General features: G+C 72.6%; 74 protein-coding genes and 1 pseudogene. 40 read left to right on the forward strand and 35 right to left on the reverse strand.

Annotated elements, in window-relative coordinates; all coding sequences use genetic code 11:
- Nucleotides 1-677: 677 nt before the first annotated feature.
- Together AB0912_RS22880 and AB0912_RS22885 are read left to right on the forward strand one after the other, a co-directional pair.
- Entirely contained in the window at nucleotides 678-1,880 is a 1,203-nt protein-coding gene (locus tag AB0912_RS22880) for a hypothetical protein (RefSeq protein ID WP_366702595.1), read from the forward strand.
- Nucleotides 1,881-2,071: 191 nt separating this feature from the next.
- The gene (locus tag AB0912_RS22885; RefSeq protein ID WP_366702597.1) at nucleotides 2,072-2,722 is read left to right on the forward strand and encodes a haloacid dehalogenase-like hydrolase; all 651 of its coding nucleotides are present in this window, start codon (nucleotides 2,072-2,074) and stop codon (nucleotides 2,720-2,722) included.
- Here AB0912_RS22885 and AB0912_RS22890 read toward each other — a convergent pair.
- Nucleotides 2,719-2,970 carry a hypothetical protein gene (locus tag AB0912_RS22890; RefSeq protein WP_366702599.1) on the reverse strand — a complete coding sequence of 84 codons (252 nt, stop codon included), beginning with the start codon at nucleotides 2,968-2,970 and terminating at the stop codon, nucleotides 2,719-2,721. The genes AB0912_RS22885 and AB0912_RS22890 overlap by 4 nt on opposite strands.
- A 229-nt stretch (nucleotides 2,971-3,199) precedes the next feature.
- Here AB0912_RS22890 and AB0912_RS22895 point away from each other — a divergent pair, with 229 nt between their 5' ends.
- Nucleotides 3,200-3,583: a cold-shock protein gene (locus AB0912_RS22895; protein ID WP_355873730.1), complete on the forward strand. Its 384-nt coding sequence runs from the start codon at nucleotides 3,200-3,202 to the stop codon at nucleotides 3,581-3,583.
- A 27-nt stretch (nucleotides 3,584-3,610) separates the two neighbouring features.
- Here AB0912_RS22895 and AB0912_RS22900 read toward each other — a convergent pair whose 3' ends face one another.
- From AB0912_RS22900 to AB0912_RS22915, 4 genes are all read right to left on the reverse strand, one after another.
- Entirely contained in the window at nucleotides 3,611-4,495 is an 885-nt protein-coding gene (locus AB0912_RS22900) for a 1,4-dihydroxy-6-naphthoate synthase (RefSeq protein ID WP_366702601.1), read from the reverse strand.
- Complete coding sequence (locus tag AB0912_RS22905) at nucleotides 4,479-5,177, reverse strand: futalosine hydrolase (RefSeq protein ID WP_366702603.1); 699 nt, start codon at nucleotides 5,175-5,177, stop codon at nucleotides 4,479-4,481. The genes AB0912_RS22900 and AB0912_RS22905 overlap by 17 nt, the downstream gene beginning before the upstream one ends.
- A 26-nt stretch (nucleotides 5,178-5,203) precedes the next feature.
- Complete coding sequence (locus tag AB0912_RS22910; RefSeq protein WP_366702605.1) at nucleotides 5,204-5,701, reverse strand: DUF2771 domain-containing protein; 498 nt, start codon at nucleotides 5,699-5,701, stop codon at nucleotides 5,204-5,206.
- 149 nt (nucleotides 5,702-5,850) lie between these two features.
- Nucleotides 5,851-7,275, reverse strand: coding sequence for an MFS transporter (locus tag AB0912_RS22915; RefSeq protein ID WP_366702607.1), 1,425 nt, complete (start codon nucleotides 7,273-7,275; stop codon nucleotides 5,851-5,853).
- Between the two features lie 392 nt (nucleotides 7,276-7,667).
- On the opposite strand from AB0912_RS22915, the gene AB0912_RS22920 reads away from it, so the two are divergent.
- The 3 genes from AB0912_RS22920 (at nucleotide 7,668) to AB0912_RS22930 (ending at nucleotide 13,387) form a co-directional block, all read left to right on the forward strand.
- Nucleotides 7,668-8,594 (forward strand): DUF3027 domain-containing protein, encoded by a 927-nt coding sequence (locus tag AB0912_RS22920; RefSeq protein WP_366702609.1) that lies wholly within the window; start codon nucleotides 7,668-7,670, stop codon nucleotides 8,592-8,594.
- 303 nt (nucleotides 8,595-8,897) lie between these two features.
- A complete protein-coding gene (locus AB0912_RS22925; RefSeq protein WP_366702611.1) occupies nucleotides 8,898-12,215 on the forward strand; it encodes a molecular chaperone Hsp90 in 3,318 nt (1,105 codons plus the stop codon).
- A 248-nt stretch (nucleotides 12,216-12,463) separates the two neighbouring features.
- A complete protein-coding gene (locus AB0912_RS22930) occupies nucleotides 12,464-13,387 on the forward strand; it encodes a hypothetical protein (RefSeq protein ID WP_366702613.1) in 924 nt (307 codons plus the stop codon).
- Between the two features lie 7 nt (nucleotides 13,388-13,394).
- Here the strand turns inward: AB0912_RS22930 and AB0912_RS22935 are convergent, their stop codons facing one another.
- Both AB0912_RS22935 and AB0912_RS22940 read right to left on the reverse strand, forming a co-directional pair.
- A complete protein-coding gene (locus tag AB0912_RS22935) occupies nucleotides 13,395-15,794 on the reverse strand; it encodes a cation-translocating P-type ATPase (protein WP_366702615.1) in 2,400 nt (799 codons plus the stop codon).
- Nucleotides 15,795-15,928: 134 nt separating this feature from the next.
- The gene (locus AB0912_RS22940) at nucleotides 15,929-16,207 is read right to left on the reverse strand and encodes a DUF2530 domain-containing protein (RefSeq protein ID WP_366702617.1); all 279 of its coding nucleotides are present in this window, start codon (nucleotides 16,205-16,207) and stop codon (nucleotides 15,929-15,931) included.
- Between the two features lie 272 nt (nucleotides 16,208-16,479).
- On the opposite strand from AB0912_RS22940, the gene AB0912_RS22945 reads away from it, so the two are divergent.
- Complete coding sequence (locus tag AB0912_RS22945; RefSeq protein WP_366702619.1) at nucleotides 16,480-17,931, forward strand: NCS2 family permease; 1,452 nt, start codon at nucleotides 16,480-16,482, stop codon at nucleotides 17,929-17,931.
- Nucleotides 17,932-18,013: 82 nt separating this feature from the next.
- Here AB0912_RS22945 and AB0912_RS22950 read toward each other — a convergent pair whose 3' ends face one another.
- Nucleotides 18,014-18,196, reverse strand: coding sequence for a hypothetical protein (locus tag AB0912_RS22950; RefSeq protein WP_054235178.1), 183 nt, complete (start codon nucleotides 18,194-18,196; stop codon nucleotides 18,014-18,016).
- A 144-nt stretch (nucleotides 18,197-18,340) separates the two neighbouring features.
- Between AB0912_RS22950 and AB0912_RS22955 the strand changes: the two genes are divergently transcribed.
- From AB0912_RS22955 to thpR, 3 genes are all read left to right on the forward strand, one after another.
- Nucleotides 18,341-18,778: a MarR family transcriptional regulator gene (locus tag AB0912_RS22955; protein WP_366702621.1), complete on the forward strand. Its 438-nt coding sequence runs from the start codon at nucleotides 18,341-18,343 to the stop codon at nucleotides 18,776-18,778.
- Nucleotides 18,779-19,168: 390 nt separating this feature from the next.
- Nucleotides 19,169-20,449, forward strand: coding sequence for an MFS transporter (locus AB0912_RS22960; RefSeq protein ID WP_366702623.1), 1,281 nt, complete (start codon nucleotides 19,169-19,171; stop codon nucleotides 20,447-20,449).
- A 160-nt stretch (nucleotides 20,450-20,609) separates the two neighbouring features.
- Entirely contained in the window at nucleotides 20,610-21,200 is a 591-nt protein-coding gene (thpR, locus tag AB0912_RS22965; RefSeq protein WP_366702625.1) for an RNA 2',3'-cyclic phosphodiesterase, read from the forward strand.
- A 212-nt stretch (nucleotides 21,201-21,412) separates the two neighbouring features.
- Here thpR and AB0912_RS22970 read toward each other — a convergent pair whose 3' ends face one another.
- A complete protein-coding gene (locus AB0912_RS22970) occupies nucleotides 21,413-22,405 on the reverse strand; it encodes an aldo/keto reductase (protein WP_366702627.1) in 993 nt (330 codons plus the stop codon).
- 85 nt (nucleotides 22,406-22,490) lie between these two features.
- Nucleotides 22,491-23,174 (reverse strand): SGNH/GDSL hydrolase family protein, encoded by a 684-nt coding sequence (locus AB0912_RS22975; RefSeq protein ID WP_366702629.1) that lies wholly within the window; start codon nucleotides 23,172-23,174, stop codon nucleotides 22,491-22,493.
- Between the two features lie 180 nt (nucleotides 23,175-23,354).
- On the opposite strand from AB0912_RS22975, the gene AB0912_RS22980 reads away from it, so the two are divergent.
- A complete protein-coding gene (locus AB0912_RS22980; protein WP_366702631.1) occupies nucleotides 23,355-24,383 on the forward strand; it encodes a WD40 repeat domain-containing protein in 1,029 nt (342 codons plus the stop codon).
- Nucleotides 24,384-24,399: 16 nt separating this feature from the next.
- Here the strand turns inward: AB0912_RS22980 and AB0912_RS22985 are convergent, their stop codons facing one another.
- Nucleotides 24,400-24,870, reverse strand: coding sequence for a hypothetical protein (locus AB0912_RS22985; RefSeq protein WP_366702633.1), 471 nt, complete (start codon nucleotides 24,868-24,870; stop codon nucleotides 24,400-24,402).
- 305 nt (nucleotides 24,871-25,175) lie between these two features.
- Between AB0912_RS22985 and AB0912_RS22990 the strand changes: the two genes are divergently transcribed.
- Together AB0912_RS22990 and AB0912_RS22995 are read left to right on the forward strand one after the other, a co-directional pair.
- A complete protein-coding gene (locus AB0912_RS22990; RefSeq protein ID WP_366702730.1) occupies nucleotides 25,176-25,943 on the forward strand; it encodes a DUF6879 family protein in 768 nt (255 codons plus the stop codon).
- Nucleotides 25,944-25,961: 18 nt separating this feature from the next.
- On the forward strand, nucleotides 25,962-26,807 hold the full coding sequence (locus tag AB0912_RS22995) for a helix-turn-helix transcriptional regulator (protein WP_366702635.1): 846 nt from the start codon (nucleotides 25,962-25,964) through the stop codon (nucleotides 26,805-26,807).
- Here AB0912_RS22995 and AB0912_RS23000 read toward each other — a convergent pair.
- Both AB0912_RS23000 and AB0912_RS23005 read right to left on the reverse strand, forming a co-directional pair.
- Nucleotides 26,797-27,096, reverse strand: a complete 300-nt coding sequence (locus AB0912_RS23000; RefSeq protein WP_366702637.1) for a hypothetical protein — start codon at nucleotides 27,094-27,096, stop codon at nucleotides 26,797-26,799. The two genes, AB0912_RS22995 and AB0912_RS23000, sit on opposite strands and share 11 nt — an antisense overlap.
- Nucleotides 27,077-27,502, reverse strand: coding sequence for an ATP-binding protein (locus tag AB0912_RS23005; protein ID WP_366702639.1), 426 nt, complete (start codon nucleotides 27,500-27,502; stop codon nucleotides 27,077-27,079). The genes AB0912_RS23000 and AB0912_RS23005 overlap by 20 nt, the downstream gene beginning before the upstream one ends.
- A gap of 136 nt (nucleotides 27,503-27,638) precedes the next feature.
- Between AB0912_RS23005 and AB0912_RS23010 the strand changes: the two genes are divergently transcribed.
- Both AB0912_RS23010 and AB0912_RS23015 read left to right on the forward strand, forming a co-directional pair.
- On the forward strand, nucleotides 27,639-28,508 hold the full coding sequence (locus AB0912_RS23010; protein WP_366702641.1) for a helix-turn-helix transcriptional regulator: 870 nt from the start codon (nucleotides 27,639-27,641) through the stop codon (nucleotides 28,506-28,508).
- Nucleotides 28,505-28,693, forward strand: a complete 189-nt coding sequence (locus AB0912_RS23015) for a DUF397 domain-containing protein (protein ID WP_366702643.1) — start codon at nucleotides 28,505-28,507, stop codon at nucleotides 28,691-28,693. Before AB0912_RS23010 ends, AB0912_RS23015 begins: the two co-directional genes overlap by 4 nt.
- Before the next feature lie 72 nt (nucleotides 28,694-28,765).
- On the opposite strand, the gene serC is transcribed toward AB0912_RS23015, so the two are convergent.
- A complete protein-coding gene (gene serC, locus AB0912_RS23020; RefSeq protein ID WP_366702645.1) occupies nucleotides 28,766-29,884 on the reverse strand; it encodes a phosphoserine transaminase in 1,119 nt (372 codons plus the stop codon).
- A 186-nt stretch (nucleotides 29,885-30,070) separates the two neighbouring features.
- Nucleotides 30,071-30,409: a hypothetical protein gene (locus AB0912_RS23025; RefSeq protein ID WP_366702647.1), complete on the reverse strand. Its 339-nt coding sequence runs from the start codon at nucleotides 30,407-30,409 to the stop codon at nucleotides 30,071-30,073.
- Nucleotides 30,410-30,558: 149 nt separating this feature from the next.
- Between AB0912_RS23025 and AB0912_RS23030 the strand changes: the two genes are divergently transcribed.
- The 3 genes from AB0912_RS23030 to AB0912_RS23040 are packed head-to-tail and all read left to right on the forward strand — an operon-like array spanning nucleotide 30,559 to nucleotide 32,210.
- On the forward strand, nucleotides 30,559-30,849 hold the full coding sequence (locus AB0912_RS23030) for a hypothetical protein (protein WP_366702649.1): 291 nt from the start codon (nucleotides 30,559-30,561) through the stop codon (nucleotides 30,847-30,849).
- Nucleotides 30,821-31,345 (forward strand): DUF6879 family protein, encoded by a 525-nt coding sequence (locus tag AB0912_RS23035; RefSeq protein WP_366702651.1) that lies wholly within the window; start codon nucleotides 30,821-30,823, stop codon nucleotides 31,343-31,345. The genes AB0912_RS23030 and AB0912_RS23035 overlap by 29 nt, the downstream gene beginning before the upstream one ends.
- Before the next feature lie 7 nt (nucleotides 31,346-31,352).
- Nucleotides 31,353-32,210 carry a helix-turn-helix transcriptional regulator gene (locus AB0912_RS23040; RefSeq protein ID WP_366702652.1) on the forward strand — a complete coding sequence of 286 codons (858 nt, stop codon included), beginning with the start codon at nucleotides 31,353-31,355 and terminating at the stop codon, nucleotides 32,208-32,210.
- An 83-nt stretch (nucleotides 32,211-32,293) separates the two neighbouring features.
- Here AB0912_RS23040 and AB0912_RS23045 read toward each other — a convergent pair whose 3' ends face one another.
- From AB0912_RS23045 to AB0912_RS23070, 6 genes are all read right to left on the reverse strand, one after another.
- Nucleotides 32,294-33,523, reverse strand: coding sequence for a cytochrome P450 (locus AB0912_RS23045; RefSeq protein WP_366702654.1), 1,230 nt, complete (start codon nucleotides 33,521-33,523; stop codon nucleotides 32,294-32,296).
- Between the two features lie 263 nt (nucleotides 33,524-33,786).
- On the reverse strand, nucleotides 33,787-35,007 hold the full coding sequence (locus AB0912_RS23050) for a cytochrome P450 (protein ID WP_366702656.1): 1,221 nt from the start codon (nucleotides 35,005-35,007) through the stop codon (nucleotides 33,787-33,789).
- Nucleotides 35,004-35,747, reverse strand: a complete 744-nt coding sequence (locus tag AB0912_RS23055) for an ATP/GTP-binding protein (protein WP_366702658.1) — start codon at nucleotides 35,745-35,747, stop codon at nucleotides 35,004-35,006. The genes AB0912_RS23050 and AB0912_RS23055 overlap by 4 nt, the downstream gene beginning before the upstream one ends.
- Nucleotides 35,728-36,084, reverse strand: coding sequence for a DUF742 domain-containing protein (locus AB0912_RS23060; RefSeq protein ID WP_366702660.1), 357 nt, complete (start codon nucleotides 36,082-36,084; stop codon nucleotides 35,728-35,730). Before AB0912_RS23060 ends, AB0912_RS23055 begins: the two co-directional genes overlap by 20 nt.
- Nucleotides 36,081-36,488 (reverse strand): roadblock/LC7 domain-containing protein, encoded by a 408-nt coding sequence (locus AB0912_RS23065; RefSeq protein ID WP_366702662.1) that lies wholly within the window; start codon nucleotides 36,486-36,488, stop codon nucleotides 36,081-36,083. Before AB0912_RS23065 ends, AB0912_RS23060 begins: the two co-directional genes overlap by 4 nt.
- Nucleotides 36,485-38,734 carry an ATP-binding protein gene (locus tag AB0912_RS23070; protein ID WP_366702664.1) on the reverse strand — a complete coding sequence of 750 codons (2,250 nt, stop codon included), beginning with the start codon at nucleotides 38,732-38,734 and terminating at the stop codon, nucleotides 36,485-36,487. Before AB0912_RS23070 ends, AB0912_RS23065 begins: the two co-directional genes overlap by 4 nt.
- 561 nt (nucleotides 38,735-39,295) lie before the next feature.
- Here AB0912_RS23070 and AB0912_RS23075 point away from each other — a divergent pair.
- The 3 genes from AB0912_RS23075 (at nucleotide 39,296) to AB0912_RS23085 (ending at nucleotide 45,133) form a co-directional block, all read left to right on the forward strand.
- Nucleotides 39,296-42,649, forward strand: coding sequence for an FAD-linked oxidase C-terminal domain-containing protein (locus AB0912_RS23075; protein WP_366702732.1), 3,354 nt, complete (start codon nucleotides 39,296-39,298; stop codon nucleotides 42,647-42,649).
- 72 nt (nucleotides 42,650-42,721) lie between these two features.
- On the forward strand, nucleotides 42,722-43,855 hold the full coding sequence (locus AB0912_RS23080; RefSeq protein WP_366702666.1) for a peptidoglycan bridge formation glycyltransferase FemA/FemB family protein: 1,134 nt from the start codon (nucleotides 42,722-42,724) through the stop codon (nucleotides 43,853-43,855).
- Between the two features lie 285 nt (nucleotides 43,856-44,140).
- Entirely contained in the window at nucleotides 44,141-45,133 is a 993-nt protein-coding gene (locus AB0912_RS23085; RefSeq protein ID WP_366702668.1) for an EamA family transporter, read from the forward strand.
- Nucleotides 45,134-45,246: 113 nt separating this feature from the next.
- Here the strand turns inward: AB0912_RS23085 and AB0912_RS23090 are convergent, their stop codons facing one another.
- The 3 genes from AB0912_RS23090 to AB0912_RS23100 form a co-directional block, all read right to left on the reverse strand.
- Complete coding sequence (locus AB0912_RS23090; RefSeq protein ID WP_366702670.1) at nucleotides 45,247-46,083, reverse strand: protein kinase; 837 nt, start codon at nucleotides 46,081-46,083, stop codon at nucleotides 45,247-45,249.
- 68 nt (nucleotides 46,084-46,151) lie between these two features.
- On the reverse strand, nucleotides 46,152-46,595 hold the full coding sequence (locus AB0912_RS23095; RefSeq protein WP_366702672.1) for a hypothetical protein: 444 nt from the start codon (nucleotides 46,593-46,595) through the stop codon (nucleotides 46,152-46,154).
- Nucleotides 46,596-46,687: 92 nt separating this feature from the next.
- On the reverse strand, nucleotides 46,688-46,918 hold the full coding sequence (locus AB0912_RS23100) for a hypothetical protein (RefSeq protein WP_366702674.1): 231 nt from the start codon (nucleotides 46,916-46,918) through the stop codon (nucleotides 46,688-46,690).
- 125 nt (nucleotides 46,919-47,043) lie between these two features.
- Here AB0912_RS23100 and AB0912_RS23105 point away from each other — a divergent pair, with 125 nt between their 5' ends.
- Nucleotides 47,044-48,384: a helix-turn-helix transcriptional regulator gene (locus AB0912_RS23105; protein WP_366702676.1), complete on the forward strand. Its 1,341-nt coding sequence runs from the start codon at nucleotides 47,044-47,046 to the stop codon at nucleotides 48,382-48,384.
- Here AB0912_RS23105 and AB0912_RS23110 read toward each other — a convergent pair.
- Nucleotides 48,362-48,895, reverse strand: a complete 534-nt coding sequence (locus AB0912_RS23110) for an NUDIX hydrolase (protein WP_366702678.1) — start codon at nucleotides 48,893-48,895, stop codon at nucleotides 48,362-48,364. The genes AB0912_RS23105 and AB0912_RS23110 overlap by 23 nt on opposite strands.
- A gap of 268 nt (nucleotides 48,896-49,163) precedes the next feature.
- Between AB0912_RS23110 and AB0912_RS23115 the strand changes: the two genes are divergently transcribed.
- Entirely contained in the window at nucleotides 49,164-49,937 is a 774-nt protein-coding gene (locus tag AB0912_RS23115) for a glycosyltransferase family 2 protein (RefSeq protein WP_366702680.1), read from the forward strand.
- A 674-nt stretch (nucleotides 49,938-50,611) separates the two neighbouring features.
- Here AB0912_RS23115 and AB0912_RS23120 read toward each other — a convergent pair.
- A complete protein-coding gene (locus AB0912_RS23120) occupies nucleotides 50,612-51,811 on the reverse strand; it encodes a helix-turn-helix transcriptional regulator (protein ID WP_366702682.1) in 1,200 nt (399 codons plus the stop codon).
- 81 nt (nucleotides 51,812-51,892) lie between these two features.
- Here AB0912_RS23120 and AB0912_RS23125 point away from each other — a divergent pair, with 81 nt between their 5' ends.
- From AB0912_RS23125 to AB0912_RS23150, 6 genes are all read left to right on the forward strand, one after another.
- A complete protein-coding gene (locus AB0912_RS23125) occupies nucleotides 51,893-52,558 on the forward strand; it encodes an HAD family hydrolase (protein ID WP_366702684.1) in 666 nt (221 codons plus the stop codon).
- A 328-nt stretch (nucleotides 52,559-52,886) separates the two neighbouring features.
- Complete coding sequence (locus AB0912_RS23130) at nucleotides 52,887-53,690, forward strand: TIGR03084 family metal-binding protein (protein ID WP_366702686.1); 804 nt, start codon at nucleotides 52,887-52,889, stop codon at nucleotides 53,688-53,690.
- A complete protein-coding gene (locus AB0912_RS23135) occupies nucleotides 53,687-55,393 on the forward strand; it encodes an acyclic terpene utilization AtuA family protein (RefSeq protein ID WP_366702688.1) in 1,707 nt (568 codons plus the stop codon). Before AB0912_RS23130 ends, AB0912_RS23135 begins: the two co-directional genes overlap by 4 nt.
- A complete protein-coding gene (locus tag AB0912_RS23140; RefSeq protein WP_366702690.1) occupies nucleotides 55,390-56,988 on the forward strand; it encodes a carboxyl transferase domain-containing protein in 1,599 nt (532 codons plus the stop codon). The genes AB0912_RS23135 and AB0912_RS23140 overlap by 4 nt, the downstream gene beginning before the upstream one ends.
- Before the next feature lie 8 nt (nucleotides 56,989-56,996).
- Nucleotides 56,997-58,913, forward strand: a complete 1,917-nt coding sequence (locus AB0912_RS23145; RefSeq protein ID WP_366702692.1) for a biotin carboxylase N-terminal domain-containing protein — start codon at nucleotides 56,997-56,999, stop codon at nucleotides 58,911-58,913.
- 217 nt (nucleotides 58,914-59,130) lie between these two features.
- The gene (locus tag AB0912_RS23150) at nucleotides 59,131-60,300 is read left to right on the forward strand and encodes an acyl-CoA dehydrogenase (protein WP_366702694.1); all 1,170 of its coding nucleotides are present in this window, start codon (nucleotides 59,131-59,133) and stop codon (nucleotides 60,298-60,300) included.
- A 166-nt stretch (nucleotides 60,301-60,466) separates the two neighbouring features.
- Here the strand turns inward: AB0912_RS23150 and hemC are convergent, their stop codons facing one another.
- The 3 genes from hemC to AB0912_RS23165 all read right to left on the reverse strand — a co-directional run bounded on the left by hemC (nucleotide 60,467) and on the right by AB0912_RS23165 (nucleotide 62,424).
- Nucleotides 60,467-61,441 (reverse strand): hydroxymethylbilane synthase, encoded by a 975-nt coding sequence (gene hemC / locus AB0912_RS23155; RefSeq protein WP_366702696.1) that lies wholly within the window; start codon nucleotides 61,439-61,441, stop codon nucleotides 60,467-60,469.
- Nucleotides 61,438-61,908, reverse strand: coding sequence for an NUDIX hydrolase (locus tag AB0912_RS23160; RefSeq protein ID WP_366702698.1), 471 nt, complete (start codon nucleotides 61,906-61,908; stop codon nucleotides 61,438-61,440). Before AB0912_RS23160 ends, hemC begins: the two co-directional genes overlap by 4 nt.
- Nucleotides 61,909-62,019: 111 nt before the next feature.
- The gene (locus AB0912_RS23165; RefSeq protein ID WP_366702734.1) at nucleotides 62,020-62,424 is read right to left on the reverse strand and encodes an ATP-binding protein; all 405 of its coding nucleotides are present in this window, start codon (nucleotides 62,422-62,424) and stop codon (nucleotides 62,020-62,022) included.
- 112 nt (nucleotides 62,425-62,536) lie between these two features.
- On the opposite strand from AB0912_RS23165, the gene AB0912_RS23170 reads away from it, so the two are divergent.
- The 5 genes from AB0912_RS23170 (at nucleotide 62,537) to AB0912_RS23190 (ending at nucleotide 66,884) form a co-directional block, all read left to right on the forward strand.
- Nucleotides 62,537-63,403, forward strand: a complete 867-nt coding sequence (locus AB0912_RS23170; protein WP_366702700.1) for a helix-turn-helix transcriptional regulator — start codon at nucleotides 62,537-62,539, stop codon at nucleotides 63,401-63,403.
- On the forward strand, nucleotides 63,390-63,605 hold the full coding sequence (locus tag AB0912_RS23175; protein WP_366702702.1) for a DUF397 domain-containing protein: 216 nt from the start codon (nucleotides 63,390-63,392) through the stop codon (nucleotides 63,603-63,605). Before AB0912_RS23170 ends, AB0912_RS23175 begins: the two co-directional genes overlap by 14 nt.
- Nucleotides 63,606-63,900: 295 nt before the next feature.
- Nucleotides 63,901-65,466, forward strand: a complete 1,566-nt coding sequence (locus AB0912_RS23180) for a 4-coumarate--CoA ligase family protein (RefSeq protein ID WP_366702704.1) — start codon at nucleotides 63,901-63,903, stop codon at nucleotides 65,464-65,466.
- Between the two features lie 78 nt (nucleotides 65,467-65,544).
- Nucleotides 65,545-66,279: an enoyl-CoA hydratase family protein gene (locus AB0912_RS23185; RefSeq protein ID WP_366702706.1), complete on the forward strand. Its 735-nt coding sequence runs from the start codon at nucleotides 65,545-65,547 to the stop codon at nucleotides 66,277-66,279.
- A complete protein-coding gene (locus tag AB0912_RS23190) occupies nucleotides 66,267-66,884 on the forward strand; it encodes a TetR/AcrR family transcriptional regulator (RefSeq protein ID WP_366702708.1) in 618 nt (205 codons plus the stop codon). Before AB0912_RS23185 ends, AB0912_RS23190 begins: the two co-directional genes overlap by 13 nt.
- A gap of 253 nt (nucleotides 66,885-67,137) precedes the next feature.
- Here the strand turns inward: AB0912_RS23190 and pdxH are convergent, their stop codons facing one another.
- The gene (gene pdxH / locus AB0912_RS23195; RefSeq protein WP_366702736.1) at nucleotides 67,138-67,776 is read right to left on the reverse strand and encodes a pyridoxamine 5'-phosphate oxidase; all 639 of its coding nucleotides are present in this window, start codon (nucleotides 67,774-67,776) and stop codon (nucleotides 67,138-67,140) included.
- Between the two features lie 594 nt (nucleotides 67,777-68,370).
- On the opposite strand from pdxH, the gene AB0912_RS23200 reads away from it, so the two are divergent.
- Nucleotides 68,371-69,471, forward strand: a complete 1,101-nt coding sequence (locus AB0912_RS23200; protein ID WP_366702710.1) for a citrate synthase 2 — start codon at nucleotides 68,371-68,373, stop codon at nucleotides 69,469-69,471.
- Nucleotides 69,472-69,629: 158 nt separating this feature from the next.
- On the opposite strand, the gene AB0912_RS23205 is transcribed toward AB0912_RS23200, so the two are convergent.
- A complete protein-coding gene (locus AB0912_RS23205) occupies nucleotides 69,630-70,724 on the reverse strand; it encodes a 2-oxoglutarate and iron-dependent oxygenase domain-containing protein (protein ID WP_366702712.1) in 1,095 nt (364 codons plus the stop codon).
- Between the two features lie 936 nt (nucleotides 70,725-71,660).
- Here AB0912_RS23205 and AB0912_RS23210 point away from each other — a divergent pair.
- Complete coding sequence (locus AB0912_RS23210) at nucleotides 71,661-73,043, forward strand: PAS domain-containing protein (RefSeq protein ID WP_366702714.1); 1,383 nt, start codon at nucleotides 71,661-71,663, stop codon at nucleotides 73,041-73,043.
- 219 nt (nucleotides 73,044-73,262) lie between these two features.
- Here the strand turns inward: AB0912_RS23210 and AB0912_RS23215 are convergent, their stop codons facing one another.
- Complete coding sequence (locus tag AB0912_RS23215; RefSeq protein WP_366702716.1) at nucleotides 73,263-74,018, reverse strand: SIS domain-containing protein; 756 nt, start codon at nucleotides 74,016-74,018, stop codon at nucleotides 73,263-73,265.
- 251 nt (nucleotides 74,019-74,269) lie between these two features.
- On the opposite strand from AB0912_RS23215, the gene AB0912_RS23220 reads away from it, so the two are divergent.
- The gene (locus tag AB0912_RS23220; protein WP_366702718.1) at nucleotides 74,270-74,962 is read left to right on the forward strand and encodes a metal-dependent transcriptional regulator; all 693 of its coding nucleotides are present in this window, start codon (nucleotides 74,270-74,272) and stop codon (nucleotides 74,960-74,962) included.
- A gap of 738 nt (nucleotides 74,963-75,700) precedes the next feature.
- Complete coding sequence (locus tag AB0912_RS23225; protein ID WP_366702720.1) at nucleotides 75,701-76,582, forward strand: alpha/beta hydrolase; 882 nt, start codon at nucleotides 75,701-75,703, stop codon at nucleotides 76,580-76,582.
- A 117-nt stretch (nucleotides 76,583-76,699) separates the two neighbouring features.
- Here AB0912_RS23225 and AB0912_RS23230 read toward each other — a convergent pair whose 3' ends face one another.
- The 3 genes from AB0912_RS23230 to AB0912_RS23240 all read right to left on the reverse strand — a co-directional run bounded on the left by AB0912_RS23230 (nucleotide 76,700) and on the right by AB0912_RS23240 (nucleotide 79,841).
- Complete coding sequence (locus tag AB0912_RS23230; protein WP_366702722.1) at nucleotides 76,700-78,313, reverse strand: transporter; 1,614 nt, start codon at nucleotides 78,311-78,313, stop codon at nucleotides 76,700-76,702.
- Entirely contained in the window at nucleotides 78,310-79,107 is a 798-nt protein-coding gene (locus tag AB0912_RS23235; RefSeq protein ID WP_366702724.1) for an ABC transporter ATP-binding protein, read from the reverse strand. The genes AB0912_RS23230 and AB0912_RS23235 overlap by 4 nt, the downstream gene beginning before the upstream one ends.
- A gap of 71 nt (nucleotides 79,108-79,178) precedes the next feature.
- On the reverse strand, nucleotides 79,179-79,841 hold the full coding sequence (locus AB0912_RS23240; protein ID WP_366702726.1) for a bifunctional DNA primase/polymerase: 663 nt from the start codon (nucleotides 79,839-79,841) through the stop codon (nucleotides 79,179-79,181).
- Nucleotides 79,842-80,137: 296 nt separating this feature from the next.
- Between AB0912_RS23240 and AB0912_RS23245 the strand changes: the two genes are divergently transcribed.
- Both AB0912_RS23245 and AB0912_RS23250 read left to right on the forward strand, forming a co-directional pair.
- Complete coding sequence (locus AB0912_RS23245) at nucleotides 80,138-81,523, forward strand: transcriptional regulator (RefSeq protein WP_366702728.1); 1,386 nt, start codon at nucleotides 80,138-80,140, stop codon at nucleotides 81,521-81,523.
- 308 nt (nucleotides 81,524-81,831) lie between these two features.
- Nucleotides 81,832-82,893, forward strand: a pseudogene (locus AB0912_RS23250) (hypothetical protein); the annotation flags it as partial.

Genomic DNA, 82,893 nt, shown 5'->3' on the forward strand with positions numbered 1-82,893 from the left:
GGGCAGTGCGCGGACCGTCCGCCGCCCGCCCGGCGGATGTCCGCCGCACCCGCGCCGGACGTCCGACGGATGCCCGCCCCGGTGGCGCGCGCATGCCACGGCGTGGGCAGGTGGGCCGGGTTCGTGCGTCGACCGGCCGCCGCCCGTCCACCGGGCGCTTGGTCGGGCCGGCCGCTGTGCGTCCGCCGCACGCCCGCCCCTTATCCAGCCCACCGCACGTGCGCCGGACACCCGCCCCGGCGGCCCGGCGCACGCCATGGCGCGGGCAGGTGGGCCGGGTTCGTGCGTGGGCCGGCAGCCGCCCGTCCGCCTGGCGCATACCCGTCCGTTACCCGGCCCGGTGCCCGCCCGGCGGATGTCCCCCCGCCCACCGCACGTGCGCCGGAATGCCCAGCCCGGTGGCGCGTCGTACGCCACGGCGTGGGCAGGTGGGCCGGGTTCGTGCGTTGACCGGCAGCCGCCCGTCCGGCAGCCGCCCGTCCGGCAGCCGCCCGTCCGGCGGGCGCCGGGCGGCGGGCCGTTGCGCGCTCGCCGGATACCCGCCCCCCGTCCGCCCCCCGCCACATCGCGGGCCGGTGGGCCGGGTTCGTGGTGGGACTCGTGCCCGCCCGTGCGGCGGAAAACCGGTACCGTCGTCCGGACGGGGTATCCAACGCACCCGCCCCGGAGGGGACTTCGTGGGGATCGAGAGCGACCAGCTGGTCTTCGACTATCTGAGCCGGGTCGGTGACCTGGCTCAGCAGCGGAAGCTGCCGTCGGCGGCCCGGATGCGCCTGGTCACCGAGTTGCGCGGCGAGATCGACCGCAGTCGGGCCAAGGACACCGACGACAGCACCACCGCCGTCCGCCGCATCCTGGACCGCCTCGGCACCCCGGACGCGGTCGTCTCGGCGGCCGGGGCAGGCGCGGGCGGTGCGGGCGGAGGCCCGGGCGCGGGAGTTCCCTCAGGCCCGAGCGCCGGCTCCGGTACGGGATCTGGTCGCGGCTCCGGTACGGTATCCGGTCGCGGCTCCGGTGCGGGATCCGGTCCGGGTTCCAGTGCGGGTTCCGGTGTGGGCCCCCGCTCCAGTCCCGCCACCGACACCTGGGCCGGTGTCCCCGGCCCCCGCTCCGAGGCGCCGGCGGACCGTCCCAAGGGGCTGCGCCGCGTCGTCCCGCGTCCGCGCCCCGCCGAGGCCGGGACCGTCGAGGACACCGGGGCCGACGTCCCGTCCCCGCCCCACCTCGCCAGCGCGTACGAGCTGGGCGACAGTGCCACCCAGCCGGACTGGTGGCGGGTCACCGGCAGTTCCTTCGGGCTGGGCGACAGCGTGCCGGGGTTCACCGGCGGTGTGGAGATCCCCGAGCTGCTCAGGCCGCCGCCCGCCGAGCGGGACCCCGTGGCGGAGGCGGCGGCGCCGGTCGCCCCGGCGGACGAGAACGCGGGCAGGCGCGGACGCTGGGCCCGGCTCCGGAGGAAGGGCGCCGCGAAGGCGGCGGCGCCGGCGGCCGTGGACGCGGCGGTCGTCGCGCCCGTCGTCGTACGCCGCCGCCCGCGCCTCGCCGGATACACCAACCCGCTGCTGCTGCTCGCCGCCGTCCTGCTGGTCGCCGGCGCCGTCCTCGGCAATTGGTTCGCCCTCGGCCTCGGCTGGCTGATCGCCTACGGCTCCCGCCGGCTCACCCCGGCCGAGTCCAAGTGGGCGGTCCTCGTCCTGCCCGGCCTCGCGGTCGGCGCCGGAGCCGGCTGGCTCTGGGGGCGACAGGACGGCCGCTGGGGCGAGCCGATCGCCCAGGGGCACATGAGCGACGCGATGGCCGACACCTGGCCCTGGGTCGTGCGCGGCGCGGCGGTGGCCTCCGCCCTCTACCTGGTCTGGCGCTCCCAGCGCCGCCGCTGACCCACCTGGGGCGGGCCCGAAAGCCGCCTGCACCGCTGAACCCACCCGGGGCGGTCCCGAAAGCCGCCCGGGCCGTTGAACCCACCCGGGGCGGTCCCGAAAGCCGCCCGGGCCGTTGAACCCACCCGGGGCGGCGCCGGAAGCCGCCCGGTGAGGGGGTCCCGGACCCGGTGCCGGGGGCCCTGGGGACAATGACCGGTATGACTGCCCCCGCGCTGACCGTCGGCTTCGACCTCGACATGACCCTGATCGACTCCCGCCCGGGAATCCACGCCTGCTACACGGCGCTCGCGGCGCGGACCGGCGTGTCCATCGACGCCGATCTCGCCGTGACCCGGCTCGGGCCGCCGCTGGCCGACGAACTGGCCCACTGGTTCCCCGCCGAGGAGATCGCCGAGGTCGCCGACCTGTACCGGGAGATGTACCCGGCGCACGCCATCACCGGCACGCTCGCCATGCCGGGCGCGCGCGAGGCCGTCGAGGCGGTGCGGGCGGCGGGCGGGCGCACGGTCGTCGTCACCGCCAAGTGGGAGCCCAACGCCCGCCTGCACCTGGACCACCTGGGCATCGCCGTGGACGAACTCGTCGGCAACCTCTGGGCCGAGCAGAAGGCGCTGGCCCTGCGCGAGCACGGCGCGGGCGTGTACGTCGGCGACCACACCGGCGACGTACGCGGGGCGCGCACGGCAGGGGCGTACGCGGTGGCCGTGGCGACCGGGCCGTGTGACGCGGACGAGCTGCGCGCGGCGGGCGCGGACGTCGTCCTCGGTGACCTCACCGAGTTCCCGGACTGGCTGGCCCGCGCGGAAGCGGCCCGCCAGGGCCTGTCCGGCAGGGCCTAGGAGTTAGCGGCGCGCGCCCTGCGGCGGCCCTCCGCCACCGACTGGAGCACACCGGCGCCGGCCAGCAGGAAGCCGACCCCCATCAGCATGCTCAGGCCGAACATGTAGGTCGGAAAAGGATCCGTGCCGAGGAACAGCGGGGCCACGGTGACCAGTGTGGCCACCGCTCCGATGAAGAACACGACGGCACCGGCACGGATCAGCCGGTCCCCGGCTTCGCGGGAATTCGCTTGGGTTTTGTCACGCACCCGACCAGGGTAGTTCCCTGCGCGAAGGAACAATCCGGCGACGTCTTGTCACCGGCCCCCGGACCATTAGCCTTGGTACCGGCGGGTCGGGCGACCCGCTGTAGTGCTGTCCAGGGCCGTTTCACCGGCAGTTGCCCCTGCGACGAACCGGGGCGGTCGCCCGAGCAGTGACCCGCGCAGTTTCAGTTTCCCGAGCAGTTCCCGACGAGTACGAGGACGAGGACAGACGGTGCCCACCGGCAAGGTCAAATGGTTCAACAGCGAGAAGGGCTTCGGCTTTCTCTCCCGCGACGACGGCGGCGACGTCTTCGTCCATTCCTCGGTCCTGCCCGCCGGAGTCGAAGCTCTCAAGCCCGGCCAGCGGGTGGAGTTCGGAGTCGTCGCAGGCCAGCGCGGCGACCAGGCGCTGTCGGTGACGCTCCTCGACCCGACCCCGTCGGTCGCGGCGGCCCAGCGCCGCAAGCCCGACGAACTGGCCTCCATCGTCCAGGACCTGACGACCCTCCTGGAGAACATCACGCCGATGCTGGAGAAGGGCCGCTACCCCGACAAGGCATCCGGCTCCAAGATCGCGGGCCTGCTGCGCGCGGTCGCCGACCAGCTCGACGTCTGAGGAGCAGCAGACCGCGATCCCGTCGGATCAGGGGAAGTCGAGCGCGTCCGGGCCGAGGGGTGGTACCAGTCCCTCGGCCGCCGCGCGGGTGAGCAGGGCGCGCACCGCCGCGTACCCGTCCTCGCCCAGATCGGCCGTGAACTCGTTCACATACAGCCCGATGTGCTGGTCCGCGACCTGCGGGTCCATCTCCTGGGCGTGCTCCAGGACGTACGCGCGGGAGGCCTCCGGGTCGTCCCAGGCGGCCCGAACCGAGGCGCGGGCCGCCGCGGCGAGCGACCGCAGCCGCTCCGCGCCCAGCGAGCGCCGCGCGATGATCGCGCCCAGCGGGATCGGCAGCCCGGTGGTCCGCTCCCAGTGCTCGCCCATGTCGGCCAGCTTGTGCAGCCCGTAGTTCCGGTAGGTGAAACGCGCCTCGTGGATGACCAGGCCCGCGTCGACCTTCCCGTCCCGCACGGCGGGCATGATCTCGTGGAACGGCATGACGACGATCTCGCCGACCCCGCCGGGCACGGTGTCCGCCGCCCACAGCCGGAACAGCAGATACGCCGTCGACCTCTCGCTCGGCACCGCGACCGTACGGCCCGTCAGATCGGCGCCCGCCTCCCGGGTCAGCACCAGCGGCCCGCAGCCCCGGCCCAGCGCCCCGCCGCACGGCAGCAGCGCGTACTCGTCGAGCACATACGGCAGCGCGGCGTACGACACCTTCAGCACGTCCAGCTCGCCGCGCTCGGCCATGCCGTTGGTGATGTCGATGTCCGCGAAGGTCACGTCGAGCGGCGGCGCCCCGGGAATCCGGCCGTGGGCCCAGGCGTCGAAGACGAAGGTGTCGTTCGGGCAGGGCGAGTAGGCGATCCGCAGGGCTTCGGAGGCTTCGGGCAGGGGTGCGGAGGCTTCAGTGCGTACGGTCATGTCCGTTCCAACTCTCCAGGAGGGGCGTCAGCTTCCCGAACGCCGTGGTGAGTGCGGCGAGCGCGTCCCCGATGCGCCAGGCGGCACGGTCCCGGGGGCCGACGGGATTGGACACCGCGCGGATCTCCAGCACCGGCACCCCGTGCGCGGCGGCGGCCTCGGCGACCCCGAAGCCCTCCATCGCCTCGGCGAGCGCCCGTGGATGCCGGGCGCGCAGTTCGGCGGCGCGGGCGGCACTGCCGGTCACCGTCGAGACGGTGAGCACGGTGCCGGTGCGGGCGCCGGTGACGGCAGCGGCCTCTCGTACGAGTGAATCCGGCGGCCGGTGGCTGACGGTCCCGAAGCCCAGCTCGGTGACCGGGAGGAAGCCCTCCGGGGACTCGGCGCCGAGGTCGGCGGCCACGATGTCGTCGGCCACCACCAGCGATCCGACCGGCGCGTCCGGCGGGAAGCCGCCCGCGACACCGGCGCAGACGACCAGCCCGTACGGCGTGCCGCCGAAGGCCGCCGCGGTGAGCGCGGCGGAGACGGAGGCGGCGGCGAGGGCCGGCCCCACACCGGCGGCCAGCAGGTCGAGGCCGCCGGCCCGGAGCAGGGTCGCGCCGGGAACCGGTGTCTCACGGCCCGGCGCGTGGCGGGCCCCGGCCACCGCGTCCCGCTCGGCGGGGACGGCGGTGGCCACGAGCACCCGGCGTCCAGCGGCAGTGATCAGGCGTCCTTCTTGAGCTTGAAGGTCCACAGACCGGTCGCGGCCTTGTCGCCCTCCTTGATGGAGACGACCGTCGAGTTGCCGGTGGCGCCGTACTGCTCGTTGAAGAACACGCTGCCGGGGATGGTCCGGTACGTCTTCGTGCTGGAGTCGGTGAGCGGCTGACCGTTCATCAGGATCGTCCAGCCCTTGTCCGCGATCTTCGGGTCGACCCCGAAGCGCACGGTCTCGTCGGGATCGACCTTGATGGACTTGACGTCCTTGGACCGCAGGCACTTCGCCAGGTCCGCGGCCTTCACCGCGTCGCCGTCGTTGTAGCAGTCGGTCTCGGAACTCACCGAGTTGTCGCCGACCGTGATGGTGGCCAGCGGCGTCGGCTTGTCGCAGGCGGACAGGGCGAGGAGTCCGGCGGAAACGGCACCGACGGTGGCGACGGCGCGACGGCGGCGGGCGGCGCGTTGTCCATTAGCGGCTCTGCCGCGGGGCAGGGAGGTCATGGCGGAAGGCTATCGGGCACGCCCACCAGTCCTCCCACGTGGGGTACGGCGTGCCGTGAGCCGGGGGACCGGGACCCGCCCGGCTCACGGCACCGCCGGAGGCGGCTCCGGGCCTCGCCGGGGCGGCTTCGGGCGTCGCCGGGGGCGGTTCAGGACACCCGCTGCCGGGCCGGACCCCCGTGCCGGGCCACGGAAAGCAGCCCCCGCACGGTCGTCAGCCAGCCGAGGGCGACGATCCCGGCGGCCACCGACAGGCCCAGCGACCCGTTCAGCGGCATCGCGATACCGATGGCGCCGCCGAGCACCCACGCCATCTGGAGCAGGGTCTCGGAGCGGGCGAAGGCGGAGTTGCGGACCAGCTCGGGGACGTCACGCTGGATCATCGCGTCCAGGGACAGCTTCGCGAGTGCCTGCGCGAAACCGGCGACCGCCGCCAGACACGCCACCAGCGCCGTGCCGAAGAAGACCGCCGCGGTGATCGCGGCGGCCAGCACGAACGCCACCACCGTCACGACGATGACCTCCGGAGCGCGCTGTTTCAGCCAGGCGCCGACCGCCGTGCCCAGCGCGTTGCCCACCCCCGCCGAGACGGCGACCAGGCCGAGCGAGACCGCCGCGCTCCGGCCGCTGAGCGGGTGCTCGCGCAGCAGGAAGGCGAGGAAGAAGATCAGGAAGCCGGACAGACAGCGCAGCGCGGCGTTCGCGGCCAGCGCGTGCGTGACCGCCGTGCCGACCGTGCGCAGCCCCGGGCGCGGCGGCTTCTTCAGGTGCGGGCCGTGCAGATGGTCCTCGTCGGCGGCGAGCAGCGCCCGGTCCTCGCCCTTGGCGGAGTCGACCTTCGGCGGCAGCGAGAACGACAGGAACGTCCCCGCGATGAAGATCACGAAAGCGCCGTAGAGCGGATAGCGCGCGCCCAGCGACTGGAGCAGGGCGCCGATTGGCGCGGCCACACCGGTGGCCAGGAGCCCGCCCAGGGTGACCCGGGAGTTCGCCTTGACCAGGGAGAAGTTCGGCGGCAGCAGCCGGGGCACCACGGCGCTGCGCACCACGCCGTACGCCTTCGACGCGACCAGCACGCCGAGCGCGGCCGGATACAGCTCGAAGGTGCCGCTCACCACCGCGCCCGCCAGCATCAGCGCGAGCATCGCCCGGGCGAGCATCGAGCCCGCCATCGCGGCGCGCCGGCCGTGCGGCAGCCGGTCCAGGAGCGGTCCGACCACCGGGGCGAGCAGCGCGAAGGGCGCCATCGTGATGCCCAGGTACAGGGCGACCCGGCCGCGCGCCTCGTCGGTGGGCACCGAGAAGAACACCGTGGACGCCAGCGCCACGGTGATCATCACGTCGCCCGCGCCGTTCACCGCGTGCAGTTCGATCAGTTTCCCGAGGCCCGACTCGCCCGCCCCGTGCGCGTGCGTCGCCCGGCGGATGCCGCGCGCCGTCTTCGACACGGGAAAGTTCAGGGCACGGCCCACCGCACGGACGGAACCGGTCATCCGGCCCGATCCGCCACCTTGGTTGTTCCCCTTGGCGCCACCGACTCCGGTGGCTCCCTGGGGCGACCTCGCGGATGCCACCCCGTCATAGTGCCCCGAGATCCGGGTTTGTAGTGCGGTTACCGCACGGATGGGGGCGCGGGCCGCCGCCGCGCCAAGTCGCCCCGGGAACGCGCCCGGCGCGGCGCCGCACGGCCGGGCGGCACGTCGCGGAGCGGCAAAGATCCCGGCGCGGAACGCCGAAGACGCCCGCCGGTGTGGGCCCAGGGGCCGGGAGAAGGTAGCGTGCGTAACGCGCCTGCGGCGATTGTTCTCGGCCGCGCGCCTCTCGGCCATCCCGCAGAATGGATGGCGTAGGTGCGCCCGAGTGCGATCGGGCGCGGACGTCGACGCGGCCCACCGGTCCGCTCCGTCCGCACCCCCGCCGGAGGAATGGCGCACCCGTGAGACGGCGTAGGAGAGAAGCGATACCTGTGAGCGCAGCGACAACGCGAAGCCGCACCCCTGACCGCCTGTGCGCCGAGGCGGTCGACCTCGCCCGTACGGCCGCCGAGGAAGTCGCCTATCCCGGCGTCGTCGGCGAGCACCTCGGGATGGTCTCCGAGGGGGACCGCGTTGTCACGCACTACTTCGAGTGCAAGGAACCGGGGTACCGCGGCTGGCGCTGGGCGTCCACCGTGGCCCGGGCCTCCCGCGCCAAGGTCGTCACCCTCGACGAGACGGTGCTGCTGCCGGGGACCGACGCGCTGCTCGCCCCCGAGTGGGTGCCGTGGAGCGAGCGGCTCCGCCCCGGTGACATGGGCCCCGGGGACCTGCTGCCCACCGACGCCGAGGACCTCCGGCTGGAGCCCGGCTTCTCCGGCGAGGACGAACCCGCGCCGAACTCGGCCATCTCGGACGACATGGCCGAGCTGGTGGAGGCCGAGGACATCGAGGTGACCGCGGGGAGCCCCGCGAACCTTCCGATGGCTCCGCGCCGGGGGTCCATCGCCGCGGTCGCCGAGGAGCTGGGGCTGCGCCGGGCCCGTGTCCTGTCCCGCTACGGCCTGCATGTCGCGGCCGACCGGTGGGAAGAGGCGTACGGGCCCAAGACCGCGATGGCGCAGGCCGCGCCCGCGACGTGCGTGAGCTGCGGGTTCCTCAACCGGATCGGCGGGTCCCTCGGGCAGGCGTTCGGGGTGTGCGCGAACGAGTTCTCTCCGGCCGACGGGCATGTGGTGTCGCTCGCGTACGGGTGTGGGGGGCATTCCGAGGCCGCGGTGATGCCGGCGCCGCCCCGGCCGGCTCCGCCGGTGATCGACGAGACCCGGGTGGACCCGTTCCCCCTTCGTCCCGCCCCCGACTCCGGGTCGGTGTCCGCGTCTCCCGACGACTCCACGTCAGATCTGGGCCACTCCTGACGTTCCCCTTCCCGACGGGGGCCGCTTCCTGGTCCCCGGGGGGACTTTCACCGGGGTTGCCAGCAGCTTTCTTTCGCCCCCTCCGCAGCCTCCTTTCGCCCCTCCGCCCCTGGGGCTCCGCCCCCCCCGGACCCCCGCTCCTCAAACGCCGGAGGGGCTGGATCTCCTGCCCCTCCGGCGTAAGGGGCCGTGGCGGTGGTACATCAGATGGCCGGCGGAGGCGCGGGAGAGTGCGCGGTACCTTCGTGGCGCGAGCCGTGCCCTCGTGGGGCGGTCGCGTCACCCGAGAGGGAGAGTGAATCCGTGAGTAAGTTCGTGCGGCCGGCGGCCGAGGGCGCCGACCCGTTCGGCACGGCGCGTCTGCGCCGCGGCGTGCTCGACGCCTGGGCGGCCAGCCCCGCCCGGTTCCGCGAGGACGCCAACGCGGAGGAGGACCTCGTCCTCGGCGGCTACCGTGACCGCCTCGTCGTGGAGCTGGCCCAGAACGCCGCCGACGCCGCGGCCCGCGCCGGCACCCCCGGCCGCCTCCGCCTCACCCTGCGCGACGGCGTCCTGGTCGCGGCCAACACCGGCGCCCCGCTCGACGCCGCGGGTGTTGAGTCGCTGTCGACCCTGCGCGCCTCCGCGAAGCGGGACGCCCACGACACGGCCGTCGGCCGGTTCGGCGTCGGCTTCGCCTCGGTCCTCGCGGTCACGGACGAGCCCGCCGTCGTCGGCCGGCACGGCGGCGTCCGCTGGTCGCTCGCCGAGGCCCGCGACCTCGCCGCGGGCACCGCGGGCGACAGCGCGGGTCTCGGCGAGGAGATCCGCCGCCGCGACGGCCATGTGCCGCTGCTGCGGCTGCCGTTCGCGGCCGAGGGCACCGCCCCGGACCCGTACGACACGGCGGTGATTCTGCCGCTGCGGGACGCCGCCGCCGAGGCCCTCGCCGAGCGCCTGCTGCGGACCGTCGACGACGCCCTGCTGCTGGCCCTGCCCGGCCTGGCGGAGGTCGTCATCGAGACCGGGGACGCAGAGGTACGTACGCTCCGCCGCGAGCGGCCCGAGGACGGAGACGCCGGTCAGGCCGAGGGCCGCGGTCAGGCCGAGGGCGCCGGTCAGGCCGAGGGCGCCAGTCACACCGAGGGCGACAGCCGCGTCGGCGGTGACGGTCGCGTCGGAGGGGCCCTCTCCGGGGCCGGCCCCCGCGCCGCCCACACCCACGCCCTCGTCACCATCCACGACTCCCGCGACGGCACCACCCGCTACCGCACCGTCGCCCACCACGGCCCCCTCGACCCCGCCCTGCTCGCCGACCGTCCCGTCGAGGAGCGGCTGCGGCCCCACTGGTCGGTGACCTGGGCCGTCCCCGTCGACGCGGACGGCGCCCCGGCCCGGCCGCGTACCGCCCCCGTCGTACACGCGCCGACCCCCAGCGACGAGGCCCTCGGGGTGCCGGCGCTGCTCATCGCGTCCCTCCCGCTGGACACCACCCGGCGGCACGCGGCCCCCGGGCCGCTGACCGACTTCCTGGTGGAGCGGGCGGCGGACGCCTACGCGGAGCTGCTCGCCGCGTGGCGGCCGGTCGGCGCCGTGATCATCGACCTGGTGCCGGGGCCGCTCGGCAAGGGCGAGCTGGACGGCGCGCTGCGCCGGGCCGTCCTGGACCGGCTGCCGCGCACCGCGTTCCTGCCGCCCGCCGCCCCGCCGGACGAGACGCCCGTGGCCGAGTCCCCGGCGGACTGGCCGGGCAGCGGCCCCGCGGAGCAGCCGGCCGCGCTGCGGCCGCGTGACGCGGAGGTGGTGGAGGGCGCGGGCGCCGAGACGGTCCGAGTCCTCGCCGAGGTGCTGCCGAGCCTGCTGCCCGCCGGCCTGGAGCGCCGCGTCGAACTGCGGACGCTGGGCGTGGCCCGGGTTCCGCTCACCGAGGCGGTGGACCGGCTGGCCGGCCTGGAGAAGGAACCGGGCTGGTGGCACCGCCTGTACGACAGTCTCGCCGGGGTGGACCCGGACCGGCTGACCGGGCTGCCCGTGCCGCTGGCCGACGGCCGCACCACGATCGGGCCGCGCCAGGTGCTGCTGCCCACCGCGGACGGTTCGCTGGTGGCGCCGGAGACGCTGGCCCGGCTCGGCCTGAAGGTCGCGCACCCGGCTGCCGCGCACCCGCTCCTGGAGAAGCTGGGCGCGCTGCCCGCGACGCCCCGCTCGGTGCTCACCACCCCGCAGGTGCGGGCCGCGGTGGCCGCCTCGCTGGACGACGACGGCGGCGGCTGGGACGAGGACACCCCGGACACCGAGGAACTCGCGGACACCGTACTGGCGTTGGTGCGCGACGCCGGTCTCGAACCGGGCGACGAGCCCTGGCTCGGCGCGCTGGCCCTGCCCGACGAGGAGGGCGAACTCGCCCCCGCCGGTGAACTCGTGCTGCCGGGAAGCCCGTTCGCCCAGGTCATGCGCGAGGGCGAACTCGCCTTCGTGGACGCCGAACTGGCCGACCGCTGGGGTACGCGGCCGCTCGCCGCCTGCGGGGTGCAGGCCGGCTTCGCCCTGGTGCGGGCCACCGACGTCGTCCTCGACCCGGACGAACTGGAGCCCCGCGAGGGGGACTTCGCCGAACCCGACGACGCGGGCCTGCTGGACGCGGTCGACGTGTGGTGCGAGGACGTCCTCGACCGGCTGCCCGACTCGCCGGTGCCGCCCGTCGCCACCGAGATCGTCGCCGTACGGGACCTGGACCTGGTGGACGACGACCGGTGGCCGCAGGCTCTCGCGCTGCTCGCGAAGCCGCCGCTGCGGGACGCCATCACCCAGCAGATGCGCGTCCTGCTGCCCGACGGCACGCACGAGGTCGTGCGGCCGTACACGGCCTGGTGGCTGCGCGGGCACCCGGTGCTCGACGGGCGCCGCCCGGCCGGTCTGCGCGCCGCGGGCGGCGACCCGCTGCTGCGCGGACTGTACGACGAGGCCGACGCGACCGGCTTCGACGACGAGCAGGTGCTGCGCGCTCTCGGCGTGCGCACCACGGTCGCCGCCCTGCTGGACGAGCCGGGCGGCGCGGCCGAACTCCTGGACCGGCTCGCCGACCCGGACCGCGAGGTCTCCGGCGCCCAACTGCACGCCCTCTACGGCGCGCTGGCCGACCTCGACCCCGAACAGGTCACCCTGCCGGACGAGTTGCGGGCCGTCGTGGACGGCGAGGTGCGGGTGGTGGACGCGGCGGACGCCGTGGTCGTGGACTCGCCCGACCTGCTGGCCTTCACCGAGGGCGTGCCGCTGCTGCCGGTGCGCCCGGCGCGGGCCGCGGAGCTGGCCGAGCTGTTCCAGGTGCGGCGGCTGAGCGAGTCCGTGACCGGCGAGGTCACCTCCGAGGGCGTCGAGCACGAGGTGCCGGAGTCCGTACGGCTCCTGCTGGGCCCGGCGACGCCCGCCTCGTACGTGGAGCACGAGGAACTCGTCGTGGACGGCACGGAGCTGGACTGGCGGCGCACCCGCGACGGGGTGCTGCACGCGGCGACCCTGGAGGGCGTGGCCGCCGGGCTCGCCTGGGCCGCGGGCCAGTGGCCGCGCCGCTTCGAGGTCGCCGCCCTGCTGGAGGACCCGTCCCGCACGGAGGAACTGGCGCGGGACCGCTGGTTCGACTGACGCCCCGGGGCCGTGTCCCGGGAGCTTTCGCGAAAAGGGGCGGGCGGTTTCGCCGCCCGCCCCGCCGTGATCTCCGTCACGTCCACACGAAATCTCCATCAGCCGTACAACTATTCACCCGGGTCGCCGATCTGATCATCCGAGTCAACAGACTCCACGATCACTTGGGCCCCTGGTGCGGACGAACCGCGAGGGACGACCACCGGCGACGACCACCGGCCGGGCCCCTTTCTCCACCTGGGGATCGCATGCGCATACGTGCCACCGTGGCCGCCGTCACCGGCGCCCTGGCCCTGTCCGCCCTCGCCGTTCCGGCCGCGCAGGCCGACGGCTCCGCGTCCTACCGCGCGGACGTCGCAAAGGTGCGGGAGGCCGCCGGCCACACCGGCGCCGGCAAGTCCGTGTACACCGGCAAGACCGGCCCCACCGGCGTCCCGTACGACCTGGACGTCACCTTCTCCGGCGTCAAGGTCAACGGTGGCAAGGCCATCCCCGTCGGCACCACCAAGCAGGTGACCATCCCGGTCACCTACACCCTCAAGCACGGCGCCGACGTCGACATCACCGCCGACGACTTCCTGACCGGCCCCTACCTCTACAAGGGCGCCTTCGACACGCCGGACAACATGCTCTTCGGCGACTACCCGGCGACCTGCACCGCCACCTCGGCGACCGCCGCCTCCTGCAAGGGCGACATCGACATCTACCCCGAGGACCTCATCAACGCGGACGCCGGCGCCTGGAAGGCCGGCGCCCTCGCCATCGCGTACAACGGCCAGCCGCAGAACGGCAACGCCGACCTGAGCAAGGTCGGCTACGCGGACCAGGGCGGCTTCACCTCGCCCAACGTCCAGCGCTACTCCCGGCTCACGGTCAACGCCTCCCCCGAGCCGGTCAAGAAGGGCAAGACCGTCACGGTCACCGGCCTGCTGTCCCGCGCCAACTGGGACACCGCCAAGTACGCGGGCTACACCGCCCAGTCGGTGCAGCTCCAGTTCCGCAAGAAGAACAGCACCACGTACACCACGCTCAAGACGGTGAAGTCGGACTCCAAGGGCAACCTGAAGACGACCACGAAGGCCACCGTCGACGGCTACTTCCGCTACAGCTTCGCGGGCACCTCGACCACCCCGGCCGTCAAGGCCTCGGGTGACTACGTCGACGTGAAGTAACCCCTTCTCACGCGGGAACGCGGCGGTCGACCCACCTCCACAGGAATTCGAGGACGGCCGCCGCGACCACCGAGATCAGCACCGCGATCCACGGCATCGTCGTCCCCACCAGCTTCAGCGCGAAGAAGTGCTGGAGCCAGGGCACGACGAGCACCAGCAGGAACGCCCCGCCCATCGAGGCGACGAGGCAGACCCGCCACCAGGTGTAGGGGCGGGCGATGATCGCGAGCACCCACATCGAGATCAGGAACAGCGTCAGCGTCGCCGCGCTCGTCTCGGCGTCCAGCGAGCCGTCCCCGGTGTAGTGGTGCCGGGCGATCAGATACGTCACGAAGGTCGCGGCGCCCGCGACGACCCCGCCGGGGACCGAGTACCGCATCACCCGCCGTACGAAGTGGGGTTTCGCGCGCTCCTTGTTGGGCGCGAGGGCGAGGAAGAACGCCGGGACGCCGATGGTCAGGGTGGACAGCAGGGTCAGATGGCGCGGCAGGAACGGGTACTCGACCTGCCAGCACACCACCAGCACCGCCAGCAGCACCGAGTAGACCGTCTTGACCAGGAACAGCGTCGCGACCCGGGTGATGTTCCCGATGACCCGGCGGCCCTCCCCGACCACCGAGGGCAGCGTCGAGAAGCTGTTGTTGAGCAGCACGATCTGGGCCACCGCGCGGGTCGCCTCGGACCCCGAGCCCATGCTGACCCCGATGTCGGCGTCCTTGAGGGCGAGCACGTCGTTCACGCCGTCGCCGGTCATCGCGACGGTGTGGCCGCGTGACTGGAGCGCGCCGACCATGTCCCGCTTCTGCTGCGGGGTGACCCGGCCGAACACCGTGCCCTTCTCCAGCGACTTCGCCATCTCCCGCTGCTCGGAGGGCAGCCGGCGCGCGTCCACGACCTCGCCGGTCAGCCCGAGCTTGTCGGCGACCGCGCCCACCGACACCGCGTTGTCCCCGGAGATGACCTTGGCCTTGACGTCCTGCTCGGCGAAGTAGCGCAGCGTCTCGGCCGCGTCGGGGCGCAGCCGCTGCTCCAGGACGACCAGCGCGGCGGGCCGGGCCGCCTCCTTCACCCCGGGGTCCTCCAGGTCCTTGGTGGTCGAGGCGAGCAGCAGCACCCGCAGACCGGCCTCGTTGAGCCGCTCGGTCTCCGCGAGCGCCGGGTCGCCGTCGGCGAGCAGTACGTCGGGGGCGCCGAGCAGCCAGGCGCTCGACCGTCCGTCGCCCTCGTCGAACGCGGCGCCGCTGTACTTGCGGGCGGAGGAAAAGGGCAGGGCCTGGGTGCGGTGCCACTCCCCGTTGTCCGGGTAGGCGGCGATGATCGCCTGGAGGGAGGCGTTGGGCCGTGGATCGGAGGCGCCGAGCGCGCCGAGCACCCTACGGACGTAACCCTCGTCGGCGCCGTCCAGCGGGCGCAGCTCGGTGACGTCCATGCCGCCCTCGGTGAGGGTGCCGGTCTTGTCGAGGCAGACGGTGTCGATGCGGGCGAGGCCCTCGATGGCGGGGAGTTCCTGCACGAGGCACTGTTTCCGGCCGAGCCGGACGACCCCGATCGCGAAGGCGACGGAGGTGAGCAGCACCAGCCCCTCGGGGACCATCGGCACGATCCCGCCGACCGTCCGCGCGACCGAGTCCTTGAAGCCGTGCTCCTTGACGACGAGCTGGCTGATCACCAGGCCGATGGCGGTCGGGACCATCATCCACGTCACGTACTTGAGGATCGTGGAGATGCCGGTGCGCAGCTCGGACTGGACGAGCGTGAACCGGGAGGCCTCCTCCGCGAGCTGCGCCGCGTACGCCTCCCGGCCGACCTTCGTGGCGGTGAACGCGCCGCCGCCCGCGACCACGAAGCTGCCGGACATCACGGCGTCCCCGGGGTGCTTGACGACGGGGTCGGCCTCGCCGGTGAGCAGCGACTCGTCGATCTCCAGCCCGTCGGCCTCCGCGCAGGTGCCGTCCACGACGACCTTGTCGCCGGGCCCGATCTCGATGAGGTCGCCGAGCACGATCTCGGAGGCGCTGACCTCGGCGGCGGCCCCGTCCCGGCGGACGGTCGGTTTCACCTCGCCGATCACCGCGAGCGAGTCCAGGGTCTTCTTGGCCCGCCACTCCTGGATGATGCCGATCCCGGTGTTGGCGATGATCACGTAGCCGAACAGGCTGTCCTGGAACGGCGCGACGGCCAGCATGATCAGCCAGAGCACGCCGATGATCGCGTTGAACCGGGTGAAGACGTTGGCCCGGACGATCTCGGCGACGGAGCGGCTGCTGCGCACGGGGACGTCGTTGACCTCGCCGCGCGCGACGCGTTCGGCCACCTCGGCGGCGGTCAGCCCCGCCGCCCGCCGGGACGCGGGTATGGGCACGGGGTGTACGGGATCGAGTCCGGCGCCCGCGTCGATATGGGTCATGCATTCGACGGTACGTGCGCGGATACGGCTTCACCCGCCGAGCGCCGCGAAGATCCGACCTGGGGATGACGGGCCCGCCGGGGAATGCTGCCCTGGGCGTAGGGGAGTCCCGGGGGGTGCCGGGCGGGGGCGCGTTACTCCGTCACGGGGGGCGTCGCGGGGGAGGGGGTTCCCTGGGAGCGCTTGATGGCGGCGTCGCGCCTGCGGACGTACCAGATGCCGATCAGGCCGAGGCCCGCGCCGGCCAGGCAGGTCCACAGCCACCACAGGTGCCCGTGGTCGTCGAACCAGCCGTAGAACGGGAGCTGCACCAGGAAGAGGACGAACCAGAGGATCGTGCCGCCCGTGATGGTGGCGACGACGGGGCCCTCCAGGGGCTCCGGCGCCTCGTGCTTGGGGGTCCACTTCGCCATGCGCACAGCTTACGAGGAGCTCGCTCCGGCCCTTCGCCCGCACCCGCGCCGGCCCGGTTTCCCGCCCGATTCCGGGCGCCTGCCCTTGTATACCAATGGTCTACGCGCGGAGATAGCGATTTCGGACTCATATGTTCATACTGAAACCGTCCACGCCTGGCTGGTTGTGTTCGTACGAAACACCAACGGAAACCTGGGGGAAACCCGTCGGTGATCCGACCCCGGCCAGACTTGATCATGTTCCCCCTTCCCCCGCACGTTTGAGGACCCGCATGTCCACCTCGGCCGCCACCAAGGCCCCCGCCCCGCAGGAGCCGGAGTCCCGGTCCGCGCAGAGCGCCCTCGACCGCTACTTCAAGATCTCCGAGCGGGGCTCCAGCCTCCCGCGCGAGATCCGCGGCGGCTTCGCCACCTTCTTCGCGATGGCCTACATCATCGTGCTGAACCCGATCATCCTGGGCAGCGCGAAGGACATGTACGGGCACCACCTCGACAACGGGCAGCTCGTCACCGCGACCGCGCTGACCGCCGCGTTCACCACGCTCCTCATGGGCGTCATCGGCAACGTGCCGATCGCGCTCGCCGCGGGCCTCGGCGTGAACACCGTCGTCGCCCTCCAGCTCGCCCCCCGGATGTCCTGGCCGGACGCCATGGGCATGGTCGTCCTCGCCGGCTTCGTGGTGATGCTGCTGGTCGCCACCGGCCTGCGCGAGCGGGTCATGAACGCGGTGCCGCTCGGCCTGCGCAAGGGCATCGCGATCGGCATCGGCCTGTTCATCATGCTGATCGGCCTGGTCGACTCCGGTTTCGTCTCCCGTATCCCGGACGTCGCCCAGACCACCGTGCCGCTCCAGCTCGGCGGCGACGGCCACCTCACCGGCTGGCCGGTCCTGGTCTTCATCCTCGGCACGCTCCTCACGCTCGCCCTGATGGTGCGCAAGGTGCCGGGCGCGATCCTCATCTCGATCGTCACCATGACCGTCGTCGCGGTGATCGTGAACGCCGTCGCCAAGGTCCCGTCCTGGGGCCTGACCACCCCCAAGTGGCCAGGCAACCCGGTCGCCACCCCGGACTTCGGCCTCGTCGGCAAGGTCAGCCTCTTCGGCGGCTTCGGCAAGGTCGGCGTGCTGACCGGCGTCCTCTTCGTCTTCACCGTGCTGCTGTCGTGCTTCTTCGACGCGATGGGCACGATCATGGGCATCAGCGACGAGGCCAAGCTGACCGACGCCCAGGGCAACATGCCCGGCATCAACAAGGTCCTCTTCGTCGACGGCATCGCGGTCGCCGCGGGCGGCGCCTCCTCCTCGTCGGCCACCACCTGCTTCGTGGAGTCCACGGCCGGTGTCGGCGAGGGCGCCCGCACGGGCTTCGCGAACGTGGTCACCGGCGCGCTCTTCGCCGTCGCCCTCTTCCTGACCCCCGTCGCCACGATGGTCCCGTCCCAGGCCGCCACCCCCGCGCTCATCGCGGTCGGCTTCCTGATCCTGTCCCACTCGATCAAGGAGATCGACTGGGCGGACTACACGATCGCCATCCCGGCCTTCGTGACGATGATGATGATGCCGTTCACGTACTCGATCACGAACGGCATCGGCATGGGCTTCATCACCTTCGTGGTGCTGCGCCTCGCGGCGGGCCGCGGGCGGGACATCCCGGTCGCGCTGTACGTGGTGTCGGCGGTGTTCACCTTCTACTACCTGATGCCGGCCCTCGGCCTGACCTGAGCTGGCCCTCGGCCTGACTGAGCCGGCCCTCGGGCTGACCTGAGCCGGTACCGGCGGGGGTCGCCGGTACGGAGGCGCCGGCTCAGGTGACCCCGTAGAACTTCTCCGTCTCCTCGACCGCGGTCTGGAACCGCTCGTCGAAGTCGTCGCGAATGAGCGTCCGGACCACATAGTCCTGGACGCTCATTCCGCGTTTGGCGGCATGGTGGCGGAGCCGGTCGAGCAGCTCCCCGTCTATACGCAGGCTGAGCACGCTGGTCCCCATGGAGTCGAGGGTCGCCGCACGCCGCCCGGCGTCGCGTCGCTTTCCGGATCCGGCTCACTCATATGAGTGACGCGGGGATTCGGTGGCGTGGTTCACGGGCACCCCGTTGGTCCTTAGCGAGAGTAATGAGTTACGCTAAAGAACATGCCTGACCTCACCCAGGGCGACGACGAGGCCGCCGTGAACGCCTTGCGATCCGCAGTGATGCGGTTGTCGCGCCGACTCAAGCACCAGCGGGTCGACGAGTCGCTGAGCCCGACCGAGATGTCGGTGCTCGGCACCCTCGCCCGCTGCGGCACCGCCACGCCCGGCGAGCTGGCCCGCAAGGAGCACGTGCAGCCCCCGTCGATGACGCGCATCGTCGCGCTCCTGGAGGCCAAGGGCCTGGTCAGGCTGGAGCCGCACCCCGAGGACCGGCGCCAGAAGGTCGTGACGCAGACCGACAAGGCGGAGGCCATGCTCGAAGAGAGCCGCCGCCGGCGGAACGCGTTCCTGGCCGGGCTGGTCGAGGCCCTCGACGAGGACGAGTGGGCCAAGCTGCGCGAGGCCGCGCCCGTCCTGGAGAAGCTCGCCCACATCTGACCCGCAGCACCGGCCCCCGCCCGTCCCGACCGGCGGGGGCCGCCCCCCCAGCAAGCGCCGACGCCCCCCATGACGCCGACGTCCACGACTCCCCGGAGGCGAGCCCTTTTGAGTACGGGACCCGGAGCAGACTCCGCCCCCGCACCAGCCACCCACGACTCCCCGCCCACCCACGACTCCCCGGCCCCGGCGGTCACGTCCCCGTCCGGCGCGGGCACACCCCCGGACCCGGCGGTCACGCCCCCGTCCGGCGCTGGCACACCCCCGGCCCCGGCGGTCACGCCCCCGTCCGGCGCCGGCACACCCCCGGACCCGGCCGAGACCTCCTCCCCGGCGGACGCCGGGACCTCCCCCCGCGCCCCTCGGGCCGGCTCCCGTTCCGCCTCCTCCATGTTCAGTTCGCTGAAGGTGCGGAACTACCGGCTCTTCTTCATGGGGCAGGTCGTCTCCAACACCGGCACCTGGATGCAGCGCATCGCCCAGGACTGGCTGGTGCTCAGCCTGACCGGCTCCTCCGCGGCCGTCGGCATCACCACCGCCCTCCAGTTCCTGCCGATGCTCCTGTTCGGCCTGTACGGCGGTGTCCTCGTCGACCGGCTGCCCCGGCGGCCCACGCTGCTGGTCACCCAGTCCGCGATGGCCCTCACCGGCCTGGCGCTCGCCTTCCTCACCCTCTCCGGACACGTCCAGGTCTGGCACGTCTACCTCGCCGCGTTCGCAGTCGGTCTCGCCACCGTCGTGGACAACCCGGCCCGCCAGTCCTTCGTCTCCGAGATGGTCGGACCCGGCCAGCTCCAGAACGCGGTCAGCCTGAACTCGGCCAACTTCCAGTCCGCCCGCCTGGTCGGCCCCGCCGTCGCCGGACTCCTGATCACCGGGGTCGGCACCGGATGGGCCTTCCTCCTCAACGGCCTGTCGTTCGTCGCGCCCATCGGCGGCCTGCTGCTGATGCGCGCCCGCGAACTGCACGTCGTGGAGCGGACCCCGCGCGGCAAGGGCCAGCTCCGCGAGGGCCTGCGCTATGTCGCCGGGCGCCCGGACCTGATCTGGCCGATCGTCCTGGTCGGGTTCATCGGCACCTTCGGGTTCAACTTCCCGGTCTGGCTGTCGGCGTACGCGGACGACACCTTCCACGCGGGCGCCGGCGCCTACAGCCTCTTCAACACGCTGATGGCGGTCGGCTCGCTGGCCGGCGCGCTGCTCGCGGCCCGGCGCGGCACCGCCCGGCTGCGCGTGCTGATCGCGGCGGCCGTCGCCTTCGGCGCGCTCGAAGTGGTCGCCGCGACGGCACCCTCGCTGTGGCTGTTCGCCCTGCTGATGGTCCCGATCGGCATCGCGGGCCTGACGGTCAACGTCACCGCGAACACCTCGGTCCAGATGGCCACCGACCCGGCCATGCGCGGCCGGGTCATGGCGCTGTTCATGATGGTCTTCATGGGCGGCTCCCCGCTCGGCGCACCGCTGGTCGGCTGGGTCACCGACGCCTACGGCCCCCGGGTCGGCTTCGCGCTCGGCGGCCTCGTCTCGATGGCCGCGGCGACCGCGATCGGCCTGGTCCTGGCCCGCCTCGGCGGCCTGCGCGTCTCGCTCGGCTGGCACCGGGGCGCACCGCGCGTCCGCTTCGTGCCGCGGGCCGGCGCCCGTACCGAGGAGCAACTCGCCACCGTGTGAGACGCCGGCCGGCCCTCTCGTGGTGAGGGGGCCGGCCGTCTCCTACCGGAGCGGGTCCCTTTCCGTCCGGCTGACCGCCGTTCTCCGACCGCCCGCCGCTCCCTGATCGCCCGTGCCCGATCGCCCGTGCCCGATCGCCCGTACCTGGGAAAGTGGCCGTATGAGACTCTTCGCGGCCGTGCTGCCGCCCGCCGGCGCGGTGCGTGAACTCGCCGTGGCGGCCGACCGGTTGCGGGGCGTGCCGGGCGCGGAGGCGCTGCGCTGGACGGGCCGCTCCGGCTGGCACTTCACCCTCGCCTTCTACGGGGAGGTCGCCGAGGCCACCGCGGCCGGTCTCACCGAGCGGCTGACCCGGGCCGCGCACCGCACCGCGCCCTTCGAGCTGGCCCTGCGCGGCGGCGGTCACTTCGGCGGACGTGCCCTGTGGGCCGGGGCGACCGGGGACCTCGACGGCATCCGGCTGCTGGCGGCCCGCGCGGAGGCCGCCGGACGCAAGGCGGGCGTCGCGATGGAGGAGCACCGCGCCTACCGGCCCCACCTCACCCTGGCCCGCAGCCGCGCGGGCGCCGACTTCACGCCGTACCTCGCCGCCCTGGACGGCTTCACCGGGCGTACCTGGACGGTGCGGGAGCTGTGTCTCGTCCGCAGCAACCTGCCCGCCTCCGGAACCCCCGGCGAGCGGCCCCGCTACGAGACGCTGGCCGCGCTGCCGCTGGGGGCGGGCGACAGCGCCGGGCGGACGGCCGGTTAACCTCGATGCCGTGAACCCGAAGACCCGAAACCGGATCATGGCCGGTGTGCTCGTGCTGATGTTCGTCGTGGTGGCCCTGGCGGCGGCGGTCAGGTAACCCCCGCCACCGCCAGACCCGGGCGCGCCCCGGCCGGTTCGCGCCCTACCGGGCGAACGCCTCGCGCCCTACCGGGCGAACGCCTCGCGTCCCTACCGGGTGAACGCCTCGCGTCCTACCAGGCGAAGGCCTCCGGAGACGGCCCCGGGCCCGGGAAGATCTCGTCGAGGCCGTCCAGCACCTCTTGCGACAGCTCCAGCTCCACCGCCCGCAGCGCCGACTCCAGCTGTTCCGCCGTGCGCGGGCCGACGATCGGGCCGGTCACCCCGGGACGGGTCAGCAGCCACGCCAGGGCCACCTCGCCGGGCTCCAGACCGTGCTTGTCGAGCAGGTCCTCGTACGCCTGGATCCGGTCGCGTACGGCCGTGTCGGCGAGGGCGTCGGCGGACCGGCCGCTCGCTCGCCGGCCGCCCTCGACCTGCTTCCTGATGACCCCGCCCAGCAGCCCGCCGTTCAGCGGCGACCAGGGGATCACCCCGAGCCCGTACTCCCGTGCCGCCGGGATGACCTCCATCTCGGCGCGCCGTTCGGCCAGGTTGTACAGGCACTGCTCGCTGACCAGGCCGATGGTGCCGGAGCGGCGCGCGGCGATCTCGTTGGCCTGCGCGATCTTGTAGCCGGGGAAGTTGCTGGACCCGACGTAGAGGATCTTGCCCTGCTGCACGAGGACGTCGATCGCCTGCCAGATCTCCTCGAACGGCGTCGACCGGTCGACGTGGTGGAACTGGTAGATGTCGATGTAGTCGGTCTGCAGCCGCTTGAGGCTGGCGTCGACCGCCCGCCGGATGTTCAGGGCGGACAGCTTGTCCTGGTTGGGCCACGGCTCGCCCTCGGCGCCCATGTTCCCGTACACCTTGGTGGCGAGGACCGTCCGCTCGCGCCGGTCGCCGCCCCGCGCGAACCAGCTCCCGATGATCTCTTCGGTACGGCCCTTGTTCTCGCCCCAGCCGTACACGTTGGCCGTGTCGAAATAGTTGATGCCCGCGTCCAGCGCCGCGTCCATGATGGCGTGGCTGTCGCCTTCGTCGGTCTGCGGTCCGAAGTTCATGGTGCCGAGGACGAGCCGGCTGACCTTGAGCCCTGTGCGTCCGAGCTGTGTGTACTTCATGGGTCCCCAGCCAACGCCTTGGAGCCCGCTCGAAGCAAGGGTGCCGCCCCGGCCGTCCAAGGCACCCCGGGCACTTCGGGCACTCTCAGGACGTGAGCGCCGCGTACGGCTCGCCCAGGTCCCAGGCCTGGTACATCGCCTCCGCGAAACCCTCCGCGATCTTGTGCTCGCCGCTCGCGTTCGGGTGGGTGCCGTCGTAGGTGTCGAAGGTGATGTCGTACGACGGGGGCGGGGACGCGAGCAGCAGCGGGGAGCGGGGTTCGTCCAGGTCGGCGACCGTCTTGGCGAGCAGTTCGTTGAACGCGGCGACCTCGGCGGCGAAGGGCGCGTCGGACTCGGCGCGGACGTTCGGTATCACCGGCAGCAGCACCATCCGCACGCGCGGGTTCGCGGCCCGCGCCTCGGTGACGAACACGCGGGCGTTGTCGGCCGTCTGCACGGCGTTGGTGTAGAAGCCGAGGTCGATCAGGCCGAGGGAGACCAGCAGGACGTCGGCGCGCTGCGCGCGGACCGTCTCGCGGATGACCGGCGCCATGTGCTGCCAGCCCTCGCCCCAGCCCGCCAGGTGGGCGCGCGGGAAGTCCGGGTCGGCGTACTCGTAGGAGTCCGGCGCCCCGGTCGCCTTGTCGTAGAGCGTCTCGCGCGGCCCGACGATCTTGAACGGGCCCCCGTAGGTCGCCCGCAGGTGCTGCCACATCCGGTAGCGCCATGTGTGTTCGCCCGCGCTACCGATCGTCATGGAGTCCCCGACGGGCATGAACCTGAGCATCCGCTCATCATGGACGATCAGTGGGGGCGCGATGGCCGCTCCCGGTGTGAGGCCTGCCACTGTTCTGGCGCGGTCCCGCGACTGTCCTGGCGCGGTCCTGGCGCCGGCGGGCCTTCGCCGACGGGTTGCCCCGGGGGCGCCGCTGACGTGAACGGGCCGGTGGGGTGGCAGGCTTGGGCCATGCGCCGATCGCCCTCGTTCCGTCTCGGAACCCGTCCCGGGACCGCCGCCGTCGCCCTCGCCTCGGTTGCCGCCGCCGCGTCGGTCGCCTTCGCGGCACCGGCCCTCGCCGACGGCGGAGACGGCGGTTTCACCATCAAGGACCCCCGGATCACCGAGTCCAGCGGCCTCGCCGCCTCCCGCGTCCACCCGGGCGTGTACTGGACCCACAACGACAGCGACGACGGCCCCTACCTGTACGCGGTGGACGGCCGAACGGGCGAGACCGTCGCGCGGGTCACCATGAGCGGGGTCGGCGCGCCCCGGGACGTCGAGGCGATCTCGCTGGGCCCCGACGGCGACCTGTACGTCGGTGACATCGGCGACAACCTCGGCGGCAAGTGGGACCACGTGTGGATCTACAAGCTGCCGGAGCCGAAGGTCCTCAAGGACCAGACGATCCGCGCCACCCAGTACGTCGTGAAGTACTCCGACGGCCCGCGCAACGCCGAGGCGCTGATGGTCCACCCGAAGACGGGCCGGGTGTACATCGCCGACAAGGACGAGGACGGCGGCCACCTCTACGAGGGCCCCGCCCGGCTCTCGGCGACCGGCACCAACGTCTTCAGGCCCGTCGCGCCCGTCGACCTGTGGGTGACCGACGGCGCGTTCTCGCCGGACGGCCGACACCTGGCCGTACGCGGCTACTTCGGCGGCATCCTCTACGACTGGAACGGCGGCCGCATCAAACGCGAGGACCGCCTGAACGTGCCCCTCCAGCGGCAGGGCGAGTCCATCACGTACACCACGGACGGCACGAAGCTCATGTACGGCAGCGAGGGCGCGGACAGCTCCGTACAGCCCGAGGACGCCCCCGGCGCCGGCGGCTCCGGCGGCTCCGACGGCAAGTCCCCTTCCCAGGGCGGGGGTTCGGCCTCCGGCGACGGGGGCGGCGGCTCGATGAGCGGAAGCGCGAAGGTGGGCGCCGTGGCACTGGCCGCGCTGCTCGCCGCGGTCTTCGGTTTCCGGCGACTGCGCCGCCGACGCTGACCCCCTCCGGCCCTCCTCAACTCCCCAGCGGGCAGCGCAGATCGGGCCGGGAACGGTTCGGGGAACAGGCCACCAGGGCGAGCGACAGGAACGAGGGGCGTTCCAGGTAATACCCCAGGGCCAGGTCGCCGCCCGACCTCAGGTGCCCGGCGAGGGACGCGACGAGAGCGGCCTGCCGGCCGGCGTCCCGGTCGGCCCGTGCGGCGAACCGGGGCGTATGCGCGGCCAGTTCGCGGCCGAGCCAGGCGGCTGCTTCGTCCGGGTCCGGCCAGGTGCCGCGAACCAGCGAGCGCGGCTTCACGAGCCAGTACGCCGTCTCGGCCGGCGGCAGGTCGCAGCGCGGGAACTCCGCGGCCACCTCGCGATGGCGCTGGATCAGCTCCGGCCTGCTTCCGGGCGGGGGCGGTTCGGGGTGAGGGGGCCGACGCAACGCCTCCTGGTCGAAGGCGGCCTTCGGGCCGGTCCACAGGTAGCCGTGGTGGTGCACCGGGATCCTGCCGGGTGTGGGTGTGGGTGTGGGTGTGGGTGGGCGTGTGGGTTCGGGTGTTGGGCCGGGCAGGGGCGGGGGCCCGCCCTGCCCGGCCGGGAGACGGAGAAGTTCAGAGAGCCAGGCCGAACCGTGCCGGGGAGCGGGGTGATCGCCCTGGGGTCGAAGGCAGGGAGAGCAGCGAAAGAGCCGAGCCGAATATTCTCGGTTATTCTCGTGTGCTCACTCTGTATACATGGACATTCACCCAGAGGTACCGACAGGCTGTGCCTACCAACATCGTCGACACCTAGGGGGTGCTGAACGTGGTGCGCAGGTTGCGGTTCAACGGGACGGGAAGCGGAGTGAAAGGTTGTCCCTCCGTGCACGAGGACCTGGACACGGGGGAGGTGATCGTGCATGGGCCACCCCTCGCTGACCCGGATGACGTCGCTCAGCTTCAGCGCCTGTCGGAGGGTGAGGTCGCGATCGTCGTCCCACGGGACTTACTGGTCGACTGGGCCCCGAAGGAACGGACGCGACAGGTGCGTACGATCGATCTGGCCGAGTTCGACAGTCTGTTCACCAAGTTCGAGCACACCGCGTGGCGGTTGGAGACGCGTCGACGCTATGCGAGCGACGAGACGAGCGACCGTTGGCAGAGGTTCATCACGACCGGAAAGGTCGGCGAGGACACGGAGCTGAACGCCCTGTTCAGTTGGTGGAGTGACACGATGCGCGCCCACACCCGGCAGGGAAGGCGGATCGAGCGGGTACGCATTGTGGACCAGCCCGCCACCACTGGGCAACGTTTCCTTCTCGACAACGCGAGCTGGAACATCGGCCTCGGCGAGGACATCCGGAACATGTGGCGAGCCGACGCGGACCGACTCCGGCTGCCCGCAGAGGACTTCTGGCTGTTCGACAGCCGCCTCGTCGCTTTCCTCCGGTTCGATGACGACGACCAGCTCACGCACGTGGACCTCGTCACGGAACCCGCGGAGGTGGTGCGCTGCGCGATGATCCGGGATGCTGCGTGGCATCACGCCGTACCGTGGGAGCAGTTCACGGCCGAGATGGGCGGCGACATGTAGGAGCACGAGCGGGTACCGGTGAGCACGGACTATCAGAGAGCGCGCGAGGAACTGGGCCGGAGGCTGCGGGAGTTGCGCGCCGAGAGTCCTGGCCGGCTCACCGGTACGGAACTGGCCCAGCGGCTGGGCTGGTCCCAGTCGAAGGTCAGCAAGCTGGAGAACGGCAGGCAGACGCCCACCGACGACGACCTTCAGGCGTGGGTCGAGGCGGTGGGGCAGCCTGCCGTCCTCGATGAGCTACGGGCCCGGCTGAAGGGCTTCGAGAGTCACATCCGGTCCTGGCGGCGACTGCTCGCGGCAGGACATGCCCCCGTGCAGGAGACGTGGAATACCCTCGTCGGCGAGTCTCGGACGCTTCATGTGTGGGACGACCACGTTGTCAACGGTCTCCTGCAGACCGCCGACTACGCCAGAAGCCTCTTCGTGTCGCATGCGGGGCTCCGCCGCTCCCCGCAGGACACGGAGGAGGCGGTGCGGGCCCGTATGAAGCGGCAGGAATGGCTGTACCGCCCGGGTAAGCGGTTGAACCTGGTGATGTGGGAAGCCGCGCTCCGGTCCCAGGTCTGTGCGCCGGAGGTGCTGGCCGCGCAATTGGACCGGCTCCTCGGTGTCGTGGGTATGGACACCGTCCACCTCGGGATCGTGCCTCTGGAGGCTCCACTGCGCGTGCCGGCCGGGAACGGGTTCTGGATACTGGACGACCGTCTGGTCACGGTCGAGGACTGGCACGCCGAACTCTGGCTCGACGATGCCGAAACGATCGCTCTCTACCGCCGGGCCTGGGACGCACTGGCCGAGTCCGCCGTCTACGGCGTCGACGCCCAGCAAGTGATCGCCCGCGTCCGGCGGAGCCTCAAGGTCTGAGGACGTAGAGCCGCACCACGTCGTCCGAGGTCCCCCAGGGCTGCGGCGCTCCGGGCGGGGGCGGGGTCCGCCAGCACTCCTCCTCGCGCGGGGACGCCAGACGGTGGCCCACCGCGCGGTTGCGCCTGTCCCAGCGGCGCCAGCGGGCGTCGTACGGGTCCGGGAGCCGCCACACGTACGGGTCCGGGGCCCGTACCTCCCGGGTGAGATCGCAGCAGTCCGGCACGTGATCCGGCGAGCGGGGGCGGCCGAACAGGCGGGTGAGCGCGTCATAAGCCCGCCGGAACATCGGCCCTCCGCGGTTGTCCGGTGAGCGTGAAGCGTGCCCACACGCACTTGGTGTACGGCCCCTGCCGATGCCCCCACGCGTCGGCCAGCTCCGCGACGAGCGCCAGCCCGCGTCCGCCTTCCGCGTCGGGGCCGGCGGCGTGGAGGCGGGGGAGCCGGTCCCGGTCCGGGTCGGAGACCTCAACGGTCAGTTCCGCCCCCTTGAGGGCCAGGGTCACCTCGATCACGGCTTGAGAGACGTGGCAGTGGGTCACGGCGTTGGTCACGAGTTCGTTCGCCAACAGGGTTACGGCGTCCGCCTTTTCGGCGGGGGCTCCCCAGGAGGCGAGGGTTTCGCGGACGCGCCGACGGGCGATGGCCACGTGGCCTTTCCGCTTGGACATACGGAAGGTTCTGGTTGCGAGCATGGGGCGAAGCTAGGACCGATTCCAGTACTTGCGCAATGCGCTTGAGTGAATACATTCAGTAGGTCACTCGATCGAGTGATGACCGTCAGGTGTGTCGTCCCGTGTGGCATCGTTGCCGCAGGAGAGGGGAGGCCCCATGCCCGCAGGTGGACGACCGACGGTTCGCAGCAGGCGACTTGGCACGGCGCTCAAGCAGTACCGCCAGGCCGCCAAGATCGATCAGCCGAAGGCTGCCGAGATCATCGCGGCGAGTCAGGCCAGGATCAGCCGCCTTGAGAGCGGGCATGTCACCGCACGTGTCATCGAGGTGAGACTGCTCCTGGACGCGTATGGCGTCGATGACCCGGAAGTCCGTTTCAAACTGGAGGAGTTGGCCAAGCACTCCAAGAACCGGGGCTGGTGGCTGGAGCATGCCGCGCACCTGCGTCCGGACTACGTGGATCACATCGCGCTGGAGGACGACGCGACCTACATCCGCGAGTGGCAGCCGGTCATGGTGCCGGGGCTCTTGCAGACACCGGCCTACGCGGAGGCGGTGATCGCGGCTTCGCCCCACGACATCGAGCCGGAGCGGGCTGCCCAGTTGGTGAAGGTGCAGGCCGGACGCCAGGCGAAGATCGAGGAGGGTGGCGCGTCGTACACGGCCATCTTGTGGGAGACGGTCGTCGCGCATCCGCTGGTGGGCGTCGAGATTCACCGCGAGCAGTTGGCCGCGATCCTGGCGATCGGCAAACGTAAGAACGTCACCGTGCAGGTGCTGCCGCTCAGCGCGGGCGTTCTGGCCGGTTACTCCTCCGCCTTCTCTTCCTTCAGTTTCGACGAGGAGCCGACGGTCGAAGCGGTCACCCTGGACAATCTGCGAGGCACCTCGGTCCTCGAAGGCGCCGAGGACCTTGTCGCTTACGCCAACGCGTTCGACCTACTACGATCGGTGGCGTTGGCGCCGGAGGCGAGTGCGAAGTTCGTCCGGGGCGTACTGCGGAGCTTGAAGGAAGACACATCATGACCGAGGTCGTAAGCCCGTTCTGGAAGTCGTCGTACTCAGGCGCGGAGAACAACTGCGTTGAGGTCGCCGATACGGCTCCCGGCGGTCGGGCCGTGCGCGACAGCAAGCGGCACGACAGTCCCCTCCTCGTCGTCTCCGGCGAGAGCTGGCAGGCGTTCCTGGGCCTCGTGGGCCGGTTCGCGTAGGCGATAGGCAGATGTGAAAGGGCGCCCGGCGGATCATCCGCCGGGCGCCCTTCGCTGTCGTACGGGACAGGGTTACAGCTTCTCGATCACGTAGTCGACGCAGCGGGTGAGTGCCTCGACGTCCGCCGGGTCGATCGCCGGGAACATGGCGACGCGGAGCTGGTTGCGGCCGAGCTTGCGGTAGGGCTCGGTGTCGACGATGCCGTTGGCGCGCAGGGCCTTGGCGACGGCCGCCGCGTCGATCTCGTCGGCGAAGTCGATCGTGCCGATGACCTGCGAGCGCTTGGCCGGGTCGGTGACGAACGGGGTGGCGTACTTGCTGTCCTCGGCCCAGCGGTACAGCCGCGACGAGGAGTCCTTCGTACGGGCCGTGGACCAGGCGAGACCGCCCTGACCGTTGATCCACTCCAACTGCTCGTTGAGGAGGAACAGCGTCGCGAGGGCGGGCGTGTTGTACGTCTGGTTCTTGCGGGAGTTGTCGATCGCGGTGGGCAGCGAGAAGAACTCCGGTACGTGCCGGCCCGACGCGTGGATCCGCTCGGCGCGCTCGATGGCGGCCGGGGAGAAGACGCCGATCCACAGGCCGCCGTCGGAGGCGAAGGACTTCTGCGGGGCGAAGTAGTAGACGTCGGTCTCGGCGATGTCGACCGGGAGGCCGCCGGCGCCGGAGGTGGCGTCCACCAGGACGAGGGAGCCCTCGTCGGCGCCCGCGACCCGCTGGAGGGGGGCGGCGACACCGGTGGAGGTCTCGTTGTGGGTGAAGGCGTACACGTCGACGCCCGCCTCGGCGACCGGCTCGGGGTGGGTGCCCGGGTCGGAGGCGACGACGGTCGGGTCGGCGAGCCAGGGCGCGAGCTTGGCGGCCTTCGCGAACTTGGAGGAGAACTCGCCGAAGGTGAGGTGCTGCGACTTGTTGTCGATCAGTCCGTGCGTCGCGATGTCCCAGAACGCGGTGGAGCCGCCGTTGCCGAGGACGACCTCGTAGCCGTCGGGCAGGGAGAACAGGTCGCGCACGCCCTCACGGACGCTGCCGACCAGGTTCTTGACCGGGGCCTGGCGGTGGGAGGTGCCGAGCAGGGACGTGCCGGTCGCGGCCAGCGCGTCGAGCGCCTCCGTCCGCACCTTGGAGGGGCCGGCGCCGAATCGTCCGTCGGCGGGCTTGAGGTCAGCGGGGATCTGGATGTCAGCCACGCGGGGAGCCTAGCGGCTCGGGGAAACCTGGTCGAAACGTCGTCCGGCGGGTGAGACGGTCAGTGGCCGTATCAGTCGGGTCGCGCAGAAGCTGTCGGGTCGCGCAGAAGCTGGTGAGTGTGGGCGGCGAGGCGTCCGGTGCTCGGCACGCAGGAGAAGGCCGGAATCGAATGTCGTGTGGGGGCCTCACGTGGTGGTGTCCAGGGGGCAGCCCAGCTCGGGGTGGTGTCGATTCGGGCAGCACACGACGGAAACGGACAGGACGTTGCCGGACCTCGTGTAGTGCACCCAGCTCACATCGTTGCCGCCGGCCAGAGTCCGAAGCGCCTGGCCTCGCTTCTCTTCCAGACCGAGGTACGTCCTGGAGTCGGCGGCTTGCTGAATGGGCGGATTCTCCGAGTAGTGCTTGGTCAGCCACTCCACGGCGATAGGAGCGTCGGCCCACGTCCGATCGCGCGATGCCTGGCTCCGCTTCATCAGCCAGTGCCCGGTCCCGCCCTCGCGACCATCGATCGTGCCGAGCAATCCCGAGCAAGGCAGCGGATGGGAGACCAGCCATGCGGTTACGGTTCCTTGGGAAGAACTCCACTCCTGGAGACAGCCCCACCCTGTACGCCAGTGACCAGGACAGCTATGTCATCCAAGGCTGGAAGGTGTACGCAAACGATCTGCTCATGCAGCTCGAAGTGCCGGAGGGGCAGACCGCCATCGAAGTGCCCACCGAACTGTTCGAGCACCTGGCGAAGGACGGTCGGCCCTCGGGGGAGATCAAGAAATTCGCCGCCCCGATCATGCTCGTCACCGAGCAGGGAACGTGTGTCCTCCAAGGCCCGGAAATACGCGATCCTGAAGCCTTGAGCCAGATGCGCATGCCTGACTACGAGACCTGCATCGAGGTGCCCAGGTCCTCGATCGCGGCTCTCCTGGAGGAAGACAGTGGACCTGATCACTCCCGCACAGCGTGACCGGCTCTTCGACCACTTCGAGCGCGACGCCTTCCACCTGGAGCTACGGGACGACTACGGCTCGCCCGTCGAGGACACCCCGTACGCCCGATGGCAGCGGGGCGAGCCTGACGACTACGCGTGGCTGGACGCCTGGACGGAGTTGATGAAGCGCGTCACGGCCGAGGGCAGGACGGTCCGCCGGGTCCGTGTGGTGACCGAGCCGCACAGCCGGTACGTCCGGTGGGAGCACTCGCTCACTCACCTCAACATCGCCATGGGCGAGGACATCCGGTGGCTTCCGAGACACCTGCTTCCCGAAGGAGTGGACTTCCCGGTGCACGGCAACGACTGGTGGCTGTACGACGACCGTCTCCTGGCGGTGGGCCACTTCGACGCCGAGGGCAGGGTCCTTGGCTCGGAGATCGTCGAGGACAGCGGCACGGTCGCGGAGTGCGCCCGCCTGCGCGACCTGCTCTGGGCCGTAGCCATCCCCCACGCCGAGTACCAGCCCTGAACCATCCGTGAGCACACAAGCAATCGAAGCACGCGAGGCGTTGGGTGCCCGGCTGCGTGGATTCCGTAAAGACGCGGGATTCGCGAGCGGCCGGGCATTCGCCTTGGCCACCGGCTGGGCGGAGTCCAAGGTCTCTCGCATCGAGAACGGTAAGCAGAACGCCAGCGAAGAGGACATTCGAGTCTGGTGCAGGAAGACCAATCGACACGATCAGGTCCCGGACCTGATCGCGACGTTGCGGCACATCGATGAGCTGTGGCTCGAATGGCGCCGGCAGTTGCAGGACGGCGCTACGAAGCGGCAGAAGCAGGCCCTGCCGGTTTACTCCAGGACCAAGCTGTTCCGGATCTGGCACCCCACACTGATCTGGGGAACCCTCCAGACGTCGGAGTACGCCGCGGAGACGTTCAGGCAGGTAAGGGACTTCTATGAGATCCCGGATGACACAGACGCCGCCACCGCCAAGCGGCTCGAACGGCAACAGTACTTGTACCAGGGCGACCGGATCTTCAACGTGCTCCTCGCGGAGCAGGCGCTCTACACCAACTTCGGCGGTCCGGAGGTGATGCGGGGGCAGCTTGACCGCTTTCCGGCGGTCATGGGGCTTGCCCGCATGAGTCTGGGCGTCATCCCCCGGTCAGCGCCCACACGTATCTGGCCGGGCAACTCGTTTTCGATGTTCGATGACAAGCTCGTCCTGGTCGAGACCTATTCCGCTGAGTTCTCGGTGACTCAGCCACGAGAAATCGATCTGTATGCCAAGGCTTTCGCACTCTTGAAGCAGTCGGCGGTCTACGGAACCGCTGTTCGGGAAATGATTCTTTCTGCTCTACGGCATTTCGAGCGGATTCCCAATGAGCAGTAGGAGGGGCGCCTCCTGAGGACCCTGAGGACCCTGAGGAGGCGCCCTCTGGGTTACTTCAGGGCCCGGAGAAGGCGCCCCCAGGGTTACTTCGTCGTCAGGCGGACCGGGAGTTCGTAGAGGTCGTTCTGGGTTACCACCGGCTTGTTGCGCAGGGCCGACGGGGGGATCGCCAGGTCCAGGGACGGGAAGCGGGTGTACAGGGCCGGGAGGGCGACGCCCGCCTCCAGGCGGGACAGGGCCGCGCCCGGGCAGACGTGCGGGCCGTGGCCGAACGAGATGTGCCGGGGGCTCCCGGAGCGGCTGATGTCGAAGTCGCCCGCCGTCGGCCCGTGCGCGTTCTCGTCCCGCCCGATCGCCCCGTACGACACGATCAGCGCGTCCCCCGCCCGGATCACCTTGTCGCCGACCGGCACGTCCTCGGTCGCGAACCGGATCAGCACGTGCGAGGTCGGGGTCGAGTAGCGCAGCGTCTCCTCGACGACCGCCGACCAGTCGGCTTCCCCGGCCAGGACACGGGCGCGCTGCTCGGGGTGGGTGGACAGGTTGACGACCGCGTTGACGATCAGGGAGATCGTCGTCTCGTGGCCGGCCGCGACCATCAGCTGGAGGGTGGAGACGATCTCCTCGTCCGTGAGGTGGTCACCGTCCTCGGAGGCCAGGATCAGCGCGCTGGTCAGGTCGTCGCCCGGCTCCGCCCGCTTCGCCGCGACGGTGTCCGCCATGATCCCGGCCAGCTCGGTCAGCGTCGCGATGACCTCGGCGGGCGGCGTCTGGGTGGAGAAGAACTTCTCGAACAGCTCCTTGAGCCGCGGCAGCCGCGCCTCCTCGATGCCCATGAGGTCGGCGATGACGTACATGGGCAGCGGGTACGCAAAGTCGGCCTTCAGGTCGACCACGTCACCGGTGAGCCCGTCGAGCAGCCCCTCGGTCAGCTTCGCTATCCGCTCCCGCATCTGCTCCACCCGCCGCGGCGTGAGCGCCTGCGCGACCAGGGTGCGCATCCGGCGGTGGTCGGCGCCGTCCACGGTGAGCATGGACCGGCCGGGGTTGGCGAGACCGATCAGCGGCCAGTCGGGGGCGATCTCGCCGCGCTGCCAGGCGCCCCACACGTTGATGTCCTTGACCAGGCGCGGGTCGGTGAGCAGGGCGCGCGCCTCGGCGTGGTGCGTGACCGCCCACACGGGCACTCCGCCGGGCAGTTCGACGGCGGCGAGCGGACCCGCGGCGCGCAGCGCCTCGCTCTCGCCGTCCAGGTCGGTGACAAAGGGGTCCAGGACGATGCGGGTCTCTTCGGTACCGGTACCGGTGGTCATGCGGGGTCCCTCCAGGGCAAGTACGGGCAAGTACGGGCGAGTACGGGCGAGTACGGGCGAACACGGGCGAGTACAGGGCGGGTTCGGGTGCGTCGGGGCGCGGCGGGTACGGGCGGGCCGGTGCGTCGGGTCGGCCACGGGATGCCACGGGGCGCACGGGCGGCGCGTACATGGGCGTGCGCGCATGTGGGCGTACGTGGCGTGCGCGTGCACGGGGGTGTACGTCGGCGTGCACGGGTGTACGCCCATGTGCGCGCCGAGGGTCAGAGGACCGGTACGGGCGTGAACGTCACGGGCAGTTCGTTCAGGCCGCGCAGCCAGGGGGAGGGGCGCCGGGTCAGGGACTCGGCCGGCACCGCCAGGTCGATGTCGGGCAGCCGGTCGAGGACCACCTCGATGCCGGTCCGCGCGATCACCTCGGCGACCTCCTGCGCCGGGAACGGGCACCGGTGCTCGCCGTGCCCGAACGAGAAGTGCGCGTTGTTGCCGCCGGTGAGCGCGGAGCTGTCGGTGCGGACCTGTGGGTCGGAGTTGGCGCCCTGGAGCCCGAGCAGCACGAGGTCGCCGGTGCGGATACGGCGCCCGCCGAGCTGGGTGTCGCGCGAGGCCCACCGCCCGGCGACGTTCTGCGTGGGCGTGTCCTCCCACAGCACCTCGTTCATCGCCTCCGCGACGCTGTGCCGGCCGCCGAACAGGGAGGCGGCGAAGCGGTCGTCGGTGAGCATCAGGCGCAGCGAGTTGCCGATCCAGTCGGCCGTCGGCTGGTGCCCGGCGGCCATCATGACCATCAGGTCCTGGGCGATCTCCTCGTCGGTGAACCCGGACGGGTCGGCGAGCATCCGGGAGACCACGTCGTCCGCCGGGGTCTCCTTGCGGTCCGCGAGCAACTGCCCCATGGAGGTGGCGAGATGACGCTGCCCTTCGAGCGCGCCCTCCCGCCCGTTGATCATGTCGTTGAGGGCGGTGACCAGACCGGGGCCCTGCTCGTCGGAGAACCCGTAGAGCGTGGCGAGGACCCGGACCGGGAGCAGCGACGCGTAGTCCGCGATGATGTCCGTCTCGCCCTTGGCGCAGACCGCGTCGATCAGCTCGTCGGCGAACTTCTCGGCGTGCGACCGCAGTTCGAAGGGGTCGACGGCTTCGAGGGCGTCGCTGATCATCGCCGCGCGTTCGCGGTGCCGTTCGCCGACGGTGTAGAGGATGGAGGGCTGCTTGCGGCCGATCATCGGCAGCAGCGGCCAGTCGTCCGGGATGCGCTCCCACTGGTTCCACAGGTCCGAGTCCCGGCTGAACAGCTGCGGGTCGCCGGTTACTTGGTGGAGTTCGCGGTAGCCGAGGACGAGAAAGGCGGGGATGTCCCCGTCGAGGACGACGGGCACGACCGCGCCGTGATCGCGCCGCATCTCCCGGTACAGCGCGGCGGGATCGGTCTGGAACCGGGGCCCGCCCAGCGGGACGGGCGCGGGGGTGGGGACGGGGCTCACAGCGCCAACTCCGGTGCGTTCAGGGCGCCTTCGGTGGCAGCGCCGGGACGGGGGGCGCCTTCGGCCTCGGCACCGGGGCGGGGGGCGTCTTCGGCGGTGGCGCCGGGGCGGGTGCTGTCTTCGGTGGTGTCGCCGGGGCCGGTGGTGGCGCCAGGGCGGGTGTGCAGGGTCTGGAGGTGTTCCACCAGCGTGATCAGCACACGCTTGCCGGACTCCCGGGAGCGGGCGTCGCAGTCGATGAGCGGCACGTGCGGGTCGAGGTCGAGGGCCTCACGGATCTCGGCGGGGGTGTGCGCGGGCCCGCCGAAGTCGTTGCACGCCACGATGAACGGCGTGCCGTGGTGCTCCAGCCGGTCGATCGCGTACCAGGAGTCGTCGATCCGGCGGGTGTCGACCAGCACGACGGCGCCGAGCGTGCCGGAGAACAGCCGGTCCCACAGGAACCAGAACCGCTCCTGGCCGGGCGCGCCGAACAGGTAGAGCACGTTGCGGGCGTCGAGGGTGATGCGGCCGAAGTCGAAGGCGACGGTGGTCGCGGACTTGCCGCGCACCTCGCTGATGTCGTCCACGGCCTCGCCGGCCTGCGTCATCGTCTCCTCGGTGTTGAGGGGACGTATCTCGCTGACCGAGCGGACCAGGGTCGTCTTGCCGACGCCGAAGCCGCCCACGACCACGATCTTCAGGCCGTTGTCGGCCGACGCCGACAGGGGCGCACGAGCGTCAGAGGTTACGGAGTCCAACGAGCACCTGCTCCAGGATGTCGGGATCGGGAAGGCCGGAGGGAACGCTGCTGTGCGGGTGGCGGGCGCTGACCCGGCCCGCGGCGAGCAGGTCGGACAGCAGGATGCGGGTGATCGACACCGGCAGCGCGAGTTCCGCCGCGATCTCCACGACCGCGGTGGGCCGTTCGCACATCCGCAGGATCGCGGTGTGCTCGGACTGCATGCCCGTCGCCGGCTCGCACTCCGCGACCACCAGCGTCACCAGGTCGAAGGGGGTGTCGGGCCCGGACCGGCTGCGGCCTCCGGTGAGGGTGTACAGCCTGTCGGGCGCGTCGTCCCTGCCGGGACGGCTCATGACGTCCGGGGCGGCGCGCTGAGGTACTCGCCGAGCTGTTCGACGAGTTCGCTCATGTTGTGCCCGACGAGCCCGGCGTCGGCGTCCTCGGCGGTGACGACCGCGAGGTGCGCGCCGTCCCCGGCCTCCACGATGAACAGCACCCCGCCGTAGAACTCGGCCATCGCGGAGCGCACGCCGCCGGTGCCGTCGCCGAACTCGACGGACGCGCCGTGCGACAGCGACTGGATGCCGGCGGCGATCGCGGCGAGCTGGTCGGCCTGGTCGACCGAGAGTTCCGGGGTGCGGCACAGCTTCAGGCCGTCGCGGGAGAGCACGAGCGCGTGCCGGGCGCCCGGGGTGCGCTCAAGCAGGCCCTCGATGAGCCAGGTGAGCTTCTCGTCGGCGGTGATGGTGCCGGTCATGAGGTGGTGTCGCCTTCCGGGAGCGCGTGCTGGGCGGGGGTGGTCGTGGGGACGGGGTCGTTCGGCGCGGGCCGCTGTCCGGGGACACGGTCCTCACCCCGGACGCGGGCGGACTCCCCGGCCTGCGGGTCCTTGGTCCGTACGGGATCGGGGGCGCGTACGGCTTCGGGGGCCTGGGCGGTCTCCGGTGTCCGCGCGGCGTCGGCGTCGGCGGCGGCGGCGACTGCGGCGTGAGGTGTCCGTACGGTCTCGGGTGCCTCGGACGCCCGTACGGGCTCGGATGCCTCGGACGCTCGTACGGGCTCGGGGGTCCTAACGGCCTCGGCGTTCCGTACGGGCTCGGGGGCGTCCGGCGTGGTGCCGCGTACCGCCTGCCGGAAGCTGCCGAAGCGGGCCGCCGCCGACCGGGTGCCCGGGGTCTCCCCGTCACGGGTTCCGGTGGTGGCCTGCGCTGCCGGGTGGGAGCGGCCGCGCTCGGCGTGGGCGAGGGTGCGGCCACGGCGGCGCTTGGGCAGGCCGCCGGTGGACGCGGGCGCCTCCTCCCGCCGGGGCGAGCCGTGCGCCGGAACCGGGTCGGGGTCGAGGTCGCCGGGGGCGCGGCCGGCCGCGTACGACACCGGGGCCGCGAGGGACGCCGGGGGCGCGAGGGATGCCGGGGGCGCGGAGTGAGCCGGGGTGTCCGAGTCCGAGGCGGGCCGGGCGCCGTGCCCGCCGTGCTCCTCGTCTGAACCGGCCTTCTCGTGCGGGTCGTTGGGGCCGTGCTGCTCCCGGGGCCCGCCGGCTTCCCGGAGGTCTCCGGTGTCCCCGGCCTCCCGGAGGTCCCCCGTGTCCCCGGTCTGCCGGGGCTCCTCGGTGGTGCGGTGTTCGCGGGTGGCGGGCGCGGAGGTGTGGCCGTCTATGGCGGGCGCGGGCGCGGGCGTGGGCGTGGGCGTTCCGGTCGCCGCGGGTGCGGCGGCGGAGGGGGCCGCGGGGGTGCCGGGCTGGGTCAGGAGGTCCTGCGGGATGAGGACGAGGACGCCGGTGCCGCCGCGCGCGGAGGGCCGGAACGACACCTTCAGGCCGTGCTTGCGGGCCAGCCTGCCGACGACCGCGAGGCCGAGCCGGGTGCCGGTGAGGCCGCCGAGCCCGCCCCCCTCCGTGTCCGCCGCCTCGCCGGACACGGCACGCTCGGCGCGGCGCAACTGGACGTCGCCCATCACGAGGCCGCTGTCCTCGACGGAGACGATGACGCCCGCCGGGACCTCCTCCACGTAGACGTGGACCTCGGCGGTCGGCGGGGAGAACGTGGCCGCGTTGTCGAGGAGTTCGGCCAGCGCGTGCATGACGCCCTCGGCGGCGTGCCCGGCGACGGCGGCCTCGCTCGCGGAGTGCACGCGCACCCGCTGGTAGCCGCCGATACGGCCCATGGCGCCGCGCAGGATCGACTCCATGACGATGGGGCGGGCCCAGCGGCGTCCGGAGCGGGCGCCCGCCAGGACGGCGACGGAGTCCGCGAGCCGGCCGGCCTGCGCGGTGCGGTGGTCGAGGTGCAGGAGGTCGGCGAGGACCTCCTCGTCGGAGTGCTTCTCCTCCATGGCCCGCAGGTCGGCGAGCATGCCGGTGGACAGGGCCTGCATACGGCCGGCCGCGTTGGCGGTCGCGGAGATCGCGGCGGCCCGCTCGCCGGCGGCCTTGCGGGCGCGGGCGGCGAGTTCGGTGTTCCGCGCGGTCAGGCGGGCCCGGTCGGCGGCGAACCGCTCGCGTTCCGCGGCGAACTCCCCGGCCAGACGGTCGCGTTCGGCGGTGAACTCCGCCGTGGTCCGGTCGCGTTCGGTGGTGAACTCGGCGGTGAGGCGGTCGCGTTCGCGGGCCGCGTCCTCGGTGAGGCGGGTCCGTTCCCGGTCGGCCGCCTCGGCGGCGTGCGCGCGTTCGCGGGCGGCCTCGTCGGCCAGACGGGCCCGTTCCTTGGTGAACTCCTCCGCCTGCCGGGCCCGTTCGTGCAGGAGCCGGCCCGCGTCCTGGGTGACGGAGTCGAGCCGCCCGCGCAGGTGTCTCGCGGCCAGGACCTGCCGGGCGGCCACCGCGACGGCCGCGCACAGCAGCACGGCGGCGGCGCCGAGACCCCAGGCCAGGGGCGTGCGGGCCGGGCCGGGGGCGAGCAGGACGGCGGCCACCACGGCGATCGCGGCCACGGCGGCGGCCGTCAGCACGGGGGGTGCGGTGGCACGCAGGGCGGGTCGTTCGCCGGAGGGCAGGGGCGGGGTCATCAATCGGTCCTCGGTCGTGTTCCTGGGGGAAGAACGTGTCCTCGGTCGTGTCCTCGGTCGGTCCTGGGCGAGAAGCGACACCTGGTGCTCAACAGGGCGTCACTATATGAGAGTTCGTGATCGGATTGGGAAGGTTCGGAGAGCGGTCTCATGATCGCCCCGGCAAAACGGGGCCTTTCGGATGCGGGAGAGCCGGTCGCCGGGGGCGTCCGGCGGCATCCTGGAGACATGACGGATCTCGGCGGACGCCCCCACGGACAGCCGGAACGACACCCCCGGACCCCGGGCGCCTCACCCCGGCCCCCGGAGGCCTCACCCCGGCCCCCGGAGGCCTCACCCCGGACCCCGGGCGCCTCACCCCGGCCCCCGGAGGCCTCACCCCGGGCCCCGGAGGCCTCACCCCGGGCCCCGGAGGCCTCACCCCGGGCCCCGGGCGCCTCCCGCCGGGCCCCGCGCGCCTCCTCCCGAGCCCCGGAGGCCACCCCCGACCTGCGCGCCGCCCTCACCCGCGCCCTGCGCGGCGACGTCTCCTTCGACGTCACCGCCCGTGCCCTCACCACCATGGACGCCTCCAACTACCGCCGCGTCCCCCTCGGTGTCGTCTCTCCCCGGGACGCCGACGACATCGCCGCCGCCCTCGCCGTGTGCCGCGAGCACGGCGTCCCGCTCGTCGCGCGCGGGGGCGGCACCTCCATCGCCGGGCAGGCCACCGGCACCGGCATCGTCCTGGACCTCACCCGGCACATGAACCGGGTGCTCGACCTCGACCCCGGCACCCGTACCGCCCGCGTGCAGCCCGGCGTCGTCCTGGACCGTCTTCAGGAAGCCGCCGCCCCGCACGGACTGCGCTTCGGCCCCGACCCCTCCACCCACAGCCGCTGCACCCTCGGCGGAATGATCGGCAACAACTCCTGCGGCACCCACTCCGTCGCCTGGGGCACCACCGCCGACAACGTCCGCGCCCTCACCGTCATCGACTCCACCGGCCGCACCGCCCGGCTCGGCCGCGACGGAGCGGGCGCCCCCGACGGCCTCCTCGACCTCGTGGCCGGCGAACTCGCCCTGCTGCGCACCGGATACCCCGACCTGCCGCGCCGCATCTCCGGCTACGCCCTCGACGCCCTGCTCCCCGAACGCGGCACCGACGTCGCCCGCGCGTTCTGCGGCACCGAGGGCACCTGGGGCATCCTCACCGAGGCCGAGGTCCACCTCGTACAGACGCCTCCGGCCCGCGCCCTCGCCGTCCTCGGCTACCCCGACGAGAGCGCCGCCGCCGACGCCGCGGCCGGTCTCCTCCCGTACCGGCCCCTCACCGTCGAGGGCATGGCCGCCGACCTCGTCCCCGACCAGGCCGGCCTGCCCCGGGGCGGCGCCTGGCTGTTCGTGGAGACCGGCGGCGCCACCCCCGCCGAGGCCCGCGCCCACGCCGGCCGCGTCGTCCGCGCCGCCGACGTCACCGACGCCCTCGTCGTCACCGACCCCGCCGCCCAGCGCGCCCTGTGGCGGCTGCGGGAGGACGCGTCCGGCACGGCGACGCGTATCCCCGCGACGGGGCCGGCCGGAGCTGCCGGGACCGCCGGGGCCGCCGGGACCGCCGGGGCCGCCGGTTTCGTCAGCGAGGCCGGAGCCGCCGGTTCCGTCAGCGCGGCCGGACCTGGCGGCGGGACCGGACCCGGTGGCGAGGCCGGGTCCGCCGGGGGTGCCGGGTTCCCCGGCGTGGCCGGGTCCACCGGGGGCGCCGGGTCCGCCGGGTTCGCCCGTGTGGCCGGTCCCAGCGGTGAGGCCTGGCCCGGCTGGGAGGACTGCGCCGTACCCCCGGCCCGCCTCGGCGCCTACCTCCGCGACTTCCGCGCCCTCCTCGCCGACCACCACCTGCGCGGCACCCCGTACGGCCACTTCGGCGACGGCTGCATCCACGTCCGTATCGACTTCGACCTCGTCACCGAACCCGGCATCGCCCGCTTCCGCCGCTTCTCCGAGGACGCGGCCCGGCTCGTCGTCTCGCACGGCGGCTCCCTGTCCGGCGAACACGGCGACGGCCAGGCCCGCGCCGAACTCCTCCCCGCGATGTACGGGCCCGATCTCGTCCGGCTCTTCGAACGCGCCAAGGACCTCTGGGACCCGCACAACCTCCTCAACCCCGGCATCCTCGTCCGCCCCCACCGCCTCGACGAGAACCTCCGCTTCGCGCCCCTGCCGCGCCGCCCCGTCGACGTCGCCTTCGGCTACCCGGACGACGCCGGCGACTTCACCGCCGCCGTCCGCCGCTGCGTGGGCGTCGCCAAGTGCCGTACGGCCGGGCCGTCCGGCCATGACGTCATGTGCCCCTCCTACCGCGCCACCGGCGACGAGACCCACTCCACCCGGGGCCGCGCCCGCCTCCTGCACGAGATGCTCGCCGGCGAGATCGTCACCGACGGCTGGCGGTCCACCGAGGTCCGCGACGCCCTCGACCTGTGCCTGTCCTGCAAGGGCTGCCGCTCCGACTGCCCGGTCGGCGTCGACATGGCCACGTACAAGGCGGAGTTCCTCCACCACCATTACGCGGGCCGCCGCCGTCCCCTCAGCCACTACACCCTCGGACGCCTGCCCGGCCTGCTGGCCGCCGTCACCCGTACCCGCACCGCCCGGCTCGTCAACGCCCTCGCCGCCGTACGCCCCCTCGCCGGCCTCGCCCGACGCCTCGCCGGGATCGCCCCCGGCCGTGCCATCCCCCCTCTCGCACCCCAGACCTTCACCCAGTGGTGGGCCCACCGCCTCCGCACCCGGACCACCCCCACGGACGCCCCACGCCCCACCGACGCCCCGCGTCCCCCCGATGGGCCGCGTCCCACGGACGGCCCTGCCCGCCCCGATGGACCTCGCCCCGCCGACGTACCTTCCCTCACCGGCGCCCCGCGTCCCCCTGATGGCCCTGCCCGCGTCGACGCCCCGCGTCCCGCTGACGCCCCGCATCCCACGGATGGCCCTGCCCCCGCCGGCGTCCCGCGTCCCACTGACGCCCCGCGCCCCACGGACGGCCCTGCCCGCCTCGGCGCCCCTCAAGTCGCCCCCGCCGCCCTCCACCCCACCGTTCTCCTCTGGCCCGACACCTTCACCGAGCACCTCGCCCCCTCCGTCGGGCGGGCCGCCGTGCGGGTTCTGGAGGACGCCGGGCTCACCGTCCTCCTCCCCGCGACCACCGGCCGGCGCCACGGACCCGTCGGCGACGGCGTCACCCGCGGTCCCCTGCGCCCTCGGCTGCTGCTGCCCCGCCCCCGCCGCCGCGTCTGCTGCGGGCTCACCTACATCACCACCGGCCAGCTCGACCACGCCCGCGCCGTCCTGCGCCGCACCCTCGACCTGCTCGAACCCCAGCTCGCCGTCGACGGCCTGCCCGTCGTCGTCCTCGAACCGAGCTGCGCCGCGGCCCTGCGCACCGACCTGCCCGAACTGCTCCCCGACGACCCCCGCGCCCACCGCCTCGCCGCCGCCGTCCTCACCTTCGCCGAGACCCTCGAACGCCACGCGCCCCACTGGACGCCACCCCGCCTCGACCGCCCCGTGGCCGGCCAGACCCACTGCCACCAGCACGCCGTACTCGGCGACGGACCCGAACAACGCCTGCGCGCCGCCGCCGGTCTCACCGGCACCCTCTCCGGCGGCTGCTGCGGCCTCGCCGGGAACTTCGGCTTCGAGAAGGGCCACGAGGACGTGTCGCGGGCCTGCGCGGAGGAACAGCTCCTGCCCGCCGTACGGGCGGCCGGCCCCGGCGCCGTGATCCTCGCCGACGGCTACTCCTGCCGCACCCAGCTCGCCCAGCTCGGCGACCGTACGGGCCGCCACCTGGCGGAGGTCCTCGCCGAGGCGCTGGAGACCCGCGCCGAGGACACCGGCTCCGGCACCGGCTCGGGCACGGCCCCCGGCACCCCCTGATGCGTACGCTGACGGGATCCGCCGGACACCCCACCGGACCGAGGACCCGAGGCCCCCCGAGGAGAGCCCCGTATGACCCGCACGACCCTCCGCCTCCAGACGATCTCCCGCGACGACCACCTCGCCTTCGTCCGCTCCCGCCCCTCGGTCAGCCACATGCAGGTCCCGTCCTGGGGCGACGTGAAGCCCGACTGGAAGGCCGAGAGCCTCGGCTGGTTCGACGAACAGGGACACCTCCAGGGCGCCGGACTCGTCCTCCTGCGCCCCCTGCCCAAGCTCAGGCGTTATCTCGCCTACCTGCCCGAGGGCCCCGTCATCGACTGGCAGGACCCCGACCTCGCCGAGCGCTGGCTCCGCCCGATGCTCACCCACCTCAAGGCGCGCGGCGCGTTCACGGTCAAGATGGGGCCGCCCGTCGTCGCCCGCCGCTGGAGCGCGGACACCGTCAAGACCGCCATCGCCGACCCGGCCGTACGGCGCCTCGCCGACGTGCCCCCCACCTCGGAGGACCCCGCCGCCGCAGGCATCGCGGACCGGCTGCGGGCGATGGGCTGGCAGCGCACCGAACCCGGCGGCGAGGACGGCTTCGCCGCCGGCCAGCCCCGCTACGTCTTCCAGGTCCCCTTCGCCGGCCGCACCCTGGACGACATCCACCAGGGCCTCAACCAGCAGTGGCGGCGCAACATCAAGAAGGCCGACAAGGCGGGCGTCAAGGTCGTCCGCGGCGGCTACGACGACCTCCCCGCCTTCTACGAGCTGTACGCGGAGACCGCCGAGCGCGACCGTTTCATCCCGCGCCCGCTGCCCTACTTCCAGCGCATGTGGACCGCCCTCACCGGCGAGGACCCCGACCGCATGCGGCTCTACCTCGCCCACCACGACGGCGAGGTCCTCGCCGCCGCCACCATGCTCACCGTCGGCACCCACGTCTGGTACTCCTACGGCGCCTCCACCAGCCGCCGCCGCGAGGTCCAGCCCAACAACGCCATCCAGTGGCGGATGATGACCGACGCCCACGAACTCGGCGCCGCCGTCTACGACTTCCGCGGCATCACCGACACCCTCGACGAGACCGACCACCTCGTCGGGCTGCTCCGCTTCAAGGCGGGGGCGGGCGGAGAGGCCGCCGAATACCTCGGCGAATGGGACTTCCCCCTCAACCGGCTGCTGCACAAGGCACTCGACCTGTACATGGCGCGCCGCTGAGCGGTGTCCCGGTGTCCGTGGATCTCGGCCGCGCGGTTCCCCCCGGGGGGGCGCCGCGAGGCTCCGTCCCCCCCCGGTCGACATCAGCCCCTGCCGGTCTCCCTCCGCTCCCTCCGCTCCCTCCGCTCTCACCGCTCTCTCCGGGGCGGCACTCCCGCCGCACGTCTGCGACAGTGGCATAACAGGTTCACACGCCTGACCCGGTCCATTACTCTGGACCGGCAGGTGCAGCACGATGAACGAACCTGCGATGGACGAACCTGAGCCGAACCCCTGGAAGGCCCCGTGAACACGCCCAGCGCCGCCCCCGCCACCCCGGCAACGGCCGCCCCCGCGACGGCCGGTGCGCCCGGAGCTGGTACCGCCGACGCCCGCGGTCCCGCCGGTACCTCCGGTCCCGGCCGGCGTGGTGCGCTCGGGCCGGTGGGTCTGGTGCTCGCGGGCGGGATCTCCGTCCAGTTCGGCGGCGCCCTGGCGGTCAGCCTGATGCCCCGGGCCGGCGCCCTCGGCGTCGTCACGCTGCGGCTGCTCGTCGCGGCGATCGTGCTGATGGCGGTCTGCCGCCCCACCCTGCGCGGCCACTCCCGCGCGGACTGGAACACGGTCGTCGTCTTCGGCCTCACCATGGCCGCGATGAACGGCCTCTTCTACCAGGCCGTCGCCCGCATCCCCCTGGGCCCCGCCGTCACCCTCGAAGTGCTCGGCCCCCTCGCGCTGTCGGTGCTGACCTCGCGCCGCGCCCTGAACCTCCTCTGGGCGGGCCTCGCGCTCGGCGGGGTGTTCCTGCTCGGCGGCGGAGGCTTCAGCAGCCTCGACCCGGCCGGTGTCGCCTTCGCCCTCGGAGCGGGCGCCATGTGGGCGGCGTACATCGTCTTCAGCGCCCGTACCGGCCGGCGCTTCCCCCAGGCCGACGGCCTCGCCCTCGCCATGGTCGTCGCCGCCGTCGCGTTCCTCCCCCTCGGCATCGCCGAATCGGGGCACCGGCTCCTCGTCCCGACCACGGTGGCCCTCGGCGCGGCCGTCGCCCTGCTCTCCTCCGTCCTGCCGTACACCCTCGAACTGCTCGCGCTGCGCCGCCTGCCGGCCTCCACGTTCGCGATCCTCATGAGCCTCGAACCGGCCATCGCCGCCACCGCCGGCTTCCTCGTCCTCGACCAGGCCCTCTCCCTCACGGAAGCCCTGGCCATCGCCCTGGTCATCGCGGCCAGCATGGGCGCGGTCCGCACCCAGATATCCCGCCCCCACCCCAAGCCCCTGAAACCGGCCCCGGAGGCGTAGCCCTCTTGGCCGTCGGGCGTGCGCCCCTCGACGGGGAGGCGCAGACCCCCCGGTTCGGGAGGTGTGCCTCTCGGTTCGGGAGGCGTGAGCCTCTCCGCCCGGCCCGCCGAGGATCAGCTCAGCGCCTTGGCGACCTCGGGGAGGGTCGGCCTGTCCTCGGGCGCGTGGCTGAGCATGGCCTCGATCAGCGCACCCAGTTCCCCGGGCACCCTCACATCCCGTCGCCTGCCGTTCGCCACGGCCTCCCGTTGGACGCGGCGCGGGGCGTCGTCCGGGTACGCGACCGCCCGCCGACCGGTGGCGGAGATCAGCAGCGACGCGCCGAGGGCGTAGACGTCGGCTTCCGGCGTCGGCTCGGCCTCTCCGGTGTCGAGCACGCTCCGGGAGATCTCGGGTGCCTCGTAGTGGACGAGGCAGCCGCGGAACGGGAAGTCGTACCCGCTCGGCACGTGGCCCCCGCGGGCCAGGGCGAGGTCGATGAGCCGCGTCCGTTCGGGCCCGACGATGAAGTGAGCGGGCTGTACATCACCATGCGCCCAGCCCTTCCGATGGAGTTCGGCCAACGCCTCGACGCACCCCAGCACGACGCTGGTACGGGGGACGACGGACGACCCCTGCTCCCGGCAGGGCGCCCACAGTCCGTACAGGTCCGGCCCCTCGTACCAGGGCTGCATGTTCCATGTTCCGCGCTCCCATTCGCCGTACGCGATCGTCTGCGAGCCGAGGCGGTGCAGTACGGCCCCTTCGCGGGCCGGTGCGAGAGCCGTCCAGGGCTGGGCAGGCCAGTCGGCCGTCGCCTCGATGGGGTATCCGAGCTTCACGGCGTAGCGTCCTCGGTAGCTCTCCACGTCCCAGACCATCGAGCCACGCCGGTCCAGGACCAGCCGCCGGGCCGTGGGCATGAGCGCGTCGAGCACCACGATCGGCAGTTCGGCAGGTGAGCCGGTCACGTCACTTCTCCTTCCTGGCGAACACGGCCGGCCCCGGACCGGGGCCGGCCGCATCGCTGGTGTCGTCGCTATCCCCGACCGTACGGGCGGCCACAGTCCGCGTCGCACTGCGCGAGGTTCCCGCCGTCCACGGTCCAAAGGTCGTCGAAGACCAGGAACCCGGCCGCCTTCATGGCGCGGACCGAGGCGCCGACCATCTCGGGGTCACGGCCGCCGCCGCCCGGCTTCGGGTTGTGGTGCAGGAAGCGGCCCGCGTGCGTCGCGCACAGTTCGGCGTACTCCTTCGTGTGGAGGATGAGGGCGTGCAGCCCGAGGTCCACGTCGTCCGACGGAACCATGGGGACGGTGGCGGTGGCCGCCGTGACCAGGAAGGCGACCGCCTGGTCCGCGATCCGTTCGGCCCGCTCGGGCGACTGCCCGCTGTGGCTGACCACGAAGTGGGCGAGGCTCTCGAACAACTCCTCCCCAGCCACCGCCCGGCCGGACTTCTGTTCGTTCGTTGTCGCCGTCATTTCTGCTCCTTCGCGAGATGTGACACGGCACTTGCTTCCCGCCCAGGCCCCAGGGCGCCGAGCCCGGTTCATGGACGACCAGACGGCGGGCATCACAGACCGCTCCGGCTGTTGCCGTTCTTCACGGTCAGACGCGCGCTCAGTTCCTCGCGCGCACTGAGCGGCACCACTCGGTCCGGCATGGCATTCCACTCCACGCCGCCCCGGACCGGACGCATCTGTACGCGACCGCCGAGTTCGCCCATGACGACGCCGATACGGTCTCGGGCGCTGTCCTTGGCCAGTTCACCGATGCCTGGCCTGGTCTGCTGATCGCTCGCCATGACCACGAGCTTCGCGATCCGGGCACCGCTGCGGAAAGGCCAGGCTGATTAGCCAACTTGGGTAATATCGCGGCCAGTAGAGAGTCAGCGACGTTGCGTAGCCCTCGCCGTGTGGGAGCTTGCCGATGCCCGATGCCGACCCGCCGCCGGAACTGCCGGCCAGGCTGCTCACCGACCCGGAGATGATCAACGCGTGCACGGTCCGCGACTTCGCCGTCGTCTTCCGGCTGGTGAAGGCCCGAGCGGGCGTCTATCCGTCGATGATCGCCAGGCGATGCGACCTGACACCGAGCCGTGTCGGCGAAGTCATCTCCGGGCGGCGCCAGTTGCTGCACATGGACGTTGTCGAGCGCATCGCGGACGGCTTACGTATCCCCGGACACATGCTCGGGCTTGCCCGGCGGTCCTGGGAGACACCGCAGGCACTCGTCGCCGCGGACCGCGAAGCCCCTCACTCGCCGCATCCGGACCAACCGGAATTCGCCTCCCTGCCGGGGGCGGACGTGGACGGCATCCTGGCGTTGGCTTCACAGAACAGCCTCAGCACAGCCACGCTGGACGCCTTCCGGTCCTCGATCGAAGACTACTGGCGACGTGACGACCAGCACGGCGGCGAGACCCTGAGGCCGGCCATCGTCGGACAGCTCCGCCATGTGGTCGGACTCCTGAAGGAGAGCCGCCCGCCGATCATCCAAAGCGGCCTGTACGCGATCGCGGCCGAGCTGGCTCGCCTGACCGGCTGGACGTACTTCGACGCCCGCCAGTACAACCAGGCCCGCGCCTACTTCACCGAGGCACTGCACCTGGCCAAAGAGATCGATGACCGCCAGTTCATGGCCAACGTCCTCGCCTGCATGAGCTTGCAGGGCACATACCAGGACAAGCCCGGTGACTCTCTCGCCTTCGTGACCGCCGCCCAGGACCGGGCCCGCTCGGACCTGGCCACCACACCCCGGGTCCTTTCCATGCTCTCCATGCGCGAAGCCTTCGCCCACGCCACTCTCGGCAACCGGGAATCCACCCACCGGGCGATCGGAGAGGCACACCGCCACTTCGAGCTGATCCGGGGGAATGACCCGGACCCGTCGTGGGTGACGTACTTCGACGACACGAAACTGATCGTGGACACAGGCATCGCTCACGGCCGACTCGGCGAAGCGGCCACTGCCGAACCGCTGATCGCGGACGCGTTACGGCGCGAGGCCCGGACCAACCAGCGCGGCCGGGCATTCCACTCGTTCTGGCTCGCCCGTACCCAACTGGACCAGGACAAGATCGACCAGGCCTGCCACACCGCCACGCAAGCACTGGAACCGGCATCGGCCGTGGCGTCCGAACGCGTCGCAGGCCATCTCCGCGAGTTCTACGCCCAATTGGCGCCGCACCGGACCGAGCCCGTAGCCCTGGCCTTCGAGGCGCGACTACGGACACTGCTCCCACCGGTCAGCGGACCGCCTCGTCCATGAGCAGATACAGCAAGCCGACGAGTGAACCGCTGCTCACGATCTCGCGGCGGTCGATCATGCCGCGTACCTCCGCCAGAGGGATCCACTCGATACGGTCCGACTCGTTCTTCTCCGTCGGCGGGCCGGCGTAGGTCGCACCGTCCATGCGGAAGACGTGATGCTGCGAGTCGGTGATCCCGTTGGCCGGCTCGGCGTAGATGAGCGGCTTGACGGGGCCGGGGCGCCATCCCGTCTCTTCCAGGACTTCACGGGCCGCCGCCTCTTCAGGAGTCTCGCCCTCCTCGACCAGGCCCATGGGCAACTCCCACGCCCACGAGTCCGTGATGAAGCGGTGCCGCCACATCATCAGGACCTCCTGGCGCGAGTTGACCACCGCCGCCACGGCCAGGTGCCGCAGGCGAACGACGTGGTACTCCCACCTGCGTCCGTCAGGCTGCTGGACGTCAACCAGGCACAGATTCACCCACTGGTTGGTATAGATCTGCCGTTCGCCATGGGTCTTCCACTGCATGAACGCCGCCCCTCTCACCCGATGCGACCCAGCATCTCAGATCGGGTCGGAGACGGACACACTATTCGCGTCAAGATGACGAGATGCCGGAGACCGTTGCCGCGTAACCGACTTGGGCCGCGCGGCGGTACGAAGGACAACCGGACGGCGGCCTGCGGACCACCGTCTCCAAGATCGGTGGCACCGCCTCTGTGACCCGCGTGGCAGCTCCCGGTCGAACACAATGCTTGAATGGTCCGTCGATTCCCGGCCGATCAAGGAGAGCGCCGTGCCCCTGGTGTCCGTTGTGATGCCCGTCTACAACTCGGCGGCCACCCTCGGTGCGGCCGTCCGCTCGGTGCTCACGCAGACCCACAGCGATCTGGAGCTGCTGGTCACCGACGACCAGTCGTCCGACGGCTCGCTGGACCTGCTCATGGAGTTCGCCCGCCAGGACGAACGCGTCCGGCCCGCGACGGCGCCCGAACGCGGCGGCGCCGGACGAGCCCGCAACCTCGCCATCGAACGAGCCCGCGGCGACTACGTCGCCTTCCTCGACAGCGACGACATGTGGCTGCCGGAGAAGACCGAACGGCAGCTCGCGTTCGCCGCGGAGGGCACCGCCCCCCTGACCTTCACCTCGTACTTCAAGATGGACGCCGACCACGACGGCGAAAGCACCGACTTCGTCCCCAACGGCCGCGTCATCCGCGCCCGCGAACACGTGGACTACCGCGCCATGCTGGTCCAGGACCACATCGGCGCCCTCACCGCCATGTACGACCGCAACGTCCTCGGCACGAGACTCATGCCGGAGATGCGCAAGCGGCAGGACTACGCCCTGTGGCTGTCCATCATGCGCGACGGCGCCGACGCCCGCGGCCTCCCCGAACCCCTCGCCGTCTACCGCGCCCACCAGGCGAACTCCCTCTCCTCCAACAAGCTCTCCCTGGTCCCGTACAACTGGGAGCTGTACCGAACCCACGAAAACCTCTCGGTCCCCCGAGCAACCCGAGCCCTCGCCGGCGCGGTCTGGCAGTCCCTGCGCAACTCCCGGATCTAGGAATCCGGGGAGCATCCGACTTCCCGAGGCTGTCGTCGCTCGCAGTCACACCGGCAGCGACGGGGACCACGGGGACCTCACCGGTGTGGGGGCCGTTTGGTGAGCGGGCATCCTGCACAGCTCGGCGTGAACCGTGATGTCGGTTCCGCCCGCCGACGCCATGTCGATCGGATACGTCAGGGTCGCCTCGCCGGGCCGGACGGGTTCGTCGCACCGGGCGCAGATCATCGCCTGGCGTCCCTCATCAGGCGACGCAGAGCGAGCCCCCCGGCGCATCGGCCCCCGTCGTCGACACATTGCTCGCACGTCGGTGCGTGCGCGGGCAGAGCCCGGAGGGCAGCCTCGGACACACAACGGGGACAGCCTCGCGGAAACCAGCGCACCGGTCGGCCCCCGCGCAGCGCGTGGCGCCCGCCCAGGTCGACGGCGGCCACTCCCGCGAGCGGCACTGCGTCCCAGACGCACGCCTGCCCGCGCACCTGCTGCTCGGTAAGCCGCGGCGAAGCCGGGTAACGGCAGGGCGGCAAGCGCCTCAGCGGCGATGGTCGCACTGCTGCTGGGTGCCATGGGTTACGCCTCCACGGTCGAGGTGACTGGGCTCTCGCACCCGACCGTAGTTCGGGCTCAACGAATCGAACCGAGCTGACAGTCCGGGTGGACCACAGGCTCGCGGACTACACAAACCCCATGCGCACGGCCAGTTGCTCGGCCTGCCGCGCGTGCATCGCGCGCGCCCGGCGGATCACGGTGAGGACCAGTTGTCGCGCAAGGGGCGTCCGGGCCAGGTCCTCCGGAGCGATCGCTTCCAGGCCGAGGAGAGACAACAGAGCCGCGGCGTCGTCCCGGCGCTGACCATGGCAGGCCGCCACCTCCAGACCGAAGGTGAACTCCCGCTCCAGACTGGGCAGGCCGCTGATGTCGACGGCGTCCGCAGTCCTCAGTGCCTCGCCGGTCTCGCCCGCCGCCATCTCGATGGACAGAGCATGCAGGGCGATGTTCGTCGGCCCGAACACCGTCCAGCCGACGTTGCTGGCACCCGGCACCCGGCACGCGGCGGGCCCGGCATAACGCTCCAGCCGCTCCCGCGCCTCCCGCCAACGACGACGACGCGCCGCCCCGACCACCGCAACGAGCTGAAGAGCACCGCCCAGCGCCGCCCGCTCGATCTCGGGCAGCCGCGCCGCGCCCACCCGCTCGGCAGCACGTAGCGCCAGCTCCTCCGCCTCGGCCGGCTGGTCGGCGGCGAGCAGCACGTGTCCCAGATTCCACTGCGCCACCGCGATACGCAGAGGATCGTCGGCGTCTTCGGCGGCTCGCGTCGCCCGTTCGGCGGCGAGGGCGGCGAGGTCCACACGGCCGACGCGACGCAGGTACGAGCGGAGCAGGCAGTACAGGTCGGCGGCCGTACGCAGAACGGCACGGCGTTCCAAAGCGTCGGCGCCCGCACGTGCGATACGCAGAGCGTGCTCCATGTCGGCCACCAAGCCCGGCAGCGCCTCTGCGGCACGGGTGAATCGCTCGCCGCTGGTCTGCCAGTCGTGCCAGGCCGCCTCGACCCGATCCCGCAACACGCTCGCCGGGATCGGGGCGCCGCCGAGCGCGGACCCGCAGCCGAGGAGGGCTCGGCCCACCGCCGTCTCGGGACCGGCTGCCGCCTCGCCGCGGGGCGGTGACTGCGCGAGCAGAGCCGAGGCGGGGACGCCCAGCTCCTGCGCCAGGGCGTACAGGATCGGCAACGAGGGCAATTTGAGGCCGCGTTCGATCTGCGAGAGGTAGTCCGGTGTGATGCCGACCAGTCCCGCGACGGCGTCCTGACGGCGCCCGCCCCTGTAGTGCCGGATCCGGTCGCCGATGGGGAGGTCCGCTGCAGCCATTCACCCACTCCTCGCTCCGTGTTCTGAGCGTAGGGTGCCCGCTACGTGGGGACACGGGAATCCACCGAGAGAGGAGGCGCCGTGCCGGAGCTGGTGCTGTGGGACATCGACCATACGCTGATGGCGACGGGCGGCCTCGGGCGTGAGCTGTGGGCGCAGGCCTTCCGTGAGGTGACGGGGCTGACCATGCGGCGGCAGGCCTCCGTCACCGGGTCCACCGAGCGAGTCATCCTCCGCGAGACGGCCAAGCTCCACGAACTGCCCTACAGCGAAGCCCTGTTCGAGGAATTCGCCTCCGCCCTCGGCGCCGTACACCTGCGGCGCGCCGGGGAACTGCGCGAGCGCGGGCACGCGCTGCCGGGCGCCGCCGCCGTCCTCGCCCGCCTCCAGGAGCGGGGGGTGCCCCAGACCGTGGTGACGGGCAACGTCCGCGCGGCCGCCGAGGTGAAGGTCGCCGCCTTCGGGCTCGACGGATACCTGCGGCTCGAAGACGGCGCCTACGCCGAAGACGGCGAGCAGCGCCCCGAGTTGCTGCGCGCCGCCCTCTTCCGCACGGCCACCCCGCCCGGCGGCGCGGTGTTCCTCGGAGACACCCCCGCCGACGTCGCGGGAGCCCGGAGCGCCGGAGTCCGGGTCATCGCCGTCGCCACCGGCAGCACCTCCGCGGACGAACTGCGCGCGGCGGGCGCCGACGTCGTACTCGACGGCCTCGCCGACACCGGGCGCGCGCTCGACGCCATCGGGTGAAGGGGAGTTGAGAGGTCTCCGCGACCCCGTGACTCCCTGACTCTGTGGCTCCCTGACTCCGCGAACCTGTGACCCCCTGACTCCGCGACCCTGTGACTCCCTGACTCTGTGACTCCCTGACTCCGCGAACCTGTGACCCCCTGACTCCGCGACCCTGTGACTCCCTGACTCTGTGACTCCCTGACTCCGCGAACCTGTGGCTCCCTGACTTCGCGACCCTGTGACTCGGTGACCGTGGAGCCTAAATTAATGCAAGCACGCTTGCTTGTTTCTCCGGGCGCTGGCATGCTCCCACCCACACACCGCCGTGTCCCGAGGGGAGCGCACCGTGTCCGACGCTTCGTCCGTGGTCGCCGTCATCGACGACCTGCACCGCGAGAGCGAGGAACTCGACCGCCTCGTCGCCGGGCTCGACAGGGACGGGTGGGTGCGGATCACCCCCGCGCCGCGCTGGACGATCGCCCACCAGATCGCCCACCTCACCTGGACCGACCACGCCGCCCTCCTCGCCGTCACCGACGCCGACGCCTTCGCCGACGAGGTCAAGAAGGCGATCGCCACCCCCGACACCTTCGTGGACCAAGGCGCCGACGAGGGCGCCGCGCAGCCCCCGGACCGGCTGCTCACCGCCTGGCGTGCGGGACGTACCGGCCTCGAAGACGCCCTCCGCGCCGCACCGGCCGGCACCCGCTTCCCCTGGTACGGGCCGCCCATGTCCGTCGCCTCCATGGCCACCGGCCGCCTCATGGAGACCTGGGCCCACGGCCAGGACATCGCCGACGCCCTCGGCGTACAGCGCGAACCCACCGACCGGCTCCGGCACGTCGCCCGGATCGGCGTGCGCGCCCGGGACTTCGCCTTCGCCGCGCACGGCCTGCCCGCCCCCACCGAAGAGTTCCGCGTCGAACTCCAGAGCCCCGCCGGAGACGTCTGGACCCACGGCCCCGCCGACGCCCCCCAACGCGTCACCGGCCCCGCCCTCGACTTCTGCCTCCTCGTCACCCAGCGAGCCCACCGCACCGACCTCGCCGTCCACGCCCAGGGCCCCGACGCCGACCGCTGGCTCGACATCGCCCAGGCCTTCGCCGGACCCCCCGGCACCGGCCGCCCACCCCAGGGAGCCCGCCGGTGACCCCCACGACCCCGCGCCCCCTGCGTATCGGCAACGCCTCCGGCTTCTACGGCGACCGCTTCGACGCCCTGCGCGACATGCTCACCGGCGGCCCCCTCGACTTCCTCACCGGCGACTACCTCGCCGAACTCACCATGCTCATCCTCGGCCGCGACCGCCTCAAAGACCCTGCCCGCGGCTACGCCAAGACCTTCCTGCGCCAACTGGAGGAAGGCCTCGGCCTCGCCCACGACCGCGGCGTCCGCATCGTCACCAACGCCGGCGGCCTCAACCCCGCCGCCCTCGCCGACGCCGTCCGCGACCTCGCCGGCCGGCTCGGCATCCCCGCCCGCGTCGCCCACGTCGAAGGCGACGACCGCACCCCGCACCACCCCGGCAGCCTCGCCGCCCACGCCTACCTCGGCGGCGCCGGTATCGCCGCCTGCCTGCGCGAGGGCGCCGACATCGTCATCACCGGACGCGTCACCGACGCCGCCCTCGTCACCGGACCCGCCGTCGCCCACTTCGGCTGGACATCCCGGGACCACGACCGCCTCGCCGGAGCCGTCGTCGCCGGACACGTCCTCGAATGCGGCACCCAGGCCACCGGCGGCAACTACGCCTTCTTCACCGACCACGACCCCGCCCGCCTGCACCGCCCCGGCTTCCCCCTCGCCGAACTCCACGAGGACGGCAGCAGCGTCATCACCAAGCACGACGGCACCGGCGGCATCGTGGACATCGGCACCGTCACCGCCCAGCTCCTCTACGAGACCCAGGGCGCCCGCTACGCGGGACCCGACGTCACCGCCCGCCTCGACACCCTCACCCTCACCCAGGCCGGCCCCGACCGCGTCCGGATCAGCGGCGTCCGCGGCGAGGCCCCGCCCCCCACCCTCAAAGTCGGCCTCAACCGGCTCGGCGGCTTCCGCAACGAGGTCGCCTTCGTCCTCACCGGCCTCGACATCGAGCGCAAGGCCGCGTTCGTCCGCGCCCAGATGGAAACCGCCCTCGACACCGCCAAGCCCCGGCCGGCGGACGTCCGGTGGGACCTCGCGCGCACCGACCACCCCGACGCCCCCACCGAGGAGACCGCCGCCGCCCTGCTCCGCCTCGTCGTCCGCGACCAGGACCAGGCCGCCGTCGGCCGCACCCTCAGCGGCGCCGCCATCGAACTCGCGCTCGCCAGCTATCCGGGATTCCACGTTCTGGCACCGCCGGGGCCGGGCTCGCCGTACGGTGTTTTCGAGGCCGCGTACGTGCCCCAGGACGCGGTGGAGCATGTCGCCGTCCTGCACGACGGGCGCCGGATACCCGTGGCCCCGCCCTACGAGACGCGCGCACTGGAAGCGGTGGCAGAACCGGTTCTTCCCGTGCCGCTGCCGGCAGGGCCCACCCGGCGGGCGCCCTTGGGGCTGGTCGCGGGGGCGCGCAGCGGGGACAAGGGCGGGGACGCGAACGTCGGGGTGTGGGCCCGCACGGATGAGGCCTGGCGCTGGCTGGCGCATCAACTGACAACTGACAGATTTCAGTCATTGATATCTGAAAGTCGTTATCTGTCAGTTGTCAGGCATGTACTCCCCAACCTCCGCGCCCTCAATTTCGTCGTCGAGGGAATCCTCGGCGAGGGCGTCGCCTCCCAGGCCCGTTTCGACCCCCAGGCCAAGGCTCTCGGCGAGTGGCTTCGCTCCCGGCATGTGGATATTCCGGAGGTCCTGCTGTGACCGTGCTTTCCTCCGCGCTCGATCCGAAGGGCGCCGAGTACGCGGAGTACCGGGCGAGCATGCTCGCCAAGCTTGCCGAGCTGGACGCCGAGCACGCGAAGGCGCTGGCGGGGGGCGGTGAAAAATACGTTGAACGTCATCGTAAGCGCGGCAAGCTGACGGCCCGGGAGCGTATCGAGCTGTTGCTCGATGTTGACACGCCCTTCCTGGAGCTGTCGCCGCTCGCGGCGTGGGGCAGCGAGTACGCGGTGGGGGCCTCGCTGGTCACCGGTATCGGGGTGGTGGAGGGCGTCGAGTGTCTGATCACCGCGAACGATCCGACGGTCCGGGGCGGGGCCAGCAATCCGTGGAGTCTGAAGAAGGCGCTGCGGGCGAACGACATCGCTCTCGCGAACCGGCTGCCCTGCATCAGTCTGGTCGAGTCGGGGGGCGCCGATCTGCCGTCGCAGAAGGAGATCTTCATCCCCGGCGGGGCGATCTTCCGTGACATCACCCGTTTGTCGGCGGCCGGGATTCCGACGGTGGCGGTGGTGTTCGGGAACTCGACGGCGGGCGGCGCGTATGTGCCGGGGATGTCGGACCACGTGATCATGGTGAAGGAGCGGGCGAAGGTCTTCCTGGGCGGTCCGCCGCTGGTGAAGATGGCGACCGGCGAGGAGAGCGACGACGAGTCGCTCGGCGGTGCCGAGATGCACGCCCGCGTGTCCGGTCTCGCGGATCACTTCGCCGTGGACGAGCCGGACGCGCTGCGGCAGGCGCGGCGCGTGGTGGCGCGGCTCAACCACCGCAAGGCGTACGCCGATCCGGGGGTGGTGGAGCCGCCGAAGTACGACGTGGAGGAGCTGCTCGGGATCGTCCCGGGCGATCTGCGGCACCCGTTCGATCCGCGTGAGGTGATCGCGCGGGTGGTGGACGGTTCGGACTTCGACGAGTTCAAGCCGCTGTACGGGACGAGTCTGGTGACCGGCTGGGCGTCGCTGCACGGTTATCCGGTGGGAGTACTGGCCAACGCCCAGGGTGTGCTGTTCAGCGCGGAGTCCCAGAAGGCGGCGCAGTTCATCCAGTTGGCGAACCAGCGTGACATCCCCCTGGTGTTCCTGCACAACACGACGGGCTACATGGTGGGCCGGGAGTACGAGCAGGGCGGCATCATCAAGCACGGCGCGATGATGATCAACGCGGTGAGCAACTCGCGGGTCCCGCATCTGTCGGTGCTGATGGGCGCCTCGTACGGGGCGGGCCATTACGGGATGTGCGGGCGCGCCTATGATCCCCGGTTCCTGTTCGCGTGGCCGAGTGCGAAGTCGGCGGTGATGGGGCCGCAGCAGTTGGCGGGGGTGCTGTCGATCGTGGCGCGGCAGTCGGCGGTGGCGAAGGGGCGGCCGTACGACGACGACGCGGACGCGGCGCTGCGGGCGATGGTGGAGCAGCAGATCGAGTCGGAGTCGTTGCCGATGTTCCTGTCGGGCCGGCTCTACGACGACGGGGTGATCGATCCGCGGGACACCCGCACGGTGCTGGGTCTGTGTCTGTCCGCGATCCACACGGCGTCTTTCGAGGGCGCGCGCGGTGGTTTCGGCGTCTTCCGGATGTGAGGGTTCCCGTGATTTCGAGTCTGTTGGTGGCGAACCGGGGCGAGATCGCCTGCCGGGTGTTCCGTACCTGTCGTGAGCTGGGTGTGCGGACGGTGGCGGTGTGTTCGGACGCCGATGAGGGCGCGCTGCACGCGCGGGAGGCGGACGCGGTGGTGCGGCTGCCGGGTGCCGCGCCCGGGGAGACGTATCTGCGGGGGGATCTGGTGGTGGCGGCGGCGTTGCGGGCGGGGGCGGACGCGGTGCATCCGGGGTACGGGTTCCTGTCGGAGAACGCCGGGTTCGCGCGGGCGGTGCTGGACGCGGGTCTGGTGTGGGTGGGGCCGTCGCCGGAGGCGATCGAGGCGATGGCGTCGAAGACGCGGGCGAAGAAGCTGATGGGGCTGGCCCCGTTGGAGCGGGTGACGGCGGCCGACTTGCCGGTGCTGGTGAAGGCCGCTTCGGGCGGTGGCGGGCGCGGTATGCGGATCGTCCGTGAACTCGCCGATCTGGAGGCGGCGTTGGAGGGGGCGCGGGCGGAGGCGTTGAGCGCGTTCGGGGACGGTGAGGTCTTTGTCGAGCCGTATGTCGAGGGCGGCCGGCATGTGGAGGTGCAGATCCTGGCGGACGCGCACGGGACGGTCTGGCCGCTGGGTACGCGGGACTGTTCGTTGCAGCGGCGGCACCAGAAGGTCGTGGAGGAGGCGCCGGCTCCGGGTCTGGGCGACGGGCTGACGGAGACGTTGTACGAGCTGTCGGTGCGGGCGGCGCGCGCGGTGGACTACGTGGGCGCGGGCACGGTTGAGTTCCTGGTCGCGGACGGGCGGGCGCACTTCCTGGAGATGAACACCCGCCTCCAGGTGGAGCATCCGGTGACGGAGGCGGTGTTCGGGATCGACCTGGTGGCACTCCAGTTGAGGGTCGCCGAGGGCGAACGGCTGGATTCCGAGCCGCCGCCCGCGCGGGGGCACGCGGTGGAGGCCCGGCTGTACGCGGAGGACCCGGCGCGGGGCTGGGCGCCGCAGACGGGCAGGCTGCACCGGTTCGCGGTCCCGGAGGGGGTGCGCCTGGACACCGGTTTCGCCGACGGTGACGTGGTGGGGATGCACTACGACCCGATGCTGGCGAAGGTGGTGGCGCACGCGGGGTCGCGGGCGGAGGCGGTGCGGAAGCTGGCGGGGGCGCTGGAGCGGGCGACGCTGCACGGCCCGGTGACCAACCGGGATCTGCTGGTGCGGTCGTTGCGGCACGAGGAGTTCGCGCGGGCCCGGATGGACACCGGGTTCTACGACCGTCATCTGGAGGCGCTGACGGAGCCGGTGGCGGACCCGCTGGCGCCGCTCGCGGCGGCCCTGGCGGACGGGGCCGGCCGGTCACGCTTCGGCGGCTGGCGGAACGTGCCGTCGCAGCCGGTGGTCAAGCGTTATCGGATGGCCGGCGTCGAGCACGAGGCCGCCTACCGGTATACGCGGCAGGGCCCGGTGGCGGACGGGGTGCGGGTCGTGCGGGTCGACGCCGGGCGGGTGGTGCTCGAAGTGGACGGTGTGCGGCGGGCGTTCGCGGTGTCCGGTTACGGGGACGGCCGGGTCTTCGTGAACGGCGTGGCGCTGACGGTGGTCCCCCGTTTCCCGGACGCGGCCGCCGACCGGGCCCCGGGTTCGCTGCTGGCGCCGATGCCCGGCACGGTGGTCCGGCTCGCCGAGGGCCTCGCGGAGGGCTCCGAAGTGCGGGCGGGGGAGCCGCTGTTGTGGCTGGAGGCGATGAAGATGGAGCACCGCGTCTCGGCCCCGTCGGCGGGCACCCTGACCGCGCTACGGGTGACGGTCGGCCAGCAGGTCGAGGTGGGCGCCCTCCTGGCCGTGGTGCGAGAACCGGAGAAGGAGCCGGAACCGGAGCCGGGTCCAGGGCAGACGCCCGAGCCGGAGCAGGAGGCGTCGCCCTCGTCGTAACCGGGCCGCGGAGCAGCCACGTTCACCCCCCCCGCCTACCAGCCCACTTACACACCCGCATACCCGCCCACCCGCACACCCGCACATCCGCGCACCCGTCCACCCGTCCACACGCCCACGGATCAGCCCCATTCGATCCCGTTAAGGAAAATTAAGTCCCTTTCAGGCGCGTACAGACCATTCCGTACCGATCGTTCTGAGGAGCCTAGGAGCCGTCATGAGTGCTGGTGTCGCTGTCACCGAGACCGATGAACACAAGGCGCTGCGCGCGGCGGTCGCCGCGCTGGGCCGGCGGTACGGCCGGGAGTATCTGGCGAAGGTGGTCGAGGAGGGCGGTCACCCCGATGAACTGTGGGCGGAGGCGGGCAAGCTCGGCTATCTGGGGGTGAACCTGCCGGAGGAGTACGGGGGTGGGGGCGGCGGGATAGCGGAGTTGTCGATCGTCCTGGAGGAGCTGGGGGCGGCCGGGTGTCCGCTGCTGATGATGGTGGTGTCGCCGGCGATCTGCGGGACGGTGATCGCGCGGTTCGGCACGGAGGAGCAGAAGCGGGCCTGGCTGCCGGGCCTGTCGGACGGTTCGCGGACGATGGCGTTCGGGATCACGGAGCCGGACGCGGGCTCGAACTCGCACCGGATCACGACGACGGCCCGCCGGGACGGCACCGACTGGGTGCTGAACGGGCGGAAGGTGTTCATCTCGGGGGTGGACATCGCGGACGCGACGCTGATCGTGGGGCGTACGGAGGACGCGCGGACGGGGAGCCTGAAGCCGTGCCTGTTCATCGTGGGGCGGGAGACGGAGGGGTTCGGGCGGCGCCAGATCGACATGGAACTGCGGGGCGCGGAGAAGCAGTTCGAGCTGACCCTGGACGAAGTCCGGTTGCCCGCCGAGGCGTTGGTCGGCGATGAGGACGCCGGGCTGCTCCAGTTGTTCGCGGGGCTCAACCCGGAGCGGGTGATGACGGCGGCGTTCGCGATCGGCATGGGTCGGCACGCGCTGGGCCGGGCGGTGGAGTACGCGCGGGAGCGGACCGTGTGGAAGGCGCCGATCGGGGCGCACCAGGCGATCGCGCATCCGCTGGCGCAGGCGCACATCGATCTGGAGCTGGCGCGGCTGATGATGCAGAAGGCGGCGTTCCTGTACGACGCGGGGGACGACGTGGGCGCGGGGGAGGCGGCGAACATGGCGAAGTACGCGGCGGGGGAGGCGTGCGTGCGGGCGGTGGACCAGGCGGTGCACACGCTCGGCGGGAACGGCCTGACCCGGGAGTTCGGCCTCGCGTCACTGATCACGGCGTCCCGCGTGGCCCGTATCGCCCCGGTGAGCCGGGAGATGATCCTCAACTATGTCTCGCACCAGACCCTCGGGCTGCCCAAGTCGTACTGAGCCGTCGGAGTCGTGGGCGATCCTGCACGTCGTGGGACGGTTTTCGGACCGTGGGTGACCGGCTGCGGAGGAACGGGCGGCAGAGCGGAGGGGCATAAGCAGAGCGCGGCCCCTGTACCTCACGGTGGGTGCGGGGGCCTGTCAGCTCTCGTGGCCTTGCGAGACGTCAGTGCGGGATGCCCTCGATGATGTCGCGGGCTCCCTGCCGAAGCAGCTCGGCGCAGACGCGCGAGCCGAGGACGGCCGGGTCGTTCAAGGACTCGCCCCAGAAATGGGCGTGAACGAACTTGGATCCGTCGCGGGAGAAGACCATTCCGCGCAGGCTGAGCTGCCCGTCGGGGTCCGTGACGCAGTGGCCCGCGATGGGGCTGTTGCAGTGCCCTCGCAGGCCGTGCAGCATGACCCGCTCGGCGGTGATCTCGGTCATGGTGCGGTCGTGGTTGACCTGCTGGAGCAGGTGGGCGACCGCGTCGTCGTCCTTCCGGCATTCGAGGCCGAGGGCGCCCGCGCCGACGGCCGGCAGCATCTCGTCCGCCTCGAACACCTGACGGGCACGGTTCATGAGGCCGAGGCGTTCGAGGCCGGCCCGCGCGAGGACCATCGCGTCCAGCGTGTGATCCATCTTCTTGTGGCCGTCGAGTTTGTCGAGGCGGGTACCGACCAGGCCGCGGACGCGCACGACGTTGAGGTCGGGGCGTACGCGGTTGATTTGTGCTTTACGGCGCACGGCCGAGGTGGCGACGGAGGCGCCCGGCGGGAGGTCGGCGAGCGTCAGCGCGTCGGACCCCTCGGGTACGACCAGGACGTCGCGCACGTCGTCGCGTTCCAGGTAGGCGGCGAAGATCAGGCCACGCGGCATGGGCACGTCTCCGGGGACGTCCTTCATACAGTGCACGGCCATGTCCACTTGCCCACGCTGCAACATGGTGTCGATCTCGCGGACGAACAGGCCCTTTCCGCCGAGCCGCGCGAGGTCGCCCTGCCACTTGTCGGCTTCGGTCGTCACGGGCACGACCTCGATTTCGAGGTCGGGCTCGACCTTGCGCAGCAGTCCGGCCACCTGATCCACCTGGGCGATGGCCAGGGGCGAGCTGCGGGTGCCGATGCGCAGCTTTCGGGCGGGGAAGTCGGAGGTGTTCATAACGTCCCTTCGTGTCTGGTTTCACGGTAGAGCGCGCTGCCAGGAGTCTGGAGCGGGCCGACGATCCGGGCGACGATCGCGGGGTGCAGCAGCGATCGGGCTTCCGCGCGGTCGGCCCATCGCCACATGTCGAGTTCTTCGGGCTGCAAGGTGATGCGGTCGGCGTCGAGCGGTTCGAGGACGGGCCCGGCGAACATGATGGCGAGGCGGTCGCGTCGGTCGGGCCGGGTGGCTTGCAGCCACTCGACGGCGAACAGGTCCCACTCGTCGACGTGGATTTCGAGGCCGAGTTCTTCACGTACTTCTCGGCGAACGGCGTCGAGGGGGGATTCGTTCTGCTCGACGATCCCGCCGGGCAACTGCCATGGAGCGTCCGGCTTGGCCGGGTGGACGATCAGCAGGTCGTCGGTCGGTGAGGTGATCAGCACGGAGGCCGTGACGGGGTGGCCGGGCGTCGGGGGCGGCATGGGCGTGCCTTTCGCAAGCACAGAAGGCGGGTGATGGGGGGGCGGGTGTCGAGTCACGTCACGACGACGGGTGGGCGGTTCGGAGAGGTTGATCGGGTGCCGTGCGGAGGGTCAGTTCGCCGTCGGGTATCTCGGCACCTCCGCCCAGACGGCCTTTCCGAACGGCCGGTCGTCGACGTCCCACCGCGCCGCGAGGGCGTCGACGATGTGCAGGCCGCGCCCGCGGACGCGCTCTTCCGTCGTCTCGCGGAACTCGGGGTGACGGCGCACCGGGTCGTGCACCTCGATCCGCACGTGGACGGGCGTCGTCAGCACGACGACGCGCATCGAGTCACCGGGCTCGGTGCCGTACCTGTACGAGTTCGTGACCAGCTCGGAGAGGATGAGCAGCACGTCGTCGAGGCATGCGGCGCCGACCGGGAAGTCCCCGTTCGCCAGTACCTCGCGCACGTATGTGCGGGCCTGTCCGGCGGCTTCGGGACCCGTGGGGATGACGATCTGGGCCGGCTGCCCGATCGAGGGGCCGCAGCTCTGAGAGTGTGCCTCGGCGGAGGGGGCGGCTCAGGTGACACCACCGGCGGGCAGGCGGCAGACTGTCGGCGAAACGCCAGATCCGGGAGGGGGGTTCGTGAGTACACCGACGGTGCGCCGGCGCAGGCTCGGCGTGAAGCTCCGAGCGCTGCGCGACGCGCTCGGCCTCACTCTCGAAGAGGTCGCCGAGAAGTCCGACGGCGGAATCACGGTAGCGAAACTGTCCCGCCTGGAGACCGCCCGGAGTGCGGCCAAAGCGCCGGACATCGAGGCGCTGCTCGACGTGTACGGGGTCGATGACGGCGAGTTGCGGACGGCCCTGCTCGCCCTTACCCGCCAGGGAGCGCGGCGCGGGTGGTGGCAGTCTTACCGAGGCGTCCTGTCCCCGGCGTACGAGGACCTGATCAGTCTGGAGGCGGAAGCGACATCAGTCCGCACGTGGCAGATAGGCGTCATTCCCGGCCTGCTCCAGACGGCCGAGTACGCCCGCGAACTCATGACGTCGATCGGCATGTCGGAAGCGGTCGACGAAAAGGTCGACGCGCTGGTCGAGGTGCGCCTCGCGCGGCAGTCCGTACTCACTCGCGAGACTCCGCTGAACTTGTGGGCGATCATCGCCGAAGGCGCCTTGCGTACGACCTGCGCCGGTCCCGGCGTCATGCGCGACCAGCTCGGCCGCCTGCTCGAACGTGGCCGTCGCCCGAACGTGACGATCCAGGTTCTGCCGTCCGACTCCCCGCCCCACGTCGGGCAGATGGGGTCCTACTCGGTCCTCGGGTTCGAGGACTACGCAGACCTCGACGTCGTGCACGTCGAAAGCCTGACCGCTGCTCTGTACGTCGAGGACGGCGGACAGGTCGGCGTGTACCGGGACGCGTTCGAGCGACTTCGCGCGGCTGCGTTGTCGGTCGAGCGGTCCGCAGAACGCATCGAAAAGATAAGGGAAGAACATGGCCCACGTTGAAGACGCGTCGACTCTGGCCGTCGTGTGGTGGAAGTCGTCGGCGAGCGGTACGCAGTCCGACTGCGTCGAGTGCGGCATCGTCGACGGGCGGACGGTCGCGATCCGGGACAGCAAGTCGCCGACGGGGCCGGCGCTGCTCCTGTCGCGTGCGAGCCTGGCTGGTCTGGTGACCGGGATCCGGGCGGGCGGTTTCGCGGCGTAGGTGTAGCGGGTGGACAGGACGCCCCCGTACGGCCACAGGGTGAACGCCCGCGGCCGTACGGGGGCGTCCGGCCTTTCGTGTGAGCGGACCCGCCCGGCAGGCCTCGGTGGAGTACGGCCTCGTGTGCGCCCGCGAGTTTCACCGCCCCGGCGCCCGGCATATTAATCATGCAGGCACGCTTGATTGTTTTCAGGCTGACTGTCACCCTCTGAAAACGGTGCCTCCGGCGCGGGGGAGGGGGCGGCGTTGCTGGACGACGTGGGGACGACGGGGACTGAGCGTCTGAGGAGGAACGGTGTTCCGTAGTGAGTACGCGGATGTCCCGGCGGTCGAGGTGGCGATCCATGAGGCGGTGCTCGGGCGGGCCGCGGAGTGGGGGGAGGTGCCGGCGCTGGTCGACGGAGTCGACGGCACGACGCTCACGTACGGCCAACTCGACCTGTTCCACCGGAGGTTGGCGGCGGCGCTGGCGGAGGCGGGGCTGCGCAAGGGGGACGTGCTGGCGCTGCACAGCCCGAACACGATCGCGTTCCCCACCGTGTTCTACGGGGCCACGCGGGCCGGGGCGTCGGTGACGACGGTGCATCCGCTGGCGACGCCGGAGGAGTTCGCGAAGCAGTTGCGGGACAGTTCGGCGCGCTGGGTGGTGACGGTGTCGCCGCTGCTGGAGGTGGCCCGCCGGGCGGCCGAACTGGCGGGCGGGGTACGGGAGATCTTCGTCTGCGACCAGGCGCCCGGGGTGCGGTCGCTGGCCGGGATGCTGGGCGGGTCGGCGCCGGAGCCCGAGGTGGTCATCGACGCGGTGGCGGACGTGGCGGCGCTGCCGTACTCCTCGGGGACGACGGGCGTGCCGAAGGGGGTGATGCTCACCCACCGGTCGATCGCCACGAACCTGGCGCAGTTGTCGCCGCTGATCCCGATGGGCCCGGGGGAGCGCGTCCTCGCGGTGCTGCCGTTCTTCCACATCTACGGTCTGACCGCGCTGATGAACGCCCCGCTGCGGCAGGGCGCGACGGTCGTGGTGCTGCCGCGTTTCGAGCTGGACCAGTTCCTGCGGGCGATCCAGGAGCACCGCATCACGGCGCTGTACGTGGCGCCGCCGATCGTGCTGGCGCTCGCCAAGCATCCGGCGGTCGCCGAGTACGACCTGTCGTCGCTGCGGTACATCATCTGCTCGGCGGCTCCGCTGGACGCCGGTCTGGCGGCGGCGTGTTCGGCGCGGCTGGGGCTGCCGCCGGTGGGACAGGCGTACGGGATGACGGAGTTGTCGCCGGGGACGCATGTCGTACCCCTGGACGCGGTGGACCCGCCGGCCGGGACGGTGGGGAAGCTGATCGCGGGCACGGAGATGCGGATCGTGTCGCTGGACGATCCGGGCCGGGACCTGGGGGTGGGCGAGGCGGGGGAGATCCTCATCCGGGGCCCGCAGGTGATGAAGGGCTATCTGGGCCGGCCCGAGGCGACGGCGGCGATGATCGACGCGGACGGCTGGCTGCACACCGGCGACGTCGGGCATGTGGACGCGGACGGCTGGCTGTTCGTGGTGGACCGGGTGAAGGAACTGATCAAGTACAAGGGGTTCCAGGTCGCTCCGGCGGAGCTGGAGGCGCTGCTGCTCACCCACCCGGGGATAGCGGACGCGGCCGTGGTGGGCGCGTACAACGAGGACCACAACGAGGTCCCGCACGCCTTCGTGGTGCGCCAGGCGTCGGCCCCGGAGCTGACGGAGGGCGAGGTGATGATGTACGTCGCCGAGCGGGTGGCGCCGTACAAGCGGGTGCGGCGGGTCACCTTCCTCGACGCGGTGCCGCGAGCGGTGTCGGGCAAGATCCTGCGGCGTGAACTGCGGGGCAGAGTATGACCGGTGGGGTCCTTGACCATGAACTGCGGGGCAGAGGATGGCCGGTGTGATCCGGGACACTGAACTGCGAGGCGGGTCATGACGGTTGTGCGGGTGGCGTGCGAACGGGCCGTGGCCACGCTGACGCTGGACGCGCCGGCGAACCGGAACGCCCTGTCGGCGGTGCTGGTCGCCGAGCTGGCGCGGGCGCTGACGGAGTGCGGCGAGGACGACGGGGTGCGCGCGGTGGTGCTGACGCACACCGGGAACACCTTCTGCGCGGGCGCCGATCTGCGCGACCCGCCGCCCCCGGACGCCCTGGTGGGACTGCTGCGGCAGCTCGTCGCCCTGCCCAAGCCGGTGGTGGCACGGGTCGAGGGGCATGTGCGGGCGGGCGGCCTGGGACTGCTGGGGGCCTGCGACCTGGCGGTGGCGGGCCCGGCGGCGACCTTCGCGTTCACCGAGGTACGGATCGGGGTCGCGCCCGCCGTGATCTCCCTGCCGCTGCTGCCGCGCTGCGACCCCCGCGCGCTGGCCCGTCACTACCTGACCGGTGAGCGGTTCGACGCGGCGGAAGCGGTCCGTACGGGACTGCTGACCGCCGCCGCAGACGACGTGGACGCGGCGCTCGCACCGCTCCTCGACGGGCTGCGCCGCTCGTCCCCGCAGGGGCTCGCCGCGACGAAGGCGCTGCTCACGGCTAAGGTGCTGGAGGCCTTCGACCGGGACGCGGCGGAACTGACCGCGCTCTCGGCCCGGCTGTTCTCCTCGGGCGAGGCGCGTGAGGGGATGACGGCCTTTCTCGAACGACGGGATCCCGCATGGGTGGTGTGAGCGCGGCGGAGCACGCGGCACGGGTGCCGCACGAGCCGAAGCAGGACCGCAGCCGGGCCACCCGGCAACGGCTGCTGGCCGCCGCGGTGGCGTGTCTGGCCGAGTACGGCTGGGCGGGCTCCACCGTGTCCGTCGTCGCCGAACGGGCCGGGGTGTCGCGCGGCGCGGCCCAGCACCACTTCCCGACCCGCGAGGACCTGTTCACGGCGGCCGTCGAGTACGTCGCCGAGGAACGCTCGACCGCCCTGCGCGCCCTGTTCCCGGACGGCCCCGCCGACCGGCGGGCCGTGGTCGCCGCCCTGGTGGGCCTGTACACCGGGCCGCTGTTCCGGGCCGCCCTGCATCTGTGGGTCGCGGCCTCCGACGAGGAGCAGCTAGGCGCCCGGGTCACCGAGCTGGAGGCGCGGGTCGGCCGCGAGAGCCACCGGATCGCGGTGGAGCTGCTGGGCGCGGACGAGTCCCGCCCGGGGGTACGGGAGACGGTGCAGGGCCTGCTCGACATGGCCCGCGGCCTCGGCCTCGCCAACCTCCTCACCGACGACGGGGCGCGCCGCGAGCGGGTGGTCGCGCAGTGGGGCCTGATCGTGGACGAGGCACTGGGCTGAGGTCACCCGGGGCGCCCCGGGGCCCGGAGAAACGGGCCGGGCGACCCGGAGAAACGGGCCGGGGGCGCCGGAGAAACGGGCCGGGGGCGCCGGGCGTACGGCTCACCGGGCCCGTACGACTCAGGTGCCCGTACGACTCAGTTGCTCGGCGGCTCGGGCGCTCGGCGGCTCGGGTGCTCGGCGGATCAGACGCCCAGGTCCCCGGGACTCGGGGCTCGGGGGCTCGCGGCTCAGGGGCTCAGGGGCTCGCGGCTCAGGGGCTGAGGCGTTCGCGGCGCCAGCTTCCGTCGGGTTCGGCGACGTAACGGAGCCGGTCGTGCAGCCGGTTCTCGCGGCCCTGCCAGAACTCCACGCTCTGCGGGGCGACCCGGAAACCGCCCCAGTTCGGCGGCACCGGCACCTGCTCGCCCTCCGGGTAGCGGACGCTCAACTCCTCGTAGGCGGCGTCGAGTTCGGTACGCGAGGTGATGACCGTGGACTGGGGGCTGGCCCAGGCGCCGAGCTGGGAGCCGTGCGGCCGGGAGCGGAAGTAGGCGGCGGTCTCGTCGCGTCCGGTGCGGCGGGCGGTCCCGGTGACGATGACCTGCCGGGCGAGCGGGTGCCAGGGGAACAGCAGCGAGATGTACGGGTTCTCTGCCAGCTCGCGGGCCTTGCGGGAGCCGTAGTTGGTGTAGAAGACGAAGCCGTGGCCGTCGTACTGCTTGAGCAGGACCGTGCGGGAGCTGGGGCGGCCTTCGGCGTCGGCGGTGGAGACGACCATGGCGTTCGGTTCGTGGACGAAACCGTGCACGGCGGCCTGGGCTGCCTGCTTGAACCAGCGGCCGAACTGCTCCATCGGGTGCGGGGCGAGATCGCCCTCGTCGAGCCCCTCGGCGCGGTAGTGGGCGCGCATCGCGGCGGGGTCGGGCGCGGCGAGGTCCTCCTCGGCGGCCTCGGCGGCACGGCGGATGAGCGGTTCGGCCGCGGATTCGTCCGGGATGCGATCGTTCACGCGGCCATCCTGCCGTATGCGCGACCGCCGTTGGGGGCGGGTGTGCCCCGTCGGGGAACGGGTGTGCTTCGTCACGTGGTGGCACTGAGTGCCGCGGGCCCTCCCCAAAGTTGGCACTCGGAGATATCGTGCTGGGGCCGTTCCGGTTGGATGACCGGCCGCACGGGGCATGACCGGGGTGTCCGCTCCGGGCCGCGAGTCGGCGAGGCTCCTCGAAGAGGGTTCGAGAGTCTTTCCGGGGCGACCGCGGAACCGGCGCGCGGACCGCACGGACCGCACCGCACGGACCGCACCGCCTACGGGGCGGCACCGAACCGCCTTCCGGTCGGCACCGCACCGCCTTCCGGTCGGCACCGCACCGCCTTCCGGTCGGTACCCGCACGGCCTCCCGGCCGGCACCCGCCCGGTGGGCCGGGGCCGCGCACGACACCGCCCGCAACACCACCGCGCACGCCCACAACACCATCTGCCGAACACGTCACGAGGAGCCGCCTGATGTCCGACTTCGTACCCGGACTCGAAGGAGTCGTCGCGTTCGAGACGGAGATCGCCGAACCGGACAAGGAGGGCGGCGCACTCCGGTACCGGGGCGTCGACATCGAGGACCTGGTCGGTCACGTGTCCTTCGGGAACGTGTGGGGCCTCCTGGTCGACGGCGCCTTCAACCCGGGCCTGCCGCCCGCCGAGCCGTTCCCGATCCCCGTCCACTCCGGCGACATCCGTGTCGACGTACAGTCCGCGCTCGCCATGCTCGCCCCCGTCTGGGGCCTCAAACCGCTGCTGGACATCGACGAGCGGCAGGCCCGCGAGGACCTGGCGCGCGCCGCCGTCATGGCGCTGTCCTACGTCGCCCAGTCGGCCCGCGGGCAGGGTCTGGCGATGGTTCCGCAGAGCGAGATCGACAAGGCGCAGTCCGTCGTCGAGCGGTTCATGATCCGCTGGCGCGGCGAGCCCGACCCGAAGCACGTGGCCGCGGTCGACGCGTACTGGACGTCGGCGGCCGAACACGGCATGAACGCGTCGACGTTCACCGCGCGCGTGATCGCCTCCACCGGCGCGGACGTCGCGGCGGCGCTGTCCGGAGCGGTGGGCGCCATGTCCGGCCCGCTGCACGGCGGCGCCCCCTCCCGCGTGCTCGGCATGATCGAGGAGATCGAGCGCACCGGGGACGCCGAGGCCTACGTCCGCCAGGCCCTCGACAAGGGCGAGCGCCTGATGGGCTTCGGACACCGGGTGTACCGGGCGGAGGACCCGCGCGCCCGGGTGCTGCGCCGCACGGCCCGTGAGCTGGGCGCGCCCCGCTTCGAGGTCGCGGAGGCGCTGGAGAAGGCGGCGCTGGCCGAGCTGCACGCCCGCCGCCCCGACCGGGTCCTCGCCACGAACGTCGAGTTCTGGGCGGCGATCGTGCTGGACTTCGCGGAGGTCCCGGCGCACATGTTCACGTCGATGTTCACCTGCGCCCGTACCGCGGGCTGGTCGGCGCACATCCTGGAGCAGAAGCGCACCGGCCGTCTGGTGCGGCCCTCCGCCCGCTACGTGGGCCCCGGTTCGCGCGGCCCGCAGGAGATCGAGGGCTACGGGGACATCGCCCACTGACCCGGCCCACTGACCCGGCCCGCTGACCCGGCCCCTCTTATCCGGCCCGCTCCACCCGGGAGCGGGCCGGGGAGCCGGTGCCCCCGGGCCCCCGGGCCCCCGGGCACGGGAGGCCGGTGCCGGCGCCGGCACGGGCGGGCCGGGGCCGCCGCCGGCCGTCACGCGGGGGTCAGCAGCTCCGCGTGATGGCGGGCGGCGGCCAGCGGGTGGGCGCGCAGCTTGCCCTTGAGTTCGTTGAACCCGTACTCGGCGAAGAGCGGGTTCGACGGGTCGTCGGTGACGCCCGGCGCGGTCGCCGCGTGCGGGAAGGGCAGCGGTTCGATCCGGGCGTCGAGGCGCGGGTTGTAGAAGAACGGCACGGAGAACCGCTCGGTGGCGCCGGGCGGGCTGACCACGCGGTGGTTGGTGGCCAGCAGATAGCCGTTGGTGGCGACTTCGAGGAGTTCGCCGAGGTTGACGACGAAGGCCCCCGGCAGCGGCGGCACGTCGTGGAAGCGACCGTCCGCGCGCTGCACCTGGAGTCCGCCGACCTGGTCCTGGAGCAGCAGGGTGAGGAACCCGTAGTCCTTGTGCGCGCCGACGCCCTGGTCGGCGCCGTCCGAGGCGCTGCCGGGGTAGCGGACCAGCTTGAGGTGCGGGTGGGCGCGGTCGCCGAAGACGGGGTCGTAGAACCCGGCGGGGGCGCCGATCGCGGTCAGCAGCTCGCGCAGCAGCCGTTCGGCGACGGACCCGAGCCGGTCGATCCAGGCGAGGGCGGCCGTACGCAGCTCCGGGAGGGCGGCGGGCCACTGGTTGGGGCCCTCCAGCCACCAGTACGCGGGCTCGCCGGGGCCGGGGACGCGGGCGGGCCGCTCGGCGCCGATGTCGAGCTGGTCCCGCCAGTCGCGGCTGCCGCCGGTGCGCTCGTCGCCGGTGCGGGTGTAGCCGCGGAAGTGCGGGGAGCCGGTGTTGTCCAGGGCGAGCCGGTCGGCCTCGGGCAGCGCGAAGAACCGGTGCATGGCGTCGACCAGCGCCCGCGTCTCGGACTCGGGGACGCCGTGCCCGGTGAGCTGGAAGAAACCCACGTCGTGGGCGGCGCTGTGCAGCTGGGCGTGCAGCAGGTCCCGGGCCTGGGGGCCGCGGTCGGCGGCGGACAGGTCGATGATCGGAAGCTGCTGGTAGGCGTCGTGGGACTCAGGGGAGCCGTGGGGCTCGGAGGAGCCGTGGGACTCAGGGGAGCCGTGGGGCTCGGAGGAGGACGTGTTCGTCGTCATGGGTGCGTCCGCGGGGTGTACGGGTGCCCGGGCAACCGCCGGGGGTGGGGCGGGGGCCACGGGTGCCAGGTGGAGGAAGAGGCGCCGCGAGATACGCGTGAACGCGAGGCACACGTGAACGCGAGGTACGCGTGAGCGCGAGGCACGCGTGAGCGCGGGATACACGTGCACGCGTGGGACGCGCGACGCGTGGATGCGGTGCGTGATCGGGATGCGTGATTGCGGTGCTTGAAGCAGGGGGCTGGGGTCAGGCGGAGGGCCGACAGCCCATGCTCGTGACGCGCACGTAGTCCACGTGCCGGCGTCGGACGAGCATCGGAAGCATGGGCACAGAGTACTGCGCCCTCCCCGATCCGGGTGTGGCCCGCCTCACTTCGGTGTTCCGGAGCCTCCGGTCCGCCGCCGGGGCCCTGCCCGGGTTTCCCGCGACCGCCGACCTCGTACGCCCCTGGGAAGCAGGCAGCCTCGCACGCCCCGGGAACGCGAACGACCCGCGAACTCGGGTCCCCGTGCCTGACGGCGGGGGAGCCGGGCCGGACGTACCGGCGAGTTCGCGGGTCGGGTGACTGCGTTGGATTGGGCCGGCTGCACGTGCCACACACGTGCGGGTCCGGCGCCGAACCGAGTCCGACAACGGGCCGCTAGCCCGCAGCCACCTCGTATGTCCGGGTTTCCGTCATGAGCCGAACCACCTCCTCTCCTACGTGCCGAGAACTCTAGGAACACATCGGGACGGGCTCAAGCCATTTATTCGAAGCGGTCCGGCAGGGGGCGCCGGGTGGCTGCTGGGGCGGGCGGGGCGGGAATCCGGGGTGCAATGATTTCGTCCAATCTTCGGGGAACCCGGTGTGGGCTGGGTCACGTTCGAGTTGAATGAGGGCAGGCGGGCGAACAGTCGCGCCGTCTGCGCGGACGCAGCCTGCACAGGGGGTCCAGGTGAGTGCTTCCCGGCGAAGTGGAACCACCGACGAGCTGGGGCCCGACGAGCCCGAGCGGGACGGTTCGGACCTCCTGGCCGCGCTGCTGGACGGCATGGACGCCGCGCTGTGCGCGTTCGACGCCGACGGGGTCGTGACGCACTGGAACCGCGAGGCCGAGCGCATCCTCGGCTGGAGCGCCGCCGAGGCGGTCGGGCGGCCCGGGTTCGCGGGCTGGGCCGTGCGGACCGCGGACGCCGAGGAGGTCCAGGCCCGGCTGCTGTCCGCGATGGAGGCGCCGGGCCGGCAGGTCCACGAGTTCGCGCTGCTCACCAAGGACGGCGGCCGGGTCCTCGTACGGACCCAGTCGGCGGCCGTCCGCGGTCCCGACGGCAAGCCCGCCGGGGTGTACTGCGCGTTCAGCGAGGTGCACGCGCAGATCGACCTCGAACGCTCCATAGCCCTCAGCGAGGCCCTGTTCGAGAACGTGAGCTGGGGCGTCGTCCTGGTCGACGCCGACCTGCGCCCCGCCGTGGTCAACGCGCACGCCGCCCAGGCGCTCGGCACCGGCCGCACCGCCGTCCTCGGCCGCCCGCTCGGCGAACTGCTCTCGCAGGGGGCGGAGGAGCTGGAGAGCGCCCTCACCCACGTCCTCGCCGAAGGCGCGCCGCCGGCCCCCGCGGAGATGTGGGTGAGCGTGCGGACCCCGGAGGGCGAGATCCGGCGCTGCTGGCGCAGCGGCTTCCTGCGGCTCTCCTCGCCGCTCGCGGAGGAACCCGTGCCGCTCGGGGTCGGCTGGCTCTTCCAGGACGTGACGGAGGCCAAGCAGACCGAGCAGGAGGCGGCCCTGCTGCGCTTCCGCGCCAACCAGCTCCACCGCGCGGCACGCGCCGCCGCCGAGTGCGAGGACCCCGCCGAGGCCGCCGCTGTCCACCTCGACTTCTCCCTCGCGGGCTTCGCCGACCACGCCCTGGTCGACCGGGTGGCCGGCGGTTTCCTCAGGGACGACGACGCGCCCGTACGGCTGGTGCGCGCCCTCGCCACCCCCGCCGGGGCGCCCGGCCCCAGCCTGCCCACCGGGAAGGCCGGCCTGCCGGTGCGGTACGCGGAGGGGCATCCGGCGCTGCAGTGCGTGGACCGAGCCGGTTCGGTACGGGCCGGGGCGGGCGCCGCCGACCCCGACCAGGCCCGAGCCTGGGCCCTCGCCCGCCAGTGGCCGGCGGACACGGTCCACGCCCTGTGCGCGGTGCTGCGCAGCCGGGGCCGCACCCTCGGCGTCGTCACCTTCCTGCGCACCGCGGGCCGGGGCCGCTTCGAGCGCGCGGACGCCACCTACGCGGAGGACGTCGCCGTCCGCATCGCGACGGCCCTCGACCTGACGGATGTCGCCGGACGCCCTTGAGCGGGTGCCGGGGACGACGCCGGGCACCCGGGGGCACCCGGGTGCCCCGGCGGTGGCGGCCGGGACCGGGAGCGGGGCGGTCAGCGGGGCCGGGAGCGGGGCCCTCGGGGTTCTCGGGGGGACCGGAAGCAGGGCCGTCGGCGGGACCGGAAGCGGGGCCCTCAGGCGGCCGGAAGCGGAGCCGTCAGCGGGGCCCTCGGGGGACCGGAAGCGGGGCCGTCAGCGGCGGTAGAAGATGCGGTCGCCGTACTGCGTCATGACGCGGCTGTTCCAGTCGTGGCCGCCGTCCACGTTGCCCGAGCGCAGCAGCGGCGGCTCGATGCCGCGCTGGGCGAGGGAGCCGGCGGCGGTGGCCATGACGGCCTGGAGCAGAGCCGTGGTCACGACGGTGGACGCGGGCGCGAACGGCGCCTCGATGCGGTCCAGGGTCAGTTCAGCGTCCCCGACGGGAATCCGCGAGTCGAGGACGATGTCGCAGTGGTCCTTGAGGAAGGTGCCCGAGGTGTGCCGCGACTTCGTCTCGGTGGCGTAGGCGACGGAGGTGACGCCGATGACCCGCACCCCGAGGGCGCGGGCGTTCATCGCCATCTCGACGGGCAGCGCGTTGCGCCCGGACAGCGAGATGATCACCAGCAGGTCGCCGGAGCGCAGCGGGCTGGAGTCGAGGACGGCGCTCGCGAGGCCGTCGACCCGCTCCAGGGCGGAGCCCAGGGTGGCGGGCATGACGTCGACGCCGACGACCCCGGGCACGGTCAGCAGGTTCATCAGGGCGAGCCCGCCGGCCCGGTAGACGACGTCCTGCGCGGCGAGCGAGGAGTGCCCGGCGCCGAACGCGAAGAGCCGGCCGCCGTCCGCGACGGTGTCGGCGACGAGTTCCCCGGCCGCCTCGATCTCCGCCGCGCCCTCGTCGCGCACCCGCCGCAGCAGGCCGATCGCGGCGTCGAAGAACTGCCCGGCCAGCGTGCTGTCGCTCATCGGCGCAACCCCTTGGAAGTCCGTCGTCTCGCGGATGGAAGTCCGTCGTGTCGCGGATCACGTTGCGGTCTGGACCAGTGCCCTGTCAATACGGCCTCGGGGGGCGGCGAACGGCCCTCGCGGGGCACCCGGCACGGAGCGGTTGCGACGGCGCGGCACGCTTGTCAGTGCGATGCGTCAGAATTGAGTTCAGGGCCAGCGCACACGCCGGTGGATGCCGAGTCTCCGGCAGAGCTAATCAAGGGGCACGAATGTCCGGACTGATCGACACCACGGAGATGTATCTCCGCACCATCCTCGAGCTGGAGGAGGAAGGTGTGGTCCCCATGCGCGCCCGCATCGCGGAGCGGCTCGACCAGAGCGGCCCGACGGTGAGCCAGACGGTGGCGCGGATGGAGCGTGACGGCCTGGTGGCGGTCGCCAGCGACCGGCACCTGGAGCTGACCGACGAGGGCCGCCGGCTGGCCACCCGCGTCATGCGCAAGCACCGCCTCGCCGAATGTCTCCTGGTCGACGTGATCGGTCTGGAGTGGGAGCAGGTCCACGCCGAGGCCTGCCGCTGGGAGCACGTGATGAGCGAGGCGGTGGAGCGCCGTGTCCTGGAGCTGCTGCGCCACCCGACCGAGTCGCCGTACGGGAACCCGATCCCGGGCCTGGAGGAGCTGGGCGAGGCGGACGGCGCGGACCCGTTCCTGGACGCCGGCATGGTCTCGCTGGCCGAGCTGGACCCGGGCCTGGACGGCAAGACGGTCGTGGTCCGCCGCATCGGCGAGCCGATCCAGACGGACGCCCAGCTCATGTACACGCTGCGGCGGGCGGGCGTGCAGCCCGGTTCCGTGGTCAGCGTGACCGAGTCGCCGGGCGGCGTCCTGGTGGGCAGCGGCGGCGAGGCGGCGGAGCTGGAGGCCGAGGTCGCCTCCCACGTCTTCGTCGCCAAGCGCTGACACCGGCGCCCCGCACCCGGACACCGGGGTCGCACACCCGGACACCGGCGCCGCGCACCCGGACACCGGCGCCGCGTACCCGGACACCGGCGTCGGCCCCCGCCGCGCCGTCGCCTCGTCGCGCACCCGTCGCGCCGCGCCTCCATCCAGCCCGTCAACTGCTGGGGCGGCAGAGGCAGTTGTGACGCACGTGCACGCTGGCTGAAACCAAGATTCAGTGTGCGGAATCGCAGCGCCGGGACCGTTTGCGTGCGAGGCTGTCGCGTGAGGCATATGACCTGAGGGCTCTTGACCGTGTCCGAGAGCGATGGTGTGCGGTCGGGGAGGGGGCGCGAGGATGTGCCGCAGACGTGGAGAGGGCCCCGGCGCCAGACGGCGCCGGGGCCTGTCCTCCCCCGTACTGACCCGGAGCCCCGAGCTCCCAGGGTCATTCCCTCCGGACCGGTTTCCCCGAGCGGTCCGTCCCCCGCTGAAGATCTCCCCACGGGGGCGGCGGGCAATCCCCCGGGGTGGTCACTCGAACGAGGGGTGTTGTGGCCGGAAAGACCATTTTCGAAATCCCATTCGATAACGTGAGGGTGTGACAGGGGGACCGGGCGGACCGCGAGGGGCCCGGGGGCACACCGGGACACCGGGCGGGCACACCAGCAGGAGCAGCGGCAGGAAGCGGTACGAGTGGACCGGCCGGATCGAGCGGGAGCGGGCGGGTCCGAGCGAGCTAGGGGGGTGCCATTACCGATGGTGCGGCGCATCGACGTGACGGGAGCGGGCGGCCTACGCCTCGCCGCCTGGGAGTTCGCCGATCCTCCCAAGGCCGACCAGCCACGAGCCTCCGAGGCGCCCGGCGTGCTGTTACTGCACGGCCTGATGGGCCGCGCCTCGCACTGGGCGCCCACCGCCCGCTGGCTCTCCGAGCGGCATCGCGCCGTCGCCCTCGACCAGCGCGGACACGGCCAGAGCGACAAGGCCCCGGAGGCCGGGTACACCCGTGAGGCCTACGTCGAGGACGCCGAGGCCGCCCTCGAACAGCTCGGCCTCGGACCCGCCGTCGTCATCGGCCACGCGATGGGCGCCCTGACCGGCTGGCAGCTCGCCGCCAAGCGGCCCGACCTGGTCCGCGCCCTGATCATCTGCGACATGCGGGCCTCGGCACTGGGTGCCGCCTCCCAGCGCGAGTGGGAGGACTGGTTCAAGGCCTGGCCCACCCCCTTCGCCACCCTCGCCGACGTGCGGAAGTGGTTCGGCGAGGACGACCCGTGGGTGGAGCGCCGCACCCCCTCCCGGGGCGAGTTCTACGCCGAGGTGATGCACGAGTCGCCCGACGGCTGGCGCCCCGTCTTCGACCCCCGGGAGATGCTCACCTCCCGCCAGACCTGGGTGTACGACGCGCACTGGGAGGAGCTGGCCCAGGTCCAGTGCCCCACGCTGGTGGTGCGCGGACTCGACGGCGAGCTGGGCCGGGCCGAGGCGCAGGAGATGGTCCGCGTCCTGCCCCGCGGCCAGTACGCGGAGGTCGCCGACGCCGGCCACCTCGTGCACTACGACCAGCCCGAGGCCTGGCGCGCCGCGATCGAGCCGTTCCTCGACGCCGTCCTCACCGGCCAGGACCGCCGCCCCTGACCCCTGCCGCCCACCGTCCGCGGCCCACGCGCCCGCCCTGACGCCTGACGCCTGACGCCCAGCGTGCCCGGCCCGCCGACGGTCGCCGCGGCCGGTCGCCGCGGCCGGTCGCCCCCGCTAGCCCTTGCTGACCGCCGCCAGGATCTCCGGCAGCCGGCGGGCCGTGCGGGGGGCCGCCAGGCGCAGGCCCAGCAGGGTGATCAGCGTGCCGTAGCCGGCTCCCAGGGGTAGCAGCAGCCAGGTCCAGCGGTCGCCGTCGGCGCTCACGTTCAGCCAGATCGTGAGGGCGATGACGGGGGCGGAGAGCAGGGCCGCGGAGACCATGCCGCCGAAGATCGCGATCCAGGCGAGACCGGCCTGCCCGGGAGCCACGTTCTTGTAGCCCTCCTGCGGGATGGAGTACGGGAACCGGGCCGAGGACCAGGCCCCCGTCGCCAGCATCGCGCCGAGCAGCGCGAACGACAGGCCGAGCACCTCGGGCAGTTGCCGCCAGGCGCCGAGCAGCGCGGTGGTCAGGACGGTCACCAGTGTCGCGTACGGGAGGGTGATCAGCAGCAGGGCGAGGGCGCGTCCGCGCAGTTCGACGTAGGCGTCCCGGGTCGAGGAGACCGTCATCGCGACGATCCAGAACGCGGACGTGTCCTGGCCGAACTGGTTGTACATCTGGATGCCGAGCATGCCCGCCGCGAAGCACGCGAAGTAGGCCGAGCCGGTGCCCTGGAGGGCGTTGAACACCGGCACGATCAGCCCGATGGCCAGCGAGGTCACCCAGGCCGCCTTCGTCTTCGGGTCGCGCCACACATAGCGCAGGCTGCGTTCCATGACCGTGCCGGTGCGTCCGGCGGGCAGCAGCCGCGCGAGCCCCGGGGAGGTCCGCTCCCGCGCGGCGGGCTCCGCGGCCTGGAGGGTGGAGCCGTCCGGTGACGTCATGAGCCGGGTCAGATGCCGGGACCACAGGGCCAGCAGCCCCGCGAGGGCGGCCCCGCTCAGCGCGAGCTGAACGGCCGCGGTGGCGTACGAGCCGTCGCTCACCGAGCCGACCGCGCCGACCGCCGAGGCGGGCGGCACCCAGCGCAGTACGTCCCCCGCCGGGTCGAGGGCCGCCAGGCCGCCCGAGGAACCGAGCCGCTGGAGACCGAAGTTGACCACCTGCGCGCCCACCGCGATGACCAGGCCGCTGAGCACCGCCAGGTCGCGGCCCTTGCGGCTGGACAGCAGCCGGATGTTGGCCGCCGCCACCGCCCGCGCGAGCGCCACGCACACCAGCAGGGCGAGCGGCACCGCGAGGACCGCCGTCACCCAGGCCGCGGCGCCGTGCGCGACCGAGATCACCGAACCGGTCAGCAGGCACAGCGTGAACAGCGGGCCGATCCCGACCAGCGAGGCCGCCAGCAGCGCGCGGACCAGCGGCTCGGGGCGCAGGGGCAGCATCACCAGGCGGGTCGGGTCGAGGGTCTCGTCGCCGCTGGGGAAGAACAGCGGCATCACCGCCCAGCCGAGGGCGAGGACGGCGGTGAGCAGCAGGGCGACGGAGGCGGCGTGGGCGTCGCCGCGCAGCGCGATCAGGCCGAGGAGCTGGAGCGCGGCGAAGAGCAGGGCGACGACGACGGAGGCGATGTAGGCGGCGCGGCGTCCGCCTGACTGGCGCAGGCCGTTGCGCAGCAGGGACAGTTTGAGACGGATGACGACCGGGGTGAGCGACGTGGCGGAGACGCCGGGGGCGGTGGTCATCGGGTGGCCCCGCCGCCGAGCCAGTCCAGGTCGGCCGCGGTGTCCCGGCCCTGGGCGCCGACGAGTTCGAGGAAGGCCTGCTGGAGGGAGGGCGCCGCGCCGCGCACCCGCGCGAGGGGCCCGTGCGCGCGGATGCGTCCGGCGGCCATCACGGCGACCCAGTCGCACAGCGACTCGACCAGTTCCATGACGTGGGAGGAGAAGACGACGGTCGCGCCGGAGGCGGTGTACCGCTCCAGGACGCCGCGGATGATCTGCGCGGAGACCGGGTCCACGCCCTCGAACGGCTCGTCCAGGAACAGGACTTCGGGGTTGTGCAGGAGGGCGCAGGCGAGGCCGATCTTCTTGCGCATGCCGGTCGAGTAGTCGACGACCAGCTTGTGCTGGGCGCCCGCCAGGTCGAGGACGTCGAGGAGCTGGCCCGCGCGTTTGTCGACCTCGGCGCCGGGCAGGCCCCGCAACCGGCCGGTGTACGCGAGGAGTTCGCGTCCGGAGAGCCGCTCGAAGAGCCGCAGCCCCTCCGGGAGCACGCCGATCCGGGCCTTGACCGCCACCGGGTCGCGCCACACGTCGTGGCCGACGATCTCGACGGTGCCCTGATCGGGCCGCAGCAGTCCGGTCACCATCGACAGGGTGGTGGTCTTGCCCGCCCCGTTGGGCCCGACGAGCCCGACGAACTGCCCGGCGGGCAGGTCCAGATCGATCCCGGCGACGGCGATCTGCTCCCCGAACCGCTTCCAGAGCCCCCGCACCCGCACGGCGGGCACCCCGACGTCCTGCACACCCTCGCTCATACCCGCACCCTAGGGCCTGCCGTGGATCAGTCCCAGGCCCGGCGTCACCGGCTCCGCCGGGGCGCGCGGCGCTACCGGTCCCGGCCGCAGGCGTAGGCCAGCGGGGAGATCAGTTCCTCCGCGTCCGGGAGCCAGCGGTTGGCCGGGGTGGGGCGGCGGGCCCACTGGACGGCGCCCCGGGAGCCGAAGCGGGTGGGCGGTGCCGCCACGTACGCGCCCTCGCCGAGGGCGACCAGGTCGAGGGAGGCGGGCGGCCAGCCCAGCCTGCGGACGAGGTCGGGGACCTTCGCGGTGGCGCCGGGCAGGACGAAGAAGTGCATCCGCCGGTCGGGGGTGCAGGTCACCGGGCCGAGGGTGAGTTCCATCCGCTCCATCCGGGCGAGCGCCAGGAACCCGGCCGACTCGGGCACGTCGATCGCGTCGAACGTACGCCCGGTGGGCAGCAGGATCGACGCCGCCGGCTGCTTCGCCCACAGCCGCCGCGCCACCGTGGCGCTGCCCGTCGCCTGCGTCGCCCAGTCGTCCCGTGCCGGATGCGCCCCCGGCACGGCGCAGTCCGGCTCCCCGCAGGAGCAGCGCTGCACCCCGTCGACTGCTTCCAGCCACGTGCCGGGGAACACGTCCCAGTGACGCTCCTCGGCATAGCGCACGGCGGTTTCCTGCAGCGACTCGCCGCGCTGCTGGGGGATCTGTGCGGTCTCGGTGCCTGCGATGGTCTCTTCCACGTGGAACACAACTCCCCGGTCCACCTCGGGTTACGGGGGACACGCGCGCGGGGGAGGGGCATCGATTCCCGGCGCGGGGCGCATGGATGCACGTGCGGGGGCGCGCGGGAGGAACGCCAGCCGGGAGTGGGTAACCAGGGGTGGGGTCGGGGAACCGCCCTTACCCCGGCAATCCTCACATGCCTCGCATTGTCGCCGTCTTCGCGGGGCATTGATCTTCCTGGCCGACTTCTTTCGGTGGGTGGGCCGGCGAAGACACGTCAACTCGGTGCGTGGGCAGGCACCGCAGCCACAGGGGGTACGCCATGGCCGCAAGGCCGCTCATCGCCAGGCAGCCGAACGAACGGCTCCAGGCGCTCATCCAGGAGGCCGGCTGCTCGAACGCCGGGCTGGCCCGCCGCGTCAACATGTGCGGCGCGGAACACGGACTTGACCTGCGGTACGACAAGACGTCGGTGGCGCGCTGGCTGCGCGGCCAGCAGCCGCGCGGGCGGGCTCCGGCGGTCATCGCCGAGGCCCTCGGCCGCAAGCTGGGCCGGACGGTCACGATCGACGAGATCGGCATGGCCAACGGCAAGAACCTGGCGTCCGGGGTCGGCCTCCAGTTCTCGCCGACCGTGCTGGGGGCCATCGAGCAGGTCTGTGAGCTGTGGCGCAGCGACGTCGGGCGGCGCGACTTCCTGTCCGGGTCCTCCGTCGCCGCCTCCGCGCTCGTCGAGCCGAGCCGCGACTGGCTGATCTCCGGCCCCGACGCCCAGGTCGCCCGGTCGGCGGGCCCGCGCGTCGGCCACTCCGACGTGGCGGCGATCCGCGCGATGACCGAGGCGCTCACCGAACTCGACCACCGCTACGGCAGCGGGCATGTGCGCCCGGTCGTCGTGCACTACCTGAACAGCGTCGTCTCCGGCCTGCTCGCCGGCTCCTACCGGGAGGCCGTCGGACGCGAACTGTTCGCCGCCGTCTCCCGGTTGACGGAACTCGCCGGCTACATGGCGGTCGACACCGGCCAACCGGGCCTCGCCCAGCGGTACTACATCCAGGCGCTCAGACTCGCCCAGGCGGCCGGCGACCGCGGTTACGGCGGCTATGTGCTGGCCGCGTCGATGAGTCACCTGGCCGCCCAGCTCGGCAACCCGCGCGAGATCGCCCAGTTGGCGCGCGCGGCCCAGGAGGGCGCGCGCGGGCGGGTGACGCCGCGCGCCGAGGCGATGTTCCTCGCGGCGGAGGCGCGCGGGCACGCGCTGATGGGCGACGCGCGGGCCGCGCAGGCGGCGTCGGGCCGGGCCGTCACCGCGCTGGAGGGCGCCGACGCGGCCTCCGGGGACGACCCGGTGTGGATCGCCCACTTCGACGAGGCCTATCTCGCCGACGAGTTGGCCCACTGTCACCGCGACCTCGGGCAGGCGGAGGCCGCCGCGCGGTGCGCCGAGCAGTCCCTCGCCGGGCACCCCGAGTCGCGGGCCCGGCGCCGCGCCATCGGCTACGTCCTGCTGGCCACGGCACAGGTCCAGCAGCGCGAGATCGAACAGGCCTGCGCCACCGGCCTGCGGGCGGTCGAACTCCTCGGCACACTCCGCTCCAACCGGGGCGCCGAGTACCTGGAGGACCTCCAGCAGCGGCTTGAGCCGTTCCGGGACGAGGCGGTGGTCCGGGATTTCGGGGCACGCATGGAACTCCAGTCGGCGGCCTGAACGGGCCGGTGGGACAGGCGGGTTGGGCCGGGCGGACCCGAGGAGCAGGTCCGTGCGCGGCACGGGCGGGGGCGCACGGGGTGTGCGCCCCCGCCCGGGTGCGTGAACTTTCCGTCCGTGTCCGCGTGAACACCGGGCGAACGCGGGTGTGATGAGGGAAGGGAGTGAGATACAGCGCATTCGGGGGCGGTTTCGTTACCCGTGTCACAGGGTGCCCGGGTCGCGTCCCGTGCTGCGTGGCACCGGCCTGTGGGAACCCGGTAGCGTGAGCCGACGATTCCGAAGGTCCCCCATTCGTAGGAGTCCCGGTGACGCAGAGTGGACAGGGCGAGGAGCCCTCGGCGCGGCCCGCGCGCGAAGGCATCGTGCTGCCCTCGGACGGCGGCGAACCGCTGCTGCCGGGCACCACGGGTGAGCGTGCGGCCCCGGCGGGCGGCCAGGCCTGGGGCAGCCCGTGGGGCCCCGACCAGCAGGACGCCGCCCCGCGCTCCGGCGACGGCTGGGCCGCGCAGGCCGACGCCGGCCAGGGCTGGAGCGGCCCCGGACAGCAGGGCTGGCAGCAGCAGCCGTCCGGCGCGGGCCCGCTGCCCCCCGAGAGCACCCGGCCCGCGTACGGCGGACAGGGCGCCCACGACTACGGCCAGGGCACCCCCGGCGCGCACAGCGCCCCCGGTACGCACGGCGCTCCCGGCACGCATGGCACGCACGGCGCTCCCGGCACGCATGGCACGCACGGCGCTCCCGGCACGCACGCGGCCGGCGGCTACGACGCGTACGACGGCTACGGGGCCGCCGAGCAGCGGCAGGGCTCGCACGCCCGGCACGGCCTGCCCGACGCCGGACCCGCACCGCTGCCGCCCGCCGGCCCGGCGCCGGACGAGGGCGCCACCCAGTACATCCCCTACATACCGGCGGGGCCGGGCGGTGACGAGGGGGCGACGCAGTTCATACCGCCCGTCGCCGCCGCCCCCGACGAGGGCGCCACGCAGTACCTCCCGCCCGTCGGACCGGGCGCGCTGCCGCCCGAGGCCCAGGGCGCCGGCCAGGCGCACTACCCCGGCCACACCCCGCAGGACGCCCCCGGACCGCTGCCGTCGGCGGGCGGTCCCGACAGCGCCCCCACCCAGTTCATGGCCCCCGTGCCCGCCCAGCCCGCCGCGTCCTACGAGACCGGCCCCGGCGCGCCGGAGGAACGGCAGCCCCCGGCCGAGTTCGACAACCTCTTCCGCACCGAGCCGGAAGCGCCCGCCTCGACCCAGCAGTTCGCGCGCTACGACTCCGCCGCACCGGCCCCGCACGACCCGCACGACCCGTACGGCGCGCAGCCGGCACCGGGCGCGCCCGGCGCGTACGCCCCCGCCGGCCGGGCC

The sequence above is a fragment of the Streptomyces sp. NPDC007084 genome (genome assembly GCF_040703595.1).
In the GTDB taxonomy this organism is placed as follows: domain Bacteria; phylum Actinomycetota; class Actinomycetes; order Streptomycetales; family Streptomycetaceae; genus Streptomyces.

Coding starts and splice junctions, on each gene's coding strand:
- AB0912_RS23190 (WP_366702708.1), top strand. CDS start 66,267: ATGGGTGGTGTGAGCGCGGCGGAGCACGCGGCACGGGTGCCGCACGAG.
- AB0912_RS23010 (WP_366702641.1), top strand. CDS start 27,639: ATGCCCGCAGGTGGACGACCGACGGTTCGCAGCAGGCGACTTGGCACG.
- AB0912_RS23000 (WP_366702637.1), bottom strand. CDS start 27,096: ATGTTCCGGCGGGCTTATGACGCGCTCACCCGCCTGTTCGGCCGCCCC.
- AB0912_RS22935 (WP_366702615.1), bottom strand. CDS start 15,794: ATGACCCATATCGACGCGGGCGCCGGACTCGATCCCGTACACCCCGTG.
- AB0912_RS23015 (WP_366702643.1), top strand. CDS start 28,505: ATGACCGAGGTCGTAAGCCCGTTCTGGAAGTCGTCGTACTCAGGCGCG.
- AB0912_RS23005 (WP_366702639.1), bottom strand. CDS start 27,502: ATGCTCGCAACCAGAACCTTCCGTATGTCCAAGCGGAAAGGCCACGTG.
- AB0912_RS23060 (WP_366702660.1), bottom strand. CDS start 36,084: ATGAGCCGTCCCGGCAGGGACGACGCGCCCGACAGGCTGTACACCCTC.
- AB0912_RS23075 (WP_366702732.1), top strand. CDS start 39,296: ATGGACGCCTCCAACTACCGCCGCGTCCCCCTCGGTGTCGTCTCTCCC.
- AB0912_RS23105 (WP_366702676.1), top strand. CDS start 47,044: ATGCCCGATGCCGACCCGCCGCCGGAACTGCCGGCCAGGCTGCTCACC.
- AB0912_RS23080 (WP_366702666.1), top strand. CDS start 42,722: ATGACCCGCACGACCCTCCGCCTCCAGACGATCTCCCGCGACGACCAC.
- AB0912_RS22975 (WP_366702629.1), bottom strand. CDS start 23,174: ATGCTCAGGTTCATGCCCGTCGGGGACTCCATGACGATCGGTAGCGCG.
- thpR (WP_366702625.1), top strand. CDS start 20,610: ATGAGACTCTTCGCGGCCGTGCTGCCGCCCGCCGGCGCGGTGCGTGAA.
- AB0912_RS22940 (WP_366702617.1), bottom strand. CDS start 16,207: ATGGCGAAGTGGACCCCCAAGCACGAGGCGCCGGAGCCCCTGGAGGGC.
- AB0912_RS23110 (WP_366702678.1), bottom strand. CDS start 48,895: ATGCAGTGGAAGACCCATGGCGAACGGCAGATCTATACCAACCAGTGG.
- AB0912_RS22900 (WP_366702601.1), bottom strand. CDS start 4,495: ATGACCGTACGCACTGAAGCCTCCGCACCCCTGCCCGAAGCCTCCGAA.
- AB0912_RS23095 (WP_366702672.1), bottom strand. CDS start 46,595: ATGACGGCGACAACGAACGAACAGAAGTCCGGCCGGGCGGTGGCTGGG.
- AB0912_RS22930 (WP_366702613.1), top strand. CDS start 12,464: ATGCGCATACGTGCCACCGTGGCCGCCGTCACCGGCGCCCTGGCCCTG.
- AB0912_RS23205 (WP_366702712.1), bottom strand. CDS start 70,724: ATGACGACGAACACGTCCTCCTCCGAGCCCCACGGCTCCCCTGAGTCC.
- AB0912_RS22970 (WP_366702627.1), bottom strand. CDS start 22,405: ATGAAGTACACACAGCTCGGACGCACAGGGCTCAAGGTCAGCCGGCTC.
- AB0912_RS23150 (WP_366702694.1), top strand. CDS start 59,131: ATGAGTGCTGGTGTCGCTGTCACCGAGACCGATGAACACAAGGCGCTG.
- AB0912_RS22945 (WP_366702619.1), top strand. CDS start 16,480: ATGTCCACCTCGGCCGCCACCAAGGCCCCCGCCCCGCAGGAGCCGGAG.
- AB0912_RS23160 (WP_366702698.1), bottom strand. CDS start 61,908: ATGCCGCCCCCGACGCCCGGCCACCCCGTCACGGCCTCCGTGCTGATC.
- AB0912_RS23100 (WP_366702674.1), bottom strand. CDS start 46,918: ATGGCGAGCGATCAGCAGACCAGGCCAGGCATCGGTGAACTGGCCAAG.
- AB0912_RS22910 (WP_366702605.1), bottom strand. CDS start 5,701: ATGACCTCCCTGCCCCGCGGCAGAGCCGCTAATGGACAACGCGCCGCC.
- pdxH (WP_366702736.1), bottom strand. CDS start 67,776: ATGCGCGCCCACTACCGCGCCGAGGGGCTCGACGAGGGCGATCTCGCC.
- AB0912_RS23065 (WP_366702662.1), bottom strand. CDS start 36,488: ATGACCGGCACCATCACCGCCGACGAGAAGCTCACCTGGCTCATCGAG.
- AB0912_RS23185 (WP_366702706.1), top strand. CDS start 65,545: ATGACGGTTGTGCGGGTGGCGTGCGAACGGGCCGTGGCCACGCTGACG.
- AB0912_RS22980 (WP_366702631.1), top strand. CDS start 23,355: ATGCGCCGATCGCCCTCGTTCCGTCTCGGAACCCGTCCCGGGACCGCC.
- AB0912_RS23120 (WP_366702682.1), bottom strand. CDS start 51,811: ATGGCTGCAGCGGACCTCCCCATCGGCGACCGGATCCGGCACTACAGG.
- AB0912_RS23220 (WP_366702718.1), top strand. CDS start 74,270: ATGTCCGGACTGATCGACACCACGGAGATGTATCTCCGCACCATCCTC.
- AB0912_RS23175 (WP_366702702.1), top strand. CDS start 63,390: ATGGCCCACGTTGAAGACGCGTCGACTCTGGCCGTCGTGTGGTGGAAG.
- AB0912_RS23215 (WP_366702716.1), bottom strand. CDS start 74,018: ATGAGCGACAGCACGCTGGCCGGGCAGTTCTTCGACGCCGCGATCGGC.
- AB0912_RS22885 (WP_366702597.1), top strand. CDS start 2,072: ATGACCGGTATGACTGCCCCCGCGCTGACCGTCGGCTTCGACCTCGAC.
- AB0912_RS23245 (WP_366702728.1), top strand. CDS start 80,138: ATGGCCGCAAGGCCGCTCATCGCCAGGCAGCCGAACGAACGGCTCCAG.
- AB0912_RS22950 (WP_054235178.1), bottom strand. CDS start 18,196: ATGGGGACCAGCGTGCTCAGCCTGCGTATAGACGGGGAGCTGCTCGAC.
- AB0912_RS23045 (WP_366702654.1), bottom strand. CDS start 33,523: ATGACCACCGGTACCGGTACCGAAGAGACCCGCATCGTCCTGGACCCC.
- hemC (WP_366702696.1), bottom strand. CDS start 61,441: ATGAACACCTCCGACTTCCCCGCCCGAAAGCTGCGCATCGGCACCCGC.
- AB0912_RS23200 (WP_366702710.1), top strand. CDS start 68,371: ATGTCCGACTTCGTACCCGGACTCGAAGGAGTCGTCGCGTTCGAGACG.
- AB0912_RS22955 (WP_366702621.1), top strand. CDS start 18,341: ATGCCTGACCTCACCCAGGGCGACGACGAGGCCGCCGTGAACGCCTTG.
- AB0912_RS23235 (WP_366702724.1), bottom strand. CDS start 79,107: ATGAGCGAGGGTGTGCAGGACGTCGGGGTGCCCGCCGTGCGGGTGCGG.
- AB0912_RS22960 (WP_366702623.1), top strand. CDS start 19,169: ATGTTCAGTTCGCTGAAGGTGCGGAACTACCGGCTCTTCTTCATGGGG.
- AB0912_RS23070 (WP_366702664.1), bottom strand. CDS start 38,734: ATGACCCCGCCCCTGCCCTCCGGCGAACGACCCGCCCTGCGTGCCACC.
- AB0912_RS23030 (WP_366702649.1), top strand. CDS start 30,559: ATGCAGCTCGAAGTGCCGGAGGGGCAGACCGCCATCGAAGTGCCCACC.
- AB0912_RS23230 (WP_366702722.1), bottom strand. CDS start 78,313: ATGACCACCGCCCCCGGCGTCTCCGCCACGTCGCTCACCCCGGTCGTC.
- AB0912_RS23225 (WP_366702720.1), top strand. CDS start 75,701: ATGGTGCGGCGCATCGACGTGACGGGAGCGGGCGGCCTACGCCTCGCC.